Here is a 112,895-nt window from a genome sequence, read left to right as displayed (position 1 = left end):
CGAACTGCTGCGCCAGCTGGCGATCATGAATCCGCACCCCGAGTCGGTGCCCATCAACAATCTGGTGCAGGTCGCCGGCACACCGCTGGCGGGTGGCGATGCGCTGCACCCCATCGAGTTTGTCCGCACCATCGCGGTGGCGCGCATTCTCATGCCGACGTCGTACGTGCGGTTGTCGGCCGGGCGCACCGACATGACCGACGAGATGCAGGCGCTGTGCTTCTTCGCTGGGGCCAACTCGATGTTCTACGGCGAAAAGCTGCTCACCACGACCAACCCGCAAAACGCCCGCGACGAAGCCCTGATGGCGCGACTCGGCATTCGCCCCGAAGGCGGTGCGCCGGGGCAGGTACACACGCCGCCTGTGGCCTGCGTCCAGGCCGAAGCGGCGAGCGCCGACGCCTGTGCCTGATGCCGGTCTGGATGCCCGGCTGGCGCCCAGACTCGCGCAACTACGGGCGCGGGACCGCTATCGCACGCGACGGGTGATTGACGGTGGCCACGGTATTCATGCCGTGGTCGACGGTCGGCGGCTGGTCAATTTCTGCAGCAACGATTACTTGGGTCTGGCCACTCACCCGCAGGTGCGCGCCGCGGCGCAGGCTGCGCTGAGTGACGGCTGCGGCAGCACCGCCTCGCCGCTGCTCGGCGGCCACAACCGCCATCACCGCGCCCTGGAAGACGCATTGGCCGAAGCCACGGGCTACCCGCGCGCGCTGCTGTTCACCTCGGGTTGGGCGGCGAATATGGGCGTGCTGCGCGCGTTGCTGGGCCGCGACGACCTGCTGATTGCCGATGAACTCAACCATGCGTCGCTGATCGACGGCGGCCGCCTCAGCGGCGCGCGCTATCGGCGCGTGGCGCACGGCGATTTGGCCGGCTTTGCCGCCGCGCTGGACGCCGCCGACCGGCAGGTGCAGCGCATGGTCGTCACCGACAGCGTGTTCAGCATGGACGGCGATCTGGCGCCGCTCAGCGAACTGCGCGTGCTCACCCGCCGCGCTGGCGCCGACCTGATGGTCGATGACGCGCACGGCTTTGGTGTGCTCGGTACGCGCGGCGGCGGCATTGTCGAACACTTGGGCGAGGCGGTGCGGCCGGAGGTGTACGTCGCCACCCTGGGCAAGTCGCTGGGCAGCGCCGGGGCCTTTGTCGCGGGCAGCGAGACCTTGATCGAATATCTGATTCAGCGCGCCCGTTCTTGGGTGTTTTCCACCGCGCCGCCGCCGGCGCTGTCGGCCGCCGCGCTGGCCGCCTTGCGCATCGTCCAGGGCGACCCAGAGCGGCGCGCCCATCTGCATGCCTTGATTGCGCGTTTTCGGGCGGGCACCGCCGGCGCCGGGCTGGAGCTGATGCCGTCGACGACGCCCATCCAGCCGCTGCTGATCGGTGCCGACGCCGACGCGTTGGCGGTGAGCGCCAAGTTGATGGACGCGGGTTACTGGGTCGCGGCGATTCGCCCGCCGACCGTGCCCGAAGGCACGTCGCGGCTACGCATCACCCTCAGCGCCGCGCACACCGAGGCCGAGGTGGACGGGCTGGTTGCGGCGTTGGCCGGCGCCTATTCGGCCTGCGCTGCGTGAGTGCGCGCACCCTGTTCGTCACCGGCACCGACACCGGCGCTGGCAAGACCGTGGTCGCCAGCACCGTGCTGCGCCAGTTGGCGGCGGACGGTCGGCGGGCGGTGGGCTTCAAGCCGGTGGCCAGCGGCTGTGAGATGACACCCGATGGGCTGCGCAACGACGACGCGCAGGCCTTACTGGCGGCCGGTTCGGTGTCCTGCGACTACGCACGACTCAATCCTTACGCCTTCGCACCGGCCATCGCGCCGCATCTGGCGGCCGAGGCGGCCGGTACGCCCGTCGTCATCGGTACGCTCGACCGCGCCCATGCGTGGCTGGTGCAACAGGGCGACTGGGTGATTGTCGAGGGCGCTGGCGGCTGGGCGGTGCCGCTGAACGACGACATCAGTTTTGGCGGCTGGGTGGCGCAGCACAACTGGCCGGTGTTGCTGGTGGTGGGCATGCGACTGGGCTGCATCAACCACGCGATGCTCAGCGTCGAGGCGATCAGCCGTCGCGCGCGGCTGGTGGGCTGGGTCGCCAGCGGTCTTGCCGAGCGCATGGACGCGTACGACGCCAATCTGGCGTGCCTGAAAAAAATGATCGCCGCGCCGTTCTGGGGCGAAATCCCCCCCGGCGCGGCGGGCAAGGCGTCATTGGACCTGTCGGCCCTACAGCAACTGCAGGGCGAAGCCGGCGACGACGAGGGGCCGCCCTAAGCGATCTGCATCAGGGTGCGGGAAGGTCCTCGGGCTTTTGCGGTACGCGCTGCAGTTGTCCGGTGTCGTAGCCGAAGCCCGCCAGCCGTTCAAGCAGCTTGCGATAGGTGGCGTCGTCCATTCTCGGGGTGCGGCTGTAGACCCACGCGAGGTCACGGGACGGATGGCCGATCAGCGCCGTTTCGTAATCGTCGTCGACATACAGCAGCAGGAAGTCGGCGGTGAACGGCCAAATGAAACGCACCTTCCAACGGCCCGGCTGCGCGGGATCGGGAATCCACGCGACGCCTTCCTGTCGCTTGATCGGCGCGTCGAAGGTTTCGTCACGTGCGTAGAACAGGTCGTCAAAGCGGCCGTCGTCACGGGCCCGGTATTCCACGAAGGTGCCGACCTTGCCGCGCTCGGCGAAGTAGGGAATGTTGGCCATCACATACCAGCGGCCGAGAAAACGCTCGACGTCGACCTGATCGAACGTCGGCTGTGGTGCGCCGCGACTGGCGCAGCCGGACCCCAGCAGGACCAGCAGCAGCGGCAGCAGCAGCCATCGATGCAGGCGGTTCATGCGCGCAGCGCTGGCAGGGGCTCGCCGTCGGGCACGAACTGCAGCGCCAGGCCATTGTTGCAGTAGCGCAGGCCTGTGGGATGCGGGCCGTCTTCGAATACGTGCCCCTGATGACCGCCACAGCGTGCGCAGTGGTACTCGGTGCGCACCGCGAAGAGCAGCTTGCGGTCGGTGCGGGTGCCGATGGCGTCGGGCAGGACGTCAAAGAAGCTCGGCCAGCCAGTGCCACTCTCGAACTTCTGGGACTGGGTGAACAGGGGTTGGTAACAGGCGGCGCAGACGAAGGTGCCAGCACGCTTTTCGCCATTCAACGGGCTGCTGCCGGGGCGCTCAGTCGCTTCTTTGAACAAGACGTTCCAGGCGTCCGGGCTGAGCTTGTCCTGCCATGACGAAGCGGGCGGCCGCGATCCGGCGTCGCTGATTGGGGTATCGACCATAGGGGGTGCGTCCAATGTTTTTGAGGGTGTCGGCAGCCAAGGTCGCGCAGCGCCCAGGGGTTTGGCAAGCCGCTTGACTTTTCCCGGCAGCGCCCGCGTCGTAATCTTGCGGGTGAAAACGGCTTGATTCCTTTGCGTGAGGGTTTTCGCTTGCACTACAATCCGGTTTCCGAACGATCAGTCAGCCCAGCGATCTTGCCTGCGCGCGTGGTAATTGCGCCCAACGCATCGCTGAGCCCTGAGCAGGCGGTTTGGTTCATGGTGTCGATCTCGGTGGTCGGGCTCGGTATCGCGCTGGTGTTGGCACTGATGGGCTTCTGGCCGGTGCTGCCCATCGCGGGTCTGGAGCTCACGGCGTTGGGGGTTGCGCTCTGGCTCAGCCTGCGCGGCAACGCCTACCGCGAGGTGGTGGATGTGGATGACGGGTTTGTCATCGTCGAGGTGGGTCGAGTGGGCGAGGATGCACGCAGCACGCATCGTTGGCCGCGAATCTGGACAAGAATTGAGTTGCGGTGTGGTGCCAATCGTTTGGCCCCGACCGAGTTATGGCTGGCTTACGGCGCGCAGCGTTTGCAACTTGCGCGCTGCCTGACGGACGAAGAGCGTGAATGTTTGGCTGACCGGCTTAAACGCCTGATCAAGGCGCCGGCGGTGTTACCCGAGCTTTCAAGCGCTCGGACCGGATGACGATTGGAGAGTGAAATGCTGAAGCGTTTGAAGGCGGCTGTATGGGGTTCGGCGGTGGTGGGTTTGTTGAGCACCTCAGTGGCGTCGGCGTATCTTGAAACCAGCAACGGCTGGGACCTCCCGACCGGCGCGACTGATATTGGCGCCGAGGTGTATCAGCTGCACTTCTGGATGTTCTGGATCTGTGCCGTCATCGGCGTCTTCGTCTTTGGCGCCATGATCTGGTCGATCATTCGCCACCGGAAGTCGGTGGGCCACAAAGCGGCGAGCTTTCACCATTCCACCGCCGTCGAGATTGTCTGGACCTCGCTGCCGTTCGCGATCCTGATCGCCATCGCCATCCCTGCGGCGGGCACCCTGATTAAGATGGAAGACACCCGCGACGCCGACATCACCATCAAGGTGACCGGTTACCAGTGGATGTGGCAGTACGAATACTTGGGTGAAGACGTCAGCTTCTTCTCGCGCCTGAGCGAACAGTCCAATGCCGCGCGGCAGCTCAAGTCCGGCGTCGACGTCAACCAGGTCGAAAACTACCTGCTCGACGTTGACCGTCCGCTGGTGATTCCGGTGGGCAAGAAGGTGCGCTTCCTCATCACCTCCAACGACGTCATTCACGCCTGGTGGGTGTCGGACCTCACGGTCAAGAAGGACGCGATTCCCGGTTACATCAACGAGGCCTGGACCAACGTCAACACGCCCGGTACGTATCGCGGCGTTTGTGCCGAATTGTGCGGCCGTGACCACGGCTTCATGCCCATCGTCGTCGAGGCCGTCGAGCAGGACGAGTACGACGCGTGGCTCGCCGAGCAGCAGGGCGAGTCGCCCGCGGCCGACGTGGCCGGCATTGGCGAGACGGTTACCGTTGACGATGCCGCGACCACTGAAGTCGCCGCTGCCGAGAGCGAAACGGCCGCCGCCAGCGACGCGCCAACGGACGCTGCGCCGACCGAAGACGCCGGTTCTGAAGAAATGGATCGCGAGGCGTTGATGAGCGCCGGCGAGACGGTCTACAACCGCAACTGCGCTGCCTGTCACCAGGCTGCCGGCACCGGGTTGCCGCCCAACTTCCCGACCCTGGTCGGCAGTGCGCTGGTGACTGGCGATGCCGAGCCGCAGCTCACTCAGCTGCTCAAGGGCAAAGGCATGATGCCGCCGTTCGCCAATCTGTCGGATGCCGATCTGGCTGCCGTGGCGACCTTTACCCGCAACAGCTGGGGCAACGATGGCGGTGTGGTCCAGCCGGCCGATGTTGCCGCGCTGCGTTAATTGATTCGAACCCTCATCTTTCAGACGCACCCGAGTTCAGGAGCAACCGATGGCCCACGCACACGCTGATCACCACGACGATCACGCCCACCACGGCCCCGACAAGGGGATCATGCGCTGGATCAAGACGACCAACCACAAGGACCTGGGAACGCTGTATCTGTTCTTCGCGTTCACGATGTTCTTCATCGGTGGTTTGATGTCGCTGGTCATCCGCGCCGAACTGTTCCAGCCCGGTTTGCAGTTCGTGCATCCGGAATTCTTCAACCAGATGACGACGATGCACGCGCTGGTGATGATTTTCGGCGGCGTCATGCCCGGCTTCGTCGGCCTGGCCAACTGGATGGTGCCGATGCAGGTGGGCTGCTCGGATCTGGCCCTGCCGCGCATCAACAACTGGGGTTTCTGGCTGCTGCCCGCCGCATTCACCCTGTTGCTGTCGACCCTGTTCCTGCCGGGCGGTGCGCCCGCCGGGGGCTGGACCATGTATCCGCCGCTGGTCCTTCAGACCGGTGACGCGTTCCCGTTCCTGATCTTCGCCGTTCACTTGATGGGGATTTCGTCGATCACCGGCGCCATCAACATCGTGGTGACCATTCTCAACATGCGTGCCCCCGGCATGACCCTGTTGAAAATGCCGCTGTTCGTGTGGACCTGGCTGATCACCGCCTACCTGCTGATCGCGGTCATGCCAGTGCTGGCCGGTGCGGTGACCATGCTGCTGACCGACAAGTATTTCGACACCAGCTTCTTCACCGCCTCGGGCGGCGGTGATCCGGTGATGTTCCAGCACATCTTCTGGTTCTTCGGGCACCCCGAGGTCTACATCATGATTTTGCCGGCCTTCGGCATCGTCAGCACCATCATCCCGACCTTTGCCCGCAAACGACTGTTCGGCTACGACTCGATGGTGTACGCCACCGCGTCGATCGCCTTCCTCAGCTTCATCGTCTGGGCGCACCACATGTTCACCGTCGGCATGCCGTTGGCCGCCGAGCTGTTCTTCATGTTCGCGACCATGCTGATCGCGGTGCCCACCGGGGTGAAGGTGTTCAACTGGGTCGCCACAATGTGGCGCGGCTCGATGACCTTCGAGACGCCGATGCTGTTTGCGCTGGCCTTCGTGTTCCTGTTCACCATCGGCGGCTTTTCGGGTCTGATGCTGGCGCTGACGCCGGTGGACTTCCTCTATCACGACACCTACTTCGTGGTGGCGCACTTCCACTACGTGCTGGTGCCGGGCGCCGTGTTCTCGATCATCGCCGCGGTGTACTACTGGATTCCGAAGTGGACCGGTCGCATGTACAACGAGACGCTGGGCAAGCTGCACTTCTGGCTGTCGGCGATCTTCATCAACGTGACCTTCTTCCCGCAGCACTTCGCCGGCCTGGCAGGTATGCAGCGCCGCGTGCCGGACTACGCGGTGCAGTTCCTCGACTTCAACGTGTGGTCGTCGGTGGGCGCGTTCGTGTTCTTCTTCGCGCAGTTCATCTTCGTCTACAACATGTTGGCTTCGTGCTACGGCTGGGCCGGGCGCAAGCGCGATCTGACCGACCGTGTCTGGGAAGGCGCGACCGGTCTGGAGTGGACCGTGCCGTCGCCTGCGCCGTATCACACCTTTGAAGACCAGCCGTTGGTCGGTGATGACGGCGAGCCGGTGAAATCCGCCAAGGTCGCGAGCGCGCATTGAGCAAGTCGCCTGACAAATTGACCGAGCAGCAGCTTGCCGCCCGTTCGCGTCGCAACTGGATTTTGTTCGGCGTGCATGTGGTGCTGGCCATCGTGATTTTCATGGGTTTCTACATGAACGTGACACGCGGCGGATGAAGACGCAGCGCCGCTATCGTCACGCGATGCGCCTCGGTGTGGTCGTGGTGGCCATGTTCGGGTTTGGCTATGCGTTGGTGCCGCTGTACAACGCGCTGTGTGATGCCCTGGGCATCAACGGGCGCATGCCGCTGGTCGCTGCAGAGACATTGGACGCGGTCGAACCCGACCTGAGCCGCACGGTAAAGGTCGAGTTCGTGACCACGGTAAACGGCTCGGCGCCATGGGATTTTGAGGCGCAGCAGGCGTCGATTGACGTGCATCCCGGTGAGCTGCACACGGTGGTCTTCAATGTCACCAACCATGGTGATACCGCCGTGGGACAGGCGGTGCCGAACATCGCACCCTGGAATGCGGCACGGCATCTGCGCAAGACCGAATGTTTCTGCTTCAACAATCAGCCGCTGCCCAGCGGTGAAGTCCAGCAGATGCCGATGCGCTTCATGATTGACCCGGCGCTGCCGGCCGACGTCAACACCGTCACGCTGTCGTACACCTTTTTTGATGTGCCCCAGGTGGCCTCGGCTCGCTGAGCGAGCGCCAGCGCTACCGGGTTTGATCACTGCACTGCATCACAACGTAGATCGAGGGATTCAACATGGCCACTGCAGCCGCACCCAACAAAGACCGTTATTTTGTCCCCGCGCCAAGTGCGTGGCCCTTCCTGATGACCATGGCCCTGGCGATCATGGTCGTGGGGCTGTCGAACTTCCTCGAATCCAAGAGCTTTGGCACCATCCCGGCGCTGGCAGGCTTGGCGATGGTGTTTTACGTCTCGTTTGCGTGGTTCGCCAACGTGATCTCCGAGAGCGAGCGCGGCGAGTACGGCAAGCAGGTCGACATGACCTACCGCTGGAGCATGGGCTGGTTCATCTTCTCCGAGGTGATGTTTTTTGCCGCTTTCTTCGGCGCCTTGTTTTACGCGCGCGGGCTGTCGCTGCCGTGGTTGTCGGGTGCCGGTGAGAAGATCGAAACCAACCTGCAGATCTGGCAGGGCTTCGAGGCGGTTTGGCCCAGCAACGGTCCGGCTGCGCTGGGGGGTGACTTCCAGACCATCCCGGCCTTTGACGTCCCGCTGATCAACACCCTGCTGTTGCTCTCTTCCGGCGTGACGCTGACCCTGGCGCACCACGCGCTGAAAGAAAATCATCGTGGCATCTGCATCCTGTGGATGTGGGCAACGGTCTCACTGGGGGTCGTCTTCCTCGGCTTTCAGGGTTACGAGTACATCCACGCCTACCGTGACCTCAACCTGACACTGGGCTCGGGTATCTACGGCTCGACATTTTTCATGCTGACCGGCTTTCACGGCATGCACGTGATTCTGGGCACGCTGATGCTGTTTGTGATCACGCTGCGGCTGATGAAAGGCCACTTCAAGCCCGAAGCCCATTTCGGCTACGAGGCTGTGGCGTGGTACTGGCACTTTGTCGACGTGGTGTGGCTCGGCCTGTTCGTGGTGGTGTACTGGCTCTGATGGTGTGGTTCGCCCACAAAAAAGGCCCGAATCCCGGGCCTTTTTTGTGGTCTTACGCCGGGCACCTCAAGGCTGCGGACCATGGGGCACCAACCAGCCCGCCGTGTAGGCCACCAGGACGAAAATGATCAGCGTCACCGACAGCGCCACACGCAGTTTCAGCAGGCTCAGCGTGCGTTTACGTTGTGAGTCATCTTTGACCAGAAAGAAGGCACTACTGAACAAGCTGGCGACGATGCCCAGCAGCAATAACGCAATGATGAGTTTGACGATCACCCTCAGCCCCGGCCGGTTTGGAGCGCCCATCATAGGGCCCGGCAGGCGTGTTCGCGCTGCATCAGGCAGCATTGACGGGTTGGTCCTGGCATGAACACCCGACGCGGTTTTCGGCCGCCCCTCTGGACGTGGCTTGCTTACCTGCCACTGATGGCGCTGCTGCTGACCCTGGGCGGCTGGCAGTTGAGTCGCGGACTCACAAAAGTTGAGCTCAACGAGGACGCCGAACGGCCGCAGGCCATGCAGGATTGGTCCGCAACACTGGCGCCGCAGATCACGCCGCCGCTGACGGTCCAGTTGCGTGGCCGGTACCGACCCGAACCCCTGTTGCTGCTCGACAATCAAAGCCACGCGCGCAAGCCGGGGGTGCATGTGTGGGCGGTGTTCGAGCCCGCGTCCGGACCGCTGGTGATCGTCAACCAAGGCTGGTTGCCCTGGCACGGCGGGCGCGACGCCTTGCCCGGCGTGCCGCCGGTTTCCGATGCGCGAGAACTCGAAGGGTTGTGGCGGCCACTGCCGCGCGCCGGTATCGCCCTGGCGCAGGCGCCGTGCGCCCCGGTGACCCGGTCACCCGCCCTGGTGCTTTACCCGACGGCCGAGACCCTGGCCTGTCTGCTGGAAGAGCCGGTTGCAGACGGCATGTTGTTGTTGGCGCCCGACGCGCGACATCCGGGCGTTCGCCAGTGGTCGCTGACGGCCGCAGTGCCGGCCACCCGACATTTCGGTTACGCCGCGCAGTGGTTCATGTTTTCTGCAGTGCTGACTTTTTTCTTTGTGTGGCTGAATGTGAGGACAAGGGCATGACGCAATCTCGGTTCAATGGGCGGTTGCAACTGGTGCTGGTGGGATTGCTGTTCTCGGCACCGCTGGTGATGGCGATGGTGCTGTTTTTCGTGGCCCCGGAATGGCGTCCGGACGGCCGCACCAACTACGGTGAGCTGATCCATCCGGCGCAGCCGTTGCCTGAGCCGCAATGGCGCAACGGTGACGGCGAAACGGTGGGGCTGGCAGCGATTCGCGGGCACTGGACCTGGGTGATGCCGGTCAATGACGCCTGTGACGGGCCCTGCGAAACCGCGCTCTACGACCTGCGACAGACCCGCATGCTGCTCAACGAGAAGCGCCTGCGCTTGCGGCGCATATTGCTGGTCGACAATGCCGATCAACTGGCGGCGATGACGGCGCAACTGGGCGAAACGCACCCTGACCTGGAGATTTACGCGCCGACCGACGCCGATGCGGCGGCAGCGGCATTTCCCGAGGCCGAGCCCGGCACGGTGTTCGTGGTCGACCCGCTGGGCAATCTGATGATGCGCTATGCACCGCAGCCCGATCTGCGCAAGGTCCTCAAGGACATCAAGCGCCTGATGCGGGTTTCGCAGGTCGGATGATGACCTCATTGCCACCGGGCGCTTGCCGTAAAATGCGCGCCCTCAAATGTGGGTGAGCTGAGATGAACTGGTTCTATCGCGTGTCGGTCGCCGCCACGGTCCTGTGTCTGGTGGTGGTGGTGCTCGGCGCCTACGTGCGGTTGTCGGACGCCGGTCTGGGCTGTCCGGACTGGCCCGGCTGCTACGGCCACATCACCATTCCCAAGTCTGAAGAGCACGTTGCGCGCGCCGAGGCCCTGTTCCCCGAGCGCCCGGTTGAGGCGCGCAAGGCATGGCTGGAAATGATTCACCGTTACGCCGCCTCGGTGCTCGGCCTGTTCATTGTCGCGGGCGCCGTCATGAGCCTGCGCCACCGTGGCAGCTCCATGCCGACGGTATTGCCGTGGGTGTTGCTGGTGGCCGTGCTGATTCAGGGAACCCTGGGCATGTGGACCGTGACCTGGCTGCTCAAGCCGGCGGTGGTCACCGCGCACCTGCTGGGCGGCATGACCATTTTGTCGTTGCTGTTCCTGCAAACCGTCTCCACGCGTCGCGCCCTGCGCAGTGCCTCGCCCGGCGTCAAGCCGCCGCCCCATGTCACCCCGGGTCTGCGGCGCTTTGGACTGATCGCTCTGGTGGTGCTGTCGCTGCAGATTTTCCTCGGCGGCTGGACATCAACCAATTACGCCGCGCTGGGCTGCCCGGATTTCCCGACCTGTAACGGCGCGTACTGGCCGCCGGAGACCGACTTCCGCAGCGGCTTCAAGCTCTGGCACGGCATCGGCGAAGACTACGAAGGGGGACGCCTCAGCCAGGACGCCCGTGCGACCATCCATTATGTTCATCGCCTGGGTGCCATCGTCACCACACTGGTGCTTGGTTTTCTGGCCCTTCGCCTGTGGCGCAAGGCCCGCCTGCCGGTTCACGCGGGCGCGGTCAGTGCCGCGCTGGTGCTGCAGGTGCTGATTGGCATCAGCATCGTCGAGTTGCAACTGCCGCTGGGGTTGGCCACCGGCCATAACCTCGGCGCGGCGCTGCTGTTGCTGGCGGTGGTGGCGGCCAACCATCGACTCTGGCGCAGCGCGTGAACGACGTCATGCCCGAACCCACCGACACGTCGCGTCTCAACGAGTACTACGAGCTCTGCAAGCCGCGGGTGGTGATGCTGATCGTGTTCACGGCGGTGGTCGGCATGTTCCTCGCCGTGCCTGGGCTGCCACCGTTGGCGGCGCTGCTGTGGGGCACCATCGGGATTGGCCTGCAGGCGTCATCTGCGGCGGCCATCAACCAGATCATCGACCGCGGCATCGATGCGCGCATGGCCCGTACTTGTGGGCGGCCGCTGGTCACCGGTCGTCTTGGCATGACCGAGTCCATCGCCTTCGCCACCGTGCTCGGGCTTGCCGGGTTCGTGTTGCTCTGGTTTGCGGTCAACCCGCTGACCGCCGTACTGACGCAGTTCGCGCTGATTGGTTATGCGGGGGTTTACACCCTGTTCCTGAAGCGTGCCACGCCGCAGAACATCGTCATTGGCGGTGCTGCCGGGGCCGCGCCACCGGTGCTCGGTTGGGCCGCGGTGACCGGCACGGTTGACCCGCACGCGTTGATCCTGTTCTTGATCATCTTTGTCTGGACGCCGCCGCATTTCTGGGCGCTGGCCATCGAGCGTTACAAGGAATACGCCGCGGCCGATGTGCCGATGCTGCCGGTGACCCACGGCATTGAATACACCCGCACGCAAGTGCTGCTCTACACCGTGCTGCTGTTTGTCACCAGCCTGCTGCCGTTCGTGTTCGGCATGAGTGGCGTGGTGTACCTGGTGGGTGCGGCGCTGCTCAGCGGTCGTTTCCTGCAGTACGCGATTCGCCTGAAGTATCGATCGGTCCCGGGCTTGCCGATGAAAACCTTCCGGTTCTCCATCGTGTATCTGATGGGCATCTTCGCGCTGCTGCTGGTTGACCATTACCTGCCGTACGATGCAATTGCAGCGCTGATGACGTAGGGCATCGCTGGCGAGCATAAAAAAGGCAGCGATCAACGCTGCCTTTTTGCACCCCGAGCCTGTGGCTCAGGCGGCCACTTCAATCGCCTTGCGCAGCTTCTTCATCGCAGCAGACTCGATTTGGCGGATGCGTTCGGCCGACACGCCGTACTCATCGCCCAGCACCTGCAGGCCGGCCTTGTCGCCGTCGTCGGCCAGCCAGCGACGGGTGAGGATGTCGCGCGAACGGTCGTCGAGTTGCACCAGTGCCTTGTGCATGCGTTGTTCCTGCTCGTCCTGCCATTCGGCTTCTTCGATGTCGCTGTAATCGTCGCGCAGGTCGGCAATGAACGCTTCGGGCTCGTAGACGTCATCCCCGTCGCTGGGCGCGGCGCTGAAGGAGACGTCGTGACCGCCGAGCCGGCCTTCCATTTGCAGCACGTCTTCGGGGCGCACGTTCAGGTCGTGGGCAATGGCCTCGACCTCTTCACGGTTCATCCAGCCAATGCGCCGTTTTGACGAACGCAGATTGAAGAACAGCTTGCGCTGCGCCTTGGTGGTGGCGATTTTGACGATGCGCCAGTTTTTGAGGATGAACTCGTGAATCTCGGCCTTGATCCAGTGCACGGCAAAGCTGATCAGGCGCACGCCCACATCGGGATCGAAGCGTTTGACCGCTTTCATCAGCCCGACATTGCCTTCCTGAATCAGGTCGGCCAGCGGCAGGCCGTAGCCCTTGTAGCCGCGCGCGATGTGGACCACGAAGCGCAGATTGGACAGCACCAGCGTCTTGGCGGCTTCGAGGTCCTGGTGGTGGTGCAGGCGCTCGGCAATTTCGCGCTCGTCGTCCGGGCTGAGCACGGCAATGCGCGACACCGACGCGATGTACGCCTCGATACTGCCGGTCTGCGGAACCGGAAACTGCGCGTTGGCAAGGGCTAAAGCGGTCATGTCGTCGTTACTCCCAGAACCATGGGACAGATTTTAGCAATCGCGAGCTTGGAGTGCTAATCCGCTGAAAGGTTCGGCGCCACCGGCAGTCACCCGCCGGGGCCCGAGAAGCGCGGTTCGACCCCCGCCAGATGGCGTCGCACGGTCCACAGCGCGCCGGCGGTGCCGAGCATCAAGCCGCCGGCCAGCACGCCCAGGCTGGCATCCCAGCCGAGCCCAGCCAGGGCGTAATCGCTGCCATAAAGGCTGGCGAAATAGGCGGCCGGGCCGGTCAGCGCCAACACCAGCGCCTGAACCAGCGTCCACGCCAGCACGCCGCCCATCAGCCCCAGCAGAACGCCGGTGTACAGAAACGGCCGCTGGATGAAGCGCTCTGACGCGCCGATGAGCTTCATGACGATGATCTCGTCGCGACGGCGTTCGATTTCCAGCCGCAGCGTGTTGCCGATGATGATGATCACCGCGATGCCGATGCCCAGCGCCACCAGACTGATCGCGCGGTTCACCAGCCGCAACAGCGCGTGCAGTCTTTCCAGCCATTGCTGGTCGAGCTTGGCGAAGGCGACCTCGGGACGCGCCTCATTGCGCTGCAGCAGGGCAGTCAGTGCCTCGCGGGGCAGGTCGGCGGCGGGCGTCATGACGATCAGCGCCGGCAGCGGGTTCTCGTCGAGCAGGTCCAGCGCATTGCCGAAGCCGGAGTGGGTGCGGAACTCCGCCAGCGCCGCCTCGCGCGAGATGTAGCGGGTGTCGCGCACGTCGGTGTCTTTTTCGAGCGCGTTGGCCAGCGCTTCGCCGGCGGCGACGCTGACCGAGTCTTCGAGGTAAAGCGACAGTTGCACCGTGCCCTGCCAGGCGCTGCTCACCTCGCCGGCATTGCGGACCAGCACGTGCAGCGCGGCCGGCAGCGCCAGCGTCAACCCAACCACGGCGGCGGTGAGCACGGTGCCCAGCGGTGCGGCGCGAAAGTGCCTCAAGGTTTGCGCGATGGCCTGGCGATGCCCGCGCAGCCAGCGCCGCAGCGTGCCGGGCGGTCGGGGTGCCGGCTGGGCGCGCTTAGCGTTGGCCATGGCGCAAGGCCTCACCGGATTGACGGACGCTGAGGTGGCCGCCCTCGAGGTGAAACACCCGAAAGCCGTCGATCTGTTCGATCAACTCTTCGGCGTGGGTGGCGATCAGCAGGGTTACGCCGGCGCGGTTGTAGCGTTGGAACAGTTCCATCACGCCCATGGCGGTGTCGTGATCAAGGTTGCCGGTGGGCTCGTCGGCCAGAATCAGCAGCGGCTTGGTGACCACGGCACGGGCAATGCCCACCCGTTGCTGTTCGCCGCCCGACAGGCGAATCGGCATCACCGAGGCCTTGTTGAGCAGACCCACCGAGTCCAGTGCGGCGCGCACGCGGCGGGCGATGTCGGCGTCAGAATAGCCTTGAATACGCAGCGGCAGCGCGACGTTGTCGAACACGCTGCGGTCGTAAAGCAGGTTGAACTGCTGAAAGATCAGCCCCAGGTGCTGGCGGTAATCGGGCACGTGGCGCGCTGCCAGGGCGGCGACGTTCTGGCCGTTGACGCGCACCTGCCCGCGGTTGGCGATTTCGAGCCGCGCGATGAGCTTGAGCAGCGTCGATTTGCCCGCACCGGAGGCCCCGGTCAGAAAGGCCATTTCGCCCATCTGCAGGCTCAGACTGGCGTCGGTGAGCACATCGTGGCCACCGGGATAACGATGGGTGACGCGCTCAAACTCGACCAGCGCGTGGCTCACGTCACGGCCTCGGGCGTGTTAAGCAGCGCATCGACGTACTGTGCCGCGTCGAACGGCCGCAGGTCATCGATGCCCTCGCCGATGCCCACATAGCGGATCGGCAGCGCCAGCCGTTTGGCGATGGCGAGCACGATGCCGCCCTTGGCCGTGCCGTCGAGCTTGGTGATCACCAGCCCGGTCAGTCCCACCGCTTCGTGAAACTGAACGGCCTGCACCAGCGCGTTGCCGCCGGTGGTGCCGTCGACCACCAGCAGCACTTCGTGCGGCGCATAGGGGTCGTGCTTCTGCAGCATGCGCTTGATCTTGCGCAGCTCATCCATCAGGTGTCCCTGGGTGTGCAGGCGCCCGGCGGTGTCGGCAATCACCACGTCGAGTTGCCGGCTGCGCGCCGCCTGCACCGCGTCGAAGATCACGCTGGCGCTGTCGGCCCCTTCGCCCTGCGCCGAAATCGGCGTGCCGGTGCGCTCGGCCCAGGTGGTCAACTGCTGCACGGCGGCGGCGCGAAAGGTGTCACCCGCGGCGAGCATCACCTTGCGCCCCTGCGATTTGTAGCGGTGTGCCAGCTTGCCGATGGTGGTGGTCTTGCCCGCACCGTTGACGCCGACCACAAAGACGATGAAGGGCTTGATGAACGTGGGAATGTCCAGCGGCACCGACACCGGCTGCAGGATGTCCATCAGCGCCTTGCGCAGCGCCTCGCGCAGTTGCGTCTCGTTGCGGATGCGGCCGTGGTGAATCTCGGATTCGAGCTTGCCCATCAGCGCGCCGGTGGCCTCGACGCCGGCGTCGGCCATCAGCAGGCGCTCTTCCAGCACCTCCAGCGCGTCGTCACCGAGGGTGTCGCCGCTGAACAGCGTGCCCAGATCGCGGGTCAGGAAGGAGTCGCCTTGATTGAGCTTGGCGCGGACTTTGGAAAACCAGGTGTCGGTCATGGCGAAGGTTCGCCCACGGCGGGCGTTGAAAGCAGATGAATGCCGTAATCGGGACGGTATCGGGGATTGGCGAAAGCAAAGGCCCGGCCGGGGCTGTAGGCCGCGACCGCCAGCGGATAGTGCATCAGTCCACCGTAAACCGCGCGTGATTCCTGCAGCACCAGCGAGCCGATCCACACCGGCTGGCCGTCGCTGCGCTTGGCGCCCGAGGCCCACAACCGCAGCAGCAGTTGCTGATTGAGGTCCCCGCTCACCGGGCGGCGCAGGCGCAGCAGCTCGCGCTCGCCGGCGTGGATCTGCGGCAGCACCGGCAATTCACCGACATCTTCGGGATTGCTCAGCCAGCGCAGCACGTCAGAGCTCGCGGCCGACGGTGGCGGCGACCAGCCGTCGGCCCGCAGTTGCGCCTCGATGTCGGCCAGCGCACCTGACCATTGCAGGTTGAACGGCTGGCGCGGCCGCCCGGCAATGTCCTGGCGCAGCGTCGGGAAGGCCTGATAGCCGGTGGTTTCCCACTGCGTCAGCGTGACGCGCGGCGGCGTCAGCGCCTGCTCGGTGCGGCGCTGCAGGTCGGCCGCCCACTGCAGGCTGGTGGCCGCAACCAGGGTGATGGCGGCCACCAGCAGGGTTTCGCCGCGCAGGATGCGCACCGGCCGGTGACGGCGCAGGCCCAGCCCCAGCAGCGCCGCCCAGATCAGCGCAATGCCCAGGTCGATCAGCGCATGGCTCCACCACTGCGCCCCCACGTAAAGGCGCGCGGCGATGATCAGCACGATGATGATGCCCGCCCAGCCGTAGTCGAAGCCCCGCTGTTGCAGCGGTTGTCGGGTGGTCAGCACCACCGGCAGGAAGGCGTAAATGATGATCGCCAGCACCAGGTCGCGTTCGGAGTAGCCGGGCGGCGCCGGCAAGTCGAAGTAGACGAACGGTGCCGGCAGCGTCGGGATCAGCGTCATGCCCAGCGACAGCGCCCAGCCGAACCCCACGGCCGCCACCCAGTGCGCCGCCGCGCGCATCTTTTTCTGCACCACCAGGCTCACCAGCACGGCCGTCGCCACCGGCACATACACCGGCCACTCGCCCAAATGCAGAAACAGACTCGCCACCGACAGGCCGTAGGCCGAGTGCAACTCACGCAGGCCCTGAAACACCGTGGCGTCGGTGGGCCAGGGATATTCGTGCAGCGCCGGCGAGCCGACTAGATACAGCGCCAGGCCGCCGACCGCGCCCAGCACCACGGCCATCAGCATCAGCACCGGCGTCTCGGGCTGCTGCGGGTCGGCCAGCTTGGCGCCGAACAGGCCAAGTCGCCGGTAGCGCCGCGACGCGTCGAGCAGCCAGCCGGCCCAGCGCTCGGCGTACACCGAGGCGCTGAGCAGCCCCAGCCGGGTCAGTACCACGGTGCCCCAGCTCAGCAGGGCAATGCAGACCAGCATCAGCGCCAGACGCCCGGCGACCTCGGCGGCAAGTCCCAGGGAGGCGCCGAACACCACGCCCGGCAGAATGAAGGCAATGGCCCAGCCCAGGGCGGCCACCGTGTCGGCGGCCAGAAACAGCCCCCAGCGCATGCCCGAGGCGCCGGCCACCGTGGGCAGAATCGCGCGCAACGGGCCGAGGAAACGCGCCAGAAAAATGCCCTTGCCGCCGTGTTGATCAAAGAAGGTCTGCGCGCGCTCGATGATCTTGCGACGGCGCTGCATCCACGGGTGATCGAACAGCGGACGACCAAAGCGGTGCCCAACCCAGAATGAGATCGAGTCGCCGCTGACACCGCCGGCAGCCGCGACCACGATGGTCGTCCACAGCGGCAGCACGTCGAGGGCCACCAGCGCGCCCACCGAGAACAGCACCAGGCCGGCGGGGACGAACACGCCGATCATGAACACGGCGTCGAGCAACGCGGCCAGATACAGCACCAGCAGGGCCCAGCCCGGGTGGGCCTCGGTCCACGCCAGAAAGCTCTGGACGAGTTCGGTCATTTCGCCTGCTGGAACGCCTCGCGTGCTGCCGTCAGTGTCTGTGCCAGCTCTGCGTCACCGTGGCGATGGCTGACAAAGCCGGCCTCGAACGCCGACGGCGCCAGATACACGCCGCGGTCCAGCATGGCGTGGAAGAAACGGCCAAAGCGGGCGCTGTCGCAGGCCATCACGTCGGCGTAGCCGTGAATCGGACCATCGCCGAAAAACAGGCCGAACATGCTGCCGAGCCGGGTGGTGGTGAAGGCGACACCCGCCTCGTCGGCGGCCGCTTGCAGGCCGTTGCAGAGGCGCTCGGTGAAGGCGGCCAGATCGTCATAGATGCGCGTATCGGCCAAGCGTTGCAGCGTCGCCAGACCCGCCGTCACCGCCATCGGATTGCCCGACAGCGTGCCGGCCTGGTAGACCGGACCCACCGGCGACAGGTGCTGCATCAGCGCGCGTGTGCCGCCGAACGCGCCCATGGGCAGACCGCCGCCGATGATCTTGCCCAGGGTCACCAGATCGGGCGTGACGCCGTAGACGCCTGATGCGCCTTGCGGGCCGACGCGAAAGCCGGTCATCACCTCGTCGAAAATCAGCACCGCCCCGGTGGCGGTGGCGCGGTCACGAAGGCCTTGCAGAAAGGCCGGCTGCGGCAGGATGCAATTCATGTTGCCGGCCACCGGCTCGATGATGATCGCCGCGAGCCGGTCGCCGTACTCGGCGAGCAGCGCATCGACGCTGTCAAGATCGTTGTAGGTCGCCGTGAGGGTGAAGCGCGCCAGTTCGGCGGGCACGCCCGGCGAGGTCGGCACACCGAAGGTCAGCAGGCCCGAGCCGGCCTTCACCAGCAGCGCGTCGCCGTGGCCGTGGTAGCAGCCCTCGAACTTGAGAATGTAATCCCGCCCGGTGGCGCCGCGCGCCAGCCGCAGGGCGCTCATCGTCGCTTCGGTGCCACTGGAGCACAGCCGCACCTGCGCCATGCCCGGCACCCGTTCGCAGAGCAGCTCGGCGAGCGTCACTTCGGCGGCAGTGGGCGCGCCGTAAGACATGCCGATGTCGAGCTGTGCGTGCAGTGCGTCGGTCACTTCGGCAGGCCGGTGGCCGAGAATCATCGGCCCCCACGAGCCGACGTAATCGACGTAGCGCTGGCCGTCGACGTCGGTGATCCATGCGCCATCGGCGCTGGCGATGAACCGCGGCACGCCGCCGACGCTGCGGAAGGCGCGCACCGGCGAATTGACGCCGCCGGGAATGGTGTTCTGGGCGCGTTCAAACAGCGCGGTGGACTGCGGAGGCTGCTGGGACGTCACGGCGAAATCCTCGTCACTGGCGGGTCAGCGACCTGATGCGGTGGGGGAACGGTGCAACGATGCCTCAATTGTACGGTTCCAGCCCCCGCATGTAGGCGCGCGCGGCCAGTTCAACGTCGTCGGCGCCAAACAGACCGTCGACCACCGCGATCAACCGCGCCCCGGTGGCCGCGACCGCCGGCAGCCGCGCCGGCGTGATGCCGCCAATAGCGCACACCGGCACCGCCAGCGACCGTGCCGCCTCGCGCAGCGTCTCGAGCCGGGCTGGCGGCGCGTCGGGCTTGGTGTTGGACGGATACAGGCGACCGAAGGCGACATAGCTTGCGCCCTTCTCAACGGCCCGCTGCGCGCGGGCCAGATCATCGCCGCAGGTCACGCCCAGCACCCGGTTGGCACCCAGTTGCGCGCGTGCGGCCGCAATGTCGCCATCGCCAGCACCCAGATGGACGCCGTCGGCATCAACCTTGAGTGCCAGTTGAAGGTCGTCGTTGACGATCAGCCCGGCGCCGCGCGCGTGGCAGCAGGTCACCAGCGCGGCGGCGCGGCGCAGGCGCTGTTCGGGGCGGGCGAGCTTGTCGCGGTATTGCACCCAGCGCGCGCCGCCGCGCAGCGCCGCGGTGACGGCGGCCAGCAGGCGCGCATCGTCCGCACAAATGTCCGCCGAGGTGATGGCGTACAGCCCGGCGAGCGGCGGTGTCATCGTCCGGGTATCCAACGCCCGCCGCCCAGCGGCCAGGCGCGTGACAGGGCGATGCGCGCAGCCGCCAATGCGGCGGGCACTGCGGCGCGTGGCGTGTCGCCCTGGGCCATGCGACCGGCCAGCGCTGCCGACAAGGTGCAGCCGGCGCCGCGAAAGCGCTGTGGCAGCCGCGCGTGAGGCGACTCAAAGTGGCCCTCGGCGTCGGCGAAGCCGTGCCAGACCGAGTCATCCATGGCATCCCCCCCGGTCACCAGCACGGCGTCGACGCCCCATTGCCGGCGCAGACGCGCGGCCATACCGTTGCGATCGGTCGGTACGTCAAGCAGCGCGCTGGCTTCGTCAAGGTTGGGGGTCAGCAGCGTGGCGACGCGCAGCAGCGGCGCCAGCGCATCGCGCGAGCTCAGTCCAGCACCGCCGCCGGCCCGCAGGATGGGATCGACCACCACCGGCACGCCCAGCGCCGTCACCTGCTCGGCAATCCAGGCGGCCTGCTCGGCAGTCGGCACCAGCCCGACCTTGACCACGTCGGGGCGAATGCCGTCGGCCTGCAGCGCGGCCCACTGGGCGGCGAGCGTGTCCAGGGCCACCGGCAGCACGGCGGCGACATTGTGCGTGTCCTGCACGGTCAGCGCCGTGACCAGGCTGGTGGCGTGAACGCCGAGGCCGTGCAGCACTTCGATTTCGGCGTGCAGGCCGGCGGCGCCGGTGGGGTCGATGCCGGAAATGCACAGCACCACGGGGCGGGCGACCGTCATGACGGGTTTCGGTTTGCAACGAGGGCTTGCAGCATACCCATCACCCTGCGCGTCAGCGACTTGTGCGCAGCGCGGGCAGACGGCGGTGGCGTCTGAGCCGAGTCTGAATGCCGCGCCGAAATTATTTTTCAAGGCATTGAAAAATATGAATAAATATTCGTGGTCAGAAAAGCGGCAAGTCGTAAAAAACCTTGCGGGCTTGGGCGCTTACTCAAAAATGTCACGCGCTATTCACATTGTTGTCCACAGGTGATGTGTGTAACTGAAAATAGTCATTCGGGCCGCCAAGTTAGCCGACATTGTGAATGTGATTTGAGATGTTTGACGGCGACTGTCGCGCCCGACGGGCCTTGACAGGCGCCGCGCCGGCTCAAAGCCCGTCGTCGACCGCATAGGCGATCACATGGTCCATCGCCAGGCGGATGCCGATGTCGCACCCGATGGGGTGATCGTGATGGCTGGGCACCAGCGCCTGCAGGTGTTCGCCGCTGGCCAACCGCAGGCGATACAGGAACACCGCGCCTCTGAAATAACGCGCCTCGACCCGGGCCTTGAGCGGGCTGTCGTCGTCGTGAAGGATGTCGTCGGGACGCAGCAGCACTTCGACCGGCCCGTCTGGCCCGGCGCTGGCCAACACCCCCAGCGGCAGCGTGATGCGCCCCTCGCGGCGCTGCGCACGCAGCAGCAGGCCTTCGCCGATGAAGTCCGCCACGTGACGGTTGGCCGGCCGGTGATACAGCGCGTAGCCGCGATCCCATTGCAGCAACGCGCCGTCGTGCATCACGCCGATGCGGTCGGCAAAAGCAAAGGCTTCCTGCTGCGCGTGGGTGACCATCAACGCGGTGGTGCCGAGTTCCTTGAGCAGGGTGCGCACCTCCAGTGCCAGCGATTCCCGCAGGGCGGTGTCGAGTGCCGAAAACGGCTCGTCGAGCAGCAGCAACCTCGGCTGCGCGGCCAGCGCCCGGGCCAGCGCCACGCGTTGCTGCTGGCCGCCGCTGAGCTGATGCGGATAAGCCTGCGCCCGGTCGCCCAGGCCCACGCGTTCCAGCCATTGGCGGGCCTGTTGGCGGCGCTGCGCGCGCGGCAGTCGGTGCAGGCCCAGCATGACGTTGTCGAGGCTGTTGAGGTGGCCGAGCAGTGCAAGATCCTGAAACACCATGCCGATGTCACGCCGCTCGGGCGCGACGCGATGCCCGGCCGACGACAGGGTGTGTCCGGCAACGACGATCTGTCCGTCGGTGATCGGTTCCAGCCCGGCGATGGCCCGCAGCAGACTGGTCTTGCCGCAGCCGGAGGGCCCCAGCAGACAGCCGATCTCGCCTGCGGCCAGGGTCAGCGACACCCCGTGCAGAATTGGCGTGCGGTCATAGCGCAGGCCCACAGCTTGAACGTCAAGTGACATCGGCAGCCTTGCGGTTGAACACGCGGGTCAGCAGCAGCACGGGTAGCAGGCCGACGGCGACGATGGCCAGCGACGGGGCCCCGGCCGCCGCCCACTGGCCTTCACGGGTGAACTCGAAGACCCGAACCGCCAAGGTCTCCCAGCCGAAGGGGCGCATCATCAGGGTGATCGGCATTTCCTTCATGACATCGACGAAGACCAGCAGTGCGGCGGTGAGCATCGCCAGGTTCAGCGGCGGCAGGTAAACCGTCTGCAGCCGCGCCAGGCGGCCGACGCCGAGCAGGCGCGCGGCGTCGTCCACGGACGGCGACAGGCGCATCAACTGAGCGTGCAACGGCGTGTGGGCCACGGCCATGAAGCGCACCGCGTAGGCCAGCAGCAACAGGCTGACCCCACCGTGCACCATCCACGCCAGACCAAACTGTTGATTGAGCCACTGAATGCCGCCGGCGTAGGGCACGAACAGCCCCAGCGCCAGCAGCGGACCGGGCAGGGCGTAGCCCAGCGTCGCCACGGTTTGCAGGGTGGCGAGGCGCCGGCCCGGCGTGGTGCGCGCCACGATGGCCAGCAGCACGGCGGCGGTGACCGTCAGGCCCGCCGCCATCGCGGCCAGCGCCAGCGAGCGGCCGGCCAGCGGCAGCAGTTGCGGGATCGGCACCGCCGCCGACAGAGCCCAGTGACCGAGTTGCAGCACCGGCAGTCCGAAGCCTAGCAGCAACACGCCGCCGCACAGGCCGGTCGCCGCCCAGCGCCAGCGCCCCAGTGACAGCGGCGCCTGCGCGCCTTGTGCGCTGACGAAGCGCGCCCTGCGGCGGCTGAGACGTTCGGCCATCACCAGCAGCGCGACCAGCACCAGCATCACCAGCGCCAGTTGCAGCGCCACGTCGATCGAGAACAGCGCGAACCACGCGCGGTAGATCGCCGTGGTGAACGTGGTCACGCCAAAGGCGCTGGCGGTGCCGAAGTCGGCAAGGGTTTCCATCAAGGCCAGCAGCGCGCCCCCCAGTATCCATGGCCGCGCCTGCGGCAGCAGCACCCGCCAGAACGCCTGCCACGGCGCGAAACCCATCAAGCGCGCCGCCTCAAGCGTGCGTGCGCCCTGGCTGGCAAAGGCGCCGCGGGCGACGAGGTAGACATACGGATACAGCGTCAGCGTCAAGGTCAACACCAGCCCGGCGACACTGCGAATCGGCGGCATGCTGAGCCCGGCCGCACGCAGCAGCGTCGCCAGCGGCCCGGCAAAGTCGAGCTGGCCGATGACCACGGTGGCGAGCACATAGCCCGGCATGGCCATCGGCAGCAGCAGGGCGACGGCGAACACGCGCCGTCCGGGGAACTCGGTCAGCGCCACCAGCGCGGCAAGGGCGGTGCCGAGCACCGTCACGCCCAGGCCGACGCCGAGCATGATCAGCGCCGTGTTGCCCAGCACCTCGGGCAGCCAGTAGGTCAGCAGGTGCGTCCACACGGTCGGCTCGAAGCGCGCCAGGCTCGCGAGCAGCGTGACGATGACCGCGAACACCGGCGCCGCAATCAGCAGCGCCAGTGCAATCTTGACGGCGCCCGAGCGGTTGCCGGGGCGCCGCGTCACGGCGATCTCAGCGGTAGCCGACACGGTCCATGAGCTTCACCGCGTCAACCTGGCGGCGCCCGGCTTCCGAGACGTTGATCAGGTCTTGCCGGAAATCGCCCCAAGCGGCCACCTGCGGGTCCATCGGCACGTCGGGGTTGGCGGGATACTCCTGATTCACGCTGGCGAACAGCGCCTGCGCTTCGTCGGCGCTGAGCCATTCGAGCAGGGCCTGTGCCGCCTCGGGGTGCGGGGCATGGCGGGTGATGCCGGCGCCCGACACGTTGACGTGCACGCCGCGCTCGCCGTCACCCTGGTTGGGGAAGAACAGCTTCAGCGGCAGGTCGGGGTTCTCGCTTTGCAGGCGGCCGAAGTAGTAAGTGTTGACGATGCCGACATCGCACTGCCCGGCGAGGATGGCTTCCATCACCTGCGTGTCATTGGCAAACGGCGTGGCGGCGAGGTTGTCGATCCAGCCGCGCAACGTCGCCTCGGTGGCCTCGCGGCCCTGCTGGGCCATCATCATCGCCACCAGTGACTGGTTGTAGACCTTCTGCGAGGTGCGCAGGCACAGGCGACCCTTCCAGGCGTCGTCGCCCAGCGCCTCGTAGGTGGACAACGTGTCGGCGTCGACGCGGTCACTGGCGTAGACCAAGGTGCGGGCGCGAACCGACAGCCCGAACCAGCGGTTGTCGGGGTCACGCAGGTGGGCCGGAATATGCTCGGCGAGCACGGTCGAGTCGGTCGCCTGCAACAGGTTGCGCTCGGCCGCCTGCCAGAGATTGCCGGCATCGACGGTGATCAGCAGGTCGGCGGGCGAGGCCTTGCCCTCGGCCTGCAGACGCTGCATCAACGCGCCTTCGCTGTCCGACAGCACCTTGATCTCGACCCCGGTTTCAGCGGTGTAGCGCGCGAATAGCGGCTCGATCAATTGCTGGGCGCGGGCCGAGTAGACCACCAGGGTGGGGGGTTCGGCGGCACTGACGAAGGTCGGCGCCAGGGCCAGCAGGGTGAGGCACAAGGTGCGGCGCGGGAACAGTCGCATGGCAATTCCAAATGAGAACGTGTCTCAAATAATAGCGCGCCCGCCGCGTGGGTGTGCCAAGGGGTCAGTGCGGTTTGAAAAACCCCGGCGCAAAGGCCGGGGTTGAGGGCGACAAGGGATGACCGACCGATGGGCCGCCCCTCGTCAGCGCATCGGCCCGCACAGGTCAGTCCCGTTTGGCCGAGATGACCAAGCCCTTGAGCAGGTTCAGGGCTTCATAAAGCGCGTAGTCGCGTTCGGCCAGCTTGTCAGCGTCGGCAAACGGGTCAACGTCGTCGCCATCGGCGTCTCCGTCTTCCGGCTCCGGCATCGATTCCTCGGCCTCGTCCTTGCGGTTGCCGTTGCGCAGACTGCCGCGCAATTCGATTTCGGTGATCGGCGTGAAGCCCAGGGTTTCGTCTTCTGCGACCCGCAGCGGCCGAATCGTGACGTCGGGTTCAATGCCATCGGCCTGGATGCTGCGGCCGTCCGGCGAGTAGTACAGCGCCGTGGTCAGTTTGATGGCCGAGGCGTTGTTGAGCGGCATGATGGTCTGCACCGAGCCCTTGCCGAAGCTCTTGGTGCCGACGATGACCGCACGGCGGCGGTCCTGCAGGGCCCCGGCGACAATCTCGGAGGCGCTGGCCGAGCCGGCGTTGATCATCACCACCAGGGGTTTGCCGTCCAGCGCATCGCCCTTGGTCGCGTTGAACTCGCGGCGGCTGCGCTCGTCGCGGCCCTGCATGCTGACCACCAGACCCTCGTCGAGAAACGCGTCCGAGACGTCGACTGCGGCGTCGAGCACGCCACCGGGGTTGTTGCGCAGGTCAAGAATCAGACCGTCGAGCTGCTCGTCGTCGGCTTCTTTGGTCAGCTTGGCGATTTCGTCAGACAGCGACTTGCCGGTTTCGGTGGTGAAGTTGCTGATGCGTACGTAGCCCATCGTCGGGGCCAGCAGTTCGCTGCGCACGCTGGTGACCTTGATGATCGCCCGCTCCAGCTCAACCGTGACGGGCTGCGGCGCAGTCTCGCGGGCAATTTCAAGGGTGATTTTCGTCCCGGGCTCGCCACGCATCAGCTTGACGGCATCCGACAGTTCAAGGCCTTTCACGGCCTGGTCGTCGATGCGCACGATCAGGTCGCCGGGCAGGATGCCGGCGCGGGCGGCCGGCGTGTCGTCGATGGGCGACACCACGCGGACGAAGCCGTTGTGCATCTGCACTTCGATGCCCAGGCCGCCAAACTTGCCACTGGTGGCGGCGCTCATGTCCTTGAACTCGTCGACGCTGAGGAACGACGAATGCGGGTCCAGGCCCGACAACATGCCGCGAATGGCGTTGTCGATCAGCGTCTTGTCGTCGATCTCTTCGACGTAGTCACTCTTCACCCGGTTGAGAATTTCGACGAAGGCCTGCAGGTCTTGCAGCGGCAGGCTTTCGGCCGTGTCGCGCTCGGCGAGCACGCTGTGGGTCAGCGACAGGCCGCCGCCAAGGGCGACCCCCACGATCAAGGCAATGGAGGTGCGGGAAAGCAGAGACATCGCTGATATCCGGTATGAAGAAAATAAGGCGCGAGTTACATGACGCTAAAGCGTTCATGTCGCGGCGAAAAGTCAATTTAACACAGGCTTTGTGTTCGCCCGTGCGTCTCATTAACGTTGCAACCAGCGAACTGGATCAACCGCCGTGCGCCCGTTGCGAATCTCAAAGTACACGCCGCTTTGTCGATGACCGCCGCTGGTGCCGGCGCGCCCCAGCGTGGCACCGGTCTGCACCCATTCGCCCAGCCGCACGTCGGCGGCGTCCTGGTGGCCGTAGAGCGTGTAGTGGTCGCCCTGGTGTTCAAGGATCACCATCAGGCCGTAGCGGTTCAACCAGCCGACAAAGGCGACCCGGCCGGGCGCCACGGCGCGAATGGCGGTGCCGGCCGGCGCGGCAATCCACTGGCCTTTCCACTTGATCTGGGTGCCGCCCTTGTTCTGCCCGAAGCCTGCCAGCACGCGCCCCTTGACCGGCGGCGGCAGGCGGCCGCGCAGTTGCGCAAACGGTGGGTCGTTGCCGAGGTTGAGCGGGATGTCCGACAGCAGGTCGCGCAGTGATTCGAGCAGCGCCTGCAGGTCGCGCTCATCGCGCTCCAGTTGTTTGAGCGCCGTGCCGCGGTCGCGGATCTGGCTTTCGAGCTGGGTGATGACCTGGTTGCGCGACTCGCGGGTGACCTCCAGCCCGTCGAGTACCTGCCTCTGCTCGATGCTGAGCTGATCAAGGCGCTGCTGCTCGTCCAGGTAGCGGGCCTCGATCTCGCGCAGTGAGCGGGTCTGCGCGTCGATGACGGCAATCTGCTCGCTGCGCGCCAGGTTCAGGCGCTCGAAGTAGGTCATCAGCCGCGACACGCGCTGGGCGTCGTCCTGCTGCATCAGCATGCGGGTGTGGGCGCGGTCGCCCATCAGGAAGGCGGCGCGCATCTGCTTGCCCAGCAGGGCCTGCTGGGCCTTGAGGGCGGCAGCGGCCTGTTCTCGTTCGACGCGGGTGGCGTCAACCTGCTTTTGTTGCGCATCGCGCGCATCGGCGAGGCGGCGCAGTTCGGTCTGGGTAACGGCGATGCGCTGCTCGACCTTGTTCAGCTCGCCCAGCACCGCGTCCTGCTTGCCGCGGGTTTCTGTGATCTCCTCGCCCAGCGCGCGAATGCGCTTCTGCACTGCGCCCAACTCGCGCTCGGCATCGGCCGTGCGCTGGGCGTCCTGACCCATTGCCTGGGCCGCCCACAGCGCACAGCACACCAACAAGAGGCGTAGAGCGTTCATGCGATAATCATCGGCGTGAGCGGCGCACCGGTTGTGGCTCGCCCGCCTTTTCAAGAACCCCTACGGACGTTATGGATCAGTTCATCGAGTTTGTCGGAAATCATCCGGTCTTGTTTGCCGCGCTGGGCGCGCTGATCGTGTTGTTCGTGGTCAACGAGGTGCACGGGTCGATGACCGGCGGCAAGCGCCTGACGCCGGGGGAAGCGGTGCGCATGATCAACGATCGCGATCCACTGATTCTGGACGTGCGCAGCGGCGCCGATTTCAAGAAAGGCCACCTGCTGGGCGCGCAGAGTCTGCCGCTGGCCAAGCTCGACGCCGAGACCGCCCGCGTCACCAAAAACAAGTCACGCCCGGTCATCGTTTACTGCGCGCTGGGCAACACCAGCCTGACGGCGGCCCAAAAATTGCAGAAGGCGGGCATGGAAGAGGTTTACCCCCTGCGGGGTGGCATCAACGCCTGGTTGGGTGCCAGCCTGCCGGTCACCACTCGCTGATCTGATTGCTGGAGTCGACACGATGCAAGCCGTGCTGATGTACACCACTCGAATCTGCCCCTACTGCCAGATGGCCAAGCGCCTGCTGTCGACCAAGGGCGTCGCGCCTGAAGAAGTGCGCATCGATGAATCACCCGAGATTCGCGACGCGATGATGGCGCGCACCGGCCGTCGCACCGTGCCGCAAATTTTCATCGGTGATGCCCACGTCGGCGGTTTTGACGAGCTGGCCGCGCTGGAACGCGCCGGCAAGCTGGACGCACTGCTGGCCGGCAACGGCTGATCTGTCCCCGATTCTCAGGCGCCCGGCCTCTCGCCGGACGGGCGCGTTTCTCAAACTCACCCGGATTACCTCCCTGCCATGGCTGAACCCGCCAACCCCGAAACCCTGGACCCCGCCGCAGCTCCCAACCCGCAGGCCGACGGCCGGCAGGTCCTGCTGCAAAAGTTTTTCGTCAAGGACGCCTCCATCGAAGTGCCCAACGCGCCGCAGGTGTTCACCAAGGCGTGGAAGCCCGATGTCGACGTGCAGGTCAACTCGCGCGTGCAGGACATGAGCAATGACCAGTGGCAGGTGATTCTCACCATCACCGTCACCGCCAAGCTCGGCGACGAGACCGCCTTTCTGATCGAAGCCCATCAGGCCGGGCTGTTTCTGCTCAAGGGCTTCAACACCAACGCCGAGCGCGGCGCGGTGCTGGGGGCTTACTGCCCATCGTTGATCTTCCCGTTTGCCCGCGAAACCATCGCCGATCTGGTGCAGCGCGCGGGCTTCCCGCAGTTGCTGCTGCAGCCGATCAACTTTGACGCGCTGTATCTGCAGCATCAGCGCCAGCAGGCGGCGGCCGCGGCGCCGGCCGCCGACGCGGCCGCCGGGAACGGGGCTGTCACGCACTAGTAGGGACAGGGAGCAGGGAGCCGCTTTCAGGGGCTCGCCAACCAGGCTCAGCCCAGCTTCTTGGACGCAATCTTGAGCACGTCGATGGTGGTCGCCTCGCGCAGGTCATCGCGCTGTAACTGGGCGTTGACCTCGCGGACGATGGCCTCGCGCACGGTCATCACCAGCGGATTGATGCGGTTCAAGAGCTGCGTCGGCAGCGCGCGCAACTCCTTGGGCATGCGTGCCTTGACCTTCACCTCACGGCCGCTGATCGCCTGGGGCACCAGGTGGATGGTCAGCGGGTAGCGCGTTTCCACGTCGATGCGCACGTTGATCTCAACGTCCATCGGCGTGCGCACCGGCAGCCCCATCACCCGTAGCGTGATGTCGAGCAGGCCGGTCAACTGCAGGGTGAAGGCGACCCCTGAGCCTTCGGCGTCACGGTGGTGCACTTGCAGGTCACTGGGCTTGAACTGGTAAGACGCCACCAGCAGATCGTTGGGCAGCGCCGACCTCGAGCCTTCCACCGTTCGGCGAAGCGTCTCTTCGACCTCGCCCTTCAGGCGCGGCACGGTGATCAGGTAACGGATGAAGTTTTCGCCAAAAGCCTGATAGCTGATCAGGTCACCGGGCTGGGGCGCGTTATCGCTCATCAAGGGCTCGGGTTGTGCCGCAAAAGGACATCAGTCGGCCAGCGCGTCGAGGTGCGCGGCAAGCTGCCGGTAACCCTCCACCAGCCGCGGGCCGGGCCGACCCAGATAGGCTTCACTGATGGCGTGCACGGCGCCGCGCGACACCGCCGGCACCGTCTGCCAGCCCTCACGCCTGATGACGTTGGCCGGCCGCAGTTGGTGCTCGGGCACGCCGCACCAACTGGTGATCACCAAGTCGGGGCGGGCACTGACCACCTCGTCGGGCGTCACCGGCTGGCTCTTGTTGGGCCGGTCGTGCCACGGATTGTGCGCGCCCAGACGCTGTAGCAGCCCGGTGATCCACGAGTCGCGCCCCGGCACGATCACTGGCTTGGGCCACCACTCCACCAGCACCCGGGCCGCCTTGCCACCCACCCGTTGCGGCATGGCCGCGTCCATCTCGGCTGCCAGGCGCGCACCGGCCTCGGGCATGCCCAGCGCATTGGCAATGCGCCGCACATCGTCAAAGACATCCTCAAGGCTCACCGGGTCGGCCACCAAGGTCGGGATGCCACGCTGGTTCAAGGCCTCGACGATGCGCTCGTGACCCGGCACCGTCAGCGAGGTCAACACCAGGTCGGGGCGCAGCGCCTCAACCGCCGCCAGGTCCAGTTGCAGATCGCGCCCCAGCTTGGGCAGGTCGCGCACCACGTCCACCGGAAAGTCGGAATCGGCATCAATGCCCACCAACAGATGGCCGGCGCCCAGCGCGCAGACAATCTCGGTGTTGGAGGCCGTGTGGCTGATCACCCGCATGGCGTTACCGGCCGGCCAACTGCGCCTGCACCTTCTTGATGCCGTGGCGGTAGCCATATTTGAGTGCGGCCGCGACCACATAACCCAGCAGCGGCACCTTCGATTCGAAGCGAATGTCGTAATCGACCCGCGTGCCGCCGTCGATCGCCACGAAGCGAATCTGCCCCAGATGATTCTTCAGCGGGCCGCCCTTGGTGATGGCGTAATCAATGGCCTTGGGTCGGTCGAAGGCGACAATGGTCTCTTCCATCGCCAAAGGCCCCGGCAGCACGCGCCGCACCGAGCCCAGCCCGTTGGGCTCGTCCTGCCCGTCTTTCACGCGATCCGCGCTGGCGCCGAAAATCTGCGCAAATTTTTCATGGTCGGCGAATTGTTCAAAAACAACGTCCGGCGGTGCGGCAAAGCGGGTCTGGCTGGAAACGAGGTGCATGAGAGCCTTCGGGGAATGGGATGACAGGTGCGATACTACCAGCGGGAGTCGGCCAGACGATCGCTGCCGCAGCAATGCGGGGGAGGAAAGTCCGGGCTCCGCATGGCAGAGTGCCAGGTAACGCCTGGGCGCCGCGAGGCGACGGAAAGTGCAACAGAAAGCAAACCGCCGATGGCCCCGCAAGGGGCACAGGCAAGGGTGAAACGGTGCGGTAAGAGCGCACCGCGAGTCTGGCAACAGACCGGCACGGCAAACCCCACTCGGAGCAAGACCAAATAGGGAAGGGCGTCGGACGCGTCCGACACTGCGCGGCCCGCGCAGCCTTCCGGGTAGGTTGCTTGAGGCCTGCGGCGACGCAGGTCCTAGAGGAATGATCGTTCTCGACAGAACCCGGCTTATCGGCCGGCTCCCACTTACAAGGCCCGTCGCCGCAAGCGTTTTTTTCTTTGCGCCCCTCTCCCGCCTGCCGGAGCGGCGTGCGGGAGAGGGCGGCACCCGAAGGAGGCCGGGGGAGTGTCGGCGACCCTGGCCTCTTTTCTCTTGCGCCCCAACATAGTGGGGGTACAATAAGTACGATGAACATCGAGTTCGACACCGCCAAAAGCGAAGCGAATCGCGTAATGCATGGCATCGAATTGGCGTCCGCCGAACGGTTGGAATGGAGCACGGCCGTTACGTGGCGGGATACCCGCAAAGACTACGGCGAAGGCCGTGAATGCGCCATCGGCTACATCGGGCTCACGCTTTACTTCGTGGCCTATGTTGACCGCGACCAAACCCGCCGCATCATCAGCCTGCGCAAGGCCAACCGAAAAGAGGTGAATCGTTATGCCGAAGCTTAAAACCGGAACAGTCGTCCCCACCGTCGCCGAAGATAAGGCCATCATCGCGGCCGCCCGCGGTGATGCGGATGCCAAGCCCTTGACCGATGCGCAGTGGAAGGCTGTGGCGCCGACAGTTCGCATGGGCCGACCCCCCAAGGCCGCGCCGAAGGAGGCCGTGAAGCTGCGCCTTGATCCCGACGTGCTGGCCGTACTGCGAGCCTCTGGCGCAGGCTGGCAGACGCGCGTTAATGCGATTCTGCGCGAGCGGTTCGCGCTGTAGGCCAGTAGGCTGAAAAGGCCTTCAATTAAAGCGATCCTGGCCCCTTTTCTCACGGCCATTTATCATGTATCTACAATGTTGCTACCATCATGAAGGACCTGTAGGATTTATCCCCATGCAATTGGCGACAGGAATCCCCCATGCGTGTCAGCGTCAGAAAGTGGGGCAATAGCGCCTCAGTCCGCATTCCAGCGGCCATTATGGAAGCCGCAAACCTGCGGCTTGATGCCTTGGTCGACGTGATTGAGGTCGATGGCCGCATCATCATCGAACCCGTCATTGACGCCGAGTGCGACCTCGATGCCATGGTTGCGGCCATCACACCCGACAATCTGCACGAAGAGCTGCGCTTTGGGCCTGCCCTCGGTAAAGAGGCGCTGTAAATGGCCGGGCGCCGTTACGTTCCTGCGGCAGGCGACATCGTCTGGCTGGAATTTGATCCGCAAGCCGGGCATGAACAGGCCGGACATCGGCCAGCGGTGGTGCTGAGCCCGGCAACCTACAACAGCAAAAGTGGCCTCATGCTGTGTTGCCCGCTCACCACACAGATCAAGGACTATCCCTTTGAAGTATTGCTGGCGGGTGCCCGGGCCAGTGCGGCGCTGGCCGACCAGGTGAAAAGCCTCGATTGGGTGGCCCGTAAAGCCGTCAAGAAGGGCAGCGCATCACCTGCTGAACTGGCCGAAGTACGTCGCAAGGCCACGGCGCTAATGCGGGGTTGATGATGTTTCGACCCTGGCCCCTAAACCGTCGCGCGATCAAAAACCTCGGCGGCCCATTGGTTGAGGCTCTTGCCCACGGCAGCCGCCTTGAGTGCCGCCTGCGCATGGGTTTCGGGTGGAATGCGCAGCATCACTTTTCCGCTGTAGGGCCGCTGCGGTGATTTGCCCACTGTGTCGCAGGTGGCCAGATAGTCATCCACGGCCTCATGAAACGCAGCCCGCAGCGCCTCGACATTGCAGGCATGAAAGCCCACCACATCGCGGATGCCGGCAACGTGGCCCACAAAGCAGTCATCCTCGTCGCTGAATTCGATGCGAGCGGCATAACCCTTGTAAGTCATGGTTTTCATGGTGTTACTCCAATCTGTTGAAGAAAAAGTCGGGCGTCACGAACCTGGTAGAGCTTCGCTTCTTTTGCCGGGTGGGGCCGGTGGAAGGTGGCCACCACATCGCCTTTGACGAACCGCACGCGCGAACCATCACCCTCAATGACCGTGCAATGGTTGGCGATTAACAATGCTTCGATGGCTCGCCAATCCAGCGTCTTGGCCGTCGGTGAGGCGAAGACGGCGGCCAAGGTTTTCCGATGGCGATTGTTCATGTCGGTAACGATAGCAGAAAATGCTATCGTAATCGTCAACCGAATTAAATCAATCCTGGTCCCTTTTCTGCGTCCCTTTTCTGCCCTGCCTGCCGTCATGCCGGGCTCGATCCGGCATCCAGATTCAGGTGATGCACTTGCGACTGACGGCAGCGCCTCATCGGGCCGAGCATGGACCCCGGATCAAGTCCGGGGTGACGGGTCGGGGCGTGACGGTGATCACGTGGCGGTCATGGGTGCACGCGGGCCGTGACAATTTTTGTCACAAGCTGACACCCCGCGTCAGCAACCGCCGTGTAGGGGAATTACCTACACCACCTGCCCCGGCCCGCCACGGTCGAGGGTTTTGGGTGGTCACATCGATGCCGGGCAGCCGCGATCAGCGGACGCCGAAATAAATCAAATAAAAACAGGGTGATGCCCCGATGAAATGCCGGCGCGAGACGCACGTCGGCGGGCCTACCGTTGACCACCGACCCCGGCGGCAACACTTGGCACGCAGGTTGCGCCCTTGTTTGCGGGCCGACGGATTCTTGATGGATTGACGTCACGATGCATTCAACCCGTCACCGCGGCGCCAGAGTCAACACACCACCTTTCAGGAGTGACTGTTTATGAACAAACAAATGCAAAAGGGTTTCACGCTCATCGAACTGATGATTGTGGTTGCCATTATTGGGATTTTGGCGGCGATTGCGTTGCCGGCTTATCAGGATTACATAGTTCGCTCGAAAACCTCGGAAATCGTGCTGGCCGCGTCCGCATGCCGGACTTCGATCACTGAAACCGTCCAGACCGCAACCGAGCTTCCTGCAGCAGGTGCGTGGGGCTGCGAATCTGATACTCCCACTTCACAGTACGTCGCATCGGTTGCTACCGATGCAACTGGCGAGATAACAGTTACGAGCCGTAATGTTAAGAATGGAGCTGATGATGCCGAAGGCGGCATTCTGACTCTTAAGCCAGTGGCAGCCGGTGGTGGCGCTCCTGAAGCCGGTGGCACGATCGTTGGTTGGGTTTGTGGTTCAGCTGCTGACGGCACCACGATCCAGCAAAAATATCTGCCTGGCTCGTGCCGCGGCGCAGCTGTAGCCGAGGGCGTTGTGGAGTAAGCCTAAGAAATAAAAGGGGCCAGGGTCAAGAAATAAAAGGGGCCAGGGTCGATTTAAAAAAAGGGGCCAGGGTCGATTTAATTTCCACCTTCTTTGTCCTCTTGCCGTAATTCAAAGCCCGCCGTCACCGGCGGGCTTTTTTGTGTCTGCCAGCCGCTGGAGGCAGGCCCTACAATGACGCGATGTTTAGCCAACGCGATCAGCGGGAAGTGAATGTCACGCGACACGCTCGCGGGCGCATGATCGACCGCAACATCGACGAAACGCGGTTGTTAGACCTGATCGAAACCGGCACCGAGCGCCGTCGGGATGCATCGCATTTCTGGCTGCACAAGGCCTATGATGACCGAGCCGACAACCTGCTCTGCGTTGCGGCGGTGATTCAGGGCGGTCTGGTCATCAAGACGGTGATGCATCATTTCAGTTTGGAGGGTTAAGCCATGAAGATCACGTATGACGAGGTCGACGACATCATGGTGTTGCGCATGTCTGACAAGGCCATTACGCGCGAGGTGTCGCAGGACTGGTCCACGCACCTCAGTTTTGCGGCCGACGGAACACTGGTCGAAGTGGTGATTTTGGACGCGCGCGCCAGCGGTGCGTTGCCGCCTGAGCGACTGGCGGCGTAGTACCCCGGGGCCTAAAAGGGGCCAGGGTCGATTAAACGCCCATCCTCTTGCCGTAGCTCAAAGCCCGCCCTCACCTGCGGGTTTTTTTGTGGGCGCTACGGTGAATCAGGCGGCTTTCGGGGTCTGCCACGCGGTCGGGGCTGGCGGCTGATGCCGGTCACCGAGGCGTTTTTGTCGAGAAACGTTGTGTCACCGATGGGTTGGTTCTGGTTGAAGGCGAGGCGAATGTCATCAATGGCGTCTTGTGCCAGGGCATGACGAAACAGCTCGCGGTAGTGGTGTTGGCGGGCTGTAGCGGTGGGACCCAGCGCTTGGTAGATGTCGTGCGGCGTGACGCGCGGGTTAGGTTCGCCGAGTCCGTTGTGCCGGTAGCTGCTCCATCGGTACTGGGCGGGGTCGCTCACCATGCGGGCACGAACGGGGTTGAGCTCGATGTAGCGTTGGCAGGTCAAGAGGTAGGTCTCGGTCTGCACGAGGGAGGATTTGTAGCGGCTGTCCCAGAGGGTGCCGGTGCGCCCGTATCGACGATTGATGTATTGCACGTAGCGTCGCCCCAGCGACATCGTGAGTTTAGGCACGGCATCAGCGTGACGCGGTGTGAATAGCAGGTGCACATGGTTGGTCATGAGCACGTAGGCGTGGAGGGCGGTGTCGGTGTCTGCCAGTGCGTCACCCAGCCAGCCGAGATAGGCGTGGTAATCGTCGTCGCAGAAGAAGCAAGGTTCGCGGTTGTGCCCTCGCTGCACGAGGTGCAGGGGTACATTGCTCAGATGAAGGCGGGTTCGACGAGGCACGGGGTGACGCTAGCAAAAAGGGGTCAGTAAATCGACCCTGGCCCCTTTTTCGGGGACTGCCCCCGGCGGGGCAGTTCCTTTCTTTGAACAGACAAAGAAAGGAACCAAAGAAATCTGCCCACCCGCCGTGCCCCGCTAACGCGGGGTGCCCTGCGCTTCTCGCACGGGAGGGGATTCGCGGAACTCGCTACGCTCAGACAACCGCGAATCTGATCCCTCCGCTGCTGCGATGCTCGGCCCGGCAGAAGGGGGTTGAACAGCAAAAGCCGAAGCGTCACCGGCGCGCTGCTTTTGCTTCTGCCTTTGACGTTCTCCCCCCTTTGTTTCGGCCGAGCATCGCAGGACCGTAGGGCGCAATAAAATTGCGCCGGATGGTGGATGAATAACGTGAGCCTTTACGGCCCGTCGTCGCTTTGTGTGCTACGGCCTACGGCTCTGCGCAATCAGTTCGTTGGCTCAGTCGGCAGAATGTTGTTTCAGCCATTCACGCAGCGCGCCATCAACACGTGTTTGCCAGCCGCTGCCGGTCGCTCGGAATGATTTGAGCACGTCAGGAGACAGGCGGATGGTGATGCGTTCTTTGGTTTCGGTCGCTTTCGGGCGGCCGCGTTTTACCAGCGCCTCGCCGTTGTATTCATCTGCACGCTGGAAAAAGTCGTCGGTTAGTTCCGGTGCGTCGTCAGGGTCTACCCAGCTTTTGCCGGTAGCGTGCTTGTTCACGTTCATTGGCTTTCCTCATGCTGATGATGCGGCGGGCTTCGCCGCGCGGGGTCCAGACGGTTACAACCATGCGCCCGTCCAGCAGGCCGAGCGTGATGTATCGGTCTTCGCCGTAAGATTCACGAAGATCGGGTGCGGTGAGGTGATGACCCGCGAAAACCTCGGCGGTGCGTGCGAAGTCGAGGCCTCGTTCGGTCAGTGTCTTATCGCGTTTCTCAGGATCGAACTCGATTTTCACCGATATAGTGTATGTACGTTAAATCGGCAGATCAAGCTGCTGGCAAGTTGGGTTCCAAAAGCGGTGACCGTTGGACCGTAGGGCGCAATGAAATTGCGCCGGATGGTGGATGGCTGACGTCAGCCTTCACGGCCCGTCGCACATGCTGTGTGGGGTGCAAGACCCGTTGCATCTGCACACAAAAGGCACACGTTGTGCTGGGTTCTCGAAATGAAATCGCTGGCTTGGAGCGCCGACAAGAACGTGTTGTTGAAAGCGCAGCGCGGTGTGTCGTTAGAGGATGTGGTGTTTCATATTCATGCAGGCGATCTGCTGGAGACGTTTGAACACACAAATCAGGCACGCTACCCCGGCCAACAGGTTCATGCGGTGTTGATTGAGGGATACGTTTACCTCGTGCCGTTCATCGAGACCGACGACGAGGTGTTTTTCAAAACCATCATTCCCAGCCGCAAGGCAACGAAGCGATACGAAGGTACGACTGATGACTGAACTGGACCCCGAAGAGCAGGACGTTCTCGCCGCGTTTGAGGCGGGGCAACTCAAGCCGGTGGAGCAAGGTGCCGAGCTGCGCGAGCGGCACCAGGCCTATGCCGATGCCATGTTTCGCAAGGACGCGCGTATCAATATCCGCCTGCCGTCAAAAGACCTTCGCGGCTTGCAGAAACGGGCGCTGGCCGAGGGCATTCCTTACCAGACGTTGGTCGCGAGCATTCTTCATAAGTATGTGGAGGGGCGGTTGCACGAGTGATGGGCGTCGCCCGCGCAGATGAAAGGGTCCAGCGTCGATTTACATGAGAAGACTGTGATGGCGCGTTCCCTCGTCAAAACCGCAGGGCAAGGCCAAGACGCCGCCCTTGAAGGGATCGCGGGTTTGTCGAACCGCCAGCGAACGCGCGGGTTTCCAAAAAGTCAGTGGGTCCTGAGCCGAAAGCACGGGCTCGCGCCTTGTCTAATGTATGCTGATCAGCAGATAAAGAACTATGTCACCCGGCAGATTCATGCCCGGCGCGTGCTCTGGATACTTTCGCCATCCCAAAAGGGACGAATTCAATCCACGACCGGAGTCGCCCATGAAATCTGCAGCCCTTAATTTTGTATCCGCACGCCGCGCCGCCGCGCTTGGGATCGCTACGTTGCTTGTCACAGCGGGGGTCGCTGCGACATCGACGGCCAAAGCCGTTCCGCAGACCGAGCAGCTTGCCACTGGCGTCAGTGAGGCTGAAGTTTTGGCCGCCCAACAGGCGTGGGTCGATGCCCTGGTGAAAATTTCGAGTGACTACGAATCCGGCGGGATCGACAAGGCCAAGCAGACCGCCGAAGCCGTGATCGATTCGGCCTACGGCTACAACCTGGGCCCGGTGTTGTTCAAGCCGACCCTGGCGTCGGGCCCGAAGACCTTCAGAACCACCCGGGAAGGCGCGGTCTCTTACTTTGTGGGCGGTAGCGACGCGTATCCCGAAGACCAAGGCTTTGCCCTGAAGGGCTGGGTGTCGGCTGAAGTGCACAACGCTGGCATTCTGCTGAATGGCAACAGTGCAACGTCGATGGGGCACGTGACCTTTTATGACAAGACCGGCAAGGCCACGACCGTCGACAAAACCTGGGGTTATCTGCGCGACAATGACAGCAAGCTGCGCATCGTCGTGCATCATTCATCGCTGCCTTATGGCTCGTAACGTCTGAGGCAACCTTGCAAGCAAGCCTCGCGGGGTGTGCATTGCACCCCCCGCTTTTTAGCGTCTGAGTCTGGACCGAGCCCGTGACGTGACTGAGCCTGACACTGCACCGTCTGCCCGCGCCTACCGGCAACATGCCCAGTCGCTTGCGGCACAGGAACGCCGCTGGGCCCTGGTGTCGGCCTTGAGTGCCGCGATTGGGCAGCACGAGCGCAGCAAAGCGCCTGAGCGCGTGCTTCAGGAATGCGCGCGTCTGTTTGGTGCCGCGCACGGCATCCTCGCGCGGCAACAGTCGGGCCGGGTTGAGGTGTTGGCCAGTCTGGGCGTGGCGCCGCCTGCCGGGACGCGTCTGCCGCTGCGCGGTGCCCTTGCGGCCACCACCACGCTGCCGGCCCGGCTGTTGCTGATCGAAACTCCGCCGAGCAGCGTGTGGTGCATCGGTCGCTCACTTGCCTTCGAAATGTCGGTTCCGCTGGTGGTGGCGGGCCAGGTGGTGGGGGTGATGGCACTGGCCGCAGAGCCCGGCCACCCGCCGCCCGCGCACGATGATCTGGCCACCGTCACGGTTCTGGGGCCGTATCTGGGCGCGCTGCTGGCGGTACCGTCTGCCGCCCGCCCGCGTCTTGCCGAGAAAGAGAAGGCGCTGCTGGCGCGCCTCACCGTGCGGGAAACCGAAGTGCTGTCGCTGCTGCCACGTGGCATGACCAACGCCGGCATTGCATCAGCCCTGGGCATGGCGCCGGGCACGGCCAAGGTCCACGTTGAGCGCATCCTGCGCAAGCTGCAGTTGCAGGATCGCGCGCAGGCCGCCGCCAAGGCGGTGGAATGGCGCATCGGGAGCAGCGAATGAGCCGACTGGCGCCGTGGCGCGACTGGTCGTTGCGCACCCGCAGCCTGGTCACCGTGCTGATTCCCTTGCTGGTGCTGATTCTGGCCACCATCGTCGTCGTGCAGGCGGCCCGGGCAACCGCTTCGGCTGAGGACGACGTGCGCTCGGGCATACAGGTGTTGTCCGACATCCACGCCCTGCACGCCAGCCTTGCCGAAGCCGCCAGCGGCGTGCGCGGCTACCTGCTGACCCGCGACGAGCGTTTTTTGGCGCCGTACTGGCGCGCCGTGGAAGCGCTTCCGGCACGCCTTGACCGCCTGGACCAGCGTGCCCGCGACCCGGTGCTGCGCACCGCGCTGGAGCAGATTGAAGTGCTGTCGGCACAGAAGATGGGCGATCTACAGCAGATGATCTCGGGGCTTGATCAACCCGGGGCGCCGGGCATCGAGATTCTGGGCAGCAACAAGCGGTTGCTCGACCAGATTCGCGACACCATTCTCGAGATGGAGCAGCGCGAGCAGGTGGTGATTGATGCCCGCGAGCGCTCGGCGGACCGGGCACGCACACGCAATCTGTGGCTGTCGGTGTTTGCGGTGATCCTCGGCATCGGTGCCGCGGTGGTCACCGCCACGCTCTTCTCAAAAGATCTGATCAGCCGCATTCACAGCCTCGGGCGCAACGCCAAACTGCTGGCCGAGGGGGCAACGCCGGCCGCGCTGCCGGCCTGGAACGACGAACTGGGCGAGCTGGGCGACCGTTTGCACACCGCCTCGCGGCTGCTGTCGGCGCGCGCCGAAGACGCCCGACGTGCACGCGATGACGCGCAGGCCGCCAATCGGGCCAAGACCGATTTCCTGTCGCGCATCAGCCACGAGCTGCGGACGCCGCTCAACGCCATCCTTGGCTTTTCGCGCGTGCTGCGCAGCGAGAGTGACTCCGAACGCCAGCGGCAGCACTGCCAACACGTCATCGATGCGGGCGAACACCTACTCGATCTGGTCAACGACGTGATGGACATCTCGCGCATCGAGGCCGATGCCCTCGCGTTCAACCTTCAGCCGGTGCTGATCGACGAGATGCTGGCCACGGTCGCCAAGCTCACCGGCGTGCAGGCCGCGCAGCGTCGCATCACGATTCAGCGCCCGGACGTGCCGGGGGCGGTCTGCGTGCGCGCCGACCCGCAGCGGCTGCGCCAGATCCTGATCAACCTGCTGGACAACGCCATCAAGTTCAGCCCCGACGACGCCATCGTTGGCCTGACCTGCGCGGTGTACGGCGACTGCGTCCGGCTGGCCGTTCGCGATGCGGGCGGCGGGATCGACCCGCGCGATCATGCGCTGCTGTTCGCGCCCTTTACCCGCCTGGACAACGCCAGTGAGATTGAGGGCACCGGCCTGGGGCTGGCGCTGTGCAAGCGCCTGACCGAGGCGATGGGTGGGCGGATCGGCGTGACCAGCGCGCTGGGGCAGGGCGCGACGTTCTGGGTCGAGCTGCCGCGTGATAGGCCGGTGATCGTCGCGGCCGGGTCGGCCACGCCGCTGGCCGATACCGACCCGCCGCCCCCGGCGCGCGATGTCGCCAAGCGGGTGCTGTATGTCGAAGACAATGCCTCAAACCGGATTCTTGTCGAGACGCTGCTCTCGCGCCGGCCCGGATGCACCCTGCGCACCGCGAGCACTGCAGCCGAAGGCCTGAAAGTGATGCGCCAGTGGTCACCCGGTCATGTCTTGCTGGACTGGCACCTGCCCGACCGGTCGGGTCTGGACGTGCTGACCTGCCTGCGCCGCGAGCGGCCGCGAGAAGGCTTGACCGTCATCGTCATCAGCGCCGACGCCCTGCCGGAAACCCGCGAGGCGGCGATGGCGGCCGGTGCCGATGCCTTCCTGCTCAAACCCATTGATGCCGCTGCGCTTTATCGCGCCCTGGAGCTCTCTGATGTCCGCGACACCGCACGCCACTGAGATTACCGACAGCCGCATCCTGATCATCGATGATCAGGTCGCCAACGTTGAGCTGCTGGAAACAACGCTGCTGGCGGAAGGGTTTCAGAACCTCGCGGCGACCACCGAGCCCGCCAATGCTTATGCCCTGTGCTGCGCATTTCAGCCCGACCTGATCATGCTGGACCTGAAAATGCCGGTGGTGGACGGCTACGCAGTCCTGTCGCGGCTGGCTGAATTGCGGGCCGACCAGTACCTGCCTGTGGTGGTGCTGACCGCCGATGTCAGCCGCGCCGCCCGGCACAAGGCACTGGGTCTGGGTGCGACGGACTTCTTGACCAAGCCCCTGGACAACATCGAGGTGATGCTGCGGGTCTGGAATCTGCTCGAAGCCCGCCAGCTCTACACCCGCCTACGCGCCCTGGGCGCGACCGACGGCATGGGCCTGCAGGCGCGTCGAATACAGGCCTTGGGCGCACCCTCCGATCTGCCTTGAGGCAGATGCGCTGCTATGTGCGTCGGCAGATGCACCGACCCGAGCCATGGCGAAAACTCCTGGCCCCAGTGCAGCACCGATCTTCGGCCAGGAGCGTTTCATGAGACACCACATCATCGTTCTGCTGGCAGCCGCAATGGCGACCACGATGGCCCAGGCCGTCGCCAGTGAGTCACACCGGCTCAGCGTGCTGACAGACCTCTCATCCGACATCACCGACCATCGATCTGCCTTCGGATACAACGCGGATGTTGGCCGCGCGTGGGTGGAGATCCACTACCGGCAGAAACACTTTGAGGAGTATCCGGAACAGCGCCTGCGGTTAGCGGTTGACGGTCTGGCATACGACACCGAGCGTGGGCTTATTGTGCTGCAGGCCGCAGGCGCCGAAACGGTATGTGCCGCCGTTGGTGACCGGGGTGATGGCCGCCCTCGTCATGCCGCCGTCACCCCGACCGGCGCCTGCGATCTCTCGCTGGTCGCGCAGACCGTGACCCACGACGACGGATTCGATACCTGGGCTGTGCCTCGCTGGGCTTTGACGGTCGAGGTGACGCATCCGTAACGATGCCTTTGAGGCTCGTTCGACCTGCAGCACAGCTCACGCAGACGGATGCTGCCCACGACCTGCCGTCCCGAAAAGGGGGCGAGGGGCGCAAGGTGACGGTGCTGACGTCGTCAATTGCGTACCGTGCCTATGCGTAGCAGCCATGTTTCGTCAACCTCTGTTTATTGCCAACGCGGCATTCCACGGCGAACGGTCACGGAGCATGGCGTTGAGGATAGTCTGCGGTTTCTTGGGCACTTCTCTCATCCGGCAATTGCATCACCTTCGTAAAAGTGTCCACGAAATCCTGGGAACTCCAACGCTCTACAACCTGCTGGGGTCGAAGGGCGCGATTTTGTACGGGCTGCTCAACCGGACAATGGACCAGTTCGAGGCCGCGACCGCCACGCCCGAGTCCGACGACCCTTACGATCAGGCGCTCACTGCCGCCACCACCGTCGCGCGCGTCTACGTTCAGGATTCCGCCTACCTGCGCCCGCTGTGGCGATTTGAGCTGGGCGTGATCGAACCCGAGCATCGCCCGGTGCTGATGAACCGGGCCCTCAAATTCTGGGCGTCACGACTCGGTGCCCTGGCGCGTGCCGGTCGGCTGCCCAAGGGTGTTGGGCTGCCTGATCTTGCGCGTGAGTACCAGATCTTTTTCGCCGGCGTTCTCGACTTGTGGGTGCAGAACGAACTGTCGGACGCGCAGCTTGAAGCGCAGGTGCGTTACGGCATCCTGCTGCGGCTGCTGGCGCTGGGCGACTCGGAAGAGCACGCGCGCCTGATGGCCGACCTGCGCAAGACCCATCAACGGCTGCACGCGATGGACGCGTAACCGAGCGCCGATCGAGGTTGACGAATGCACCGGACTTTTTGAACGAGTACGAGGCGCGAGGGGTGCAGCGGTCGCCGCCACAGGTGTTGGTGGTCTCGCACTTTGAAACTCGGCGAACGCATGCGCTGCCCATGTGCAGGTGCGTCCTGTGCAATGAGTCCACTTGGTGAATTCCCGATCGGCCGTACTTTTATCGGGCAACCGCGCTGAGCGGGGCGCAGGTGATACATCGCGCTTGACTAACAATCTAATAATCGTTAGATTGATTGAATGAAGAAGCGAGAACTCAAGGACCTCCTGTACGAGCAGGTGGCGAGGATCGGGAAGGCGGTATCGAGTCCCAAGCGGCTGGAGCTGCTGGAGTTGCTTGGCCAGAGTGAAAAGACCGTCGAGATGCTGGCCGCGGAGCTGTCGGTCGATGTGAAGCTCACGAGCGCGCATTTGAAGGCATTGCGGCAGGCTCGTCTGGTGTTGACCCGGCGCGAGGGCAAAAACGTCGTTTATCGACTCAACGGCAGCGACGTGTCCGGCCTTTTGGTCCATTTGCGGCAGGTGGCCGAGCAGAATCTGCTGGAGCTGCAACATGCCCTGAATGAGATGAAGGCCGACCCGGAGCATCTGGCACCGGTCGGGCGCAAAGCGCTTCTGGAGCAGGCGCGTCGAGGCGACGTGATCATCATCGATGTCAGGCCGGCTACGGAATACGAGACGGCTCACCTGCCGCATGCGCGATCGATCCCAGTCAGTGAACTCGCGCAGCGTCTCTCCGACCTGCCCAAGAGCCGCGAGATCGTCGCGTACTGCCGTGGCCCTTTTTGCCTGTTCGCCGAGGAAGCGGTTGCGCTCCTCAGGGCCCGCGGCTACCGCGTGCGCAAGATCACGGATGGCGTCAGTGAATGGCGAGCCGCCGGTCTTCCCCTTGAGTCATTGTCGGCCACTGCTGGCGGCGTGCAATGAGCGAGACCCTGTTCACCATCAGTGACGCGCCCCATGGCAACGAACGCGCCGACGACTCGCTGCGCTTGGCTGCCGCACTGCCGGCCAAGGACGAGCAGCAGTGACGGACCTTTTTGACAGCGGAAGCCGCGATCGGCGCGAAAGCCAGGCAGAAGGTCCCGGTGGGTATCGACAACGTTCAGTTGCCGCGCAAGCAGGTCGCATATGGCGGAAATCGCCCTCCGCGGGACGTGCATGGACGCGCGCGGCCTCACCGAACAGGCGCTAGGAGTCACGACGATGTTCTTCAAGCAGTTGGCCGCCAAAGATGCCGCCCTGTCGTACTTCTTCGGCTGCGCCGGTCAGGGCCGATCAGTGGCCGTTGACGTGGTGGCAGGCGACGAGGCGTGGTTTATTGCCGAGGCTCAGCGAGCCGGCGTGCCGATCAACTACGTGATCGATACCCACGTCCATGCCGATCACCTTTCCGGTGGCCCTGCCTTGGCCAAAGCGGTCGGCGCACCTTACTGCCTGCATGAGGCTGCCCGTCCGGCGGCCAGGATCCCGTTCGAGCCGCTTCACGATGAACAGGAACTCGATGTGGGAAACACCAGGATCCGTGTCCTTCACACGCCCGGGCACACGCCCGAGAGCGTCAGCTTGCTGGTCACCGATCTGCGAAGGGGCGATGCTCCGTGGTTCGTGGTCACCGGCGATACGCTCTTCGTCGGCTCTGTCGGCCGCCCGGATTTGGCGGGGCGCGAGCGGGAGTTTGCCGGCGTGCTCTACGACAGCCTTCACTCGAAGTTGCTGACGCTGCCGGACGAGGTGGAGATTTTCCCCGGGCATCAGGCCGGCAGCGCCTGCGGCGCGGGCCTGTCCGGAAAGCCGTCGTCAACGCTGGGCTTCGAGAAGCGCTGGAATCCGGCCCTCGCACTCGACAAGGCGGCCTTTATCGAACACCTGACGCAGAACATTCCCCCGCGCCCAGCCGACATGGATGCCATCGTGCGGACCAACCTTGGGCTCATGAGTTAGGGCCGTGACGACACCGACGATCCATCTCGGGCTGCGCGAGAACCTCGGCCAGTTTTCACTGCTGGTGCTCGTCAACGCCTTTGTCGGCGCAATGGTGGGCCTTGAGCGCAGCATCCTGCCGGCCATTGCCGAGCAGGAGTTTGATATCGCGGCGCGCGCTGCGATCCTTTCGTTCATCGTGGTGTTTGGCATCACCAAGGCCCTGACCAATTACTTCGCCGGGCGGCTCTCCGACCGGTACGGCCGCAAGCATGTCCTTGTCGGCGGATGGCTGGTGGCGATCCCTGTGCCCTTCGTCTTGATGTGGGCGCCGGACTGGAACTGGATCGTGGCCGCCAACGTGCTGCTCGGCGTCAGTCAGGGCCTGACCTGGTCGACCACGGTGATTATGAAGATCGATCTGGTCGGCCCCGAGCAACGGGGCCTGGCGATGGGCCTCAACGAATTTGCGGGGTACTTCGCCGTTGCCGGTAGCGCGCTGGCCACCGGATGGTTTGCCGCACAGTACGGACTCAGACCGGAGCCCTTCTATCTCGGCGTCGTCTACGTGGCTGCGGGCCTGTTGCTATCCGTGTTCGCCGTTCGCGAGACTCGGCATTACGTGGCCCATGAGGCGAAATTAAGCGCCCATGCTGGCGCCGCAGACGCCTTGTCTCAGCGCGAAATCTTTATCCGGACATCGCTTGTCGATCGGAACCTGTCGAGCGTCAGTCAGGCCGGCCTGGTGAACAATCTCAATGACGGCATGGCCTGGGGCCTGTTCCCGCTGGTGTTCGTGGCGGCGGGCATGACGCTGTCACAGGTGGGCTGGCTTGCCGCGATCTATCCGGCGGTGTGGGGCATGGCGCAGATTTTCACCGGTGCCTTGTCCGATCGCGTGGGTCGCAAGTGGCTGATCGTCTCCGGTATGTGGGTTCAGGCGGCTGGCATTGCCGTGACGGCGCTGACGGCCGACTTCGCCGGCTTCGCGTCCGGTGGCGTCCTGCTTGGCATCGGCACCGCGATGGTCTACCCGACGCTGTTGGCCGCGATCGGCGACGTGGCCCATCCCACGTGGCGCGCATCGGCTGTCGGCGTCTATCGACTATGGCGTGATTTGGGGTACGCCGTCGGTGCTCTGTTGGCCGGTTTCACGGCAGACGCCTTCGGTATTGGTGCGGCGCTATGGGTTGTCGCTGCGCTGACCGCGCTGTCGGGACTGCTCGCGGCACTGCGCATGCGGGAGACCCTGAATCCCGCGATCGCTGCGTGATCAAGACCGCCTTGCCCTAGTTTAGACAAGGCTCGGAGCCGGTTTCCGGAGGCGTTGAGGCCTCCAGTGTGAAACCCACTTTCGAACGGATCGAACTGCACAAAGGACGATATGAACAGTCGCACGCCCTCAACTTGGATCGGTTGGTGTTAGTGCGGAATCAGCAGAAAGTCGAAGATCAGGTCCACGGTCTGCCGCAACTCTTCGGCTGCAAAGACATTCTTGCCGGTCAGGATGCGGAACTCGCTGGACACCGCGAACAAGGTGCCCGCCAGGCCAATCACCGCGTAGTACAAACGCGCCGGATCGCCCGCTCGAATCGCCCCATCCCGTTGGGCGTGCTCGATGAGCCCGCACACGGTTGCGAAGGAGTCGCGCAGGTAGTTGTCGATCAGCCACTTGATGCGATCGCTGCCCTGGGTGCTCTGCTGGGTCATGATGCGGTGCAGTTGCGGGGTGCGGGCCGAGAACTCGACGAAGTGCTCGACGAAGGCGCGCAGTTTTCCGACCGGGTCGTCGTCGGGAACGCTGGAGATTCGCGCCTCAAGGCCCCTTTGGTAACGCCCGATCAGGTCCTCCATGGCGCTGAGCCACAGTTGGTCCTTCGATGCGAAGTGATAGATCAGCAGGGGGTGGCTGACCGCCGCGCGCTCGGCGACGGCGCGCGTCGAGGTGCCGGCGTAACCAAAGGCGCCGAAGCATTCGACGGCGGCATGCAGGATGCCCTCACGCACTGCGGCGCTGCGATTGCCGGGTGCGCGCGTGACCGCCACGGTTGATTTGCCGGGCAGGCGCGTGGCGTGGCTCTGGCGGCGGCCACGCGCGTTGGTTTTTTTCTTCGCGACGCGCGCCGGCTTGGCGGCAGCGTCGGGGGCGTTTGGCAATTTGTCGGGCACGTCAGCGTGATCTTGATGGCAGGCGGGTCGCGTGGCGGTTCTGGGCGTGAGGGGTACGAGGCACACCCGGTACGGACAGACGGCTGTATGCCCGCCGGGTGACGCCCGAAGCCCGCATCAGGTGCGCGCCAGAATACCGCGCAGGGCGTCGGTCAAGGCCGCACCGGGGGCGGCCGGGCTGCCGACACTGCGCCAGCCGACATGCGTGTCGGGTCGCACCAGCAGCGCTCCGTCGTCGGCAATGCCACGCAGCGCCGCCCACGTGCCGTCCGGGTCAGCCACGGCATCGATGACGACGACCTCAACCGGCACGCCCAGCGCTTTGGCGGCAGCCCCGGCGGCGGCGTTCCAGGCCTTGCCGTTGGCACCGGTGATGAGCACATGGCGCCCGCGGCCGCACAAGTCATGCGTGGACTGGCGCTTGCCCTGCACCGTGACCCAGGCGTGCGGCAGGCGGTGCCCCGGGCGCGTGGTCGGGGTGTAGACATCCCCCATCGGCGCACGTGGTGGGGCGTCGGTGCCATCGGCCACAACGGCGGCGCTGTCGTAGGAGAAGCCAAGTTCCAGATCGTGCGCCTGGAATTCCATGCGCTGGGTTTGCACCACCTCGTGCATCCGTGCCCGCGCCCAGTCGCCCTCGTAGGACGGTGACATGATCATGTGGAATGCGGCGGCGTTCACTTCCGGCGGCGCGCCGGCAATCAGGCCGAAGCCGGCATCGGTGACGAAGTGGTTCATGAAGGTGAACAGGGCCCACTTGGTGTTGCGCTCGGCCACGGGGCGGCGTTCCTGCTCGTAGGTTGCCAGCAGTTCCGGACCGGCTTCACCGCGCACCAGCGCTGCCAGTTTCCAGGCGAGGTTGTGGGCGTCCTGAATGCCGGAGTTGAGCCCCAGACCGCTGGTGGGCGGGTGCCGGTGCGCCGCGTCGCCGATGACCACGCAGCGGCCGCTACCGTAGTGATTGGCGAGCACTGCCTCGACGATCCAGTGGCTGACCTTGTGCACCTTGATGTCGAGTTCGGGCAGCTTCAACAGATCGCGAATGCGCGGCGCGATCAATGACTCGTCAAACTCCGGGTCGTCGGGGCGGAAAGCGAAGTGAAACACCCATTCCTCGGAGCGACGGTCCCAGTGATTCGGCCCCATCGCCACCATCGCGCCGCTGTTCCAGCCGCCGCCACCTTCCGGGTTGATGAACCAGCGGATCAGCGGCGAATCGTCGTCGATGTGCTTCGAGAAATCGGCACTCATGTGGGTGGCGACCATGTCGATCAGATTGGTGGCGCCCTGCAGTTCGATGCCGAGTTTCGGGCCAATGGTGCGGCCGCGATCGGCGCCCACCAGATACTGCGAGCGGACCTCGAACTCTTCACCGGTCTTGAGGTTCTTGACGCGCGAGGTCACGCCGTCGGCATCCTGCTCGAACGACAGCAATTCGTGGCTGAAGCGGAGGCTGCCAATCGGGTTCTTCTCGGCAAACTGGCGCAGCACCGGCTCAAGCCGGATCAGCGGCAGGTTGCCGGAGCGTGCCGGGCTGTCGGCTTCATAGGTCGGCGCGGTCGAGCCGCCGCCAAAGGCGTCCATCTTGTAAATGGTCTTGCGGTCCAGCGGGCCGTCGCCGCCCAGCGAGGTGAGCCACGCCACGCAGCCCATGTTCTCCATCGGCGTGCCCTGTTTGTAGATCTCATCGGCAATGCCGTACTCGCGGAAGATCTCCATGGTGCGCTGATTGAGGTAGTGCGCCTTGGGCAGATGCGACGTGCTGTCATGCCGCTCGACGAGGATGGACGCGATGCCCTGGGCAGACAGAAAAGTTGACAGGCTGAGGCCGGAGCCGCCGCCGCCGCAGATAAGGACCGGAGTTTCGAGGGTGTTCATGACTGGGAACCTTGAGAAAGATCAGACAACGGGAAGAACGGGCGCCCGCGTGTCGCCGACGGTATTGCGCAATTCGCGCAAAGGGGCGTTGTCGGGTGTCGGCGTCACCTGGTCGGTGAGGAGCTTGGCCAGCAGCTTGCGGGCCCGTTGCGCGGCGACGTCAGACGCGAACAGCACGGGTTTGGCGTCGTCGAACGCCGTCGTGCCGAGCATGCGCTGCTGCGCCTCGATGACCACCTGGTCCTGGCCCTCGAAGGCGCCCTTGATAACCTGGCGCCAGAGTTCTCCGGCTGCCGGATCATCGGTTTTGTAGGCGCGGGTGATGCCCCAGAAATAGTAGGTGGTGGTCGCGTCCTTGGGCGTCAGGATGTCGGTGCCGTAGACCCAGGCGCCTTCCGAGCGCGGACGCCCCAGGCCGGTGATGCCCACGTCCAGCAGCATGTGCGCGGGCGCATCCCAGCGCATGTACGCCCACTGATCGCAGTGTTTGTCGGCGATGTACTGGTCCCACAACATGGCGTGCGCGGGCAGGGCTTCGCCATCGGGCATCCAGCGGTTTGACCAGATGGTGGTGCCCTTCTGGATGGTTTCGAGTTTGCTGCGGGTGATCGCCGGGCTGGACAGCAGGCCCTCGTGGACAAACTCGCCATGCGCCAGGTCCAGCAGGTTGTCGGTGATGAGTTCGTAGTGGGCGTTCATCTCGATCACGCCGCCGACGAAGGCCAGCTCGGGATCGAGATGGCAGGAGAAATCGGGAATCAAGGCCGGATCGGCCTTGTCGGCGTCACCAAACCAGAGCCAGATCAGTCCGTGACGCTCCACCACATCGAAGCGCGGTGTGTGCATGCGCGGCGGAATCATTCCGTCGCCGTGCGGGTTCAGCACGCAGGCGCCAGACGCATCGAAGCGCAGCCCGTGGTATGGACACTGCACCACGTCGCCGATCAGCTTGCCCATCGACAGCGGCGCGCGCCGGTGCGGGCAGGCATTGCCGATCGCGGCAACCTCACCGTTCTCCTGTCGATAGAGCAGCACCGGCTGCTCAAGAATGGTGCGTTCAAAAAGGCTGCGCCCGATCTCGCTGGACCAAGCGGCGACATACCAAGCGTTGCGCAAATAGGTTTCAGAAGCCATTTCTACTCCTCCCTTCAGCGACTCAGGATGTTGGTCAGCGCACTGCGCAGTTCGGCCGCTGGGTCCGACCCGATGCTTGAAGCACGCCACGCCACCATGCCATCGGGACGCACCAGCACGGCGCCACTGTCACCCACCTGCGAGCGCGTCGCCCAGGTGTGGTCGGTGTCGAGCGCGTCGCCGTCCGGCGCGATCCGGGCACTACGCAGCGAAATATTGAGGTCCTTGGCCACGGCCGAGGCGGCATCACACCAGGCCTGGCCACCGGCATTGGCAATCAGCAGCAGGCTGGCCTGGTCATCCAGCAGGTCGTGTGTGGACCGTCGCCGCCCGCCCATTTCCAGCCAGGCATGTGGCAAACGATGACCCGGGCGCGTCGTGGGTCGGTAGTCGCCGCCCCAGGGGTCACGATCCGGGGTCGGCGTGCCGTCGGGCACGATGGCGCCTTGCTCGTAAACGAATCCGAGCTCCACATCGTGATCGAACATCTCGATGCGGTGCGTCATGAAGACCTCGTTCATCCGCGCGCGGCGCATGCGGCCGTCTGGCGTTTTGGCGAACAGCCCGGAAATCTCGTTGTCTTCGTCCGGCTGACCCACCGCCTCATACACGTTGGCCGGGTGAATCGCGAAGATCGAGGCAGCACTGAGCAGATGATTCCAGTAGCTCGACAGCGCCCAGGCGACATTGAATGAGCCAATGGGGCGGCGCTCGGGCTCGTAGCTGTCGAGCAGCCCGTCACCGGCCTGGCCGCGGGTCACCAGCGCCAGCTTCCACGCCAGGTTGTGGGCATCCTGGATGCCGGTGTTGAGCCCCAGGCCTGAGGCCGGCGGGTGGCGATGCACAGAATCGCCGGCCATCAGCACCCGGCCGACGCGATACTTTTCAGCCAGCACCGCCTCGATCATCCAGTGGCTGATCTTGTGCACGTCCATCTCAAGGTCGGGCAGCTTCAGCAGTTCACGGATCTGCTGAATCACCGTCGGCTCGTCGAAGCGGGTCGGGTCATCGGGCGCGACCATGAAGTGGAAGATCCATTCCTTGCTGTGGCGGCCCCACTTGGCGTCATCGCCGCCGGCGGGCACCAGCGCGCCACTGGCCAGCGGTCCCCGACGGGTCGGGTGCACAAAAAAGTGCAGCATCACGCGGTCGTCCAGCAGCACCTTGGACAGGTCAGCAGTGAAGTGCACCGTGACGTTCTTGGCCAAGCCGGACGGGCCGACCATCTTGTTGTTCAGGGTCTTGCCGATGCTGCGGCCACCGTCGGCGCCGACCAGATACTTGGCGCGAACCTCGAATTCTTCGCCTGTTTCGAGTGCACAAATGGTGGCGGTCACGCCGTCGGTGTCCTGGGTGAACGACCGCATTTCGTGCCCGAAGCGCAGGCGGTCCGGCGCGCGCGCATCGGCATGGCGCCTGAAGATGGGTTCGGAGCGAATCAGTGGCAGGTTGGCGCTGCGGCAGGGGCTGTCGCGGTCGTAGATGGCGCGTTGTGAATCGCCGGTGCCGCCGATGCCGTCCATCTCGAAGATGACCTTGCGGTCAAACGGGCCGTCACCGCCCAAGGTGGTCAGCCACATCGCGCGGGACATGTTACCCGGCGGCGTGCCCATGGCGTAGATGTCGTCGGCCACGCCGTGCTGGCGCAGGATTTCCATGGTGCGCTGGTTCAGGTAATGCGCCTTGGGCAGATTGGCGAGCTGCGTGTTGCGCTCGACGGTGATGAAGTCAACGCCCATGTCGCCAAGCAGGATCGACAGGTTGAGGTTCATAAGCCGAACCTTGTAGTTGATTCAGTTAGGCGGGTTACGGCTTTGAACGTCGTAAACCGTTATATATGAACATAAAAATTAAGACGATCCGGTACAAGATCGCGACGAATGACTACGACTATCACCGCTTGTCATCGTGAATGTGAGACGATCAAAGTCCACTCGAAATTGACCTTCGGTGTCCTCTGGCCGGCCAAGTCCGTACCGACTTCCTCGATGCTCTAGCCCCTGAAGCAAGGGCGGGCGGGAGCCTATTGCCCTGCGGTGTTCTTCGACGCCTTGTGCTCGGTGCCGGCGCAAAGCAATGCAAACCCCAAACCCTCGACCAGGCCCTTCTATTGGCGGGCGTCTACATGCGGCTATGCCAGCACCTCCTAAACGATCTTGGGCGGGCAGACACTAGTGCAGAGCCAGATCTTGTCCGGTGGCGTCGCCGACGCGAAAAGCGAACCACAGAGATGTTGGCGCAACGGCTCGTGCTCGGCTCGATTGCCCTGCAGGGCGCGGTTCAGATGCCGATGCCAATGGCGACTTACAGTTTTGTTGCCGGTTTGCCGCCAACATTAGTCCGTGATGTCGTGCGTTGGGCGCCGCCAGTGGTGGGAATGCCGGCCGGCCCGGATGCGCCGGCCGGCGTCGTTGAGAACCTCTTTTCAGCGTTCCTGGCTAAACATGCAATTCCCGGAGAGCTTGTTGGGGTGAAGCGTCTGGCGACTCGAACGAACGCCAAATTCAGCGTGATCGATCTCGCACGGATGGCTGAGCCGATTCTTGCTCCGATTTTTCAGCAGCATCGAGATCGCATCATCCGCATCGCACCCAGTACACAGGTCGCCAAAGCGCTCAGCGGACTCGAGCGATCAATGGTTGCGCGCATCCGAAAGCCTGCCGCTGATGGCAAGCGGCCGACCTTGTCTTGATAACTGTTATCAAGCATGACTATCCTTGTCTGAATCAAGAACGAGGCCGTCGACATGATCAGCGCAGATTTGGGGCAGCAGTTGGAGGTCTTCGTGAAACAGCTCGTCGAGTCGGGCCGTTACGGCTCCAAGAGTGAAGTCCTGCGCGAGGGTGTCAGGCTCATTCAAGATCGCGAGGCCCGCTTGGCGGCCTTGGACGCTTCAATTGCTCGCGGACTGACCGATGCTGGGGCAGGGCGTACGGTTGCTGCCGACCACGTTTTTGATCGTCTTGAAGCCAAGTACGCCGCCCAGGCCGGCAAAGTTGCGTGATCGTTCATCTCACAGCCGAGGCGGAGGCTGACATTGAGGGCATCGGCGACTTCATTGCCAAAAATAACCCTCAGCGAGCGCTCACTTTCGTGCGTGAGCTTCGCAGCAAGTGCCTGAATCTAGGCGATGCCCCATTGGCGTTCCCACTGGTGCCACGATACGAGGCGCATGGCGTGCGCCGGCGCGTCCACGGCAACTACCTCATCTTTTACCGCGCTGAGACCGAACGGGTGGTCGTCATCCATGTGCTGCACGGCGCCAGAAACTACGCAGACATTCTGTTTGCGGACGATGTGTAAGGGCTAAGGCCGCCGAGCCGACGCTAGCCGACCGACGTGAACCCTCACTTAGAGCGCCTCAATCAGCTGTTGGCCGGACGGTTCGGTGCCAGCGAAGAAGACGTTCTCGATGTGCTGTTCATGCTCCGGGCGCACTGGAACCTCGCAGCCATCGTCCTGTGTTGCCGCAGGCTGGTCGAACTGATCGACGCATACCCGGCGATTGAAATGGAGCCGGCATTCTCCGATCAGGGCCGGCGTATCGATCTCATCCGCCAAATTGCGGGTCTTGAAGACGTTGACCCGCACTTCCTGGACGGCCACATCCAGCGCAATCGACAAGAAGCAACGCCCCTCCGGCCCTGCACCGGAGACAGCGGTCTGTGTGATCTGCTGCTGATTTCCGCGCGCGAGGGCGCAACGCCTCAGCAGCAGCACGACTTCGAGTGCGGGCAAGTCTGGTTCACCTGGCAGATATTTCACCACCAGGCCCGAATCCATCGACGGGATGACTATGTTCTTTATTTGAAGAGCGACGGGAGCCTGAACCTTCGGGAAGGCAAGGCCAGCAGGGTCTACTCCGCCTTTCGGGCGCTTCGGGATCTCGGTGACCTGGCCAACGCTGCCAGCGCGGGCAACATCGCCAACCAGTTGACATCGCTGACGGCGGACAGCTCGCGGCAGCTCGCACTGCTGCTGAAGCTCGCCTACTCCAAACGACCCCAGGCCAGCATTCGTAAAGTGCTGATGCGCGAGATGGGTATCGATGAGCCTGCACTTCAGTTGCGAGTTGCAGAATCGCGCATCGTAAGCGCAGACCTTGCGCGGTTCGTGCAGCTCATTTGGGAGGCCAAGAGTTCCGATGCGACCGACAGAACCGTCATCACCCGCCAAGCAATTGCGAGGGAGGTGAGAAGAGTCAGGGTGTCGCGATATGAGGCGTACACAAACGTCTGGCACGAACTCGGCGACGCAGGAATCCACGAAGGCTTCGCCATCGAAGTCCTCGAGCGTCATCCCCCGGTTGAAGACGATGATGAAAGTAACGAGGACGACGAGGATCCCGGAGACGGCGAGGGGGTAGAGCCCTCTGTGGTCCTTTTCCTCGGCAAGGACGAGCCGATTACCGGTTGGTATTCGGCGAAATCCGCGCAGCATCACATTGAGCGCGCAAACGCCTTGCTCCCATGGCCCGAGTGGCGCTTGTCCGCCTCAGCAATTGCAGCGGTGGTAGGCGTGGTGCGGCTGGAATCGAGCGAGAGTGTGAGCGAGAGGCGGGCCAGGCTCACGATTGGCCTAAGTTTGCTCACCGGGCGCTCACTTGACGAGGTTTCGGCCCTCTCCATCGCTGAGGGCCATTCGCTGGACCCAGAGCAGAAGCAGAGTATCTCCGTAGCAATCACGCTGCCGGACTACACCTTGCACGTGCTGGCCGGCCGACCAGAACTCAAGACCCGCAATTCGCTGCCGCAGTTTTGTGCGCCCAACGCCACCACCTTGCGCTTGCCCCTGCCGTCGGCATGGCATGCCCTCATTGATTCGCTGGCCGGCCACACGTCGCGCCGAAATTCCAAAGTACTGGAAAAGGCGCGAGTGCTGCTGGCCGCGCAACCGGCACCTTTACAGATCAGCGCGCGAGGCGTTGCAGGCGCCCTCAAATTAGCCCTGCTACAAAGTGGTCGCGACGATTTGGCGCTGGTCAAGGTGGTGACTGACGCGAGCGAGGCGAACTACGCCAATCTGATCCACTACGCCTCGTTCGAGCGTGTCGAAGTTGAAAGACTATGGCGCCAGATCGCTATTGAATGGGTAGGGACCCTCCCCGAGGGGCCGGCGGCCATCGAGACAGGCGAGCGTGTCGGCGCCCTGCATGGCATCGAAATCGACAAGGTCTCCAGGCTCATCGCCGAGATCAAGCTGCGCTTTAATGCTGCAGTAGGCGAGAAGCGATGGGCGGCGGTCTACAACGCCTTGGCCACATATCTTGCGCTTTGGTTAGGCGTTGCCACCGCCGGCCGGCGCACGCGACATCCGGTCCCGGGAACCATCACCCAGGACGGGTGGGCGCTGATTCGGGACAAGCATCGGCCGGATGGCTCGACAGACCGATATGTCCCCTTACGTCAGACCTTGATTGACCAGCTGGCGGTGGTGCAGTCCCTCAGCTCAGCGCTGTCGATGATCGATCCGACTTTCACGCCCCCGCCATCGCAGCACAGTCATCGCCTCGTCGAGCTGCGTTTTTTTCAGAACCCGCTGGACAGCACGTCCTACCGGCCGATGTACCTGCACGAGGTCAAGTTTCTTCGAGGGCTGCCAGTCAATTTCGGTCGAAAGCTGGTCCGATCCGATGCCGAGGAGTTGCCTGGCCGGTACAAGGACGCCGGATTGGGCCACTGGGTGCGCGGACGGCATCCATGGACGCTGACATCGACATTTCCGACCGAGAAATTTCGAGCAGAGTGGCTCGCCGTTCAGCAACGTCTGGAAGTTGAGCTGGGATTCGAGGTGTTGACGCTGGAAGGGCTGCCAGCCCAATTGCAGCCAGCTGCGCATTCGCTGCCAGCACGCAAATCACCGACACCGGCGGTCGAGCAAGCGCCCTTGATCAGTGATGAGGAGATCAACGAGCTGCTCATGAGCAGCAAGGCCAATTATCACGAGGCTGTCTTCGAATGGGAGGTGCCGTCAGCCGAGGCTGTTCTTGGTTTGGCGACGAGTGCCGTCAATATTTTGGCGAGCCGAAATGCGCCTGATCTGGCGACCAAGGCTGAAGCGATTTGTGAATACCTGCGCAAGCGCACCAAGGTGCCCGTGTTTGCCGCCCGGCCGCGAGCCCGGTTCCAACGCGACTGGCTGGTCAGCGAAGACGAATTCAGAAGCTTCGACTACGTCCAGCGAAGGCTCTTGCCAGCCATTGATCAGGATCTTGCTCACCTGCCTGAGGCAGAGACCAGCGAGTCCGCGTTACAGGTCGATCTCGGCCGGCTGATCGCAGTTGCCGCCCTACGTGGCGGCTTGGCCTGCACTTCCCATATTGATGCGTTTCTCCGCTTTATCACTAGTGATCAGCCGGTACAGGCCGTCGGCGAGGCGCGTCTGATTGAACTCCAGGTGAGGTCGGTTCGCACCAGTGATCCCATGAGGCGCAGCGTTCTACTCGAGCCCTACTTCGCGGCATTGGTGTCGGTGGAACGTCAGCGGATGAGGTCATTCCTGAGTCCGGATTTCAATGGTCCTCGGGCGCCGACACGTTATGCCCGCTGGGGCGCCGCATTACGCGCCTATCTTGGCGCCATTGGCGCGCCGAACGGCATCACCCTGTCGGCATTTCTCGCCGCAGTTCGCCAGCAGATCCAGTTTGGCTCGGCGCCGATACTCGCCGCTTACGCCAGCGGCGAAATCCTCACGGATGATCTTCCTGTCAGCGAATTTCGTCGACTTGCGGGGCTGAAGCCGGCGGTCGATACCCGTTCGGTTGAAGAGCAGGCGATGAGCGGGCGTGCGCCGGGCTCCGACGACGAGGACGATATGCCCTCCAGTCTGCGAACCGCCAAAGAGGATTTTGCGGCTGAGATTGGTCGGCGCCGCAGTCCTTATGTTCGCGAGTGGCAACGGGTGCTGAAGCAAAAGCTCGCCGCCTGTGATTTGCCTGCGCAGCGACTGTTGTGTGCTTTCGCACTTTTCCTGGCGGACACCCACGACAGCAAGGTGCCCGGGCAAATCAGCACACGAGGGCGGAGTCAGATTGCAACTAATCTGCGGGTCGTCTGGCATGGCTTCGTCGGTTTCTCCGAAGTCACTGACGATTGGGCGGTCATTGATGACTGCACTTTGCAGTCGCTGTTTGAGCTCACGGCACCGCATTTCTCGGCTCGCACGCATCACGGTGCCTGGGCGCGGTTTCGGACCTTTCTGCACGAACGCGGCAACGAAATTGGGGCATTGGGCTTTGAGATCGGCAAGCTTGCAGGGTCAGCAGCACGACTTGTCAGCGCCAAGATTCTTTCGGCGACCGAAATTCAGCGCATCAGACAGGTGTTGCAGTCCGTTCAGTCGGGGATCGGTACGGCAGACAATCGCCAAGCGGCTGTCCGGCATTTCGCGCTGACCACGGCCACGGGCGCCCGCCGCGCAGAGACCGAGAAGTTGAGGTGGATTGATTTTGACGACGACATGATCCGCATTCGTGAATACGAGGGCCGACGGCTCAAAACCGCCTCCGCACAGCGGGCCCTGCCAAAGGGGCTGATGGATGCGGAGTTATCGTCACTCTTTGACGAATCGCGTTCACTGGGCACAGGCAAGCCGATTGACGGTGCACCGGGTCACGATGCTTCAGGTGACAATTTTTTTGACCGCGTCGCAAAGGCAATGAAAGCGGCGACCGGCGACATTGATATGGGGCCTCACCACCTGCGCCACACCAAGGCCAGTGCGCTGCTGCTCGGCATGCTTGCCAATGCCGTTGATCTTGATCGGTTGTCGATTGATCTGCCGTGGGTCAATGGCCTGCTGCCACCGCCGGACCAGCAAGCTGCGTTGCTGGGTTCGGCGGGGCAGTGCGGACAAGGCGCAAAGGCCATCAGCGCCATGCTCGGTCATTTGCACGAGACCACCACCCTGCGCCATTACACCCACACGCTCTGTGTGGGACTCCATGCTTATCTGCTTGGATTACCGTCGATCCCATTACACATCGCATTTGCCCAACGAATCAACAGTCGCGCAACGCTGGCCCGCTATTTTTCGGATGCCCGGACCAAGGGCCTCTGCGCGGTGAGACATCTGCGTGACCGATTGGAAGAATCAGCACAGGAGCAGTACACCAGTCCGACAGGGGTGAAGGGTGGCCAGACTCTGGTCTGGCGAGACGAGTCGCCGTTGATTCTCCGAACTATCGTGACGGGAGATCCCAATGGGGCGGGATCAGCTGAGGCCCTGATCGCACAGTTTGAAGCCGCGCATACCCATCTGATGGAAGGCAAAGGGGAGCCCCCCGCCGATATCGACTCCATCCGCAACGCACTGCACGCCATCGCATCCATCAGGTCCGGCAAGAAGGGCTCGACATTGCCGAGGCACCCTATGCCCCTGAGTGATCCAGCAGGGACACCGCTACCCGTGATGATTGTGGCCGGAGTTCCAGTCCGGCACGCCCAAGTGTTGTTGTTATGGCTCCTGCAATTGAAAGCGGACCGACCTGAAGACTATCGCTGGCTGATCGAAAAGTGGCTGTATTACAGCGACGCTCAAGAGGGCTCAATGCGGTTGGATGGCGAAGCGGATCTCGAGCGACTGAAGGCCATGCCGCATGACGCCGGCATCGCTCTTGAGACCAGGCAGGTTTCGGTCGCAAAGTCACGAAAGGGCGTTGCCAGCCAACCACGCTATCGACTCCGGATCCGGTTCCCTGTCGAATGCGACACAGATGGAGTGCGCGAAGCCGAGCACGGACGCAGAGCAGCCGGGGCCATTCGCTGGGCGATGACGTGGTGGGTGGCGCTCCATGAGTCTGAGCTGTTCGCGAGATAGGCGGCCATTAAAGCTCCCAGGAATCGTCGGGGCGGTTGATGTTCGAAGCCTCCGCAAGTCGGCCCACGGACGGTGTGCGCTTGACTGCGCTATTCTTACTTCGTTCTTACCGGAGTACTCGACATGGAAACCGCACAACTGTCCAGCAAGGGCCAATTGGTGCTGCCGCAGCGGGTGCGCAATGCGCATGGTTGGGCAGCAGGCACCGTGTTTGAAGTAAAGGAACTGCCTGAGGGCGTACTGCTATCGCCCCTGTCGTCGGCGCCCGTGTTTGCGCCCACCCGCCTCGACGATGTGTTTGGTATCGGCAGGGGCACGGGTAAGGGGCGGCGTCTGTCGCTCAAGCAGATGGACGAGGCCGTGCAGACGGAGGCGGCGCGCCGGCGATGAATCGCGAACTGGTGGCGCTGGACACTAATGTCATCGTACGTTTTTTGATGGCCGACGACCCCGCGCAGGCTCGGCGCGCGAAGGCATTAATTGCTGCGGGGCCAGTTTGGGTGACGTCGACCGTGCTACTGGAATGCGAATGGGTGTTGCGAAGCGGTTATGGCTGCACCTCACAAGATATCGCCGACCATCTGCTTGCATTCCTGGGACTGCCGCAGGTGCAAATGGCAGAGCCTGAGGCTGTCTCAGAATCCCTGAATGGCTACCGGGCAGGGCTCGACTTTGCTGACGCGCTCCATCTGGCGCTGTCTGGCCCTGCAACACAGTTCGCCAGTTTTGACCGGAAGTTGGTCAAGAAGGCTGGGTCATTGCAAACCCGCAAGCTTCGGCTGCCCTAGCGCCCCGCGGACCCTGGATTAGAGATGTTTCATTCAGGGTCCAGATCAACGATCAGTCCATTGGCATGACGATGGCGTGATCAGACTTGGCCCCCTGATGCGGCCAGTCACAGCGAACCTGTCTCGGGGTCGTATTCCGTCTTGGGCGTGCGTTTCAATGCGTGCTCGGCTTCAGGTCTGGCCCTGTTGCAATCACCTGAACGCACATCTGCCGCTACCGGTTGGCACGCACCGTGGAAGAACACCGCCAAACTGAGCGGACCAAGAACGGCGAGCATGTAGGCGGCGAAGATCGCGAGGCCAATGATGGTTGTGGTTTCCATGACGACGGGATACGACGGTTTTGTGGTTGAATTCCAACACAATTAGGGGAACGTAGGTCAGCCACTTGCTTTCTTGAAAAATCTGTGTATCGTCAGATCGTGGTCTTTTCGATCAAAAATGACAGGAGCAAATCAACTAGTCACAACTAGTTGATTCCGAGGTGAACAGCTAACGCTGTTTCGCCTCCAGCGGCAGCAGCTATTTCGAGCTGCCTACGTCAGGCGCGCTTGCTTCGCGCCCCCAATCCTCCCTCGGCTACAGCGATTGTCGTCGGCATCTCTTGATGCCCGTCTGACTTATCCCTGCGCGCCGTCAATCATTTGAGATCGACCATGACGCGAAAATCTAAAGCTTTATTAATCCGACCACTCGCAGATCAATGCGGCCAGAGCGACGCTGCCAACGAGATCCCGCCCCAGTCCAGTGACAACCCGCAGGACACCTCGGCCGAAACGCCGACGCCGCAAGTATCTGGCGGGACCAAATATGAAGGAACGATTCGCATTATACCGAGCAAGTCGGGTGAAACGGTTACCCACTTTACCGCAGAAGTTCAGAAATCGAGTTCTGCGAAGTATCAGGCAAAAAAGCGCGCAAAACTTGCGGCGGTCGGCAAAAAACAGATCAATTTGGTGGTGCCAGAAGAAACACATGGCATGTTCAAGTCGCTCGAGAAATTGCTTGTCGAACACAAGCTGAGCCCCGAGATGAGCGTGCTGACGCCTGAAACTTTCAAGGGCATCATTTCACTGATCGAGGAACTCATGGACGAATTGATGGAGGGACCGGATGGATAGATTCACCACCTCTGTCAACGATGACGTCCATTGTTACGATGGCAGCATGACTTAACCCAAGGGCCTCCACGAAACACGGGGCGGTTCATATTACTATCCTCAGATGCCCAGTGATTCTGGGTCAGTAGGATCTAAGAAAAATCGGGAATGGCAGCTCTCAGCCCAAACCTGTCATTCGCGATGCTGAACAAATGGCCGCTCAGCACACGTTCGCGACTTCGGCCAGCATGAAGCCGCCGGTGAGTGCGAACGCGATCCACGTCGCGCGTTCGCTGGCGCTGCGTCCGTGGGCGTGCCCCGCGCTCATCGCGCGCCGCGGTCGATGGACACGATGCGCCGCACCTCACGATCCCAGAGCAGGCAGCGCAGTGAGGGCAGTACGTCGGCCAGACTCAGGCGGCGCACCTCGGTGAACCGCTCGGCATGCGCCGCGTGACAGGCGGCCAGCCGGTAGTTCGGGATGCGCGCGCACAGGTGATGAACATGATGGTAGCCGATGTCGGCGGTGAACCAGTTCAGCCAGCCCGGCAGCACAAGGAAGCTGGTGCCGTGGAGCGCAGCGGTTTCGTAGTCCCAGCCCTGATCGTCGCTGGCATAGGCCTGGTCGAAGTTGTGCTGGACGGTGAACAGCACGATGCCTGCCGCACCCGCCAGCGCGGTGGCCAGCAGATAGACCGTGAAGAACAGCGAGGCCCCGATCAGGCTGGACATCGCCGCCCAGAGTCCGAGCAGAGCGAGGTTGTTGAGGCTCATGTGGCGGAACTCTGCCGCTGATGCCCAATGGCGGGTTCGGAACACGCGCGCCTGTGCGCGCCAGCCGACCTGCGGTTGCGCGATGCCACCGCGCAGAAGATGCACGAGCAGCGCCGCGCAGCCACGCAGCCAGTTCAGGCGCGGGTTGACCACCAGGTACATCAGGCCGGCGAGCGGTGCCATGCCGACCCAGCGCGCACGCCGGTACTGCTGCTGGCGCGCCGGGCTCATCTGCGCGAACTCCTCCAGCGACAGCGTGCCCAGCGGCCCGCGGTACTTCGACCAGTTGCCGTTGGTGGCGTGGTGATAGGCGTGATGCCGCGACCATACGTATTGCGGCATGCCGGTGAGCACGCCGAACACAAAGCCGCAGGCGGCATTGAGCGCGCCGCGCCGGAACAGGCTGCGATGGCCGCAGTCGTGCATCAGTGCAAACGCGCGCAGCAGGAACAGGCTCATCACCGGCACGGCGAGCACCACCGCCCAGCCGTGACCCACCGCCACCAGCCACCACAGCAGGCCCAGCGGGATCAGCGTGCTCGCCACCTGCAGCGACGCGCGGCGGTCGTCACTACGGGCGAAACGCGCGACGAGCGTGCGCGTGCCGGACCGGGGCGACGGCATCGCCGGGGCCGGCACGACGCCAGCGGCACCGCGCCCGTCCGCTGCGCGCGGCGTTGCATGGGCGCGATCCAGCAGCAGCAGCGCGAGCAGCAGCACGGCGGCGTCGAACAGCACATGCGGCCCGCGCAGCGCCGATTCCGGCACCCGTTGAATCAGCAGCGTGTAGCTCTCCATCGCAATCACGCCGAGCACAAGCAGCACGGCAACACCAACGATGGAGATGCCCGCCTGCCAGCCGAGATCCTTGCCGAGGTTCATGCTGCGCTCTCCGAAACAGGTGTGGCCGGTGGAGCGAGCACGGCCCTGGCCTCGCGCCGATGCGCCATGCGGAACAGCCCCGGCAGCACCAGCAGGGTCAGCAGCGTTGAGGAAATGATCCCGCCGATCACCACCGTGGCCAGCGGACGCTGCACCTCCGCGCCGGTGCCGACGTTGAGCGCCATCGGCACGAAGCCGAGGCTGGCCACCAGCGCGGTCATCAGCACCGGCCGCAGACGGGTCAGTGCGCCCTCGATGATCGCGTCGTCCAGTGACTTGCCCTCTCCCATCAGGCTACGGATGAAGCTGACCATCACCAGGCCGTTGAGCACGGCGACGCCGGATAGGGCGATGAAGCCGACGCCCGCCGAGATCGATAACGGGATGCCGCGCAGCCACAGCGCAAGCACGCCGCCGGTCAGCGCCAGCGGCACGCCGCTGAAGATCACCAGTGCGTCACGGATGGAGCCGAAGGCCAGCACCAGCAGCCCGAGGATCAGCGCCAACGTGACCGGCACCACGATGGACAGGCGTTTGGACGCCGACTGCAGTTGCTCGAAGGTGCCGCCGTAGTCCAGCCAGTACCCCGGCGGCACATTCACCTGCGCGATGGCGGCCTGCGCATCGGCCACAAAACTGCCCAGATCACGCCCACGCACATTGGCAGTGACCACGATCCGTCGCTTGCCGTCTTCGCGACTGACCTGGTTCGGACCGGGAGCCATGTCCAGCCTCGCCACTTCCTGTAGCGGCACGTGGCCGCCTTGGGGTAAAGGGACTGGCAACCTCTGCAGGGCGCGCAAATCCTGTCTCAGCGCTTCCGGCAGGCGGACCACAATATCGAAGCGTGCATCGCCCTCGAACACCGAGCCGACCTCGCGACCGCCGAGCGCGGTGGCAACAACAGCCTGCACTTCCGAAATGGTCAGCCCGTAGCGGGCCAGTGCATCGCGGCGCGGCATCACTGAAAGAACGGGCAGCCCTGCGACCTGCTCGACCTTCACGTCAGCAGCACCGTCGACGTCGCGTACCGCCTGGGCAAGTTGGTTGCCGGTGCTGAGCATCAGATCCAGATCATCGCCGTAGAGCTTGACTGCAAAGTCCGAGCGAACACCGGTGATCAGCTCGTTGAAGCGCAACTGGATCGGCTGACTCATCTCATAGGCATTGCCCGGGATTTGTTCTAGCGCCGTCTGCATCTCCGCTTCTAGGTCCGACTTGAGCTTGCCTGGATCTGGCCACTGGTCGCGCGGCTTCAACATCACGTAGCCATCGGAGATGTTCTGCGGCATCGCATCAGTGGCCACCTCGGCCGTCCCGGTGCGGGCGAAGGCGGTGAGCACCTCGGGGAATTTCAGCAGGCGGGTTTCGATCTGCTTCTGGAATTCCACCGACTGCGTCAGCCCGGTGGCCGGGATGCGTAGCGCTTGCACCGCGATGTCACCCTCGTTAAGACTGGGCACGAATTCGCTGCCCAGGCGTGTGGCAAGCCAGCCGCAGGCCAGTACCAGCACGACCGCACCGACCACAAATGCAACGCGCGCCTTGAGCGCAAACCGCAGCAGCGGCTCGTAGCCGCGACGTGCGGCATGCAGGATCACGTTGTGCTTTTCCTTCACCGGACCACGGAACAGCAGCGCCACGCCGGCCGGCACAAAGGTCACCGACAGGAACAGCGCGGAGATCAGCGCCATCACCACGGTTTGCGCCATGGGGTGGAACATCTTTCCTTCCACGCCTTCGAGCGCGAAGATCGGCAGGTAAACGGCGGTGATGATGAACACGCCAAACAGGCTGGGCCGGATGACTTCGGCGGTCGCGTCGTAAACCGTTTCCATGCGCTCCTTCAGACTCAGGGTCGCGCCTTCCAGACTCTGTTGGGAGAGTCGCCGCAGGCAGTTCTCGACAATGATCACCGCGCCGTCCACGATCAGGCCGAAGTCCAGCGCGCCCAGGCTCATCAGGTTGGCAGAGACCTGGGTCTCCACCATGCCGGTGATGGTCATGAGCATGGCCAGCGGAATCACCAGCGCCGTGAGCAGGGCCGCACGCAGATTGCCCAGCAGCAGGAACAGGATGACGACCACCAGCAGCGCGCCTTCCAGCAGGTTCTTTTGCACGGTGGCGATGGCCTTGTCGACCAGCACGGTGCGGTCGTAAGCCGGCACCGCTCGCACGCCATCAGGTAGTGACTCGTTGACCTTGACCAGGCGCTCGGCGACCGCCTTTGCAACGGCGCGGCTGTTCTCGCCAACCAGCATCACTGCCGTCCCCAGGACGGTTTCGTGGCCATCGCGCGTGGCGGCACCGGTGCGCAGTTCCTTGCCCAGCGCGACCTCGGCCACGTCCGCAATGGTGATCGGCTGACCGTCGCGCGTCGCAATGACCAGGCGACTCAGATCACCAATGCCGCTCACCCGGCCAGGGATGCGGACCAGCAGTTGCTCCTTGTTGCGTTCGAGGTAACCCGCGCCCTGGTTCGCATTGTTGCGTTCCACTGCCTGCACCACGTCTTCGAAGGTCAGACCGTAGGACAGCAGACGCGCCGGATCGGGCTGCACGTGAAACTGCTTGGCGTAGCCGCCGATGGAGTTCACCTCGGTGACGCCTGGCACCTGCAACAACTGCAGACGGATCACCCAATCCTGGAGGGTGCGCAGCGCAGTGGCGTCGTAAGGGCTGCCGTCTGGCTGCCGCGCATCAGGATCGGCCTCGACGGTGTAGAGAAAAATTTCACCGAGGCCTGTCGCGATGGGCCCCATCGCGGGCTCCACCCCATCGGGCAGGCGGTTACGGACTTGCTGAAGGCGCTCGTTGATGAGCTGGCGGGCAAAATAGAGATCAGTCCCCTCCTTGAACGCCACGGTTACCTGTGAGAGGCCATAGCGCGATAGCGAGCGCCGGTAATCCAGGTCCGGCAGGCCGGTAATTGCAGTCTCGATGGGGATGGTGATGCGTTGTTCAACTTCCAGCGGCGTGTAGCCGGGGGCAGAGGTGTTGATCTGCACCTGGACATTGGTGATGTCGGGGACCGCATCAATCGGCAGGCGCTGGTAGTTGTAGATGCCCAGCGCAATGAGCGCGAGCATGAGGGTCATCACCACGCCGCGACGAGCGATGGCGAAGCGCAGAATGGCTTCAATCATGAGCGTGTCCTTTGTTGGAGCTCGCGGCGCGCTGCGTCTGCGCAGCGTCGCGAAGGGTGCTGATGCCGCCGTAAACGGCGACCAATGCAATGCAAAAAGCGACGGCCAGATCTGGCCAGTTGCTGCCGACGACCAGCACCAGTCCACCCGCAGCGAAAATGCCGAAATTGGAGACGAAGTCGTTGAGGCTCATCGTCCACGCCGCGCGCAGATTAACGTCCTCTCCCCGATGGCTGCGGAGCAATTTGACGCATAGGACATTGATGGCAACAGCGACCGCAGCGAGCATCATCATGGACATGCCCAAGGGCTCGGAGCCGCTGACAAAGCGGCGCAGCGCGTCAACAATCACACCTCCGGCCAGCAGCAGAAGCATGACCCCCGTGATCGCGGCAGCCGCCGCCTTCCACCGGGCACCCCGCGTCACCGCGAGGAAACTGACGGCGTAGGCCACGGCGTCGGAAAAATTGTCTAGAGAATTGGCGATGAGACTGCTGGAATCTGAAGCAAGTCCGCCGATCAGGAGCGTGACCCCTAACCCGGCATTGAGCACCAGAACCCAGAGCAGCACCTTTCGCTGCGCATGGTCGTTTGCATCAATGGCTGGTTGATGATCAGTGCCCATGCTCGGCCTCCCCCTTGCCCAACTCTGCCTTGAGCACAAAGCTGCCCTCACCCACCACCGCTTCACCCGCCGTGAGGCCGTCCAGAATCTCGACAACGTCGCCGTCACGGCGGCCTGTCTTTACGACCCGTGATTCAAATCCGCCAGCGTCTTCGACAAATACGGACGTCCGACCCTCCAGCTCCTGCAGGGCGACTTCCGGCACGGCCAGCGCAAGCTGAGCCTCGCCGATGGCCACCTCGGCCTGTACGTAAAGACCTGGGGCCCAACGGCCGTCAGCGTTCTCCAGCTCGACCCGCGCAGTGAGGCTCTGTGTGGCACTGACTGAGAGCGGTGACACGAACACGATACGGCCCTCGCTGGTCGATCCCCGGTCGGCGGTCTGCACCCGAGCGTTCTGGCCCACTTTCACAAGAGATCGATCTCGCGGGAACAGCGACAACTCAACCCACACTGTGGACAGATCCACCACTGTAAACAGCGGCTGACCCTGAACCTGCTCACCGGGATTGGTGAATCGTTCAGTCACCACACCCCCCTGTGGACTGCTGACGGTGTAGACCTGCAAGCTCTCGTTGCTTTCGACGGTGGCCAGTGACTGGCCGCGTTTGACGGTGTCTCCGATCTGCACATTGACGCTGCGAACCATGCCGGGAAAACGGGCCGTGACACTGGCCACGCGTTCGGGATTGGGCTTGACCACGCCATAGAGAGAAAGGGTTTCCCTCAACATCGCGGGCCCGGCGGGTGCAATCACCAGGCCTGCGGCCGCGCGGGCCTCAGCGCTGAGGTTCAGCGCTTCGGCATGGCCTTCTTCCTCGGTGTGGCCGCTTTCGCCTTGTTCGTGGCGATCCCCCTCGCTGTGATCCTCCCGCTCGTTGTGGGGATCACTCTCCGAATGGCCCTCCGCGTCATCGTGGGCATGGCCTTTTTCGTCAGTGTGGTTGGCTTCGCCTGCTGACTCGTGGCGATCTCCTTCGTGATGGCCTTCGCTTTCGTTGTGCGGCTCGGCCTCGGAATGACTCTTCGCGTCATCGTGAGCGTGCCCTTCCTCGTCGGTGTGGGCGGGTTCATTCGGCTTACCGCAGGCCGTCAGGGCAAGCCCGAGCGTCAGTAATAAGGCGGAGTAGGTGATGGTCTTCATGGTGGAGCGATCCTTTAGCGGCTGGCGGCCAGGCCGCTGAGCCGTTCGATTTCAATCAGGGTCAGGTGGTAGGCGGTGGCTGCATCAATCAGGCTGTCGCGCACCGCCACCAGCTCGCGCTGTGCGTCCACCAGTTCGAGGTAGCTGTAGCGTCCACGCTCGTAGGCGTATTCGGTCTTCTTGAGCGCGGCCTCAATCTGGGGCAGGGCACGCTCGCGCAGCGCGGACACCTGCTGCCGCAGGTCAAGCAGCTCGCGATGATTGCGGAACAGTTGGGCCCGCGCATTCACCAGCGCTGCAATGCGTTGCGCTTCGGCGCCGTCCCTGAGTGCCTCGGCTGCGGCGATGCGGCCCTGGTTGCGATCAGAAGTCAGCAGCGGGATGCCCACCGAAAAAACCAGCGCGGTGTCCCTGACCGCTTGCTGCCGGCGCAGGCCCGCACCGATCTCGATGCCCGGGCGGCGGCTGGCCAGCGCCAGCGTAATTTCCGATTCACGCAGACGGGCCTGGCTCAGGTAGCGCGTCAGATCAGGCGTGCGTTCCAGCGCAGTGAGCAGATCCGGATACGGCGCAATCTCGGGAAGCTGGTAAAGGTCGGCCGCAGCCTCGGTGAAATCAGGCATCGCCGCGCCCCAGGACGCCGCCAGATCGGAGCGCGCGGCGAGCAGTTCGTGCTCGGCATGTGCATCGGCGATGCGGGCGCGTTCGAGTGCCACAGCCGCCCGATCCAGCTCCGCCTCGGGCGATTTGGCTGCTTCCACGCGGCGCTTCACCGCTGCCGCAGTCTTGTCTGCAAGCTCCACAGCCAGATGTGCGAGACGATGTTCCTCTTGCTGGCTGACCAACGAGACGAATCGTCTGGCCGTTTCGGCCAGCAAGTCCAGGCGCGCTATGTGGCCCTCAACTTCAAGGCCTTCACGTTCCAGGCGGGCACTGGCGACGCGCTTGTCGCGCAGGCCGTCCAGTTCGATCAACTGGCTCAGCCCAATGGTGAGTTCGGCAGCATCGAAGCCGCTGGTGTCGCCGGTGCCGAGCACGTTCTCCAGATCGGCCGTCAGCCTGGGGTTCGGCTTCAGGCCCGCCTGTGTGACGAGGCCGTCTTGCGCCTTGAGTACGTATTGATAGGCCGCTAGGTCTGGATTGGATTGCAACGTGCGTGATAACGCTTCGCGCAAGGTCAGAGGGACCTCGGCTGCAAGCGCGGCACTGGCCGCGCCAAAAGCCAGCAGTGCCGCGAGCGCGAAGCGCCCGGTGGCGGTGAATCGAAACATGAGGGGAACTCCCGTGCAGCGTGAACGGATGCCCTGGGATCAGGGCAAGGGGTGGGTTCAGGCGAGGGAGATCGAGGGCGGACCGCGCAGCGGCGGTGCGAAGTGAGGCGGTCGGGTTTCGTGCGCGTCGGGCGGTCCGCGCGCGGTGAGCACCGTCAGTCCGCCCGAGGCCGCGACAGGATCGGCGATGTCGGCTGAGTGCAGCACAGGTTCGTCGGCGCTCAGGTCGAGCTGGAACTGGGCCGGCGACAGCGCCGCCGAAAGTTCCAATTCCAGGTTGTCGGGATGATCATCAACGTGGAACTCGCCGAACAGGAGCCCCGCGTCAGCGTAGTGCGGCGCCTCGTGCTCGTGGCCCGCGCTTTCCAGGCCAGCACAGGCGTGCGCGTGCAGACCGAGCATCCGCGTCAGCGCGAGGCCGAGGCACAGCAACCAGATGGCGGGCATGCGGGTCATCACTGAGAGGCTATCACGGAAGGGACAGCATTCAGGGCGCGCGGATCGCCGGGCGACGACGACCAGCTCGGCGACAGCGTCCGAACCCACACGCTGTCGACGATTTGCACGGCGATCAGCGTCAGGTGCGTGCCCATCAGCAGGCCGACGGGGATCGCGACCGTGGGCGGTACGCACAGCACCGCCGCCGACACCACTTCCGCAGAGCTGATGTGTCGCTTGATCAGACGGTGATGCAGCAGATGCAGGGCCTGCACGATCAGCAAGGCCGTATAGGTCAATTCAGGCGTGAGCACGGCGCACCTCCCGGGTCGATGCAAGTTCAACGCGTGCCTGCGCAATGACCTGCCGCGCGGCACAGAGGCCCAGTAGGCCCATCCCGACCGCTACGGTGAGATCCGGCCAGGCAGTACCAGTTCCAACGACGCCCACCGCCGCCATCATCACCGCGACATTACCGATGGCGTCGTTGCGTGAGCACAGCCACACGGAGCGCATGTTGGCATCCCCCTCGCGGTAGGCGTATAGCAGCCAGGCCACGCTCAGGTTCGCGACTAGGGCCAGGCCACCGACGAGGCCCATCGTCAGCGGCTCTGGCACCACCCCGTGCAGCGCGTTCCAGCTCGCATGACCCAGGACATAGACGCCATAGCCGCCCATGAACAGCCCCTTGAGCAGTGCCGTGCGGGCGCGAGCGGCCAGCCCCATCGACAGCACGAACAGCGACACCGCATAGTTCGCGGCATCGCCAAAGAAGTCCACGGCGTCGGCCAGCAGTGAGACCGAGCCCGCTCCCCAGCCAGCCGCCAGCTCCACCCCGAACATCGCCAGGTTCACGCATAACGCGATCCACAGCACTCGGCGATAGCGCGGCGGAACCAGCACGTTCGAGGCACAATTGGAAGCACAGAAATCAATAGCCATCGGAATCCCGACGTGGACGATGGACCGTATTGGACAGCCTGTAGTAACTTCAGGGTCAAGCCCCGGAGCAGCACATGCCCAAGACCTACCGCATCGGTGAGCTGGCGAGTCATCTGTCGGTCGCCATCGAGACCATCCGCTATTACGAGAAGGAGGGGCTGCTACCGCAGCCTGCCCGCAGCGAGGGCAACTACCGTCTTTACTCGGACGCCGAGCGCCAGCGACTGGGATTCATCCTGCACTGCCGGGCGCTGGACATGACCCACGAGGAAATCCGCAACCTGCTGCGACTGCGTGACGCGCCGGAGCGGGGCTGCGCCGAGGTCAACACCGTGCTCGACGAACACATCGGCCACGTCGCCGAACGCATCCGCGTGTTGCGCAGCCTGCAGGGCCAGCTCAAGGACCTGCGCGCACGCTGCGACGCGCCGGGCACGTCGAAGGAATGCGGCATCTTGCAAGGCCTGGCCACGCCCACGAAATCCCGAACGGCATCTCGCCGTGCCGGCGTGCATGGACCGAACAGGGGCCATTAATGAGCTGGACGACCACGCTGGGACTGTTTGTTCTGACTGCCGTCGCGGAAATCGTCGGCTGCTATCTGGTGCTGCTGTGGGCCAAGCGCGGTGCCAGTCTTTGGGTGCTTGCAGGCGCCGCGCTCAGCCTCATGGCCTTCGCGTGGTTGTTGACGCGACACCCCGCGGAATCGGGTCGCGTGTATGCGGCTTACGGCGGTGTGTATACCTGCACCGCGCTGGCGTGGCTGTGGATCGTGGATCGCGTAACGCCGACCGTTTTCGATGTGGCCGGCGTCGGCACCATCGCGCTGGGCTGCAGCATCCTTGTAGCGGCATCTTTTCGTTGAGACCGGGGAACCGCTCGCCCAATCGACGCCGCGCACCAAACTATTGTTGGCAAAGGGAATGGGCCTGATGTCTCTTGCCAACAATCGGTCGTATCGCTTCGTCGACATTCGGTCGGCCCAGACCGGATGTTCGCGAGTGGCAGCAAATGGCACTAAACCGCCAGGTCAACGCATCTTCAACATCGCGGGATCCTCTGCCGCGTTTTGAGGCTCTCGGGCTTCCACTAGCTATTTGTGAGGCCCCTTTGCCGAGCACACTACTTGTTCGACTTTCTCGATCAGCCCACGAGCCCATACTGATGACATCCGTATCACCAACCGCGGCGATCCTGCCATGGAAGCTGAATGGTGTGGACCGATTAGGTTGATGGGCAGCATCAGGTCCGCCGATTGCCGAGGCTCCATCTAGTTCAACACGAAACGCCCCGCTAGCTACGATCTTCATCCTCACGGTTGTCTGTGGTACCTACATGCCAACAACCTCCGTCACCACCTGCCCGTTCTCTACAGCCGCGATCTGCCTTCCGTTTTTATGCTGGTCACGAGCAAAGATCAGCAGGTTCAGCGCTTTAGTCAATATCTCGCCTTTGCTGCTGCTTGTCTCTGCCGCGATGCGACCTAGGGCATCGTTGATGGATTGACTTACCTTCATCTCGTACCTGATTTCCTTGCTCATCGCTACCTCGCATTTCTCGGTGCATGCTGGATGGACCTTCCCAGAACAGCAAATAGTGTGCCGCGCTGGGTGAATTCCAGCATTGTATTTGTGCTTGAGATTGATCATGACAGTGTTGGTTTGCCTGTACATGGCCAAAGCTCTTCAATTTCTCGTGCCTGTATCTCTGCAGAAAATCGCTCCCACAGAATTCCGTTGCAGTCGGTATCGCTGGTGAAGGAATTCGCGTCATTAGTCTCCCATCCCAAGTGTCGGAGCTTCCCGGAGGATACAGCGTCAGATTTTCGGACAGAGAAGTTGAGATGGGCAGTACGCCACAGGGCGTACTCACCAGGTACAACCAAGTCTGGAGGTTGACCAAGGCGCTGCGTGTAGTCGTGAACCGTCACCTCGATGCTCTCCACTCCGAGGGAAATGTGGAATTTCTTCATGTGCGGTCTCTATGTTATCAATCAGATCGTAGACCGTTAATGCAACTCTGCACCTAAAATCCGTCATCCAATATGGGGCAGGTCAGTGGCACCAGAAGCTGCGATCACCGACACCCCAAATAGGAATGCGGCGAATGGTTGGCAGGTCACTCACTGCAATGGTGAGGCATTGGGTATCAATACCTTGCAAATCGCTGAGCATAAGGCGCGTTTCTTTGTTAGGGTCTTCAACGCGGACGTGGGCTCTTATCGGGCTGACACGGGCTGATTTTGGATTGTCGCATCCTCCAGCAACATCTCTCGTGCTCAGTGCGATGACCTCGTGCGAAATCGGCAGTGAAAGTGCCCTAGCCAACCGCTCTACCTGCTGGGGTATGACTCGGGCATACAGCTGCTGCGGCGGCCGTTCTTTGAACCATAATTTATCGACCATCTGCTGACTTATGAAGGCAACTCCGGACAGACCTTCTCTCTGTGCAACGGCCAGGGCCGCCTTGACCGCAAGAAGTTGCCAATCCTTCTTCAACGGAGGCGGATCGATGCCGATCTGCGTCACGTCAATCATCCAATCACTCTGTAGCTCCTCAACCAAAAGGATTCGCTTGCCCGATTGGGTGTAGCGCTTTGAAGTCCTTAGGTGCGCCAGGCCATTCTGCACGTTGAAGTGAATTGGCCAGTAACAGTAGTCATAGTTCGGAAGGCGAATAACGTATTCGCGATAGTTCCGATCGTAATCTGATGGCAGTGCGTAATGATTCCATTGTGGCTGATCCAGATCTTTCGACCATCCACTAAAAACCTCGCTCATCCGGAATTCGGCGTATGAAAGCGCGTCCTGCGGCCGGCAGAAGTACACCGCGTCACGGTGTGCCCATTGCCCCTCATGGTCAAGAACAACCCACGTTCCTTCCAAGTTGGAGATGAGGTCCTGATACTTGAGGTGATGGACTTGCCATCCGAGCGCCAGATGTTTGTAGTACTGTGACTGCGCTGGACATCCGCGCTTTGAAGGCAGTCCCGCGAAAGCTGGAAAGGTGCCGGACGATCCGTCGTCTACCAAGGACCAGCCTGATCGGGCGCGGAACTCTCGGCGAACCTCCGTCACTACTTCGGGACGAATCGAATCCAGATCGATCTGATCGAGAAGTTGCTGACGCGCAAGCCGTTGACTTTGTGGATGGCTGGATAGCCAGTCCAGCAGACCTGACCGTGAGAGCTCCTCGCTGCTGTAGCCCTTTGTTGCGAGTCCCTGTAGGGTTCCCAGCCATTGCCCGGAGGTCAGGTGGTCCGGCATGTGCCGCTCGACCATCCACTGCAGACGCGATTCAAAGGGGGGCAACTCAACCTTGCGGGCAATGACTTCCTCCCTCATAAGGTCCCGATAGTCGCGTTTACTGAGCAACTCCGTAACGACGGCGTTGATCCACGCGCCGGCGTCGTCAGGGAAGGAGCCACCTCCTAGCCTGACATCCGCCAGCCATTGAGCGGCACTCTTCCCCGGAATCCTGTAGTCAGCGCCACCGCTTTCCGTATAGGCAATGTCGAGAAGGTGCAGAAGGGGGGCGACCGTATTGGTTCCTGGAGGCAGGGCCCGCCCAAAGAAGACCCGCTCCTCCGCGCGCATGTCTGTAAGGATCAGATCCAGCCCGTTCGGTAGTCGCAGGGGTCTGGAGTAACAGTTCGACCCGCTATCGCGAACGGCCCGTTGGCGTTGCCTGGGATAGGTCAGCGGCATTGCCCCTAGAGGTCCTCACTTTCTATTACGGTATGTGAGGTCGGGTTAAAGCTATCAAGGCCCCTGATTCCGGCGAGCGAAGTCGGTGTGGTCAGTGCCGCCGCTTCGTAGTGCCTGAACCATGGAATGCCCCGCTTGCGGTACTCGTCTTCAGAGATCGGCGCAGTGGGGCAGGGCCTACCGGCGACATGCTCCCAAACGCGCGCATCGACCAGATGAAAAAAGCAACGCAATGACAGATCCTCCATCCATGCCCGCGGACCATATGGATCTTTCTCGATGGCTTGCCGAATCTTTCCGCCAGCCGCCATTCCCATCTCCGAATCGGCCTGACCGGATCGAGAAAACGCAATTTCGTTGTACGGAGTGTGTTCATCAACACCGATCCGGTCTCCTCGCAACCTGCGCTCCATGTCGCGACGGACCTTGGCCTCAAAACGTTCTCGACCAATCTGCCGCCAGTGAAATGCGGGCTTCATCGGTACTACCTTGATCTGAAGCCCGCCCCACTCGGCCTGACCCGTCAACTGCTCTTCGACCGTTGCACCGGCGCCCAGCTTCGTTGCCACAAACTGCCGCACAGTACGAGGATCGACACGGAATCCATCCAACCAGGGCTGAGCGGGAACAACAATGAAATTCTGGTTATTCGTGTTGATGCCGTCCTGCCATGACTCACCGGTCACGGCATTGATCTTGCCGGCTGCAATCATCAGTAGAAATGGATATTCCGCTTCAAAGGACAGCCACGCGGCCTCGGATGGCCACATCGGGATGGCGACGCCCTTGCGGACCCGCATCTGGGCAGTAGGGTTGGCACATTCACGCACCGGTACGACTGGGAAACGACCAAGACCGGCCGGCAAGTCGTACTCACGCCCGTCGTCAGCAACCTTCAGCGTGCGCTGAATGCCGAGCTTGAAGACTGCCTGACTGTGAAGATCCTGAAAGCGAAAGGATATTTCGTCGAGATTCAGGGTAACGCCACGTTCGGTTTCACCATTCACCATCATCAACCTCTCTCACAATCGTCAGTAGCGCGTCATCCGGCAAGTCTTTTAGCGATCTGATCAGCGTCGCAAACAGCTTGGGACGACGGCGAATGATCTGGAGCAGGTCGGTCGATACTTTCCCTGCCATCGCCAACAAGATGTCTTCGTCCTCCCCGACCTCGCGAGCCAGCTTGCGAACTGTCTCCTCGCCGGGAGGCGGGAATTCATCCCGCTCAATCTTTGACAGGTATGCGGGCTCTACGCCGACTCTCTGCGCAACCTGACGCAAGGAGAAGCGGCGATCCTGAAGGCGACAGGACTCACGGCGACGACGTAGATGGGTGCCAAATGTCATGTGTAGTGTATGGTACACAGAACACGCAATTTAGCAACTGCGACCGATTCGCCATCATGGCGACACTCAATGCAAGAGCCTCCCGAGGAAGAGAGATGATCAACATTGAAAGGCTGATGGACGCGCTCCCCGTATCGGGGCTGAGCCCAGCGAGAATCGCCTGCCTGAGCGGCATCGTTGAGGGGCCAAACGAAAATCAGTGGCGCCACACGATCAACTTGATCGAGCCCCCGGCGGGGATGCGCGGCACGCCCTTTGTCAATCCACGAAAGGCCCTCGAAGTGCTCCTTCTGGGGCAAGGACTCGCCGAGCAGGACGCGACATGGAGCGCCCAGGAAGCAGTAGGCCGAATGCGAAGTGATCTAGGTGAAGACCTCTGGATCGTTCCTTTCGATTTTTTTGATCCAGATCCCGATGAATGCATCCCCGTTCAAAAATTTGTGTCGTGGCTTCGCAATGAGCACCTCGCAGACGGCGAGAGTGTCCATTCTGCGAAGAGCAGCCTGAAAGCGGTCTGCGGATCAACCACCGGGCCTGTACTTGTTCCCCGCGACTTGCTTGATTTCATAGAGAAGGCCGCTGAAGTGACGCGACACGCCGCCATATTCCGAGGACCAGACAGTCCTGAAAGTGGCTGGTCGCTGGAGACGCTGCCACCCGTTGCGCCACCCCAAGCAATGATTGAGTTCGTGCCCGGACCGCCATGGCCAGAAGAGGGGGATTTCGACAACTGGAATGATGTTCGAAGGCCGATCTGGCGCTGGCGCGAGTCCATACGGGCGCCCGCATTGGCTCTGGAGCGAGCGCTTGGTGAGGCGGTGTACTACTTCGCAGATCCTCGCTGTGACCACGACGACGATGCGGCACATCGGTTTCTGCTGCTTCATTGGTGCTGCAGCACGAAACCCGAGTCTGCGTATGTGCGCTACCTGCTCAAGATCAGCGGTGGCAGGGACGTGGAAGAGCTCAAAGCAGCACTCATCGAGCCGACTGCATATCGCCATCCGTACAAGATGAACTGTGCTTTCTATGGGCTGGACCCCTTGATATGTCGCTTCGAGTACGTGCCCCCTGAAACGCGCAAACGTCTCGTCATCGTTTTCTCAACACCGGAATCAAGGAATGTTGCTGAATGGCTTCTGGAGCAGAAGATCAACATGGACGTTTGCATCGTGGCGCCGCAGTCATTGGCCACCGAGGAGTGGATCGATAAGGCGACGCGCAACTGCCGAACCTCGGGCTTCCGTTACCAAAAGGGAAAGTCGCTGAAAGAACCGCTGGAAACACTTGCGCTTGCGGATGAACTTTGCGTGATTGCCAATGAACGGACTCCATCATCCGGTTTCGACTTGATGCTTCCAGATGACGTGGAGGATTTGCTTTGGCTCAGCCTCGAATTGGGCATCAAGTGTCAGTACTTCTATGTTGATCGACGGCAATTGAACAACCCCAAAACCTCCCTAGCGCAGCGAGGTGCTGCTGAGCGCGTTGCTGTGCGACAGAATCAACGCAGTGCGTTCACGCGGCGCCTCAGCGGCATCCGGATCGAGTGCGACTTCGGTAGCAGCGGGCTCTGGACCTTGGATGGGAAAATGCTGCCGTACGACCTTGTTGATCTCCCGTTCTCCCTGATTCAGCAAATCGCGCGCTGGCAATACGAGTACGACGCAACCTTTGATCCCCCAAACCATGTGGGCAGCGATGAATGGTGGGAGCGCCATCGCCAGAAGGCCGTGGAACTCACCGAGGCATTGCAGGAGGCACTTCAGGACCAAGCTGACCGAAGTGGGGACGACTCGGTCATTGGTGCTTCGAAATGAATGACGACAACCGAACCGGTCCCACCAACACGGAGGTCCCCATCCTTACGGTTATGGCGGAGTATGGAAATGCGCCATTTCTGTGGATCAGTCGCGATGGGGGGCGAGACGGGGTCGGCCCAAATATTTGTGATGGCAGCTCTTGGGACCCCTCGTTCCCAATGTCAGAAGGACTATGGCGGAAGTTCGCTGACTGGGCTATTGATTTTGACCGGACATCATTCTTTACCGCCGAATTCGATGACGCCGACTGGGACTGGCGCGTCTTCCATGCCCGCGGGCTGCAGCTATCTCAATGGTTGAAGGAGGAGGTCGGTAGCGCCTATCGCGTGATTTACGAAAAACCCGTTGAAGACCCCAATCATCGAGTTGATGAGCGCACTGAAATTGAGCGCATCGGCAACTTCAAGCCGCTTGCCGTGCATCGAAATGCCGACAAGGAACCTGTCCGCTTTTGCGAGAAGATCATTTCTGGCGGTCAGACAGGGGCTGATCGCGCAGCCCTGGATTTTGCAATCCTGCATCGTTATGTCCACGGTGGCTGGGCGCCACGCGGGCGCGCAGCAGAGGACGGCGCCATCGCCCTGAAGTACCAGCTCACAGAAGTCACTGATGGCGGCTACCGGCAGCGGACCCGCCGAAATGTGGCAGACAGCGACGGCACGCTGATCGTTAATATTGGTGAACTCAGCGACGGCACCTACGCCACAAAAGTCTTCGCGCAGAAGTTGGGCAAACCTTGCCTGGTTCTGCAAGCTGATGACGGTGTTCACGCGCACAACGCACTCGCCGTAGTTGCCTGGCTGCGCAGGCACGGAATTCAAATCTTGAACGTTGCCGGCCCGCGTGAATCGAAACGACCCGGCATCTACCGCCTGACCCGACAACTGCTTGAGGTCATGCAGGAGTCGCTCGTTTCAGAGTGACCCGAAAACTCTGCGCAGGCCCCTCCGCAAAGAGAAATGCCCGAGACGGGCTCCAAATCAGACATGACACCTGCGGATGAGATCGATTTGACGCCAGAAGCGGTTTCTGGCGTACTTGCAGGGCTGGTTTGGTCCGCAAGAGTTTCTTGAGGCCGGTTCGACATTGAGGTTTCTGGCCTCGCCCGGTAGCTCAGTCACGGTGGACCGACTCGTCGAAGGTTGAGTAGTGGTGGCGGTACTCGAAAGGGGCCGGCCAGACTGGGAAACAAGGCTCAGGCTGGCGCTTCGACCACTCCAGATCAGCTCTCCGTGCAATTGACCAATAGCGTAGCGATGGGCCAAAATCGTCCCAATCCCGCTGGTGTTCCCGGACGTACGGACAGGGTCTTTGGCATTGTTCCCAGCGGGTGCTTTCTTCCATGCGTAACCGTCCACCATCTTGACGCTGCGGTAATGATCAAGCGTTGAGAAGAGGGATGTTGTTGTGGATCTTCGATGGCCGCAGTCCGTCGAGCATGTGGATGGGATGGTCGGCAATGCGTTCGAGGACGTGGCGTAGATAGGCTTAGGGATTAATGCCGTTGAGTTTGGCGGCGCCGATGAGGCTGTGGAGATTTTCCGGATGCACGCTCCCCAATTCCCCAACCGCCGCTTGAACTTTCAGCTCTTAGTTTGCTTCTTGATGCGACGGGTCTCACCGTCGGGCTAACCGTGCGGCTGAACGTGGTCAGCTAGGCCCGCAAACATCACCTCCGCGATGGACAGCATCACACCAGCGAAGCTACGTCTGGACTTGCCGCAGTAGCCAGATTTGGTCGGCCACTCAACTTATTTGCTCGTCAATAACCGATCGAACTTCATGTTGAGGCCGCATGCGACCGTGCCCAGTCAGTGATGGGTTCACGGCGACCCAGCTCGCGCCGCCGCCTCGTCCACGAACTCGCTGCCGTCAAAAAGCTCGATAAACCCCTGTCGATCCGTGGCTCGCTGCGCCCTGAGCCAATCCGACCTGGTGTCGTCCCCCAACACCACCACCGACCGCTTCTCATCTTCGGGTCCATGCATCCTGGCCATGATGGGATGCCCTGCAGCGGCCAGCGTCAGTAGTGTGAAGGACATCCGCGTGGGTCCCGGATCATCCATCCGCCGCTCCCACAGTCCTGCAAGCCAGAAAGGTTGTCCGTCCTTGCGTTTGATGGCGTGACGAACAGCCTTTCCAGTCTCGTAGTTGGGCTCATAGAAGCATTGCACCGGGATGGCCGCCAACTGCCCGTTGCGCCAGGCCGATCTGAAGCTGGGTTTGCTGGACACGGTTTCTGATCGGGCGTTGTAGGTCATCCGTGCCAACTTGGGCTGCGCCCAATGCGGGACCAGCCCAAAGCAGGCGAGATGAATCCGGTTTGGATCGCTACTCGTGAGGATCGGCGCCACCTGACCCGGATACACCTCGGATTTGTACTGCGCGCCCTCAGCAATGTCGAAACCCCACGCCAGCAGGGTTTCGAGCGGCGGCGGTTGGAAGTTGGCGCACATGATCGGTTGCCTCCCGGTCTGGCTGGCTTACTACGACTATGTGGCACCTGAAGCGTCGCCACAGCCGATCATGGCACCTCTACCAGGACATCAGTCCGCGTTGCGGTCGCGTTTCCACTTCCGGAGATCGGCGATGGTGATGCCGTTGCTGTCCATCTGTTCGAGGATATCGAGGACCTTCTGCTTGCGTTCTACGGCCTTGATCATCCGGGCCTGTGCTTCGAGGGCTGCAATGCGTTCCTGCAGCTCTTTGTAACTGAGGGGTGTCGCGGTCATACGATCCTTTAATGGGGGCAAGATCAATTCAGCCTGGTTGGTCAGGGCTGGTCCGGGTACGGCTTACAGCCGCGCAACTGCTCAACCAGACAAGTTGGTTGTTGATTCCATCGTCAGCCAACCCGGCGCTCAGTACAACGCCACAAACGGGTTGGAAACCCCGATGGCCTTGGCCAGCCGCTGGTCACGTTCGATCTCGAAGGCATCCGGCGGAAACTGCCGGTTCCAGGCATCAAACACCCGGCGCTGTGAACGACCAATGCGATGGCCGTAGCGGTCTTCCATGTAGAAATAGATCCGGGCGATCTTGCCCTTGACCAGATCCGGCGGCTCGATGAAGCGACCGCCGTCGGCTCTGGCGACCCGGAACCCGCACCCGAGAACCACCGGGTCCTCTGTTCCTGAAGCAACCATCCCAAAGCGATGATTGGAGCGGATTCGGTTCAATGCTCCGATCACCGGAATCAGGTTGTGCGGATCGGCCTCCATCATCCGGAAGGTCTTATCGACTCTGCCGCAGTGATCGCGTCCAGAGGTGCCTGACGGGGGATTGCGCCAACAGGCACGCTGACGACCGAAATCGGAAGCCGGAACGACATGCTCCCACTCAATGCTGTCCTGAAGGTCTTGGTACAGCGCTGTCCGCATTGGGCAGGACTTCACATCGACAGTGAGGGATCGATCGAAAGAGCAGCCGCAATAACGGTCGGTGCGTACGTCGAAATACACATCCCTTTCGAGCAGACGCTTGGCGGCGTCGAAGCTGGTGGGAAAGCCCTTGGCTTCCAGGATGATGTCCTGAGGCGCGGGGCTGGTCGTGGGCTTGGCCACAGCAGTTGGCGTAACCACCTTTGCAGCGGCGGGCGCAGCAGCCGTCATGGCTTCTGACGTTGGCGTTGGACTGGACTTTGTCGACGGTCGCGAGGTTGGCGCGGGGCTTGGACGCGCTGTCGGTTTGGGGACTGGTCGTGCAGTTGCTGCCGGGGCTGGCGCTTCTGCCGCAACCGATCTCGTCTCAGGCGTTGAGGTGGTGTCCGCAGCCCGATCAATCTGCGCATCAGTCGTGAGCGCTGTCAGCGTCCGCTGCGCCCACGCCGACCCCGGCTCGGAACGCACGAACGCCGTCGCCACCACGATCACAAACACCACCCACAGCACAGGAATGACTCGCGCAATGCGCGATGGTCCGTGTCGGACAGGCGCCGCCTTACGGCTGCGACGCCTCGGCGTTGCAGCCTTGGTTTTTCTTTTGGGCATGGGGATCAAGTCGGCGCCGGGGCGCACCGACTCGGGAACAGGATCGGGAGGACGCTATTGTCCTGTTTAACTGTGGCGGTTGCTTAAGAGCAGGTAGGCCGACTGACCGCCGGGGCTGATTTAGCGAGGGTCGGCCGCTGTGACACCTTGTTCGGCAGCGGCAGCCGTGAGACTGTACATCCAGTCAGTCCCCGTTTCTCTGGTCATCCCCATGCAGCCGTTGCACCTCTCTGCCATCGCCGACACGCCGCGATATGTCATGCGCAGAAGTGCCAATGCGGCGCATCTAGGCGTTGCCCATCCCGAACCCATGGCACAGCGCCTGCCGCTGATTGCCTCGCCGTCTCCGCAGGCGGGCTTTCCCTCACCAGCGGCTGACTACGTCGAGGAGACTCTCGATCTGAACGAGCTGATGGTTCGTAACCCGCCAGCAACCTTCTTCGTCCGGGTGCGTGGTGAGTCGATGGTCGATGCCAAGGTCTTCGAGGGCGATGTCCTGTCGGTGGATCGATCTATCGACCCGCGACCGGGGCACATCGTTGTGGCCAGCTATTCCGGTGATCTGTATGTGAAGCGGCTCTCAAGGCTGGCCGGTGGGCGCCTGGCGCTGGTGTCCGAGAATGCCGCCCTGCGGGATGAGTACCCGATTCTGTATCTCGACCAGGCTGAGGACTGCACGCTGTGGGGTGTGGTTACCGGCTCAGTGCGGCGGTTCTAGGCCAGCGGCGGTAGCGGCTCAGACGGGGTGTTGCGTTGCTCGCTCGGCGTCTCACGGTTTGAGACAGGTGCCCGATAGCCTCCCTCGTCATGGACAAGATCACCCCATCCAGCATCGACACAGACGGCCTCGTGACCAGATCGCGGCCAGGGCCGCAAACTCGTTTTGCCCTCGTCGATGTCAACAACTTCTACTGCAGTTGTGAGGCGGTGTTCGATCCCCGGCTCGCCGGTAAGCCGCTGGTGGTGCTGTCGAACAACGACGGTTGCGTGGTGGCCCGCTCTGCTGAAGCCAAGGCCATGGGTATCAAGATGGGCCAGCCTTGGCATCAGGTACCCAGAGAGCTGAAGGCTCAGGGACTGCAGGCCCTGTCCAGCAACTACACCCTGTATGCCGATATGAGTCACAGGGTGATGACCATCCTCGGGGGCATGGCACCCAGACAAGAGGTCTACTCCATCGACGAGTGTTTCCTCGATTTCTCCGGGATGGGATTGATCACCACCTCCCTTCGAGATCATGGCCTGCTCATCCGCAATAGGATTCAGCAGTGGACGGGTCTCACCGTCTGCGTTGGTGTCGGTTCCACCAAGACCCGCGCCAAGCTCGCAAACCACATCGCCAAGAAGAACCCTCAATGGGCAGGGAGCTTTGATCTGGAATCCCGCTCCAGTGACGAACAGCAGCACTGGCTGTCCTCACTGGATGTCGGCGAGGTCTGGGGTGTGGGCGGAAGACTCACTGCCCAGCTGAAGGCCATGGGCATCCACACCGTGCAGGATCTGAAGGATGCCAACCCCAAGCGGATTCGATCTCACTTCTCCGTGGTGCTGGAACGCACCGTCAATGAGTTGAACGGCATCAGCTGTCTCGACCTTGAAGAGCTGTCACCGAAGAAGCAGCAGATCCTGTCCTCCCGCAGCTTCGGCAAGCAGGTCACTTCTGAGGCAGACCTCAGGGAGGCCGTGCTGACCTATCTGGCCCGTGCGGCCGAGAAGCTGCGGGCGCAGGGCTCCATTGCCGGGATGCTGCAGGTGGGCATTCGCACCAATCCCTTCAAGCCCGATACGCCGCAGTACCACAAGGCCCTCAGCTGCAAGCTGGCAGAGGCCACTGACGACACGCTGGTGCTAGGTCAGTACGCCGTGCGAATGCTCAGGCAGCTCTACCGGGAGGGCTTCGTCTACCAGAAGGCATCGATCATGCTCAGCGATCTCAGCCCCAGAACCGAGCGGCAGATCACGCTGTTCGAGGACACGGCAGGCCGAGAGAAGCGGGAACGGCTGAACGCCACGCTGGACACCATCAATCGCCGCTACGGCAGCCGCACGCTGCAAACGGCCGGTGCCGGCATCCACAAGACTTGGAGCATGAAGCGCGGCAACCTGTCGGCGGCGTACACGACGGATTGGCGGTCGCTGCCGACTGTGCAGTGAGCAAAAACCATCACACCAGAAGCATCGAGTGACGAGTGATCAGGCCATACACACGCACAACCTCAAGCGCATTCACCTGCAACGCCTGCGGCAGATATACCGATCTGCAGGATGGCCATGCCTCGATACCATCGAAATCGACCTGATCGCCGCAGGGCTGCTGGAGCGGATCAATCCGGAAGGTCGACCCGAGTACCTGAGGGTCAGTGATACCGGCATGCAGGTGCTGGCCGAATCACTGAACACCAACCGGGCGGCCTATGACGCCCATGAGGCGCTGGTCAGAAAAGTGGCAGAGCATCAGATCGAACAAGGCCGTATTGCCTACCTGGACCTGACTCTGCTCAGCAAACCCGGTGAGGACTGGCAGCACTCGAAACCGGATGTGTTCTCGATTCGGAAAACCACTTCAGAGAAGTACCTCGAACCGATCATCTTTGAGGTGAAGGTCCGGCGGGCTGATCTGTTGGGTGACCTCAAAAAGTCCGCGAAGCATCAGGGCTATCTGGCCGCTGCCGGACAGTGCATCTACGTGCTGGCGGCAGGCATCGCAAAGCCAGAAGAGATTCCGGAGTGCTGCGGGGTAATGGTCGAGGAAGGCGACAGGCTCATGACAGTGAGAGCAGCACCGAGAGCGGAGCCGTTCATACCGACCGTATCGACGTGGATGAGTCTGGCCAAGGCCACGCCGTACAGGTCGCAGCGGTTTCGGGGGGAGATGTTGTGATGAAGGCAAACCGCAGGACACCGCAACCGATTAGCCGGACACCAGACTATCCAGCAGCAAACCCTGACGACTCGATCTGCTTACGCAGGCGGGTTCGGGAACGCCAGCGATCTCGCTCCTCTTCAAAGAGCGCGATGCCTTCATCGAGGGTCAGCTCACCCTCTTCGATCCGTTCACAGATCGCGTGGCGCTTCTTGTTGACCGCACTGTCGTCGCGACGGTCGGCAGAAGTCACCATCACACTCCCCATTAGTTCGCGACACTCGACCTTGATGGCGGTGTTCAACGCAGTGGGGGATGCAGTTAAGAACCGTTTGATGTGTCACGGTGAATCGCCATCAACCGATATCGCAATGACTGCGTCGTTCAGGGTAAAGTCGGGTAGCTCAATGGCGCGGTTAGCTCTGCGACCGTTAGCACTGTAGCTACGGCTTGAGTCGTCTATACATGGGCCAGCAACGCTCAAGGCTTGGCCAGCCAATCAAGGTACGTGCCGATTGGCAAGGCACGACCATTTTTGACGTGGCAGCATGGGATCGTGATGGCATGAATCTACACCGCTAAATTGCCGTGATTACAGCGATGGTCGTCAATGCTTTGGGTCTGCTGCAACAATCCGTTGACGAGATCAGCATGTCGGCCATCTTGTCGGAGTATCCAGAAGGCACAGGCGTGCCAACCGAACGACACGCCGCATCTGGGCGCTTCAAGTCGCGGAGTTATATATAAGCCCGTGAATTGAGGTCCTTGGCTGTAACCATTCTCTAAATGGCTGACAAAAGATGAAAGAAAAAAATAAAGCGACCCTCATCATTGAATCTAATGGCAGCGCAGTGATCCGACTCTCACCGGGTTTAACGCGAGTTTGGCAAGAATCGATCGGACGAAAAACTACAGAAGAAATAAATTCGGATTGCGAGCCCAGCGGATGCACGCTCTCGCTTTCTATAAATGCAATAGAACTTCCCGATGTGGATGTTTACTTTGATGGCGAGTTGCTAACGTAATCTTCGATGTAAAGCAAATAAAGCGGTAAATCATTGATGCAGTTCCAACAAGGAGTGTGATATGACGCATGATGAGGCTAACGAAATCTTCGGCAATTGGTACAACGCCTGCATTGAGAATGGCATATCCCCTGAGGACGTTGTAAAGCAGATTGGCGGAATGGCCTTGATCACTGACGAGGATCTGGTCGAGAAACTTGAAAATGAAGGTTTGATCTGACCCAATTCTATTTCGAGCGGAACAAAACATGCCAAAGATATATTTGAATATTGTCGGTCAGGGCTCAGAGCAGGTTGAGAAAGAGGTTGTCGATATTTTTTCTAACCCGCAGAAGCTCGAGGAGGCGACAAGATTTAAGTTGAAGGCTGTCTCCCTGAGCATTGCTCTGAGGGAAGGTAATGCCAGTGAAATTGTTGGCTATGCGTCGATTAAGCCCGATGATGCGGTAGCGGGATCTCTCGGTTGGTTGTTGAATGGGAGTTCCCTAACAGTCTCAGCAGGTGGGGTGTTCATAGCTAATGTCCCCAAAGCTGTGTTGGATAAGTTCAAGGGTGGTGGGCTTCAGGTTGAGGTAGAGCAGTTCTGGATACTCGGTGAAAGCTTTCCATCTGGAGACGGCTTTAAGGTTCTTGAGGCAAGTGTTAAAAAACCAAAGATATCTTAGTGTTTGCCCCGAGCCGGTTTGAGAGGAAAGTGCAGGAAACCTGCACTCCAGTTCATTCATGACATTAATTTCAGGAGAATTTATGGAACTGTATTTGCGAGCCACATCAGATAAACAATTTCACACTGCTATTGCGTATAAAGATGTTGAGGGTGAAGATGGCAATTTGATCGTAGGAGCCTATTTTTGATTCATTGGTGGGGGAGAGCACGAGAGTGGATTCTTCTTCATCGATGTTGAAAATGATGAAGAAAGTGTTCTGGAGTTCGATGACATCGAAGAGCATGAGCACTCTGAAATCTTCAATGAGATGATGGGAATCTGTGGCGCCTTTTCAGATGACGAGGATTCGTTCACTCTTACAGAGAAGGGGGTGGAGCTCATCAAAAAAGCCGATGATGACGATGGGGAATTCGTCTACATGACCGATGGGTTCGATGGCGACTCCCTTGGTCAGGTGAGTGAGAGTTGGCCTTTACACGTAAAGTTTGAATACTAAGGGTGATTCTATGGTTCGGGGCTCGTGATCGAGCCTTATTCCCTGTCGCCAGAATCTTGAAAAGAAACTTTTCGTGTCACCCCAACCAGGTGCGGAAGCGCACCTGGTTGGGGTTTAAGATGACCGAAATCTCGTTAAATTTGCAACGCAACCTCGTTTGGCCTGTTCGTTGAGGAAAGTTGGCCATTGGTGTGGTTTTGATGTCGATAGGTGCTTGATTAAATTGAATTGAAAGTTGTTGTAAAGCTGAAGAGAGCCAACAAAGGAGGCTGTTTGGCCCATGTAATGGCACGCTGCTTCGGCGTCTAATACAATCTTTCTAGCGGCCAAGCTCCCAGATGTAGATATCAAACACGCGTTGCTTAAACCACTCCGACTCGATCAGGTTATGGAATTCTTCATTTGACATAGCATCTGGGTCGAAATAGTAGTTTCTGACTTTTTCAAGAGCGAGGCAAGCCTCTGATATGCCCATCTGATGGGTTAGATAGAGCTTCTGCCATTCCGCGAAGAAATCCTGAATCGTGCAGCTTGTGCTCAGTTTGAGTGCGACGCGCGCCTGTTTGTCATAGATTCTAAAGCTCCCCTGCCAGCGCACCCACAACAGTTTGCTGGTTAGTGATAATAGCTTGCTATTTATCGAAAGGGCGATTCGCAATTTGTTTTCGGTTGCCTCGACAATACTAGCAACCTCAGGCACTGATTTGCTGCCTGGATTGTTTGTTGGCGCGTCAATGATTTTGCTGATTATTTTGAATCGATTTTTGTAGATATCCTCTGACGAAATTCTTAGACTTCTGGCAACTGAGAAGTAGCTAACCGACTCCTTCATTGAGTTTTCAAGTTCGGTTGCCCCTTTCGAGGCATTAGAGGTCAATCGCCGTTCATTCTCGAGCCACTGGTTCAAGTATCTCAGGGCACAAAAATCGTAAGTCAAGGTTCTGTTCATATTTCAGGTGAAGTCTTTATTATTTCTCAAGGGTAAGTATAACTACCGTTTGTATCGTTGGCCCCAAGGGCCACGTCGCTTATTCAAGCTTTCTGTGAGCACGTTCCGCAGTTCAACTTGAGTGACGTTAGCACCATGTAACGACCAAAAGTGACGTAACCTTTCGCAAGACTTATTCGATGACGGTTCCGATGCGCTACGAAAAGGCCGAGGTGATGCTCCAGATTGCGATGGACATGCAGGGGCGCTCGCAGGGGCTGTCCCTTCAGGATATCGCCGAGGGGTACTCGGATGAGCCGATCTCCAGGCGTACTGCCGAGCGGCTCAGGGACGCTGTGCTCAGGGTGTTCCCCGACCAAGTCGAAGAGCTGGTGGGGGCTAACAACACCAAGCGATGGCGCATACGGTCTTCATGGCTGCGTGGCCTGTATCAGATCGACCCCGTGATGCTTGCGAGCCTTGAAACCGGCCGCAAACTGCTGGAACAAGAGGGGCTCGTCGATCAGGCGCAGAACCTCGAGCGCCTCCGCGGGTTGCTCAACAGCCTCCTCCAACCCGAACAGCAGAGGGCGCTGGAACCGCAAGTCGAAGCGCTGACCATTGCAGAAGGGCTTGCGCTACGGCCGGGTCCTCGCGTCAGGGTCTCGACCGATGCGCTGGCGGTCATTCGTGAGGCGCTGCAGCAACAGCGGGTCGTGCGGGTGCAGTACCGGTACCGAAAGACCAATGTCCTTCGTACCTACGATCTCCATCCCTATGGCTTGCTCTACGGCCATCGGCACTACCTGGTTGGTAGTCGAACGCCAGGAGGCGCACCGAAGTACTTCATTCTCGGCAGGATCGAACACGCTGAGCTGCTCCGGCATGCAGTTATAAAGCCCGCCAAATTTAATCTGCAGCGCCATGCGGATCGGGCCTTCGGGATCTGGCAGGAAGATGCGGTTAACGTTCACTGGCGTTTCAAACCTGAAGCAGCCGAGGATGCCGCTGAGTTCATCTTTCATCCAACTCAAGTCACGGAGTGGGGTGACGACGGCAGCCTCCATGTGCGCTTCCGCTGTGGGGGCATCCAAGAAATGGACTGGCACCTCTACACCTGGGGCGACTCGGTTGAAGTGGTTGAGCCGGCTGAACTGCGGCGGCGCCACGGATCGGCGATACATACTCGGACTCCAGCGGATGCTCCGACTGATCTCTGACTTGGCTCAGAGGCCACCGGCCAAATGCACTTTCAGCCGGCTCTCAAGAGGGAAGCGCCTCAGTGAAAGTGTTCTTGGATGACGAGCGTCAGACGCCAGGCGGTTGGGACAGGGTCTACTGGCCCGATGAGGCCATCGCGCTGCTGGAAACCGGCGCTGTCACGGAGATCAGCCTGGACCATGACCTCGGTGACGATGCGCGCGGTACGGGATATGACGTTGTGCTGTGGATTGAAGAAGCGGTCGCCACGCGAGGTTTCATCGCCCCTCGCGTTCTCGTTCACTCAGCCAATTCGTCCGCCAGACAAAAGATGGCCCTTGGCATCCAGAGCATCACTGCGTTGATGGCTGCGCGCGGGGGCTCGCAATAGCGGCGAGTCTTGATGGCAAGCCCATGCTGTTGGCGCGTGCGGATCGTCGTCATCGATGCGGTGACCCCATGACTCGCTCGAAACCGACGAAAGAGTCTGTTCAGCGGTTCGCGCCACCGCTACCGCTGCGTCTGAACTGACTCCCCATCGTCGAACATCACGATCGCCTCGGGCCACCGGACGGCGCCGAGCCTGCACTCGCTGAAGTCGGTTTGCCCTTGTGCTCGTTTGTCGAAACGACTGCCTACAGAGAAGTCCACGCAGTAAGCGCTGGGCCGCGATCCTTGGGCGCCATACCAATGGTCGGGTCCCTGGGCATTTGTTGCCTTCCGCCAGTGATGCCCGTAAACGACGGCGACTTGGTCGGCGTATCGGTCCCACCAGTGAACCCGCCGAAGTAAGCGGGGCTTGCCGCCGGCGTGGAAGACCTCTCCGCTCATTTCTTCCTTCCCTGAAGTCAGCACCCTGACGGGGTTGCCGTTTTGCTCTAGCGCCTGATACCGCGCGAGCAGTGGGTAATCGGCGGGTGAGTGCAGTCCCAGTTCATCGGTAGGCAGTTCACGCAGTTGGTCAAACCGTCGGCATTCTTCCTCAAAACCGGACTGGGCGGCCACGGCACGAAGCTGCTCGTCGAGACGGCGCTGAAAATGATCAAAGCAGCTGGACCATCCGCTGTAATGTGCCGCGGTTGTTGTCAGCTCATTCAGCGATACCGGATCCCAGCACGCGTGGACGATCCGGAGGTCGGACCTCTCAGCGGCGATCGGCAGGCGGTCGAGCAGCGCAACGACTTCGGTGCGCTTGGTTGGCGGTAACGCCGGCGCATCCCGAAACTTGCCCTCAGCATGGTCGTGGTTCGGCTCAAAGAACCAGCCATTGCCTTCTTTTGCATCGCCACGGATCAGGTTCAGCTCGTGGTTGCCAATGACGCACACCACCCGACCATCGGCAACTTTGGGAAGCACCCAATCCAGCACGGCGGGGCTGCTCTCGCCTCGATCCACAAGGTCGCCGACGAAGACCAGTGTTCGCCCGTCTGGGTGGGTGCCGTCCTCCCGGTAGCCGAGATGTGCGAGCAGCGCCCGCAGCGCGCTCCATTCGCCGTGGACATCACCCACAACATCAAGGGCGCCCTCTGGCAGCTTTTGGATAACGTTCATCGTTGAGCAACGTGTAAGTCCGGTCCGCAGATGATCGCACGGGGTAACGACCGAATCTGACGTGGTGCCGATCTAGGCTTCTCTCATTCGCCAAGGCCCTTTCACAACGGAGAGATCGATGATCTACACCGACTTGCTTGCCTTGCGCGCCATTGCCCGTCTGTCCGCGAGCGTTCATTCAAGACGCCATCTGGACGCCCTCGATAACGCCCTGTCAGCTATCGAGCTGAGTTACGACGCGGACAGCAACGGCACTGAAACTGGCTGTGCTGACGACGCCATCGAGCGATCAGCGGCGGAGCTCGTCAGGCGCAGCACACGTCTTCTCGCGGCTGTTGAGTCCAGCGAAGCGGCGCACGCAAATCACCTTGTTCAGCTGCAAACACTGCAAAGCCGATTTGCGTTGCAGGCACACGAGGTCTCGCTGCTGGATCACCTGGCACATTGTCAGATGGGCGGGGCACTGCAGAGCTTGATGACGTCGATCGACGTGATGGGGTTCTACACCTCTGATGCGCGTGTCATGGGACTGATGGCAACAATTCTTAATGTTGGATCAGCGAGTCTTCGGCGAAGCCTTTGCGACAACGCCGCCATCATTGAAAACGGACTGGCAACCGTCGACGCTGATGGTGAATGTCGGATGTCCAGCCGTGTCACGACCTGGTTCGCGCAGTCGTCCGGTGGCGGCGAGGTAAGTGACATTGCTGCCTGCCTGCTCGGGCGCCCGGTCGATGCAACGTTGCAGTGGGAAGAAGTATCAAGTCATGTCGATGGCGCGCCATTGCTGCAGCGAATGCTGCTCGGGGCGCTCGACCGGGAAGAGCGCGGGATCAACGTGCTGATCCAAGGCTCACCGGGCACGGGGAAGACCGAATTCGTCAAATCGCTCGCCCGTTCAATAGGCGTTCCGCTGTTCCTGGCAGCAGAGTCTGATGAATACGGGGCTGAGCCAACCCGTAGTGAGCGCTTGGCGAGCCTGAAGCTTTCGGACCGGTTGCTGGGGGGACGGCAGGCGCTGCTGATGGCAGACGAAGCCGATGATGTGCTCGGCGCCGAAGGGATGGAACTTGCTAGGCTCTTTGGTGCGCGTCGGGTGACCGGCACGGGCTCGAAGGTCTACCTGAACAGGTTGCTGGAAACCAACCGCTGCCCGGTCATTTGGGTGTTGAACGACGCTACACAGCTCCCGAACACCATCCTGCGGCGCATGAGCGTGGTGATTGAAATGAATCCGCCGCCATTGGGTGTGCGACAGCGCATCTGGAACGATGCCGCGTCCACAAATCGGCTGACGGGTATCGAGCAAACGCTTGCCCGCTGTGCGGGCGACGCGCGCCTGTCACCCGCCATTGCCCACAACGCGATGCGCACCGTCAGTCTTGCCGGTGGGACAGCCGACCCAGACCTGAAGCAGGTGATCAGCGGCTTGGTTTCGCTGATCGCACCCCGAGCTGACGCATCTATGGAATCTGGCAGCGGCGCCCCTTGCTTCGACGCGGATCGGATCAACTGTCGGAGTCCTGACTGGGCGCTACTTAGGGAGCTTCAAGGCTGTCGTGAGACCCTTCGCCAGTCGCCGCTTTCGATTCTGATATCAGGCGTTCCGGGTACTGGAAAGTCGCTCTATGCGCGGCACCTCGGTGAGCAACTCGCCATGCCGGTTCACCTGCTTCGTCCGTCTGACGTCCTCGCGCCGATGGTGGGCGAAAGCGAGCAGCAACTCGCTGCAGCGTTCAGGCAGGCAATCCGCGATCAGTCACTGCTCGTTATCGATGAGGTGGACAGCTTTCTCTCCGGGCGACGTGCGGACTCAAAAACTTGGGAGCGCACCCTGGTAAATGAGCTGCTGACGCACCTCGAGCAACACCCCATCCCCATCGTCTGCACCACCAATCACCTTGAATGTATTGATTCCGCGGCGTTGCGCCGGTTCCTGTTTCAGCTTCGCTTCGACCCCATGACGCGCGTTCAATCGCAAAAGATCATCAAAACGCAGTGGGGCTTTCAGACCGACATTCGGCACATTCCAAGGGGATTGGTGCCTGCTGACATGACGAGGATCAACCAGCGCTATACCGTTCTTAGCATCACGCCAGACACATCGCGGGTGCTCCGCGATCTTGCTGAGATCAGCCGGGAGCGCGAGGGGACTCGTCACGACATCGGATTCGTTGCCACGCAAGCGCCGGAGCAACGTCATGTCACGGTTTAAGGTTTGGCATGACATCGCAGTTCGCCATTCTGCTCATGAGTTGCATGACGCACTGCAGGGCGCAGTTGAGCTTCGAGTTCAACCCGATGATGTGCAGTCTCCACAGGACTATGACCGACTGAGTTGTGACCGGGAAGTAACTTTCGCTGGGTACCGTGCTCGGTACCAGCGCTGGCATTGGGACGGCATCTCAGGCAGTACCCTGATCTTCTTGCTGCCCGACATGGCAACGCTCTCGGGTGAGGATCTCAAGCGACTCGTTGAGGGTGAGGGCGTAATCGTTGGAGAGGACTGGACGCGAACCGAACATGCGGGACAGGTCTTCTTTAACTTCGCGTTTGATGCCTGAGGGACTGGCGCAACCAATGGCGATAAAGAAATGCTGACCGAAATCTCGCTGGACTGACCGCTTCAGATCCCGAGCAGAGAGACGTCCGAAACTGACGTAGTCCAACACCACCATGGCGATCCGTTCATTGCGGACCGCCGGGGGCACGTTCCGGCACCGCACAAGGGAGTGTCGGCGTGAAAATAAAAATGGTCTCGGCAGTCGCCAGCGTGCTGCTGCTCAATGGCTGCGCAACCATCGTGACAGGCTCGACTCAGGACATCACGATTCTGTCTGAGCCCAGTGGTGCGACGGTGACGCGAAATGGCGCGAGCTATGGGGTTACGCCGCTCACGCTGAACCTCAAACGCAAGGAGAGCCCGAGCTTTGTTCTCAGGCGGCAAGGTTTTGAAGACACGATTCTCCACCCTGGGAAGGGTTCCAATGGCTGGGTGTGGGGAAACATCCTCGTCGGCGGATTGATTGGCCTTGCCGTCGACATGGGGACCGGCAGTCTCTCCAAGTTCGATCAGGACACCTATGTCGTTCGGTTGCCTCGGGAGCCCATGTCCCCTGCAGCGACGCTTGATCGACAGGGTGAGCCTTCCGTGTCCACTCCAATGCGTACAACGCTGACTGAGGGAGAAGGGCTAATCCTCTCAACGGGAGCTTCAACCATTAAGACGCGGGAGCCCTAGTCAGTGGATCAGGCAATGTTCCTAACACAGGACCGTTTGGCGATGATCCGCCGCCAATCCGTCCGCGGTCTGATGAGTGCGATCGCCAGATGGTGCAGAAGGGTGGCGGGGCTCTGTCTGCCGGGCAGATGGGTCAGGCGGGCGATACACGCGCTGCATCGCCAAGCTGAGGCAGCCACCAACCTACGGCCTGTTGAACACGGATTTGACCGGCTGATTGTCGAAAGGCGTATCCGAATTGACGGACGTTCAGCAAGCTACGATGGACTTCCCCCGGTGCAGTAGGCAGCCGGTGCCTATGCTGGGAGTGGAGCGGCATTCGGGGCCACACGATCACGTTTCGAGCCGACCTGGTCGAGCATCTAAATGCCCAGCAGCTCGCCACCATGGTCGAAGGGGCAGGGTTCGATCTGGGGGCGCACTGGACGTGTACGAAGCAGGCAGACGCCGTGCAGATCAACTTCGATTTTTGTGATCTGAAGCATCATTGATCTCTGTGAGATATACGACCGATAGTGACGTGTATCGATGCGATGCTATCTCTGTTGTCAAATGAGCCCCCGGCGCATCGTATGAGTATGCTCTTGGTTGTATCGGCTCTTCGCGAGCCGGCGTGCCGTTATCAGATTCGACTCGGCTGGTTGTAAATCCTAATTCTGAGGGTGGCGTCACAAGCAGGAAGCCTGAACGTTAGGATTGCCGCTACTCATGGAGCACACAGGGACTTAACAGTGAAAGAAACCGTTGATCTTGATTTAATCCATTGGGTGGATTGTTACCAAATCTACGGCTGCAAAGTGAGCCGCTCGCAAGCCATCGAGCATGAAGCCCTAGTTTATCTTCTTCATCTTTGGGATAGATATAATCGCGCTGAGCACATCGTAGACACCTTCGCTTGGGAGGTCCTGGTTGATGGCACCGCCGCTATTTCGAAGGCAGCTCGCGATCTCGTCATCGGCCTGACTGAGGCGGGTGATCTGGATAAGTTTGTTGATAGTAGAGTCCACCATGTAACTAGCACTGAAGAAATCAGCTATTATTCGATATCACAGTGTCTTCTTTTAAGCGGTAGACGTCCGAACGGAGCAAAGAGTTTGGACAAGTTGCTTGATTATGCAGTGCGGGCAGAGTTAAATCGGATAATATCTTCAGAATCACCGCCGCTATTCTCTTTGGCGGAACTTCCTGATCAGGGAATTAGGAGTTTGTACTTGTTAAGTGATAATGGACTTCGAAGGGGACACAAAATTGTTGGTGTAGACCGTAATGAGGTTGAATCTGGAAGGTTCAAATTGCCAATAGAGGCAGCTCACTACCTTGTTCGTGAGGCCCCCGCCCGGGGAACAAAAAAAAGGGTGCTTGCCAGAATTTCTGAGCCTTTATGGGAGAACTCTGACATGCAGATTGAGTCTTCTTGGATTCGCGATCGTGACTATGGCGGGGTTCTCGGGGAGCTTATTTATTCGTTTGAAGACGATTAGAGCACCCATTGTATGTCGCCCTTTATTTGCTGTACGAAACAGTAGCGCACCCGTCTTCGGCGGAAGTAACGCCTAAATATATTAAGGTTGGCCGAATGAATCGATTTTTATTGTTTGTGCTGGTGCCGGCTCTTACTGCTGGATGTGTCGTCATCGGCGCTGACTCGGATGGTCGCATTTCTTACTCCGGCGGCGAGGTGGGCATGTACTGCACCGGGAGCATTGACCAGAACAATCACTACTGCTCCGTAGACTCCCGACGGGTGCTCGAGAAGATCAGTGCGCAGCGCTTCTCCTCCTCGGAGTCAACTCAATGAACTTGCTCGCGCGCTGGAAAGATCGGGCGCTGCAGATGATGCGTAGCTCGGACGATGGCGGCCAAAAGGTACTCGGCGCAGGGCTCATCACGCTGGTCGCCGTGTTCTTTGTAGGCGCAGTCGTGATCAAGGGGTTGATCGCAGTTATCGCCTTTGCAGGGTCCGGCGGTACGCAGGCGGCAACCTCTAACGATGTCGCTCGCAACAGCAGTAGCCCCATACGCATAGAAGTGATGGGCGCCAACGGCCGATGGACTTATGCAGGATCTGCCAACGAGCAGGGCGCCGCAGTTCATCAGGCGATGGAGCGCGCTTTGCGTGCGCGCCGAGATGCCAACAAGGCCCGCGCTGTTGACCAGCGAAGTGGTGCAGTCGTCGATTTCACGCACGGGTGAATCAGGTTGATGCCGCTGGATCACGCATCAACGCATTTACTCCCCTCCGCCACCAGGAGACCTTCATGAAGGTGCTCTACACCATCTACGCCATTCGCCACATCCATGAGCAGCACGAGGGTGGCTTTTTTACACATCGCGAAAAACGCCAAGCCCTAATGAGCGACTACTGGGTTAAGAACCTTCCCGATCGCGTCCAACTGGGACTCAAGGGCATCACTGACTTGGTGCTCGAGTTCATGCCAGGTGACGGCGGGATAACGGTCAACAAGGAACTGACGTCGCCTCGGTACCTTGTTGGCTCAAAAGCGAAGAAGGGCGCTAATTCAAAGGTCACGCCGCGCAAGAAGTGATCGGAAATACGTCCAAAACTGACGCATGAGCGCTGCATCATGAATGCTCAATGCTCACTTGGAAGTCGCCATGCGCATCACCGTGAATCTCGATGGTCTGGAAGTCGAGCTGCACCCAGGATCGAACTGGGATCTCGCGGCTCTGGTTGGGTGCGTCTCTGAGTCGAGTGAAGGCCTCAGCGTGCTTGCCAGACACCCCAGCTTCGAAGTGAGGCGTAGGGTTGCACAGCAAGGCGCACTGCCGTTTGAGGCTTGGATGACCCTTATCAACGACCCACATCCTGAAGTTGCGGCGGAAGCTGCAGGGGTCAGGGACCATTTGGTTGCCTTTGGTGCAGAGCGCTGGGCCGAAACCCTCAAGCAGCGATGGTGGTTGTTGACGCAGATCATCATTTATCTTGACGACATCTATGACGACGGGAGCGCGGACGAGGCCGCGCTCACGAGCTTGACCGAGGCGATTCTGGAATCACCTGATCCTTCGATGCTGAAACAGATCGCAGAGATGGCGCACATGCCAAAGGTTCTGCTCAGAGCATTGTCAAAGCATCAGGATGCGTCCGTTGCGGCGTCTGCGCGCTCGTCACTTATGCAGCGTGGGTGATGCGCATCGCGACTTCGAATCGTTACCTACCGACTGATGCTGGTAGTCTCGGGTCGTCACAGAGCCTTGTTTTCGCGGCCTCTGCTGACGTCCTGTGATGGGTGGTCGGCCGGTGAGACATACCGTCGGCACGTCATCGCGCAAACGAGCATAAGAAACGAAGGGCGCTAGCGCCCAAATAGACTGCGGCTAAGCAGGGAGGCAGGGGTGCTGAGACTACGCTTCAGTAGCGCCATGGACGGCGCCCGCAGTATCTGCCCTGCGGAGAACCCCGGCGAGAGCGTGGTGGGGCCCTTGGGCCTGCTGGCATTGCTGGAACTCCATCTCGGATGCGGCGCGCCAAATGTCACTCAGGCGCAGCGCGCCGTTCAGTACCGGCGGCACCTCAAGCAGGCGCTTGCTGATCGTCCTAGCTGCTTTTTTGAAGCCTCGTTTACGGTCGATGAACTGGGCACGGCCGAGCGACTGTTGCGATGGCGGGATCAGTGGTACCTCGAAGGCTGGAATGGCGATGCTCACCCATTCTTCACCGGCCGCATGGCGGACCTGACGGCGGTCGAACAGCTTGCCAAGGGCCAGGTCAGTCCCGGCATCGGTGAGCGATTGATGCGCCTCGAGGCTGAACTCCAGACGGCGCAGACCCCGATCGAAGTGCTGTACTGCTTCGATGCCCCCGAATCACTACCGCTGCGGTGGCGCGCTGTCCTGAATGTTCTGCCGACCGAGTACCTGCCGCCCGCACCGCAGGCTGGCGCAGGAACGCTCTTGCAAGGTCTGCAACAACGGCTGCTCAGTTCTGCCAGTGAGCAGTCAGACGCAGCGCCGCTGGGCTATGTCGATGACGGCAGTGTGCGCGTCGTCAAAGCCGGCTCGCGCCTGCTCAGCGGCGCGTGGCTGGCCCATCAACTGAAATCGCAAGCGTCACCCTACGACACCGTGCTGCTGGTCGAGGACGATGCCCAGCTATTGGATGATCTGCTCAGCGCGCAGCAGCAACCCGCGCTTGGGTTCGCCGATGCCAGCCCCATGCGACCCGCGCTGCAGGTGCTGCCCTTGGCGCTGACGCAGCTGTGGCAACCCGTCGATATTTTTGGCTTGGTGGCCTTTCTCACCCATGGTCTCTGTCCGATCAGGGGACTGGCACGCAGTCGGCTGGCTACCAAGATTGCCTCGCAGCCAGGCATTGACCGGGATCATCTGGCCAAAACCTTTGCTGACATTCGTAAAGAGGCCGATGACCAAAATCTGGAACGTCCAGAGCAGCGCATCGACGTCGATGCCATGGTGCGCGAGGCCGAGTTCTGGTTGTTCAGCACGCGTTATCGCCCGGAGGAGGGCGCGCCCATCTCGGATGTAGTCCAGCGGGTGAACCGGATTAGCGAGTTCTTCCGCAAGCGCCTGGGACTGAAGTCCGAGGACAGCACCATCGGCTTGAGTGAAGGGGCCGCGTTTCAGCAGTGCATGGCTCTGCTCGACGGGCTTGGGCAGTTGACCGCTCAGGGCGAAACGGTGATTCAGCCGCGTGTTCTGCAAAAACTCGTGCGCCAAGCGTCCTCAAAAGGCGCACTGCCGCCGGGTCGTATCGCGCAAGTTGGCGCCTGTCGCGTCGCCGATACGCCGGCGCAGGTCATCGAGTCGGCTGATGAGGTGATCTGGTGGGGCCTCGAAAAAATGACCCTGCCGGCAAAAGACCCTTACACGTTGCGGGAACGGGCCGAGCTGCTCAAGGCCGGCATTGAGCTGCCCAGGCATGCCGACCGGATCAAGCGTGCGCAGGCCGAGGTGCTCCGGCCGTTGCTTGCGGCGCGCACCCGCCTGACCTTGGTGCTTCCCGCCCACAGTGAAGAAGCGCATCCGCTGCTTCAGTGGGTGCAGCATGCCGTGACAAACCTCCCAGTCGCCTCACTGGACGATCTGCTTGAAGGGCAGGCAGCCGATGCGGAGACAAGCGCGTTTTTGCTGCCCGTCACCCACGAGCCCCTGCCGGAACCGCGTCGCTGGTGGCAGCTGCCGCCGGGCATCGTGCCGACCAGCCGCAAGGACAAAGATTCCTACAGCTCGATCGATCTCTATCTGAGCGCGCCGCAACAGTGGGTGCTTCGTTACGGCGCACAGATTCGTCCATCGCAGGTACTTGCGATCCCATCCGGCCCGCTGTTGTTCGGGACCCTGGCGCACGACGTGGTCGAGGCACTGCTCAAGTCCAGCCCGGATGCCCTGTCATGGTCACCAGACGAAGTGTCCGCCCGGGCTCTGGAAGCGCTGGAAACGCTAGTAGAGACCAAGGGCGCCATTCTGCTGATGCCCGGCCAGGGCGGCGAGATCGGCCGCCTGCGGGTGCAGGTCGCCAAGAGCGCTGAGGTGTTGTGGGAGGCCATGCGCAAGGCCGAAGTCGTGGAAGCACTGCCCGAAAAAGAACTGGACGGAAGCTTCGCGGACGGCGCTGTCCGTCTCCATGGCTATGCAGACCTTCTGCTGACGCGCGCCGATGGGGCGCAGGCAGTCGTCGACATGAAATGGGGATCTGCAAACGATCGCGCCAAGCAGCTAAAGGGCAATCGACACCTGCAGCTGTTGCTCTACGCAGGAATGGTCGCTGACCAAGAAGACGGGCTTTGGCCTGAGGCCGCCTACTTCATCCTCTCCAAGCAGGCCATGTTGGCGCAGCATCAAGGCTTCTTCGATGCAGCAGAAGTTCATTCGCCGAGCACGCCCGACTCGCCGGCCGAGATCCGCAGGCAGGCGGTGCAGACCTGGCAATGGCGTCGAGATCAGCTGGGTGCTGGTCGTATCGAGGTGATCGCTGACGCCACGCTGAGCCTCGAGGACGACGACAGCAGTGCTCCCGAGGGCGCCTTTGAGCCCGATCCGCCCAAGACGATGTATGACGACTACCGCCATCTGGTCGGATGGGAGCCCAACTCGTGACGGACGCTCACTCATCGCCACGAATTAAGTTTCTCAGTGCCGGCGCCGGCAGCGGCAAGACCTATCGGCTCACCGAAATCCTGCGCGAACGCCTGGTTGCAGGTGAGCTCGCGCCAGCCGGCATTCTGGCCACCACGTTCACCCGCAAGGCGGCCGGTGAGTTGCGTGAGCGGGTTCGAGGGCACCTGCTCGAGGCCAAGCTGTTTGATCTGGCCAACGCCATGGGTGAGTCCCGCATCGGCACCATCAACGCGGTCTGCGGTGAACTCGTTCAGCGCTTCAGCTTTGAGATCGGCCTGTCGCCTGATCTGCGCGTGCTGGATGAAAACGAATCCAAGCGCCTCTTACGCGAAGCACTCGACGAGACCATCACCCCGGATGAGCGTCGACAGCTGACCCATTTGGCGTGGCGATTCGGCTTGAAGGAAGTGGACGACAACGTCCACCACATCATTGCGCAAGCTCGCAGCAACGATCTGTCAGCTGATGCCCTCAGGGAGATGGGCAGCCGTAATTCCGATGCCTGCATTGCCGCGTTTGGGCATGTGCCTAATGAGGCGCTGGAAGAAGATCTGAAGCGGGTGCTAGATGCCCAGATGCCTGCCTTCAAAGAAGCGGTTCAATCACCCAAGCCGGTTGCCCTGACGCGGACCTATCTCGCCACCATCGAGAAATTTCGCGCCGAACTCGCTAGGGATGTGCCCACCTGGCCGGAATGGGCGGGACTCCATACCGCGAAGGATCCCGAGAAGGGTCTGGTCCCCAGCGCTGATGCCATTCGTGAGGCCGCAGGACGCTTCGTGCATCACCCGCGTTTTGCGGCGGATATCCGCGAATACTTGATGCTGGTTTTCGATCTGGCCGCCAGAACGCTGGAGACGTATCGAGACACCAAGTCACGCGCCGGCACGCTGGACTTCATCGACCAGGAAGCCCTGCTGCTCCATCACCTTGATCAACCACTGGTCCATGAAGCGCTGAAGGAAGAGTTGCAGCTTGTGGTGGTGGATGAGTTTCAGGACGTGTCGCCGCTGCAATTGGCGATCTTTCTCAAGCTTTCGGAGATCGCGCGTGAAAGCGTCTGGGTGGGGGACATCAAGCAGGCCATCTACGGGTTCCGGGGATCTGATACCGCACTGATGCAATCGGTGATCGCAGCACTGCCACAGATGCAGGGCGTCGTTCAGCGCATGGATCACTCGTGGCGCCAGCGCCCCCCCTTGGTGGCGCTCACCAACAAGGTGTTCACGCATGCCTTTCGCGATTCATTGAGCGTGGAAGATGTGGCGCTCGTCGCCCAGCGGCCGGAGCGCACGCCCGAATTGACGGCCTACGAAGTCTGGCAACTGCCCGGGAAGAACAAGGCCAAACGACAGGCCGATCTCATCCTCGCGCTCAACACCCTGATGGCCGAGGGGCGCCAGATCCCTGAGAAAAAGGGCGATGGCCTGAAGCCACTGCATTGGAAAGACATCGCCATTCTGGTTTCAGCCAACGACTCTGCGCGTGACACAGGGTTTGCCCTGCGTCGCGCGGGGATCCCCACTGCGCTGGCCAGCCACGGGCTGCTTCAAAAGCCCGAGGCCGTGCTGGCGCTGGCCTGCCTGCGACGTCTCTATGATGACCGCGACACGCTCGCCACCGCCGAGATTCTGTCGCTAGCAGAGGTAGAGTTGCCCGAGCAGTGGCTCACTGAACGGCTGCGCTTCAATGCCATTCACGAAGATTCTAAAGCCCGCGCCGGTTGGCGCGAGCAGGACCACGGGCCTGATCATCCGGCTTCGCCGCTGCTGGCTGCCATTGGTCAACTGCGACGTCAGCGGTTATCTGTGCTCACACCGCGTGAGGCACTGTTTGCGGTGATGGCCCTGGCCGATCTCGGACGGGTGATGGCCCGCTGGTCCAGCTGTGCTGAAGCCCTTCGTTCACGGCTCGCCAATCTGGATGCGCTGCTGGAAATGGCGAAGACCTACGAAGACGAGCGCGTTGCTCGGGATGCGCCGGGTTCGATTGGCGACTTCTTACTCTGGATGCAGACCCAGGCCAACGACAAGAATGATCTTGAGGCGCGCACCGAGGCCAACGCCGTCAGCGTGATGACCCACCATGCTGCCAAAGGTCTTGAGTGGCCGGTGGTGATCCTCTTCGATCTGGACAAGGAAATTCGGAACGATCTTTGGTCCATTCGCGGCGAACAAGTCGATGCGCTCGATATCAGCGCACCACTGGCATCCCGCTTCGTGCGCCACTGGCCCTGGCCTTTTGGCGACAAGAAGAAGGTGCCCGCTGCGCAGCAGGTCGAGAGCACCGAAACAGGACAACAAGCCCGGAAGCGGGCGCTGGAAGAGCGGCGGCGGCTGCTCTACGTCAGCATGACACGGGCCCGGGATCTGCTCATTCTTGCGTTCAACAAGCCCGACTTCAGCAAAGCCAATTGGTTGGCCGAAACCACCGAGTCGCCGGAGTTGTTGCCGGATCGGGAAGACGGGGAAGCGCTGCTGCCGAGTGACTGGCAAGTGCCAAGCGCATTCCGGGTCTTCAATCACGAGCAGGCGGAGTCGACACCAGACTCTCGCGGTGTTTCACAACGACCCGCGCTGATGTGGCCCAGTCTAATTGCCCCGACAGATGCAGTGCGGCTTCCGCTGATTACAAACCCGTCCAGCGCTGAGCCGGTCAAAGCCAGCATCGTCAAGACGGAACGCTACGGTGCACCGTTGGCAGTTGAGAAGGGCAGTAATGCTGCAAATGTCGGCAATGTCGTGCACGCAGCGCTGGCAGCCGCCATCAGTCAGAGCAGAGCGCTAGAGGTCAATCAGCTCGATGCCTTGATCCGGGCCGAGGGCGTTGAGGTATCGCTCACTGCCGCCGGTCTGTACACGACCTGTAACGAGGTGCTGGCCTGGTTGGAGCGGACGTGGCCCGGCTGCCCGCGCTATGCCGAGCTGCCCATCGATGTGCGCATGCCTAGTGGACAGATCTGCCGTGGTCAGATCGACCTGCTCATCAAGTCCCCAACGGGCTGGGTGATCATCGATCACAAGACTGGCTATCGAAGCAGTCAGATGGACGATGGAACAGTCAGCGAGTATGCGGGGCAGCTTGCGGTGTACCGGGATGTGATGGGGGACCCATCGGCAGCGTTGTGGGTGCTGGCGCCTACGCTTGGGTCGATACTGCAACTAGCGCGTGACAGCTAAAACCTTATGAGATGTTTCGCCAGTATGTCTGGTCACAGTGCCCGTTTTATGGGCTTTCCCTCGGCTTTGTTGCGTTTCCAAGGGCAAGTGATTTTTCGGCAGCAGGGGGTGATTCCTCGGGAGATTCCTCGGGAGGTGCTGGCGGAAGCGATTAGGGAGTCAACCAAGCTGTACGATGGTTCTCCGAAAGCTAGGTACTAGGGGTGATCTGCGACGGGGGACGTCCATCATCGATCCCGTGACATGGAAAAGAGGTTGGGAAATGGGACTAGTGGGCTTGATCTTAGTCAGCCGTGAGTTCGGCTACTGCAAGATCACATCGCACATCGATCAACGTGTCCGACTCCGCTTCTGCGCAGATCAGCGCGAGGCATGGTATGCCGGAGCCGCTATTCTTAACCAGCGAGATTTCCGTCGGAAGCCTCTTCCGGCAGGGCTCAAGTGCCACGTAGAAAACCGAGGGATCTGTCTGATCCGTCGGTCGCCGCTCGCCTCAAACAATGAAAGTGGGGCCTACGAATACCAAGTTGAGTTTGAAAATGAGTCGCGAGACACCGCGACCTTAAGTGAGCGCGAACTTACTCCGATCCCAGGCAGTTTGCTCGAGACACCGCTCACCAAAATTTCCGGTATGGATCCCGATCCGTTTGCGCATTTCGTCGCAAGGGAGCGATTCCGTGCTGCTCTACGTAAACAGCATAGTGAATCCGCCGGAATTCGTTCGCTTGCCTCTAGTCGAATTGATTTACTCCCGCATCAGGCTTTCGTGATCGGGACAGTCATCGACGACCCCGTTTGGCGGTACGTACTTGCTGACGAGGTCGGGCTAGGAAAGACCATTGAGGCCGGTGCTATTGCCCACGAGTTGCTGGCGAGTCGGCCAGATGCTCGTGTTCTGGTTCTCTGCCCTGGGGCATTGTCCCGGCAGTGGCTTTGCGAGATGCACATGTCGTTCGGCGGACGAGAATTTCGTCTTGTCGATCTTCATCCTCCGCAGGCGGTCCGTTGGTCCCAATGGACGCGATTGATCTGCTCGCTGAAGGTTGCCGTGCGCCACCACCGCGACGCTATCAAGGTCATGCCGTGGGATCTCATCATCGTGGACGAGGCCCATCATCTTCTCTGGAACGACGTCCAGTATGAATTGGTTCGAGAGTTGAGTCGGACCGCGAAGGGCGTGCTCCTCCTGAGTGCGATCCCTGCGCGCGAGCGTGAGTCAGACTTGCTGCGTCTGCTGCAATTGATCGCTCCGCATCATTATCAATCCGGCACGCCCGCCGCCGATCGCTTCGCCGAACTCTATTCGGCACAGGAAATGATCGGACGCCGACTTCGCATGCTCGTAAAGGAGTTGGATCCGGCGGCCGAGGCCACCGTGGACGAAATCCGCGATGCGGCAAAACGTCTGCTTACGTGCCCCGTGGTGCGAGACGATGCTTCCTTGGCGGAGGTTCGAGCTGCCATCGACACTCAAGATCTTCCGGATCTTTTACCTTTGCTTGAAGTCTTGGGCAACACGATCTCCAGTCGCTTTCGGATCAGCCGTCGGATCATCAAGAATCGACGGAGTCGGTTGGTCCAAAGCGAGATCATGGCGCCGGTCACGCGTCGACTTACCTTCGTGGAGTACGAACCCCGGCCGATCGAGCGCGATGTTGCCGATACTTTACTTTCCATCGCCATGGAATTGGCGACCACCGATGCCCATCGAGGCTGTTTGCACGGGTTCTTGCGCAAAGCGATGCCGTCGGTGTGTGATCCGGTCGCCGCTTTTGAGGTTGTAGCCTCGCTTCAGACGGCGCCAACCTCAGGAGGGACTTATACCCGGCCGAAATACTTCGATAGCGGGTTGATTCTTGACTACGAAGAGCACGACGGCTTGCTGGAGTTTTTCTCCGAGGTCCTACGGCCTTCTATTCCGGCGCCTGAGGTCAAGCGCCTGGTCTCCCGGTTGGAGGGCTGGCTTGAAGATCTGAAGAAACAACCTCGCCTCGACGCGCTGTTCTCAGCCATCAATACCCTCGAATCCCAAGGACTGAAGAAGGTGGTGATCTTCGCGGGAACCTTCCGGACGAGCGAACTGTTGGATACAGCGCTTGCGAAGCGCTTCGGGCTTCACTGTGCCACCAGTTTTCGACACGATTTGAGCGATGACGAAAAGGAGCGTAGCGTCACGCTCTTTCGTCTCGAGGCGGGATGCCGGTTCTTGGTCTGCGACGAATCGGGCGGCGAAGGTCGCAACTTTCAATTCGCCGATGCCGTCATCCACTACGATCTGCCGTGGTCGGTGGCCGCAGTCGAGCAGCGCGTGGGTCGATTGGATCGCATTGGCCGAACCGCGCCCGTTGAATCGGTCGTCATCGCGGCAAAGCACACGCTCGAGTGGGCCTGGGCGCAGTGCCTGGCCCAAGGTTTCAAAGTCTTCGAACAATCCATCAGTGGTCTCGAGTTCACGCTCCGAGATGCCGAGCAGAAGGTCGTCGAGGCCGCGTTGCTAAATGGGATGCAAGGGGTCCTGGATTGCATCGGAGGGATTGAGGAGCGTTGTGAGACGGAACGAGCGGCCGACGATGCGGATGCCATCACCGATGCCAACTCATTCAGGACCGGATCTCGCTACATGCGCACGACAGCCGCAGAGTCCGATCGGTATGTCGAAGAGGCGCTGCCACCGTACTTTCGTTCGATGGCGAGGGCTGATTCCGCCAAGCGCACTTCGGATTCGAAAGATCCCAACCAGCAAGTCTGGCGCCTTCAACCCGAACATTTGGCCGGCATTCGGTTGCTGGGGGTGATGAAGTCGGGCGACGCCGGACTGGCCGAACACATCGGCACTTTCTCTCGGGCGGTGGCGCGCGACCGGCGTGATTTGGAGTTCTTCGCGCCCGGAAACGCGCTTTTTGACGCGATCTCGAAGGTCTCAACGGATCATGTGCGGGGGCGAACCTATGCTGTAGCTGTCAGCGCGGGCGATTTACCGCCGGGTCGTTACCTGGTGGTCGGAACGCGCGCGGCATTGCCCTTGCCCGCGGATCCGGCGATGTCCCCCAATCTGAGCCGGGCCGAGCGCCATCTGTTTCCACGGCGTGTCTTCGGCGCTGCCGAGATCGACACGGGAGAACTGCTCAGCGCCGAGGTCGCCGAGAAGCTATACACCACCTGCCTGCGCACCGCGTCCACCATCAGAGAGGTGCCAAAGGACTACCTGACAAAAGTCTTCGCCGAACTCTTGGACGACTGGCCTGAGTTGGTGAGCGTGCGTTTGACGCAAGTTCACCAAGCCTGTGAGGCTGCGGCGAGGGCTAAATTCGCGGAACTCGATGATGAGTTTGTGCAACGGCTTCAGGTCGAGTTACGAGCAGGGTTGAGTGCGATGGCCGGTGACACGAGCGAAATCGCTGAGCTTTACGAGGCCAATATTCAAGCGGTGCAATGCGCGTCGCTGGCTTTTGACAGCATTGGCATCGTCATCAACAAAGGGAGTCCAACCGCTTGATCTACCGCGAGGCGCTTCAATCCGCCCTGGCGGTTCGCTCGGGGCCTAGGCCTGCACCGCCGAAGCCGAAGCAGACATGGGGATTTGACTACGCAGTCTGGCGCCTCCTGACGGTGCTGGGAGACGGACCGCTGAGCGTGGACTCGGCGATCCTACTGCGGCAATGCCTGCGCTATCTCGGGGCGAACGATCAACTTGTGGTTCGCCACCTCGCCGCGGATCTGCTCGATCTTTTGAGAGTCGTGGGGGTTGAGCAGTTGGTGGACGGCACGATCGTGGTGGAGCCGTACAAGCCGCAATGGATTAACGAAAGCCCGGCCCCGGAAGTGGACGCCCCCGCGTGCGAACGCGTGACACCAGAGGAAGAGATTCCCGCAGAACCGTGGTTGGAAAAGCGGGTGGGAAAGCGTTTTTGGAAGTCGTCTGCCCAGCGAGAGGCGACCTGGCTTGCTTTGCAGGCAGAGCCCAACGCCACTCTGATGATCGGATTGCCGACCGGATCCGGGAAGAGCCTCGTCTATCAAGCGGCGGCAGCGTTTGAATCGGGGTTGACCCTGGTCATCGTGCCCACGGTCGCCCTGGGACTAGATCAACGGGACGCACTGAAAGATTCGCCCTTGGCGCAGACGCATCGCCCTCTGCTCTACGCGACCGGCGAGAACCAAGCCGAGGTATTGGAAGCGGTCGAAGAGCGTCGATGCCGCCTCCTTATCACGTCGCCCGAAGCCTGCATCAACGGACGCTTGAGAGCGATGCTGACCCAGATGGCGCAAGAAGGCTGGTTGAGCCTCGTGGTCGTCGACGAAGCTCACATCATTGAGTCCTGGGGGGCGAGTTTCAGGATCGAGTTTCAACTGCTTGGCGGCCTCATCGCCGAGTGGCGCAACATCGGACCCCGCGGCGTCCGGACGCTTTTGCTATCGGCCACCTTTACCACCAGCACGGCCGAGGTCCTCAAGCGCTTGTTCTGGAAAGACGGCACACCCTGGGTTCCATTTGTTCTCAAGCGACTCCGTCCCGAAATTAAATACTTCTCGCCCGGCGACCGGTTGAGCCCCGAAGCCAAGCATCAGCACCTCATGGAGGTTATTCACCGCTTGCCTCGTCCGCTTATCGTCTATGTCACAGAGAAGAAGGAGGCCGAATCCATCTACCGAACTCTCTGGGGAATGGGCCTGCGGCGAATGCGCACGTTCCACGGGGATACAAGCCCGCCAGCACGACATCAGGTCATGGATGAATGGAGAACGGACCGCCTCGACTTGGTGATTGCCACGTCCGCGTTCGGAATGGGCGTCGACAAAGCCGACGTTCGGTGTGTCGTTCACGCGTGCTATCCCGAGAACATTGATCGCTTCTATCAGGAAGTTGGCCGAGGTGGACGCGATGGGGCACCGACAATCTCGATCGCCCTTTGGACCAAACGAGATGAGGCCATCGCTGCTGGACTCGGGCCCACGCTCCTCGCAGATCAAACCAAAATCATCGGGCGGTGGGAGGCATTATGGGGAACGAGTGAGGCCCTGAGCGAGCCCGGACATTTTAGAGTTCGTCTCAATCCACAAGCCTCCCATCTTCTCGGCTCTCGCTCTTACGAGGAGAACACGCGTTGGAACAAGCGCCTCCTGATGATGGTGCAGCGAGCCGGCATCATTCGGTTGGAGGCACTGGAATGGGAAGTGGGTGCTGATGAGGAGTTTGTGCAGACTGCGGTGATCGTCCCCAAGAGAAACACACTCGAGATCGAGACATCGCTCCCTCAGATGCTCGAACCGGTTCGCAAGTCTGAAATGGCGACGCTGAACCAAGGCCGGCAGTCTTTGGATATGGCGTTGGGGAACCGCCAGGCGGTCTGTCGTATCCTGCGGAAACACTACGGCGAGGATACCAAGCGGGCGTGCGGGTCTTGCGCGGGGTGCCGAAGCGGAACAGAAGCGCCGGCGCGGGTGGCATCGCATGAGGTCGAGTTCGATTTGCCGCCGGGTCAACCGACGGTGGACGTTGTCGAAGCGCCCTCGCCGCGAACCGTAAGAGGACGGGCGGACCTTAGCCATGCACTGCGCCAGGTCTTGTTAGCCAATGGGGCGGCGAGTCGTTTCATTGTGTCGGCGCCCCTGGTATCGGAGGTCCGCACATTGTTCGAAAAGGCCGCTGAGGGGGTTGAGCATCCGTTTCGCGTAGACCCGCTTGACGCCGACGTGGCTGAATCAATTGGCCCGCTAGAACGGACCGTGGTCCTTCACTTCGAAACGTTCCATCAACAAGCGAAGGGCTTGAATCATCGCGGGCGGCGGTGTTCTCACTGGCTCCTGGGCCAGCCAGTCGAAAATACGCCAGGAATATGGCCTTTTCTCCATGACTTCCGGTCGCGTCCCTATCAGGGCGCGGACGGCCTAGATCGATGGTTGGCGAGTTACGGCTAACCGATACGAGTCAACAACATGTTCATTGATAACCCAACCGTACCCGCTCGACTCGAAGTGCTACTCGACGTGTTACATCTCATGCACGGTCGTAAGGCCGACAGAGACACCGTTAAAGCCCTGCTGCAGCCAGAGGGCCTCCCCGGTATAAGCGAAAGCAGTAAACAGGCCAATGACCATATCTCTGCCGCCGACCAGTTGAACCTCATCGTGAAGGATACTGAGGGTAACTTTCGGCTGAACTACAAGGTGCGTGGCGAGCACGACGCACGCGGCCAGATCATCGCGGCGTTCGAGGCCATGGTGCTGGCGAAGACGGACGTCGAACGGTGGGCGGCGCGGATGTACACCTTCTTGCTGCAATTGCCGCCGAGCCAAATCGCCGGGGCGACCTATGAGAATCTGACAACGCAGTTCATGGACGGATTGCCGGCGGAAATTGAGCCCGTCAATCCGATGAACCGGACGAAGCTTCCTCAGTACCTTGACTGGTATGCGTACGTCGGATTGGGATGGTTTGGCCCTCAAGCAGAATTCGTAGCAGACCCAACCACTCGACTCGAACGAGCCCTTCCGACCATCTTTGGTCAAGACGATTTATTGGATGCAGGTGAGTTCATGAGGCGAATGGCGGCACAGTGCCCGGAGCTTGATGGCGGGCATATATTTCGCGAGATCGGCGCCGCTCGGCATGCCGAAAGTGATCGTCAGTGTACGGCGGGGCTCGCGTCCGCTCTGCGTAACCTTCACGACGAAGGCGTGATCTGTCTGAAATGCCCTCCAGACAGTAAGGGCTGGGACCTATCCCTGTCAGGACACGTGAACGAACCGGGCGTACTGGATTCGGATCGCTTCGATCAGATCGAACGTCGGAAGGTGGGTTCATGAATCCGATGAAAGCACCCGATCGAATGGGTGACCCCTGTTGGGATCTCGCGTACGCGGAGTCAATGATCTCGCCGATTGCTCGCATCGGGGAAAGCCACGCCGACTGGTTTCTCGCCACCCATTCGCCAATCACGTGCACCACGCCAGCCGATGGCGATCTGCCCCAACAAGCGATCTTTGATCGGCTGTTTAACTCGGCCGGCGAAGAGTTTGTGGCAGTAGTGAAGGGAGGTCCGGGTGCCGGAAAATCGCAACTCATCAACTGGCTGAAACTGCGGTTTGATGAAGCCCTCCGAGACGACCTGCAACCGACGCATCGGATGGGCACGCTACGCACGGTCATGATCAAACGTCGATCGGGCAGTCTGAAAGACGCGCTGCAACAACTCGTGGAGCAACTACCCGGTTACGAGGGCTATCTCACTGATGTCGGAGCCGCTATCTCGGTGCTGAGCGGGGAACAAGCCAACCGCGACCTCTGCTTCGCGCTTAGTCAGGCGTTGCTCGCCGCGCGAGATCAAGAACAGCCCCCCAAAAGGCGCTGGAAGCATCTCTTCGAGTTGTTCCAGGACGTCGCGACCGTCGAGCACATGGCCCGTAGCGGCGGCGTGGTCGAAGCGTGCATAGCGCATCTCACAACGGGAGCGCAGAGCGCCGAAGGCGATCCGCTTCCTGAATTTTCCGCAGAAGAGTTTGATATTCCGAAAGCGATACGCCGCCGTTCGGCGGTCGACGGCGATCTGCTCGACTTCTTTGATGACGATCGAGCCAATCGCGAGGCCGCCGCGGCGGAGGTAAACCGACATCTGAGAACCGCAATCGCAAATCTAACGGGCTTGCGGGGCAACACGCTTCACGAGGTGTTCCGGAATATCCGAAAAGATCTGCGGGCGGCGAAAGAATGCTTGGCCTTCTTTGTCGAGGATGTCTCGACACTCTCGATCCTCGACGAGGAACTCGTCAACGCGGTTGAGCCACAGAACGACCCAAGCCTGTGTGAAATGTTGAGCGTGCTGGGAATGACCATTCCGGCGTTCAAACGGCTCCCACAAAATCTGATGGATCGCCTTAACCTCGTGGTTGAGATCAAAGGTGAGCAAACTGGGCGATCCGAACTCATCGAGTCGCAGTATGCGGATCAATTCGTTGGTCGGTACCTCAATGCGGTCCGCGCGGGCCCGCAACAGTTAACATCGTTGGTTGCAGGTATTCGGCAATCCGGTGAGGTGACCGATTCGGCGTGCGACGGATGCCGGCTCCAAGAGGGATGTTTCGCGGCCTTTGGATCGGTTGCGCTTGGGCAAGCAAATGTAGGTCTCTTCCCGTTCTCGCAAGGGGCGGCCACACGATTCTTGGGAGGCCTCGACACCAAGGCCCCGGCTACTCCGCGCAGCCTATTGCAGAAAATCGTTGAGCCACTGCTGCGATCAGCCTCTGATCACTTCAATCGCAATGGCCCAACGGTCGGACTGGACGTTGAGCCGCGGACGCCCATAGATCTCGGAGCAAAAAAAGGCGCGCTGCTCGGGGGATGGAGCAATGCGGATCAGAGTCGACTGTCGTATCTCAATTGGTACTGGACCGGCAACGACAGTTTGGAGCAAGGAGTCGGGCGTCTCAAAGCGATGCTGCCCTGGTTCGGTTTGCGGCCGTTTAGTGGGGCTGTGACCCTCCCGGTAGTACCGATCACGAGCCCGAAGGCACCCGCAAGCGTGGTACTGGGTACAGATAAGTCGAGTTCGCCAGCTTACAGTGAATCGATCAAACGGCTTGCCGTGTGGTATCAACAAGCGGGCGTACTCGAGCATGACAAGGAGTATCGCGAATATCTGCTCAACGTCATTAAGAACTCCCTCAACGCGGAGTTCTATCGCGTTCCCTCTGCTGATCAGCGGAGCCGCACCAAACTTACGGCGGCCAGCATCGAGATCGAAGGTATGAGGACTCGCCGGGGGGTTAAACAAGGTGCGGCGTTCGCGTTTTCCCGAGATCAGGAGACCTATTCGCTACTCTCCACTTTGACGGATTACTATAGTAAAGGTGAAAAGTCGTGGGCTTTTGACGGTGCAGAATCGCAGCGACGCGTCTATTCAATGTGGCTGCGCCGCCATCAGAACCGCATGGTCCAGTCCTATGCGTACGAGCAAGCCGATCCGCGACAGGCGCATCGAATCGCGGTCCGCTTTTTGGTTATGGCGTATCGGTTTAGTGAGAAGAAAGAGCTGCCTCGTGATACCGCGGGCTCAGTGCAGTCGCTGATGAAGTTCCGGCCCAAGGCGGGCGAACCGCTATCGGCGCCCGGTCAAGAATTAGCCAGAATTTTGGTTGACTGGGTGGATCGCGCTCGCGGTTTCCTAATGGCTGGCATCAATGTTCCTCAAGGCGCTACTTCGAGCATTAACTTCATCGATCCCAGCATCATCATCGAGACATTGTCTGAAGACTCGCAACCGATAAACTTGCCCGCGGTGGATGAAACTTGGGAGGCAGGACATTTCTCGACGATATCGCGGCTTTGTAAATCAGCTTGGTCCGACCTGAGTGCCTTCCTTGAAGAAGAGGCTACCGCGTTGGAAGCCAGGGTCGAGAGCCTACGACTCATCCTTCGTCAATGGAGTATTGCCGGGGAGGTGTGGGACGCCGATCTTCGAGAATATTGCGAGTCGGCCCGACTCGTCGTAAAGGCTTTGGAGGCGACCAACCATTCTGGCGGAAATGTGGACCTGCAGAAGAAAATTGCGGGATTGACTGCCGGTGAGATTCAGAAGCAGACCAGTGCAATTATTGAGGCCGAGCGGATTGTTGAAAAGAAACGGCATGCGGTGATGACATTCGATATGAGCCTCTTTCTCAAGCAAGCCAATTTTTTGGAGGAGGTGAACGCCCTAATGACGCAACATGATGAGGCGCTACGTCGATCAAGCGAAACTATTCGCACCACCGAGGAACTTGATGTAGAGCGACGTCGTGCTCAGGAGTTGCTTCAACAGTTGGTAGTTGCTGCAGGGGGGGGCGCATGAGCAATCGTTTGGCTGTGCTTGCCCAACGCGTTCGCGCCCGGCCGAAGCAGAAGTTGCTGGAAGCTCAATTCAATCAACTGCAAAAGATTGCCGAAGACATCCAAGCGTGCAGCAATGAGGTCGAGGCGGCCCAGAAGCGGGCAAGTACTCTGCGTGAGGTCGAACCGTCTGCCGCGCTCGGCGAAATCTTCCAGAAGCAGATAGCCATTATCCGAAAGCGGGCCGGGGTGTTGATCAAGGTAACTTGCTCGGAGCAGGTGCTAGAAAACGCCGAGGTCAGTGGGGCCCTCCAGGACGTGAAGCAGGCCGCGAGCGCTCTGCGCAACGCGATTTCGAAAGAGTGGACAAAGGTCTCGAGTGCTGACCAGGAACAGGCCAGCGCATTTCTGGATATCGCGAAACAGTACGATGAAGCGGCAGCGGATCGTTTGCGAAGGGCTTTGCAACAGTTTTCAGAGTTGACGGCGTCGCCTCCCAGTACTGATGTGGAGACTGATCGCTACAAAGTTGCACGGTGGAACCTGCTTCAAGCGCGAAGCGAACTGAAGCTCGACGGCCCCACCGGCGTGTTTCTGCAAGCATGCATGACCGGCAACGGAGGTGATCCAAAGGCACTGGAAAATGTCGACATTCGGGCCTTCCTCGATCGGCACCCTGTCCTCTGGCAGCGTCTGCGATTGAGACTGACGTAAATGATTGCCCCTAAGATATTGGGCGAGTTGCTTACGTTGCTTGAACGTCGAGAAGCCGCGCTCATTGAATGGGGCTTCTACGATGTTCGTCACACCGCTCAGGAGATTGCCGAGTTGTTTGGCGACTCCCCCGTCTTTGGCGATGAGTTCCGAGAGGCTGCGAACGAAAGCTCTGAAGAACTCTTGATCGACGATCTGGCCGCCACGCAGGTCCTTCACCGAATTGCCGATTCGTATCCCCCCGCCTATCGCTCGCGCTTTGCCGAGTCGGTTCGTCTACTGGCTAGGTTGAAGCAGCGGTTCAAAGCCGATGACTGGATGTCGGCGCCCGACCTGGTTTCGGAGGTCCGTCTTCATCTGGCGCCACG

The 112,895-nt window shown here is 61.7% G+C and carries 117 protein-coding genes and 1 other RNA gene (2 of these 118 running past the window's edge); 68 read left to right on the top strand and 50 right to left on the bottom strand.

The window, feature by feature from the left end; all coding sequences use genetic code 11:
- The 3 genes in view from bioB to bioD are tightly spaced (each overlapping or abutting the next) and all read left to right on the top strand, a layout consistent with a single transcriptional unit that may run on beyond the window.
- On the top strand, positions 1 to 412 hold the 3' end of the coding sequence (gene bioB / locus U741_RS0117425; RefSeq protein WP_029888445.1) for a biotin synthase BioB. It extends 608 nt beyond the left edge of the window; 412 of the gene's 1,020 nt are visible here — the last part of the coding sequence; its start codon lies off the left edge, out of view; the stop codon is at positions 410 to 412.
- A complete protein-coding gene (gene bioF / locus U741_RS0117420) occupies positions 405 to 1,583 on the top strand; it encodes an 8-amino-7-oxononanoate synthase (RefSeq protein ID WP_235199837.1) in 1,179 nt (392 codons plus the stop codon). Before bioB ends, bioF begins: the two co-directional genes overlap by 8 nt.
- Positions 1,580 to 2,281 (top strand): dethiobiotin synthase, encoded by a 702-nt coding sequence (gene bioD, locus U741_RS0117415; protein ID WP_052378945.1) that lies wholly within the window; start codon positions 1,580 to 1,582, stop codon positions 2,279 to 2,281. The genes bioF and bioD overlap by 4 nt, the downstream gene beginning before the upstream one ends.
- Before the next feature lie 10 nt (positions 2,282 to 2,291).
- Here bioD and U741_RS0117410 read toward each other — a convergent pair whose 3' ends face one another.
- Together U741_RS0117410 and msrB are read right to left on the bottom strand one after the other, a co-directional pair.
- Entirely contained in the window at positions 2,292 to 2,843 is a 552-nt protein-coding gene (locus U741_RS0117410; protein WP_029891722.1) for a lipocalin family protein, read from the bottom strand.
- The gene (gene msrB / locus U741_RS0117405) at positions 2,840 to 3,280 is read right to left on the bottom strand and encodes a peptide-methionine (R)-S-oxide reductase MsrB (RefSeq protein ID WP_084155001.1); all 441 of its coding nucleotides are present in this window, start codon (positions 3,278 to 3,280) and stop codon (positions 2,840 to 2,842) included. Before msrB ends, U741_RS0117410 begins: the two co-directional genes overlap by 4 nt.
- Before the next feature lie 207 nt (positions 3,281 to 3,487).
- Here msrB and U741_RS18760 point away from each other — a divergent pair, with 207 nt between their 5' ends.
- The 6 genes from U741_RS18760 to U741_RS0117375 all read left to right on the top strand — a co-directional run bounded on the left by U741_RS18760 (position 3,488) and on the right by U741_RS0117375 (position 8,540).
- Positions 3,488 to 3,967 carry a DUF2244 domain-containing protein gene (locus U741_RS18760; protein ID WP_152551669.1) on the top strand — a complete coding sequence of 160 codons (480 nt, stop codon included), beginning with the start codon at positions 3,488 to 3,490 and terminating at the stop codon, positions 3,965 to 3,967.
- Positions 3,968 to 3,982: 15 nt separating this feature from the next.
- Positions 3,983 to 5,236, top strand: coding sequence for a cytochrome c oxidase subunit II (coxB, locus tag U741_RS0117395; RefSeq protein WP_029891719.1), 1,254 nt, complete (start codon positions 3,983 to 3,985; stop codon positions 5,234 to 5,236).
- Between the two features lie 49 nt (positions 5,237 to 5,285).
- Positions 5,286 to 6,926, top strand: a complete 1,641-nt coding sequence (gene ctaD, locus U741_RS0117390) for a cytochrome c oxidase subunit I (protein ID WP_052378943.1) — start codon at positions 5,286 to 5,288, stop codon at positions 6,924 to 6,926.
- Complete coding sequence (locus tag U741_RS19460; protein WP_161776273.1) at positions 6,923 to 7,063, top strand: hypothetical protein; 141 nt, start codon at positions 6,923 to 6,925, stop codon at positions 7,061 to 7,063. Before ctaD ends, U741_RS19460 begins: the two co-directional genes overlap by 4 nt.
- The gene (locus tag U741_RS0117380; protein ID WP_029891717.1) at positions 7,060 to 7,596 is read left to right on the top strand and encodes a cytochrome c oxidase assembly protein; all 537 of its coding nucleotides are present in this window, start codon (positions 7,060 to 7,062) and stop codon (positions 7,594 to 7,596) included. Before U741_RS19460 ends, U741_RS0117380 begins: the two co-directional genes overlap by 4 nt.
- A gap of 65 nt (positions 7,597 to 7,661) precedes the next feature.
- A complete protein-coding gene (locus U741_RS0117375; RefSeq protein WP_029891716.1) occupies positions 7,662 to 8,540 on the top strand; it encodes a cytochrome c oxidase subunit 3 in 879 nt (292 codons plus the stop codon).
- Positions 8,541 to 8,606: 66 nt separating this feature from the next.
- Here the strand turns inward: U741_RS0117375 and U741_RS0117370 are convergent, their stop codons facing one another.
- Positions 8,607 to 8,816, bottom strand: coding sequence for a DUF2909 domain-containing protein (locus U741_RS0117370; protein ID WP_029891715.1), 210 nt, complete (start codon positions 8,814 to 8,816; stop codon positions 8,607 to 8,609).
- Between the two features lie 90 nt (positions 8,817 to 8,906).
- Between U741_RS0117370 and U741_RS0117365 the strand changes: the two genes are divergently transcribed.
- The 4 genes from U741_RS0117365 (at position 8,907) to cyoE (ending at position 12,188) form a co-directional block, all read left to right on the top strand.
- The gene (locus U741_RS0117365; RefSeq protein WP_029891714.1) at positions 8,907 to 9,620 is read left to right on the top strand and encodes an SURF1 family protein; all 714 of its coding nucleotides are present in this window, start codon (positions 8,907 to 8,909) and stop codon (positions 9,618 to 9,620) included.
- The gene (locus tag U741_RS0117360; RefSeq protein ID WP_029891713.1) at positions 9,617 to 10,207 is read left to right on the top strand and encodes a redox-active disulfide-containing membrane protein; all 591 of its coding nucleotides are present in this window, start codon (positions 9,617 to 9,619) and stop codon (positions 10,205 to 10,207) included. Before U741_RS0117365 ends, U741_RS0117360 begins: the two co-directional genes overlap by 4 nt.
- 62 nt (positions 10,208 to 10,269) lie before the next feature.
- Positions 10,270 to 11,274, top strand: coding sequence for a COX15/CtaA family protein (locus tag U741_RS0117355; protein WP_029891712.1), 1,005 nt, complete (start codon positions 10,270 to 10,272; stop codon positions 11,272 to 11,274).
- 8 nt (positions 11,275 to 11,282) lie between these two features.
- Entirely contained in the window at positions 11,283 to 12,188 is a 906-nt protein-coding gene (gene cyoE, locus U741_RS0117350) for a heme o synthase (protein WP_029891711.1), read from the top strand.
- A 66-nt stretch (positions 12,189 to 12,254) separates the two neighbouring features.
- Here the strand turns inward: cyoE and rpoH are convergent, their stop codons facing one another.
- From rpoH to U741_RS0117285, 13 genes are all read right to left on the bottom strand, one after another.
- Entirely contained in the window at positions 12,255 to 13,118 is an 864-nt protein-coding gene (gene rpoH, locus U741_RS0117345; protein WP_029891710.1) for an RNA polymerase sigma factor RpoH, read from the bottom strand.
- Between the two features lie 89 nt (positions 13,119 to 13,207).
- On the bottom strand, positions 13,208 to 14,185 hold the full coding sequence (gene ftsX, locus U741_RS0117340; protein WP_029891709.1) for a permease-like cell division protein FtsX: 978 nt from the start codon (positions 14,183 to 14,185) through the stop codon (positions 13,208 to 13,210).
- The gene (gene ftsE / locus U741_RS0117335; protein WP_043110324.1) at positions 14,172 to 14,876 is read right to left on the bottom strand and encodes a cell division ATP-binding protein FtsE; all 705 of its coding nucleotides are present in this window, start codon (positions 14,874 to 14,876) and stop codon (positions 14,172 to 14,174) included. The genes ftsX and ftsE overlap by 14 nt, the downstream gene beginning before the upstream one ends.
- The gene (gene ftsY / locus U741_RS0117330; RefSeq protein WP_043110323.1) at positions 14,873 to 15,808 is read right to left on the bottom strand and encodes a signal recognition particle-docking protein FtsY; all 936 of its coding nucleotides are present in this window, start codon (positions 15,806 to 15,808) and stop codon (positions 14,873 to 14,875) included. The genes ftsE and ftsY overlap by 4 nt, the downstream gene beginning before the upstream one ends.
- A complete protein-coding gene (locus tag U741_RS19870; RefSeq protein WP_029891706.1) occupies positions 15,805 to 17,787 on the bottom strand; it encodes a VTT domain-containing protein in 1,983 nt (660 codons plus the stop codon). The genes ftsY and U741_RS19870 overlap by 4 nt, the downstream gene beginning before the upstream one ends.
- Positions 17,784 to 19,079, bottom strand: coding sequence for a glutamate-1-semialdehyde 2,1-aminomutase (gene hemL, locus U741_RS0117320; protein WP_029891705.1), 1,296 nt, complete (start codon positions 19,077 to 19,079; stop codon positions 17,784 to 17,786). Before hemL ends, U741_RS19870 begins: the two co-directional genes overlap by 4 nt.
- Before the next feature lie 64 nt (positions 19,080 to 19,143).
- Positions 19,144 to 19,779: a thiamine phosphate synthase gene (gene thiE, locus U741_RS0117315; RefSeq protein WP_029891704.1), complete on the bottom strand. Its 636-nt coding sequence runs from the start codon at positions 19,777 to 19,779 to the stop codon at positions 19,144 to 19,146.
- Complete coding sequence (gene thiD, locus U741_RS0117310) at positions 19,776 to 20,534, bottom strand: bifunctional hydroxymethylpyrimidine kinase/phosphomethylpyrimidine kinase (protein WP_029891703.1); 759 nt, start codon at positions 20,532 to 20,534, stop codon at positions 19,776 to 19,778. The genes thiE and thiD overlap by 4 nt, the downstream gene beginning before the upstream one ends.
- A gap of 370 nt (positions 20,535 to 20,904) precedes the next feature.
- Positions 20,905 to 21,936: an ABC transporter ATP-binding protein gene (locus U741_RS0117305; protein WP_029891702.1), complete on the bottom strand. Its 1,032-nt coding sequence runs from the start codon at positions 21,934 to 21,936 to the stop codon at positions 20,905 to 20,907.
- Entirely contained in the window at positions 21,926 to 23,548 is a 1,623-nt protein-coding gene (locus U741_RS0117300) for an ABC transporter permease (protein WP_200872759.1), read from the bottom strand. The genes U741_RS0117305 and U741_RS0117300 overlap by 11 nt, the downstream gene beginning before the upstream one ends.
- A complete protein-coding gene (locus U741_RS0117295) occupies positions 23,532 to 24,548 on the bottom strand; it encodes an extracellular solute-binding protein (RefSeq protein WP_052378942.1) in 1,017 nt (338 codons plus the stop codon). Before U741_RS0117295 ends, U741_RS0117300 begins: the two co-directional genes overlap by 17 nt.
- A gap of 166 nt (positions 24,549 to 24,714) precedes the next feature.
- The gene (locus tag U741_RS0117290; RefSeq protein WP_029891699.1) at positions 24,715 to 26,067 is read right to left on the bottom strand and encodes a S41 family peptidase; all 1,353 of its coding nucleotides are present in this window, start codon (positions 26,065 to 26,067) and stop codon (positions 24,715 to 24,717) included.
- 111 nt (positions 26,068 to 26,178) lie between these two features.
- The gene (locus U741_RS0117285; RefSeq protein ID WP_084154997.1) at positions 26,179 to 27,327 is read right to left on the bottom strand and encodes a murein hydrolase activator EnvC family protein; all 1,149 of its coding nucleotides are present in this window, start codon (positions 27,325 to 27,327) and stop codon (positions 26,179 to 26,181) included.
- A 71-nt stretch (positions 27,328 to 27,398) separates the two neighbouring features.
- On the opposite strand from U741_RS0117285, the gene U741_RS0117280 reads away from it, so the two are divergent.
- The 3 genes from U741_RS0117280 (at position 27,399) to secB (ending at position 28,722) form a co-directional block, all read left to right on the top strand.
- Positions 27,399 to 27,824 (top strand): rhodanese-like domain-containing protein, encoded by a 426-nt coding sequence (locus tag U741_RS0117280; protein ID WP_029891697.1) that lies wholly within the window; start codon positions 27,399 to 27,401, stop codon positions 27,822 to 27,824.
- A gap of 22 nt (positions 27,825 to 27,846) precedes the next feature.
- Positions 27,847 to 28,107: a glutaredoxin 3 gene (grxC, locus tag U741_RS0117275; protein ID WP_029891696.1), complete on the top strand. Its 261-nt coding sequence runs from the start codon at positions 27,847 to 27,849 to the stop codon at positions 28,105 to 28,107.
- Positions 28,108 to 28,185: 78 nt separating this feature from the next.
- Positions 28,186 to 28,722: a protein-export chaperone SecB gene (gene secB / locus U741_RS0117270; RefSeq protein ID WP_029891695.1), complete on the top strand. Its 537-nt coding sequence runs from the start codon at positions 28,186 to 28,188 to the stop codon at positions 28,720 to 28,722.
- A 47-nt stretch (positions 28,723 to 28,769) separates the two neighbouring features.
- On the opposite strand, the gene U741_RS0117265 is transcribed toward secB, so the two are convergent.
- The 3 genes from U741_RS0117265 to U741_RS0117255 are packed head-to-tail and all read right to left on the bottom strand — an operon-like array spanning position 28,770 to position 30,582.
- Positions 28,770 to 29,357: a hypothetical protein gene (locus U741_RS0117265; protein WP_029891694.1), complete on the bottom strand. Its 588-nt coding sequence runs from the start codon at positions 29,355 to 29,357 to the stop codon at positions 28,770 to 28,772.
- Between the two features lie 30 nt (positions 29,358 to 29,387).
- Entirely contained in the window at positions 29,388 to 30,152 is a 765-nt protein-coding gene (locus U741_RS0117260) for an ABC transporter substrate-binding protein (protein ID WP_029891693.1), read from the bottom strand.
- Between the two features lie 4 nt (positions 30,153 to 30,156).
- Positions 30,157 to 30,582 carry an SRPBCC family protein gene (locus tag U741_RS0117255; protein ID WP_029891692.1) on the bottom strand — a complete coding sequence of 142 codons (426 nt, stop codon included), beginning with the start codon at positions 30,580 to 30,582 and terminating at the stop codon, positions 30,157 to 30,159.
- Between the two features lie 44 nt (positions 30,583 to 30,626).
- On the opposite strand from U741_RS0117255, the gene rnpB reads away from it, so the two are divergent.
- From rnpB to mazF, 5 genes are all read left to right on the top strand, one after another.
- Positions 30,627 to 30,996, top strand: an RNA gene (gene rnpB / locus U741_RS18770) — RNase P RNA component class A.
- Between the two features lie 161 nt (positions 30,997 to 31,157).
- The gene (locus U741_RS0117250; RefSeq protein ID WP_029891691.1) at positions 31,158 to 31,424 is read left to right on the top strand and encodes a BrnT family toxin; all 267 of its coding nucleotides are present in this window, start codon (positions 31,158 to 31,160) and stop codon (positions 31,422 to 31,424) included.
- Positions 31,411 to 31,686 (top strand): BrnA antitoxin family protein, encoded by a 276-nt coding sequence (locus U741_RS0117245; protein ID WP_029891690.1) that lies wholly within the window; start codon positions 31,411 to 31,413, stop codon positions 31,684 to 31,686. Before U741_RS0117250 ends, U741_RS0117245 begins: the two co-directional genes overlap by 14 nt.
- Positions 31,687 to 31,826: 140 nt before the next feature.
- Positions 31,827 to 32,069 carry an AbrB/MazE/SpoVT family DNA-binding domain-containing protein gene (locus U741_RS0117240; protein WP_029891689.1) on the top strand — a complete coding sequence of 81 codons (243 nt, stop codon included), beginning with the start codon at positions 31,827 to 31,829 and terminating at the stop codon, positions 32,067 to 32,069.
- Positions 32,070 to 32,408 carry an endoribonuclease MazF gene (gene mazF / locus U741_RS0117235; RefSeq protein ID WP_029891688.1) on the top strand — a complete coding sequence of 113 codons (339 nt, stop codon included), beginning with the start codon at positions 32,070 to 32,072 and terminating at the stop codon, positions 32,406 to 32,408.
- A 20-nt stretch (positions 32,409 to 32,428) separates the two neighbouring features.
- Here mazF and U741_RS0117230 read toward each other — a convergent pair whose 3' ends face one another.
- Both U741_RS0117230 and U741_RS0117225 read right to left on the bottom strand, forming a co-directional pair.
- Entirely contained in the window at positions 32,429 to 32,758 is a 330-nt protein-coding gene (locus U741_RS0117230) for a type II toxin-antitoxin system HicB family antitoxin (protein WP_029891687.1), read from the bottom strand.
- A complete protein-coding gene (locus tag U741_RS0117225; RefSeq protein WP_029891686.1) occupies positions 32,755 to 33,009 on the bottom strand; it encodes a type II toxin-antitoxin system HicA family toxin in 255 nt (84 codons plus the stop codon). The genes U741_RS0117230 and U741_RS0117225 overlap by 4 nt, the downstream gene beginning before the upstream one ends.
- A 626-nt stretch (positions 33,010 to 33,635) precedes the next feature.
- On the opposite strand from U741_RS0117225, the gene U741_RS19810 reads away from it, so the two are divergent.
- Positions 33,636 to 34,121 (top strand): pilin, encoded by a 486-nt coding sequence (locus U741_RS19810; RefSeq protein ID WP_436240273.1) that lies wholly within the window; start codon positions 33,636 to 33,638, stop codon positions 34,119 to 34,121.
- 77 nt (positions 34,122 to 34,198) lie between these two features.
- Here U741_RS19810 and U741_RS19600 read toward each other — a convergent pair whose 3' ends face one another.
- Positions 34,199 to 34,348, bottom strand: a complete 150-nt coding sequence (locus tag U741_RS19600; protein WP_200872757.1) for a hypothetical protein — start codon at positions 34,346 to 34,348, stop codon at positions 34,199 to 34,201.
- 12 nt (positions 34,349 to 34,360) lie between these two features.
- On the opposite strand from U741_RS19600, the gene U741_RS0117215 reads away from it, so the two are divergent.
- Together U741_RS0117215 and U741_RS0117210 are read left to right on the top strand one after the other, a co-directional pair.
- Positions 34,361 to 34,558, top strand: coding sequence for a DUF4258 domain-containing protein (locus U741_RS0117215; protein ID WP_200872756.1), 198 nt, complete (start codon positions 34,361 to 34,363; stop codon positions 34,556 to 34,558).
- Positions 34,559 to 34,561: 3 nt separating this feature from the next.
- Positions 34,562 to 34,750, top strand: coding sequence for a DUF2283 domain-containing protein (locus tag U741_RS0117210; RefSeq protein ID WP_029891683.1), 189 nt, complete (start codon positions 34,562 to 34,564; stop codon positions 34,748 to 34,750).
- A 95-nt stretch (positions 34,751 to 34,845) separates the two neighbouring features.
- On the opposite strand, the gene U741_RS0117205 is transcribed toward U741_RS0117210, so the two are convergent.
- The 3 genes from U741_RS0117205 to U741_RS0117195 all read right to left on the bottom strand — a co-directional run bounded on the left by U741_RS0117205 (position 34,846) and on the right by U741_RS0117195 (position 36,502).
- A complete protein-coding gene (locus tag U741_RS0117205) occupies positions 34,846 to 35,544 on the bottom strand; it encodes a transposase (RefSeq protein WP_029891682.1) in 699 nt (232 codons plus the stop codon).
- 456 nt (positions 35,545 to 36,000) lie between these two features.
- Positions 36,001 to 36,270 carry a BrnA antitoxin family protein gene (locus U741_RS0117200; RefSeq protein WP_029891681.1) on the bottom strand — a complete coding sequence of 90 codons (270 nt, stop codon included), beginning with the start codon at positions 36,268 to 36,270 and terminating at the stop codon, positions 36,001 to 36,003.
- Positions 36,224 to 36,502 (bottom strand): BrnT family toxin, encoded by a 279-nt coding sequence (locus tag U741_RS0117195; protein ID WP_029891680.1) that lies wholly within the window; start codon positions 36,500 to 36,502, stop codon positions 36,224 to 36,226. The genes U741_RS0117200 and U741_RS0117195 overlap by 47 nt, the downstream gene beginning before the upstream one ends.
- A 210-nt stretch (positions 36,503 to 36,712) precedes the next feature.
- Between U741_RS0117195 and U741_RS0117190 the strand changes: the two genes are divergently transcribed.
- The 11 genes from U741_RS0117190 to U741_RS0117135 all read left to right on the top strand — a co-directional run bounded on the left by U741_RS0117190 (position 36,713) and on the right by U741_RS0117135 (position 46,057).
- Positions 36,713 to 36,994 (top strand): hypothetical protein, encoded by a 282-nt coding sequence (locus U741_RS0117190; RefSeq protein ID WP_029891679.1) that lies wholly within the window; start codon positions 36,713 to 36,715, stop codon positions 36,992 to 36,994.
- Entirely contained in the window at positions 36,987 to 37,253 is a 267-nt protein-coding gene (locus tag U741_RS0117185) for an antitoxin (RefSeq protein ID WP_029891678.1), read from the top strand. The genes U741_RS0117190 and U741_RS0117185 overlap by 8 nt, the downstream gene beginning before the upstream one ends.
- A 322-nt stretch (positions 37,254 to 37,575) precedes the next feature.
- Positions 37,576 to 38,181, top strand: a complete 606-nt coding sequence (locus U741_RS0117180; protein WP_029891677.1) for a metal-independent carbonic anhydrase family protein — start codon at positions 37,576 to 37,578, stop codon at positions 38,179 to 38,181.
- 88 nt (positions 38,182 to 38,269) lie between these two features.
- Positions 38,270 to 39,031, top strand: a complete 762-nt coding sequence (locus tag U741_RS0117175; protein WP_029891676.1) for a helix-turn-helix transcriptional regulator — start codon at positions 38,270 to 38,272, stop codon at positions 39,029 to 39,031.
- Positions 39,028 to 40,971, top strand: a complete 1,944-nt coding sequence (locus U741_RS0117170) for a hybrid sensor histidine kinase/response regulator (protein WP_029891675.1) — start codon at positions 39,028 to 39,030, stop codon at positions 40,969 to 40,971. The genes U741_RS0117175 and U741_RS0117170 overlap by 4 nt, the downstream gene beginning before the upstream one ends.
- Positions 40,946 to 41,446: a response regulator gene (locus U741_RS0117165; protein WP_052378941.1), complete on the top strand. Its 501-nt coding sequence runs from the start codon at positions 40,946 to 40,948 to the stop codon at positions 41,444 to 41,446. Before U741_RS0117170 ends, U741_RS0117165 begins: the two co-directional genes overlap by 26 nt.
- Before the next feature lie 100 nt (positions 41,447 to 41,546).
- Entirely contained in the window at positions 41,547 to 42,011 is a 465-nt protein-coding gene (locus U741_RS0117160) for a hypothetical protein (RefSeq protein WP_152551668.1), read from the top strand.
- Positions 42,012 to 42,156: 145 nt separating this feature from the next.
- Entirely contained in the window at positions 42,157 to 42,831 is a 675-nt protein-coding gene (locus U741_RS0117155; protein WP_161776271.1) for a hypothetical protein, read from the top strand.
- Between the two features lie 270 nt (positions 42,832 to 43,101).
- Entirely contained in the window at positions 43,102 to 43,788 is a 687-nt protein-coding gene (locus U741_RS0117150) for an ArsR/SmtB family transcription factor (RefSeq protein ID WP_029891671.1), read from the top strand.
- A 279-nt stretch (positions 43,789 to 44,067) separates the two neighbouring features.
- On the top strand, positions 44,068 to 44,805 hold the full coding sequence (locus U741_RS0117140; RefSeq protein ID WP_029891670.1) for an MBL fold metallo-hydrolase: 738 nt from the start codon (positions 44,068 to 44,070) through the stop codon (positions 44,803 to 44,805).
- 4 nt (positions 44,806 to 44,809) lie between these two features.
- Complete coding sequence (locus U741_RS0117135; protein ID WP_029891669.1) at positions 44,810 to 46,057, top strand: MFS transporter; 1,248 nt, start codon at positions 44,810 to 44,812, stop codon at positions 46,055 to 46,057.
- A 149-nt stretch (positions 46,058 to 46,206) separates the two neighbouring features.
- Here the strand turns inward: U741_RS0117135 and U741_RS0117130 are convergent, their stop codons facing one another.
- The 4 genes from U741_RS0117130 to U741_RS0117115 form a co-directional block, all read right to left on the bottom strand.
- Complete coding sequence (locus U741_RS0117130; RefSeq protein ID WP_052378940.1) at positions 46,207 to 46,953, bottom strand: TetR/AcrR family transcriptional regulator; 747 nt, start codon at positions 46,951 to 46,953, stop codon at positions 46,207 to 46,209.
- 117 nt (positions 46,954 to 47,070) lie between these two features.
- A complete protein-coding gene (locus tag U741_RS0117125) occupies positions 47,071 to 48,831 on the bottom strand; it encodes an FAD-dependent monooxygenase (RefSeq protein WP_029891667.1) in 1,761 nt (586 codons plus the stop codon).
- 21 nt (positions 48,832 to 48,852) lie between these two features.
- Complete coding sequence (locus U741_RS0117120) at positions 48,853 to 49,965, bottom strand: Rieske 2Fe-2S domain-containing protein (RefSeq protein ID WP_052378939.1); 1,113 nt, start codon at positions 49,963 to 49,965, stop codon at positions 48,853 to 48,855.
- A 14-nt stretch (positions 49,966 to 49,979) separates the two neighbouring features.
- Entirely contained in the window at positions 49,980 to 51,737 is a 1,758-nt protein-coding gene (locus tag U741_RS0117115) for an FAD-dependent monooxygenase (protein ID WP_052378938.1), read from the bottom strand.
- A 458-nt stretch (positions 51,738 to 52,195) separates the two neighbouring features.
- On the opposite strand from U741_RS0117115, the gene U741_RS0117110 reads away from it, so the two are divergent.
- From U741_RS0117110 to U741_RS0117080, 6 genes are all read left to right on the top strand, one after another.
- Complete coding sequence (locus tag U741_RS0117110; protein ID WP_152551666.1) at positions 52,196 to 52,657, top strand: hypothetical protein; 462 nt, start codon at positions 52,196 to 52,198, stop codon at positions 52,655 to 52,657.
- A gap of 54 nt (positions 52,658 to 52,711) precedes the next feature.
- Positions 52,712 to 52,969: a type II toxin-antitoxin system ParD family antitoxin gene (locus U741_RS0117105; protein WP_029891663.1), complete on the top strand. Its 258-nt coding sequence runs from the start codon at positions 52,712 to 52,714 to the stop codon at positions 52,967 to 52,969.
- Positions 52,966 to 53,268 carry a type II toxin-antitoxin system RelE/ParE family toxin gene (locus tag U741_RS0117100; RefSeq protein ID WP_029891662.1) on the top strand — a complete coding sequence of 101 codons (303 nt, stop codon included), beginning with the start codon at positions 52,966 to 52,968 and terminating at the stop codon, positions 53,266 to 53,268. The genes U741_RS0117105 and U741_RS0117100 overlap by 4 nt, the downstream gene beginning before the upstream one ends.
- A 36-nt stretch (positions 53,269 to 53,304) precedes the next feature.
- Complete coding sequence (locus tag U741_RS0117090; RefSeq protein WP_152551665.1) at positions 53,305 to 58,782, top strand: site-specific integrase; 5,478 nt, start codon at positions 53,305 to 53,307, stop codon at positions 58,780 to 58,782.
- 123 nt (positions 58,783 to 58,905) lie between these two features.
- On the top strand, positions 58,906 to 59,172 hold the full coding sequence (locus U741_RS0117085; protein WP_029891659.1) for an AbrB/MazE/SpoVT family DNA-binding domain-containing protein: 267 nt from the start codon (positions 58,906 to 58,908) through the stop codon (positions 59,170 to 59,172).
- Positions 59,169 to 59,570 carry a type II toxin-antitoxin system VapC family toxin gene (locus U741_RS0117080; protein WP_200872754.1) on the top strand — a complete coding sequence of 134 codons (402 nt, stop codon included), beginning with the start codon at positions 59,169 to 59,171 and terminating at the stop codon, positions 59,568 to 59,570. The genes U741_RS0117085 and U741_RS0117080 overlap by 4 nt, the downstream gene beginning before the upstream one ends.
- A 107-nt stretch (positions 59,571 to 59,677) precedes the next feature.
- On the opposite strand, the gene U741_RS0117075 is transcribed toward U741_RS0117080, so the two are convergent.
- On the bottom strand, positions 59,678 to 59,893 hold the full coding sequence (locus tag U741_RS0117075) for a hypothetical protein (protein WP_029891657.1): 216 nt from the start codon (positions 59,891 to 59,893) through the stop codon (positions 59,678 to 59,680).
- A 333-nt stretch (positions 59,894 to 60,226) separates the two neighbouring features.
- On the opposite strand from U741_RS0117075, the gene U741_RS19365 reads away from it, so the two are divergent.
- Positions 60,227 to 60,691 (top strand): hypothetical protein, encoded by a 465-nt coding sequence (locus U741_RS19365; RefSeq protein WP_152551664.1) that lies wholly within the window; start codon positions 60,227 to 60,229, stop codon positions 60,689 to 60,691.
- A 303-nt stretch (positions 60,692 to 60,994) separates the two neighbouring features.
- Here U741_RS19365 and U741_RS0117060 read toward each other — a convergent pair whose 3' ends face one another.
- Genes U741_RS0117060 through U741_RS0117025 form a run of 8 tightly spaced genes read right to left on the bottom strand, consistent with a single transcriptional unit; the run spans position 60,995 to position 69,892 of the window.
- The gene (locus tag U741_RS0117060) at positions 60,995 to 62,326 is read right to left on the bottom strand and encodes a fatty acid desaturase (protein WP_084154989.1); all 1,332 of its coding nucleotides are present in this window, start codon (positions 62,324 to 62,326) and stop codon (positions 60,995 to 60,997) included.
- Positions 62,323 to 65,472 carry an efflux RND transporter permease subunit gene (locus U741_RS0117055; RefSeq protein WP_052378937.1) on the bottom strand — a complete coding sequence of 1,050 codons (3,150 nt, stop codon included), beginning with the start codon at positions 65,470 to 65,472 and terminating at the stop codon, positions 62,323 to 62,325. The genes U741_RS0117060 and U741_RS0117055 overlap by 4 nt, the downstream gene beginning before the upstream one ends.
- The gene (locus tag U741_RS0117050) at positions 65,465 to 66,097 is read right to left on the bottom strand and encodes a cation efflux transmembrane domain-containing protein (protein WP_052378936.1); all 633 of its coding nucleotides are present in this window, start codon (positions 66,095 to 66,097) and stop codon (positions 65,465 to 65,467) included. Before U741_RS0117050 ends, U741_RS0117055 begins: the two co-directional genes overlap by 8 nt.
- Complete coding sequence (locus U741_RS0117045; RefSeq protein ID WP_052378935.1) at positions 66,087 to 67,241, bottom strand: efflux RND transporter periplasmic adaptor subunit; 1,155 nt, start codon at positions 67,239 to 67,241, stop codon at positions 66,087 to 66,089. The genes U741_RS0117050 and U741_RS0117045 overlap by 11 nt, the downstream gene beginning before the upstream one ends.
- A 14-nt stretch (positions 67,242 to 67,255) precedes the next feature.
- Positions 67,256 to 68,512, bottom strand: a complete 1,257-nt coding sequence (locus U741_RS0117040) for a TolC family protein (RefSeq protein WP_052378934.1) — start codon at positions 68,510 to 68,512, stop codon at positions 67,256 to 67,258.
- Positions 68,513 to 68,569: 57 nt separating this feature from the next.
- Entirely contained in the window at positions 68,570 to 68,959 is a 390-nt protein-coding gene (locus tag U741_RS0117035; RefSeq protein WP_235200599.1) for a hypothetical protein, read from the bottom strand.
- 8 nt (positions 68,960 to 68,967) lie between these two features.
- Entirely contained in the window at positions 68,968 to 69,264 is a 297-nt protein-coding gene (locus U741_RS0117030) for a hypothetical protein (RefSeq protein WP_029891650.1), read from the bottom strand.
- Positions 69,251 to 69,892 (bottom strand): cation efflux transmembrane domain-containing protein, encoded by a 642-nt coding sequence (locus U741_RS0117025; RefSeq protein ID WP_029891649.1) that lies wholly within the window; start codon positions 69,890 to 69,892, stop codon positions 69,251 to 69,253. Before U741_RS0117025 ends, U741_RS0117030 begins: the two co-directional genes overlap by 14 nt.
- Before the next feature lie 74 nt (positions 69,893 to 69,966).
- Here U741_RS0117025 and cadR point away from each other — a divergent pair, with 74 nt between their 5' ends.
- Together cadR and U741_RS0117015 are read left to right on the top strand one after the other, a co-directional pair.
- Positions 69,967 to 70,428, top strand: a complete 462-nt coding sequence (gene cadR, locus U741_RS0117020) for a Cd(II)/Pb(II)-responsive transcriptional regulator (RefSeq protein ID WP_052378933.1) — start codon at positions 69,967 to 69,969, stop codon at positions 70,426 to 70,428.
- On the top strand, positions 70,428 to 70,757 hold the full coding sequence (locus tag U741_RS0117015) for a YnfA family protein (RefSeq protein WP_029891647.1): 330 nt from the start codon (positions 70,428 to 70,430) through the stop codon (positions 70,755 to 70,757). Before cadR ends, U741_RS0117015 begins: the two co-directional genes overlap by 1 nt.
- A 466-nt stretch (positions 70,758 to 71,223) precedes the next feature.
- Here the strand turns inward: U741_RS0117015 and U741_RS19105 are convergent, their stop codons facing one another.
- From U741_RS19105 to U741_RS0116995, 5 genes are all read right to left on the bottom strand, one after another.
- Positions 71,224 to 71,433 (bottom strand): hypothetical protein, encoded by a 210-nt coding sequence (locus tag U741_RS19105; RefSeq protein ID WP_084154987.1) that lies wholly within the window; start codon positions 71,431 to 71,433, stop codon positions 71,224 to 71,226.
- A 104-nt stretch (positions 71,434 to 71,537) separates the two neighbouring features.
- A complete protein-coding gene (locus tag U741_RS19100; RefSeq protein ID WP_084154985.1) occupies positions 71,538 to 71,864 on the bottom strand; it encodes a VOC family protein in 327 nt (108 codons plus the stop codon).
- Positions 71,865 to 71,946: 82 nt separating this feature from the next.
- Positions 71,947 to 73,488 (bottom strand): hypothetical protein, encoded by a 1,542-nt coding sequence (locus tag U741_RS0117005; RefSeq protein ID WP_029891645.1) that lies wholly within the window; start codon positions 73,486 to 73,488, stop codon positions 71,947 to 71,949.
- Between the two features lie 116 nt (positions 73,489 to 73,604).
- On the bottom strand, positions 73,605 to 74,612 hold the full coding sequence (locus U741_RS0117000; protein WP_152551663.1) for a hypothetical protein: 1,008 nt from the start codon (positions 74,610 to 74,612) through the stop codon (positions 73,605 to 73,607).
- Entirely contained in the window at positions 74,596 to 74,946 is a 351-nt protein-coding gene (locus U741_RS0116995) for a helix-turn-helix domain-containing protein (protein ID WP_029891643.1), read from the bottom strand. Before U741_RS0116995 ends, U741_RS0117000 begins: the two co-directional genes overlap by 17 nt.
- Before the next feature lie 95 nt (positions 74,947 to 75,041).
- Between U741_RS0116995 and U741_RS0116990 the strand changes: the two genes are divergently transcribed.
- Complete coding sequence (locus U741_RS0116990) at positions 75,042 to 76,766, top strand: immunity protein CdiI family protein (RefSeq protein ID WP_029891642.1); 1,725 nt, start codon at positions 75,042 to 75,044, stop codon at positions 76,764 to 76,766.
- Positions 76,763 to 77,692 carry a putative molybdenum carrier protein gene (locus U741_RS19095; RefSeq protein WP_084154983.1) on the top strand — a complete coding sequence of 310 codons (930 nt, stop codon included), beginning with the start codon at positions 76,763 to 76,765 and terminating at the stop codon, positions 77,690 to 77,692. Before U741_RS0116990 ends, U741_RS19095 begins: the two co-directional genes overlap by 4 nt.
- 900 nt (positions 77,693 to 78,592) lie before the next feature.
- On the opposite strand, the gene U741_RS0116980 is transcribed toward U741_RS19095, so the two are convergent.
- The 3 genes from U741_RS0116980 to U741_RS19090 all read right to left on the bottom strand — a co-directional run bounded on the left by U741_RS0116980 (position 78,593) and on the right by U741_RS19090 (position 80,380).
- Entirely contained in the window at positions 78,593 to 79,225 is a 633-nt protein-coding gene (locus U741_RS0116980) for an SOS response-associated peptidase (protein WP_029891640.1), read from the bottom strand.
- Between the two features lie 90 nt (positions 79,226 to 79,315).
- Positions 79,316 to 79,501, bottom strand: coding sequence for an H-NS family histone-like protein (locus U741_RS0116975; RefSeq protein WP_029891639.1), 186 nt, complete (start codon positions 79,499 to 79,501; stop codon positions 79,316 to 79,318).
- Positions 79,502 to 79,630: 129 nt separating this feature from the next.
- Positions 79,631 to 80,380, bottom strand: a complete 750-nt coding sequence (locus tag U741_RS19090; protein WP_161776269.1) for an endonuclease — start codon at positions 80,378 to 80,380, stop codon at positions 79,631 to 79,633.
- A 637-nt stretch (positions 80,381 to 81,017) separates the two neighbouring features.
- Between U741_RS19090 and U741_RS0116960 the strand changes: the two genes are divergently transcribed.
- From U741_RS0116960 to U741_RS0116950, 3 genes are all read left to right on the top strand, one after another.
- On the top strand, positions 81,018 to 81,476 hold the full coding sequence (locus U741_RS0116960) for a LexA family protein (RefSeq protein WP_200872753.1): 459 nt from the start codon (positions 81,018 to 81,020) through the stop codon (positions 81,474 to 81,476).
- Positions 81,477 to 81,565: 89 nt separating this feature from the next.
- Positions 81,566 to 82,912 (top strand): Y-family DNA polymerase, encoded by a 1,347-nt coding sequence (locus U741_RS0116955; protein ID WP_084154979.1) that lies wholly within the window; start codon positions 81,566 to 81,568, stop codon positions 82,910 to 82,912.
- 28 nt (positions 82,913 to 82,940) lie between these two features.
- Positions 82,941 to 83,639, top strand: coding sequence for a hypothetical protein (locus U741_RS0116950; protein WP_084154977.1), 699 nt, complete (start codon positions 82,941 to 82,943; stop codon positions 83,637 to 83,639).
- 46 nt (positions 83,640 to 83,685) lie between these two features.
- Here the strand turns inward: U741_RS0116950 and U741_RS0116945 are convergent, their stop codons facing one another.
- Positions 83,686 to 83,925, bottom strand: coding sequence for a hypothetical protein (locus U741_RS0116945; RefSeq protein ID WP_152551662.1), 240 nt, complete (start codon positions 83,923 to 83,925; stop codon positions 83,686 to 83,688).
- A gap of 782 nt (positions 83,926 to 84,707) precedes the next feature.
- On the opposite strand from U741_RS0116945, the gene U741_RS19455 reads away from it, so the two are divergent.
- Together U741_RS19455 and U741_RS0116935 are read left to right on the top strand one after the other, a co-directional pair.
- The gene (locus U741_RS19455; RefSeq protein ID WP_161776267.1) at positions 84,708 to 84,866 is read left to right on the top strand and encodes a hypothetical protein; all 159 of its coding nucleotides are present in this window, start codon (positions 84,708 to 84,710) and stop codon (positions 84,864 to 84,866) included.
- Between the two features lie 28 nt (positions 84,867 to 84,894).
- Positions 84,895 to 85,311 (top strand): hypothetical protein, encoded by a 417-nt coding sequence (locus tag U741_RS0116935; protein ID WP_029891632.1) that lies wholly within the window; start codon positions 84,895 to 84,897, stop codon positions 85,309 to 85,311.
- Positions 85,312 to 86,129: 818 nt separating this feature from the next.
- Here U741_RS0116935 and U741_RS0116920 read toward each other — a convergent pair.
- Positions 86,130 to 86,687: a hypothetical protein gene (locus tag U741_RS0116920; protein WP_152551661.1), complete on the bottom strand. Its 558-nt coding sequence runs from the start codon at positions 86,685 to 86,687 to the stop codon at positions 86,130 to 86,132.
- 263 nt (positions 86,688 to 86,950) lie between these two features.
- Here U741_RS0116920 and U741_RS0116915 point away from each other — a divergent pair, with 263 nt between their 5' ends.
- Complete coding sequence (locus U741_RS0116915; protein ID WP_052378930.1) at positions 86,951 to 87,958, top strand: helix-turn-helix transcriptional regulator; 1,008 nt, start codon at positions 86,951 to 86,953, stop codon at positions 87,956 to 87,958.
- 62 nt (positions 87,959 to 88,020) lie between these two features.
- On the top strand, positions 88,021 to 88,329 hold the full coding sequence (locus tag U741_RS0116910) for a cyclic-phosphate processing receiver domain-containing protein (protein ID WP_029891627.1): 309 nt from the start codon (positions 88,021 to 88,023) through the stop codon (positions 88,327 to 88,329).
- A 119-nt stretch (positions 88,330 to 88,448) separates the two neighbouring features.
- Here U741_RS0116910 and U741_RS0116905 read toward each other — a convergent pair whose 3' ends face one another.
- Positions 88,449 to 89,489, bottom strand: a complete 1,041-nt coding sequence (locus U741_RS0116905) for a metallophosphoesterase (protein ID WP_029891626.1) — start codon at positions 89,487 to 89,489, stop codon at positions 88,449 to 88,451.
- Positions 89,490 to 89,607: 118 nt separating this feature from the next.
- On the opposite strand from U741_RS0116905, the gene U741_RS0116900 reads away from it, so the two are divergent.
- A complete protein-coding gene (locus tag U741_RS0116900) occupies positions 89,608 to 91,704 on the top strand; it encodes an AAA family ATPase (RefSeq protein WP_029891625.1) in 2,097 nt (698 codons plus the stop codon).
- A gap of 190 nt (positions 91,705 to 91,894) precedes the next feature.
- Here the strand turns inward: U741_RS0116900 and U741_RS0116890 are convergent, their stop codons facing one another.
- On the bottom strand, positions 91,895 to 92,200 hold the full coding sequence (locus tag U741_RS0116890; protein WP_161776265.1) for a hypothetical protein: 306 nt from the start codon (positions 92,198 to 92,200) through the stop codon (positions 91,895 to 91,897).
- 29 nt (positions 92,201 to 92,229) lie between these two features.
- Between U741_RS0116890 and U741_RS18755 the strand changes: the two genes are divergently transcribed.
- The 14 genes from U741_RS18755 to dpdJ form a co-directional block, all read left to right on the top strand.
- Positions 92,230 to 92,730, top strand: coding sequence for a PEGA domain-containing protein (locus tag U741_RS18755; protein ID WP_152551660.1), 501 nt, complete (start codon positions 92,230 to 92,232; stop codon positions 92,728 to 92,730).
- A 731-nt stretch (positions 92,731 to 93,461) separates the two neighbouring features.
- A complete protein-coding gene (locus U741_RS19355) occupies positions 93,462 to 94,211 on the top strand; it encodes a hypothetical protein (RefSeq protein ID WP_152551659.1) in 750 nt (249 codons plus the stop codon).
- Between the two features lie 95 nt (positions 94,212 to 94,306).
- Entirely contained in the window at positions 94,307 to 94,528 is a 222-nt protein-coding gene (locus U741_RS0116865; RefSeq protein ID WP_029891621.1) for a hypothetical protein, read from the top strand.
- Positions 94,525 to 94,923, top strand: coding sequence for a hypothetical protein (locus U741_RS0116860; protein WP_029891620.1), 399 nt, complete (start codon positions 94,525 to 94,527; stop codon positions 94,921 to 94,923). The genes U741_RS0116865 and U741_RS0116860 overlap by 4 nt, the downstream gene beginning before the upstream one ends.
- Before the next feature lie 65 nt (positions 94,924 to 94,988).
- Positions 94,989 to 95,276, top strand: coding sequence for a hypothetical protein (locus tag U741_RS0116855; protein WP_152551658.1), 288 nt, complete (start codon positions 94,989 to 94,991; stop codon positions 95,274 to 95,276).
- A 70-nt stretch (positions 95,277 to 95,346) separates the two neighbouring features.
- On the top strand, positions 95,347 to 95,880 hold the full coding sequence (locus U741_RS0116850; RefSeq protein WP_152551657.1) for a hypothetical protein: 534 nt from the start codon (positions 95,347 to 95,349) through the stop codon (positions 95,878 to 95,880).
- Between the two features lie 207 nt (positions 95,881 to 96,087).
- Positions 96,088 to 98,808 carry a PD-(D/E)XK nuclease family protein gene (locus U741_RS0116845; RefSeq protein WP_152551656.1) on the top strand — a complete coding sequence of 907 codons (2,721 nt, stop codon included), beginning with the start codon at positions 96,088 to 96,090 and terminating at the stop codon, positions 98,806 to 98,808.
- Positions 98,805 to 102,008 (top strand): UvrD-helicase domain-containing protein, encoded by a 3,204-nt coding sequence (locus tag U741_RS0116840; protein WP_052378928.1) that lies wholly within the window; start codon positions 98,805 to 98,807, stop codon positions 102,006 to 102,008. Before U741_RS0116845 ends, U741_RS0116840 begins: the two co-directional genes overlap by 4 nt.
- A gap of 262 nt (positions 102,009 to 102,270) precedes the next feature.
- Entirely contained in the window at positions 102,271 to 105,504 is a 3,234-nt protein-coding gene (locus tag U741_RS0116835; RefSeq protein WP_161776263.1) for a helicase-related protein, read from the top strand.
- A complete protein-coding gene (locus U741_RS18750) occupies positions 105,501 to 107,927 on the top strand; it encodes a DEAD/DEAH box helicase (protein WP_029891614.1) in 2,427 nt (808 codons plus the stop codon). Before U741_RS0116835 ends, U741_RS18750 begins: the two co-directional genes overlap by 4 nt.
- Before the next feature lie 18 nt (positions 107,928 to 107,945).
- Positions 107,946 to 108,815, top strand: a complete 870-nt coding sequence (dpdG, locus tag U741_RS0116825) for a protein DpdG (protein ID WP_152551655.1) — start codon at positions 107,946 to 107,948, stop codon at positions 108,813 to 108,815.
- Positions 108,812 to 111,835, top strand: coding sequence for a hypothetical protein (locus U741_RS0116820; protein WP_152551654.1), 3,024 nt, complete (start codon positions 108,812 to 108,814; stop codon positions 111,833 to 111,835). Before dpdG ends, U741_RS0116820 begins: the two co-directional genes overlap by 4 nt.
- Positions 111,832 to 112,527: a hypothetical protein gene (locus U741_RS0116815; RefSeq protein ID WP_029891611.1), complete on the top strand. Its 696-nt coding sequence runs from the start codon at positions 111,832 to 111,834 to the stop codon at positions 112,525 to 112,527. Before U741_RS0116820 ends, U741_RS0116815 begins: the two co-directional genes overlap by 4 nt.
- A protein-coding gene (gene dpdJ, locus U741_RS0116810; RefSeq protein WP_029891610.1) for a protein DpdJ crosses the window boundary here: on the top strand, positions 112,528 to 112,895 show its beginning. 4,114 nt of this gene lie beyond the right edge of the window; only the first 368 of its 4,482 coding nucleotides appear in the window; its start codon is at positions 112,528 to 112,530; its stop codon lies beyond the right edge, outside the window.

This window comes from Polycyclovorans algicola TG408 (genome assembly GCF_000711245.1).
Lineage (GTDB): Bacteria > Pseudomonadota > Gammaproteobacteria > Nevskiales > Nevskiaceae > Polycyclovorans > Polycyclovorans algicola.
Note: the sequence above shows the minus strand (reverse complement) of the source record. Positions and strands in the feature narration are given on the sequence as shown.

Coding starts and splice junctions, on each gene's coding strand:
- U741_RS0117230 (WP_029891687.1), bottom strand. CDS start 32,758: ATGAAAACCATGACTTACAAGGGTTATGCCGCTCGCATCGAATTCAGC.
- U741_RS0117025 (WP_029891649.1), bottom strand. CDS start 69,892: ATGGCTATTGATTTCTGTGCTTCCAATTGTGCCTCGAACGTGCTGGTT.
- U741_RS0117015 (WP_029891647.1), top strand. CDS start 70,428: ATGAGCTGGACGACCACGCTGGGACTGTTTGTTCTGACTGCCGTCGCG.
- U741_RS0117380 (WP_029891717.1), top strand. CDS start 7,060: ATGAAGACGCAGCGCCGCTATCGTCACGCGATGCGCCTCGGTGTGGTC.
- U741_RS0117160 (WP_152551668.1), top strand. CDS start 41,547: ATGAGACACCACATCATCGTTCTGCTGGCAGCCGCAATGGCGACCACG.
- U741_RS0117125 (WP_029891667.1), bottom strand. CDS start 48,831: ATGAACACCCTCGAAACTCCGGTCCTTATCTGCGGCGGCGGCGGCTCC.
- ftsY (WP_043110323.1), bottom strand. CDS start 15,808: ATGACCGACACCTGGTTTTCCAAAGTCCGCGCCAAGCTCAATCAAGGC.
- U741_RS0117035 (WP_235200599.1), bottom strand. CDS start 68,959: ATGCCCGCCATCTGGTTGCTGTGCCTCGGCCTCGCGCTGACGCGGATG.
- U741_RS0117080 (WP_200872754.1), top strand. CDS start 59,169: ATGAATCGCGAACTGGTGGCGCTGGACACTAATGTCATCGTACGTTTT.
- U741_RS0117000 (WP_152551663.1), bottom strand. CDS start 74,612: ATGATGGTGAATGGTGAAACCGAACGTGGCGTTACCCTGAATCTCGAC.
- U741_RS0117140 (WP_029891670.1), top strand. CDS start 44,068: ATGTTCTTCAAGCAGTTGGCCGCCAAAGATGCCGCCCTGTCGTACTTC.
- U741_RS0117110 (WP_152551666.1), top strand. CDS start 52,196: ATGTTGGCGCAACGGCTCGTGCTCGGCTCGATTGCCCTGCAGGGCGCG.
- U741_RS0117255 (WP_029891692.1), bottom strand. CDS start 30,582: ATGCACCTCGTTTCCAGCCAGACCCGCTTTGCCGCACCGCCGGACGTT.
- U741_RS0117210 (WP_029891683.1), top strand. CDS start 34,562: ATGAAGATCACGTATGACGAGGTCGACGACATCATGGTGTTGCGCATG.
- U741_RS0116990 (WP_029891642.1), top strand. CDS start 75,042: ATGATCAACATTGAAAGGCTGATGGACGCGCTCCCCGTATCGGGGCTG.
- U741_RS19105 (WP_084154987.1), bottom strand. CDS start 71,433: ATGAGCAAGGAAATCAGGTACGAGATGAAGGTAAGTCAATCCATCAAC.
- U741_RS19100 (WP_084154985.1), bottom strand. CDS start 71,864: ATGAAGAAATTCCACATTTCCCTCGGAGTGGAGAGCATCGAGGTGACG.
- U741_RS19095 (WP_084154983.1), top strand. CDS start 76,763: ATGAATGACGACAACCGAACCGGTCCCACCAACACGGAGGTCCCCATC.
- U741_RS0117280 (WP_029891697.1), top strand. CDS start 27,399: ATGGATCAGTTCATCGAGTTTGTCGGAAATCATCCGGTCTTGTTTGCC.
- U741_RS0117155 (WP_161776271.1), top strand. CDS start 42,157: ATGTTTCGTCAACCTCTGTTTATTGCCAACGCGGCATTCCACGGCGAA.
- U741_RS0116835 (WP_161776263.1), top strand. CDS start 102,271: ATGGGACTAGTGGGCTTGATCTTAGTCAGCCGTGAGTTCGGCTACTGC.
- thiD (WP_029891703.1), bottom strand. CDS start 20,534: ATGACGGTCGCCCGCCCCGTGGTGCTGTGCATTTCCGGCATCGACCCC.
- ftsX (WP_029891709.1), bottom strand. CDS start 14,185: ATGGCCAACGCTAAGCGCGCCCAGCCGGCACCCCGACCGCCCGGCACG.
- grxC (WP_029891696.1), top strand. CDS start 27,847: ATGCAAGCCGTGCTGATGTACACCACTCGAATCTGCCCCTACTGCCAG.
- U741_RS0117150 (WP_029891671.1), top strand. CDS start 43,102: ATGAAGAAGCGAGAACTCAAGGACCTCCTGTACGAGCAGGTGGCGAGG.
- U741_RS19810 (WP_436240273.1), top strand. CDS start 33,636: ATGCAAAAGGGTTTCACGCTCATCGAACTGATGATTGTGGTTGCCATT.
- U741_RS0117285 (WP_084154997.1), bottom strand. CDS start 27,327: ATGAACGCTCTACGCCTCTTGTTGGTGTGCTGTGCGCTGTGGGCGGCC.
- U741_RS0117295 (WP_052378942.1), bottom strand. CDS start 24,548: ATGCGACTGTTCCCGCGCCGCACCTTGTGCCTCACCCTGCTGGCCCTG.
- U741_RS0117365 (WP_029891714.1), top strand. CDS start 8,907: ATGAACACCCGACGCGGTTTTCGGCCGCCCCTCTGGACGTGGCTTGCT.
- U741_RS19870 (WP_029891706.1), bottom strand. CDS start 17,787: ATGACCGAACTCGTCCAGAGCTTTCTGGCGTGGACCGAGGCCCACCCG.
- mazF (WP_029891688.1), top strand. CDS start 32,070: ATGGCCGGGCGCCGTTACGTTCCTGCGGCAGGCGACATCGTCTGGCTG.
- msrB (WP_084155001.1), bottom strand. CDS start 3,280: ATGGTCGATACCCCAATCAGCGACGCCGGATCGCGGCCGCCCGCTTCG.
- U741_RS0117225 (WP_029891686.1), bottom strand. CDS start 33,009: ATGAACAATCGCCATCGGAAAACCTTGGCCGCCGTCTTCGCCTCACCG.
- U741_RS0117105 (WP_029891663.1), top strand. CDS start 52,712: ATGATCAGCGCAGATTTGGGGCAGCAGTTGGAGGTCTTCGTGAAACAG.
- U741_RS0116960 (WP_200872753.1), top strand. CDS start 81,018: ATGCGCAGAAGTGCCAATGCGGCGCATCTAGGCGTTGCCCATCCCGAA.
- U741_RS19090 (WP_161776269.1), bottom strand. CDS start 80,380: ATGACGGCTGCTGCGCCCGCCGCTGCAAAGGTGGTTACGCCAACTGCT.
- U741_RS0117290 (WP_029891699.1), bottom strand. CDS start 26,067: ATGTCTCTGCTTTCCCGCACCTCCATTGCCTTGATCGTGGGGGTCGCC.
- U741_RS19455 (WP_161776267.1), top strand. CDS start 84,708: ATGACGCATGATGAGGCTAACGAAATCTTCGGCAATTGGTACAACGCC.
- U741_RS0116935 (WP_029891632.1), top strand. CDS start 84,895: ATGCCAAAGATATATTTGAATATTGTCGGTCAGGGCTCAGAGCAGGTT.
- U741_RS0117165 (WP_052378941.1), top strand. CDS start 40,946: ATGTCCGCGACACCGCACGCCACTGAGATTACCGACAGCCGCATCCTG.
- U741_RS0116905 (WP_029891626.1), bottom strand. CDS start 89,489: ATGAACGTTATCCAAAAGCTGCCAGAGGGCGCCCTTGATGTTGTGGGT.
- U741_RS0116820 (WP_152551654.1), top strand. CDS start 108,812: ATGAATCCGATGAAAGCACCCGATCGAATGGGTGACCCCTGTTGGGAT.
- U741_RS19365 (WP_152551664.1), top strand. CDS start 60,227: ATGACGCGAAAATCTAAAGCTTTATTAATCCGACCACTCGCAGATCAA.
- U741_RS0117005 (WP_029891645.1), bottom strand. CDS start 73,488: ATGCGCGCGGAGGAGCGGGTCTTCTTTGGGCGGGCCCTGCCTCCAGGA.
- U741_RS0117360 (WP_029891713.1), top strand. CDS start 9,617: ATGACGCAATCTCGGTTCAATGGGCGGTTGCAACTGGTGCTGGTGGGA.
- ctaD (WP_052378943.1), top strand. CDS start 5,286: ATGGCCCACGCACACGCTGATCACCACGACGATCACGCCCACCACGGC.
- U741_RS0117245 (WP_029891690.1), top strand. CDS start 31,411: ATGCCGAAGCTTAAAACCGGAACAGTCGTCCCCACCGTCGCCGAAGAT.
- U741_RS0117055 (WP_052378937.1), bottom strand. CDS start 65,472: ATGATTGAAGCCATTCTGCGCTTCGCCATCGCTCGTCGCGGCGTGGTG.
- U741_RS0117075 (WP_029891657.1), bottom strand. CDS start 59,893: ATGGAAACCACAACCATCATTGGCCTCGCGATCTTCGCCGCCTACATG.
- U741_RS0117240 (WP_029891689.1), top strand. CDS start 31,827: ATGCGTGTCAGCGTCAGAAAGTGGGGCAATAGCGCCTCAGTCCGCATT.
- rpoH (WP_029891710.1), bottom strand. CDS start 13,118: ATGACCGCTTTAGCCCTTGCCAACGCGCAGTTTCCGGTTCCGCAGACC.
- U741_RS0116900 (WP_029891625.1), top strand. CDS start 89,608: ATGATCTACACCGACTTGCTTGCCTTGCGCGCCATTGCCCGTCTGTCC.
- U741_RS0116975 (WP_029891639.1), bottom strand. CDS start 79,501: ATGACCGCGACACCCCTCAGTTACAAAGAGCTGCAGGAACGCATTGCA.
- U741_RS0117060 (WP_084154989.1), bottom strand. CDS start 62,326: ATGAACCTCGGCAAGGATCTCGGCTGGCAGGCGGGCATCTCCATCGTT.
- U741_RS0117185 (WP_029891678.1), top strand. CDS start 36,987: ATGACTGAACTGGACCCCGAAGAGCAGGACGTTCTCGCCGCGTTTGAG.
- cyoE (WP_029891711.1), top strand. CDS start 11,283: ATGCCCGAACCCACCGACACGTCGCGTCTCAACGAGTACTACGAGCTC.
- cadR (WP_052378933.1), top strand. CDS start 69,967: ATGCCCAAGACCTACCGCATCGGTGAGCTGGCGAGTCATCTGTCGGTC.
- U741_RS0117050 (WP_052378936.1), bottom strand. CDS start 66,097: ATGGGCACTGATCATCAACCAGCCATTGATGCAAACGACCATGCGCAG.
- U741_RS0117040 (WP_052378934.1), bottom strand. CDS start 68,512: ATGTTTCGATTCACCGCCACCGGGCGCTTCGCGCTCGCGGCACTGCTG.
- U741_RS0117115 (WP_052378938.1), bottom strand. CDS start 51,737: ATGAACCTCAACCTGTCGATCCTGCTTGGCGACATGGGCGTTGACTTC.
- U741_RS0116865 (WP_029891621.1), top strand. CDS start 94,307: ATGAATCGATTTTTATTGTTTGTGCTGGTGCCGGCTCTTACTGCTGGA.
- U741_RS0117410 (WP_029891722.1), bottom strand. CDS start 2,843: ATGAACCGCCTGCATCGATGGCTGCTGCTGCCGCTGCTGCTGGTCCTG.
- U741_RS0117170 (WP_029891675.1), top strand. CDS start 39,028: ATGAGCCGACTGGCGCCGTGGCGCGACTGGTCGTTGCGCACCCGCAGC.
- U741_RS0117200 (WP_029891681.1), bottom strand. CDS start 36,270: ATGAACGTGAACAAGCACGCTACCGGCAAAAGCTGGGTAGACCCTGAC.
- U741_RS0117250 (WP_029891691.1), top strand. CDS start 31,158: ATGAACATCGAGTTCGACACCGCCAAAAGCGAAGCGAATCGCGTAATG.
- U741_RS0117190 (WP_029891679.1), top strand. CDS start 36,713: ATGAAATCGCTGGCTTGGAGCGCCGACAAGAACGTGTTGTTGAAAGCG.
- U741_RS0116860 (WP_029891620.1), top strand. CDS start 94,525: ATGAACTTGCTCGCGCGCTGGAAAGATCGGGCGCTGCAGATGATGCGT.
- U741_RS0117260 (WP_029891693.1), bottom strand. CDS start 30,152: ATGCGGGTGATCAGCCACACGGCCTCCAACACCGAGATTGTCTGCGCG.
- U741_RS0116995 (WP_029891643.1), bottom strand. CDS start 74,946: ATGACATTTGGCACCCATCTACGTCGTCGCCGTGAGTCCTGTCGCCTT.
- U741_RS0117375 (WP_029891716.1), top strand. CDS start 7,662: ATGGCCACTGCAGCCGCACCCAACAAAGACCGTTATTTTGTCCCCGCG.
- U741_RS0117215 (WP_200872756.1), top strand. CDS start 34,361: ATGATCGACCGCAACATCGACGAAACGCGGTTGTTAGACCTGATCGAA.
- U741_RS0117265 (WP_029891694.1), bottom strand. CDS start 29,357: ATGAGCGATAACGCGCCCCAGCCCGGTGACCTGATCAGCTATCAGGCT.
- U741_RS0116980 (WP_029891640.1), bottom strand. CDS start 79,225: ATGTGCGCCAACTTCCAACCGCCGCCGCTCGAAACCCTGCTGGCGTGG.
- dpdG (WP_152551655.1), top strand. CDS start 107,946: ATGTTCATTGATAACCCAACCGTACCCGCTCGACTCGAAGTGCTACTC.
- U741_RS0117120 (WP_052378939.1), bottom strand. CDS start 49,965: ATGGCTTCTGAAACCTATTTGCGCAACGCTTGGTATGTCGCCGCTTGG.
- secB (WP_029891695.1), top strand. CDS start 28,186: ATGGCTGAACCCGCCAACCCCGAAACCCTGGACCCCGCCGCAGCTCCC.
- U741_RS0117180 (WP_029891677.1), top strand. CDS start 37,576: ATGAAATCTGCAGCCCTTAATTTTGTATCCGCACGCCGCGCCGCCGCG.
- U741_RS0117085 (WP_029891659.1), top strand. CDS start 58,906: ATGGAAACCGCACAACTGTCCAGCAAGGGCCAATTGGTGCTGCCGCAG.
- U741_RS0116855 (WP_152551658.1), top strand. CDS start 94,989: ATGAAGGTGCTCTACACCATCTACGCCATTCGCCACATCCATGAGCAG.
- U741_RS0116850 (WP_152551657.1), top strand. CDS start 95,347: ATGCGCATCACCGTGAATCTCGATGGTCTGGAAGTCGAGCTGCACCCA.
- U741_RS0116815 (WP_029891611.1), top strand. CDS start 111,832: ATGAGCAATCGTTTGGCTGTGCTTGCCCAACGCGTTCGCGCCCGGCCG.
- U741_RS0116915 (WP_052378930.1), top strand. CDS start 86,951: ATGCGCTACGAAAAGGCCGAGGTGATGCTCCAGATTGCGATGGACATG.
- U741_RS0117045 (WP_052378935.1), bottom strand. CDS start 67,241: ATGAAGACCATCACCTACTCCGCCTTATTACTGACGCTCGGGCTTGCC.
- U741_RS0117355 (WP_029891712.1), top strand. CDS start 10,270: ATGAACTGGTTCTATCGCGTGTCGGTCGCCGCCACGGTCCTGTGTCTG.
- U741_RS0116955 (WP_084154979.1), top strand. CDS start 81,566: ATGGACAAGATCACCCCATCCAGCATCGACACAGACGGCCTCGTGACC.
- coxB (WP_029891719.1), top strand. CDS start 3,983: ATGCTGAAGCGTTTGAAGGCGGCTGTATGGGGTTCGGCGGTGGTGGGT.
- thiE (WP_029891704.1), bottom strand. CDS start 19,779: ATGACACCGCCGCTCGCCGGGCTGTACGCCATCACCTCGGCGGACATT.
- U741_RS0117305 (WP_029891702.1), bottom strand. CDS start 21,936: ATGTCACTTGACGTTCAAGCTGTGGGCCTGCGCTATGACCGCACGCCA.